At 49.5% G+C, this 115,343-nt stretch carries 93 protein-coding genes, 1 tRNA gene, 1 pseudogene and 2 other annotated features (1 of these 97 running past the window's edge); of the genes and pseudogenes, 14 read left to right on the top strand and 81 right to left on the bottom strand.

The window, feature by feature from the left end; all coding sequences use genetic code 11:
• Positions 1–335 precede the first annotated feature (335 nt).
• Both OEL90_RS03650 and argB read right to left on the bottom strand, forming a co-directional pair.
• A complete protein-coding gene (locus OEL90_RS03650; RefSeq protein WP_300687147.1) occupies positions 336–1,574 on the bottom strand; it encodes an aspartate aminotransferase family protein in 1,239 nt (412 codons plus the stop codon).
• Positions 1,575–1,644: 70 nt separating this feature from the next.
• Positions 1,645–2,490 carry an acetylglutamate kinase gene (gene argB / locus OEL90_RS03655; RefSeq protein ID WP_300687148.1) on the bottom strand — a complete coding sequence of 282 codons (846 nt, stop codon included), beginning with the start codon at positions 2,488–2,490 and terminating at the stop codon, positions 1,645–1,647.
• A gap of 585 nt (positions 2,491–3,075) precedes the next feature.
• Here argB and argC point away from each other — a divergent pair.
• Complete coding sequence (gene argC, locus OEL90_RS03660; RefSeq protein WP_300687150.1) at positions 3,076–4,134, top strand: N-acetyl-gamma-glutamyl-phosphate reductase; 1,059 nt, start codon at positions 3,076–3,078, stop codon at positions 4,132–4,134.
• A gap of 72 nt (positions 4,135–4,206) precedes the next feature.
• Positions 4,207–5,424: a bifunctional glutamate N-acetyltransferase/amino-acid acetyltransferase ArgJ gene (argJ, locus tag OEL90_RS03665; protein WP_300687152.1), complete on the top strand. Its 1,218-nt coding sequence runs from the start codon at positions 4,207–4,209 to the stop codon at positions 5,422–5,424.
• 113 nt (positions 5,425–5,537) lie between these two features.
• Here the strand turns inward: argJ and OEL90_RS03670 are convergent, their stop codons facing one another.
• The 15 genes from OEL90_RS03670 to argS form a co-directional block, all read right to left on the bottom strand.
• Positions 5,538–6,122: a hypothetical protein gene (locus tag OEL90_RS03670; protein ID WP_300687155.1), complete on the bottom strand. Its 585-nt coding sequence runs from the start codon at positions 6,120–6,122 to the stop codon at positions 5,538–5,540.
• Positions 6,123–6,427: 305 nt separating this feature from the next.
• Positions 6,428–9,703 (bottom strand): carbamoyl-phosphate synthase large subunit, encoded by a 3,276-nt coding sequence (gene carB / locus OEL90_RS03675; RefSeq protein WP_334305965.1) that lies wholly within the window; start codon positions 9,701–9,703, stop codon positions 6,428–6,430.
• Positions 9,700–10,776 carry a glutamine-hydrolyzing carbamoyl-phosphate synthase small subunit gene (gene carA, locus OEL90_RS03680; RefSeq protein WP_300687159.1) on the bottom strand — a complete coding sequence of 359 codons (1,077 nt, stop codon included), beginning with the start codon at positions 10,774–10,776 and terminating at the stop codon, positions 9,700–9,702. The genes carB and carA overlap by 4 nt, the downstream gene beginning before the upstream one ends.
• A 356-nt stretch (positions 10,777–11,132) precedes the next feature.
• Entirely contained in the window at positions 11,133–12,506 is a 1,374-nt protein-coding gene (gene argH / locus OEL90_RS03685) for an argininosuccinate lyase (RefSeq protein WP_291404437.1), read from the bottom strand.
• A complete protein-coding gene (locus OEL90_RS03690) occupies positions 12,503–13,756 on the bottom strand; it encodes an argininosuccinate synthase (RefSeq protein WP_291404439.1) in 1,254 nt (417 codons plus the stop codon). The genes argH and OEL90_RS03690 overlap by 4 nt, the downstream gene beginning before the upstream one ends.
• A gap of 438 nt (positions 13,757–14,194) precedes the next feature.
• Positions 14,195–14,776 (bottom strand): indolepyruvate oxidoreductase subunit beta, encoded by a 582-nt coding sequence (locus OEL90_RS03695; RefSeq protein WP_291404441.1) that lies wholly within the window; start codon positions 14,774–14,776, stop codon positions 14,195–14,197.
• A 2-nt stretch (positions 14,777–14,778) separates the two neighbouring features.
• The gene (gene iorA, locus OEL90_RS03700; protein WP_291404443.1) at positions 14,779–16,554 is read right to left on the bottom strand and encodes an indolepyruvate ferredoxin oxidoreductase subunit alpha; all 1,776 of its coding nucleotides are present in this window, start codon (positions 16,552–16,554) and stop codon (positions 14,779–14,781) included.
• Positions 16,555–16,612: 58 nt separating this feature from the next.
• Positions 16,613–17,536, bottom strand: a complete 924-nt coding sequence (locus OEL90_RS03705; RefSeq protein ID WP_291404445.1) for a bifunctional enoyl-CoA hydratase/phosphate acetyltransferase — start codon at positions 17,534–17,536, stop codon at positions 16,613–16,615.
• Positions 17,537–17,792: 256 nt separating this feature from the next.
• A complete protein-coding gene (locus OEL90_RS03710; protein ID WP_300687163.1) occupies positions 17,793–18,926 on the bottom strand; it encodes a tetratricopeptide repeat protein in 1,134 nt (377 codons plus the stop codon).
• A 23-nt stretch (positions 18,927–18,949) separates the two neighbouring features.
• The gene (locus OEL90_RS03715; RefSeq protein WP_291404449.1) at positions 18,950–19,771 is read right to left on the bottom strand and encodes an NAD(+)/NADH kinase; all 822 of its coding nucleotides are present in this window, start codon (positions 19,769–19,771) and stop codon (positions 18,950–18,952) included.
• A 30-nt stretch (positions 19,772–19,801) separates the two neighbouring features.
• A complete protein-coding gene (locus OEL90_RS03720) occupies positions 19,802–20,539 on the bottom strand; it encodes a hypothetical protein (RefSeq protein ID WP_291404451.1) in 738 nt (245 codons plus the stop codon).
• Positions 20,527–22,398, bottom strand: coding sequence for a B12-binding domain-containing radical SAM protein (locus OEL90_RS03725; RefSeq protein WP_300687165.1), 1,872 nt, complete (start codon positions 22,396–22,398; stop codon positions 20,527–20,529). Before OEL90_RS03725 ends, OEL90_RS03720 begins: the two co-directional genes overlap by 13 nt.
• Positions 22,399–22,429: 31 nt before the next feature.
• Complete coding sequence (gene bshA / locus OEL90_RS03730; protein WP_300687167.1) at positions 22,430–23,554, bottom strand: N-acetyl-alpha-D-glucosaminyl L-malate synthase BshA; 1,125 nt, start codon at positions 23,552–23,554, stop codon at positions 22,430–22,432.
• Positions 23,555–23,578: 24 nt separating this feature from the next.
• Positions 23,579–25,234, bottom strand: coding sequence for a bacillithiol biosynthesis cysteine-adding enzyme BshC (bshC, locus tag OEL90_RS03735; RefSeq protein ID WP_300687168.1), 1,656 nt, complete (start codon positions 25,232–25,234; stop codon positions 23,579–23,581).
• Between the two features lie 271 nt (positions 25,235–25,505).
• Positions 25,506–27,209 carry an arginine--tRNA ligase gene (argS, locus tag OEL90_RS03740; RefSeq protein ID WP_300687170.1) on the bottom strand — a complete coding sequence of 568 codons (1,704 nt, stop codon included), beginning with the start codon at positions 27,207–27,209 and terminating at the stop codon, positions 25,506–25,508.
• 528 nt (positions 27,210–27,737) lie between these two features.
• On the opposite strand from argS, the gene OEL90_RS03745 reads away from it, so the two are divergent.
• The gene (locus tag OEL90_RS03745; RefSeq protein ID WP_300687172.1) at positions 27,738–28,577 is read left to right on the top strand and encodes a rhomboid family intramembrane serine protease; all 840 of its coding nucleotides are present in this window, start codon (positions 27,738–27,740) and stop codon (positions 28,575–28,577) included.
• 210 nt (positions 28,578–28,787) lie between these two features.
• On the opposite strand, the gene OEL90_RS03750 is transcribed toward OEL90_RS03745, so the two are convergent.
• The 20 genes from OEL90_RS03750 to OEL90_RS03845 all read right to left on the bottom strand — a co-directional run bounded on the left by OEL90_RS03750 (position 28,788) and on the right by OEL90_RS03845 (position 51,267).
• The gene (locus tag OEL90_RS03750; protein ID WP_291403256.1) at positions 28,788–29,255 is read right to left on the bottom strand and encodes a DUF523 domain-containing protein; all 468 of its coding nucleotides are present in this window, start codon (positions 29,253–29,255) and stop codon (positions 28,788–28,790) included.
• Between the two features lie 44 nt (positions 29,256–29,299).
• On the bottom strand, positions 29,300–31,672 hold the full coding sequence (locus OEL90_RS03755; protein WP_300687175.1) for an endonuclease MutS2: 2,373 nt from the start codon (positions 31,670–31,672) through the stop codon (positions 29,300–29,302).
• Positions 31,673–31,756: 84 nt separating this feature from the next.
• Positions 31,757–34,324, bottom strand: coding sequence for a U32 family peptidase (locus OEL90_RS03760; RefSeq protein WP_300687176.1), 2,568 nt, complete (start codon positions 34,322–34,324; stop codon positions 31,757–31,759).
• A 179-nt stretch (positions 34,325–34,503) separates the two neighbouring features.
• The gene (zapA, locus tag OEL90_RS03765; protein WP_291403251.1) at positions 34,504–35,046 is read right to left on the bottom strand and encodes a cell division protein ZapA; all 543 of its coding nucleotides are present in this window, start codon (positions 35,044–35,046) and stop codon (positions 34,504–34,506) included.
• Positions 35,047–35,223: 177 nt separating this feature from the next.
• Positions 35,224–37,620, bottom strand: a complete 2,397-nt coding sequence (gene pheT, locus OEL90_RS03770) for a phenylalanine--tRNA ligase subunit beta (protein WP_300687178.1) — start codon at positions 37,618–37,620, stop codon at positions 35,224–35,226.
• A 15-nt stretch (positions 37,621–37,635) separates the two neighbouring features.
• Complete coding sequence (pheS, locus tag OEL90_RS03775) at positions 37,636–38,655, bottom strand: phenylalanine--tRNA ligase subunit alpha (RefSeq protein WP_300687180.1); 1,020 nt, start codon at positions 38,653–38,655, stop codon at positions 37,636–37,638.
• 139 nt (positions 38,656–38,794) lie between these two features.
• Positions 38,795–39,022 (bottom strand) — a binding site (T-box leader).
• 93 nt (positions 39,023–39,115) lie between these two features.
• A complete protein-coding gene (locus OEL90_RS03780) occupies positions 39,116–39,910 on the bottom strand; it encodes a TrmH family RNA methyltransferase (protein ID WP_291403245.1) in 795 nt (264 codons plus the stop codon).
• 80 nt (positions 39,911–39,990) lie between these two features.
• On the bottom strand, positions 39,991–40,641 hold the full coding sequence (locus OEL90_RS03785) for a potassium channel family protein (protein WP_291403243.1): 651 nt from the start codon (positions 40,639–40,641) through the stop codon (positions 39,991–39,993).
• Positions 40,642–40,660: 19 nt separating this feature from the next.
• Positions 40,661–42,037 (bottom strand): TrkH family potassium uptake protein, encoded by a 1,377-nt coding sequence (locus tag OEL90_RS03790; protein WP_300687183.1) that lies wholly within the window; start codon positions 42,035–42,037, stop codon positions 40,661–40,663.
• Positions 42,038–42,280: 243 nt separating this feature from the next.
• Positions 42,281–42,640: a 50S ribosomal protein L20 gene (gene rplT / locus OEL90_RS03795; protein ID WP_291403239.1), complete on the bottom strand. Its 360-nt coding sequence runs from the start codon at positions 42,638–42,640 to the stop codon at positions 42,281–42,283.
• A gap of 19 nt (positions 42,641–42,659) precedes the next feature.
• Positions 42,660–42,857: a 50S ribosomal protein L35 gene (gene rpmI, locus OEL90_RS03800; RefSeq protein WP_291403237.1), complete on the bottom strand. Its 198-nt coding sequence runs from the start codon at positions 42,855–42,857 to the stop codon at positions 42,660–42,662.
• A gap of 28 nt (positions 42,858–42,885) precedes the next feature.
• Positions 42,886–43,434, bottom strand: a complete 549-nt coding sequence (infC, locus tag OEL90_RS03805; protein WP_307730836.1) for a translation initiation factor IF-3 — start codon at positions 43,432–43,434, stop codon at positions 42,886–42,888.
• 173 nt (positions 43,435–43,607) lie between these two features.
• A complete protein-coding gene (thrS, locus tag OEL90_RS03810; RefSeq protein ID WP_291403235.1) occupies positions 43,608–45,524 on the bottom strand; it encodes a threonine--tRNA ligase in 1,917 nt (638 codons plus the stop codon).
• A 451-nt stretch (positions 45,525–45,975) separates the two neighbouring features.
• Positions 45,976–46,578 carry a DUF445 domain-containing protein gene (locus OEL90_RS03815; RefSeq protein ID WP_291403233.1) on the bottom strand — a complete coding sequence of 201 codons (603 nt, stop codon included), beginning with the start codon at positions 46,576–46,578 and terminating at the stop codon, positions 45,976–45,978.
• Positions 46,579–46,599: 21 nt separating this feature from the next.
• The gene (locus OEL90_RS03820) at positions 46,600–47,019 is read right to left on the bottom strand and encodes an NUDIX domain-containing protein (RefSeq protein ID WP_291403231.1); all 420 of its coding nucleotides are present in this window, start codon (positions 47,017–47,019) and stop codon (positions 46,600–46,602) included.
• Between the two features lie 83 nt (positions 47,020–47,102).
• Positions 47,103–47,177, bottom strand: a tRNA-Gly gene (locus tag OEL90_RS03825).
• 139 nt (positions 47,178–47,316) lie between these two features.
• Positions 47,317–48,198 (bottom strand): Hsp33 family molecular chaperone HslO, encoded by an 882-nt coding sequence (gene hslO, locus OEL90_RS03830; RefSeq protein WP_300687185.1) that lies wholly within the window; start codon positions 48,196–48,198, stop codon positions 47,317–47,319.
• Between the two features lie 2 nt (positions 48,199–48,200).
• The gene (locus tag OEL90_RS03835) at positions 48,201–48,953 is read right to left on the bottom strand and encodes a class I SAM-dependent DNA methyltransferase (RefSeq protein WP_300687187.1); all 753 of its coding nucleotides are present in this window, start codon (positions 48,951–48,953) and stop codon (positions 48,201–48,203) included.
• On the bottom strand, positions 48,950–50,107 hold the full coding sequence (locus OEL90_RS03840; protein ID WP_291403228.1) for a type II CAAX endopeptidase family protein: 1,158 nt from the start codon (positions 50,105–50,107) through the stop codon (positions 48,950–48,952). Before OEL90_RS03840 ends, OEL90_RS03835 begins: the two co-directional genes overlap by 4 nt.
• Entirely contained in the window at positions 50,104–51,267 is a 1,164-nt protein-coding gene (locus tag OEL90_RS03845) for a M20 metallopeptidase family protein (protein WP_300687189.1), read from the bottom strand. The genes OEL90_RS03840 and OEL90_RS03845 overlap by 4 nt, the downstream gene beginning before the upstream one ends.
• A 261-nt stretch (positions 51,268–51,528) precedes the next feature.
• Between OEL90_RS03845 and OEL90_RS03850 the strand changes: the two genes are divergently transcribed.
• The 4 genes from OEL90_RS03850 to dapD all read left to right on the top strand — a co-directional run bounded on the left by OEL90_RS03850 (position 51,529) and on the right by dapD (position 55,086).
• Positions 51,529–52,524: an aspartate-semialdehyde dehydrogenase gene (locus OEL90_RS03850; RefSeq protein ID WP_300687191.1), complete on the top strand. Its 996-nt coding sequence runs from the start codon at positions 51,529–51,531 to the stop codon at positions 52,522–52,524.
• Positions 52,525–52,696: 172 nt separating this feature from the next.
• Positions 52,697–53,578 carry a 4-hydroxy-tetrahydrodipicolinate synthase gene (gene dapA / locus OEL90_RS03855; protein ID WP_291403224.1) on the top strand — a complete coding sequence of 294 codons (882 nt, stop codon included), beginning with the start codon at positions 52,697–52,699 and terminating at the stop codon, positions 53,576–53,578.
• 17 nt (positions 53,579–53,595) lie between these two features.
• Positions 53,596–54,345, top strand: a complete 750-nt coding sequence (gene dapB, locus OEL90_RS03860) for a 4-hydroxy-tetrahydrodipicolinate reductase (RefSeq protein ID WP_300687193.1) — start codon at positions 53,596–53,598, stop codon at positions 54,343–54,345.
• 30 nt (positions 54,346–54,375) lie between these two features.
• Positions 54,376–55,086, top strand: coding sequence for a 2,3,4,5-tetrahydropyridine-2,6-dicarboxylate N-acetyltransferase (dapD, locus tag OEL90_RS03865; protein ID WP_291403220.1), 711 nt, complete (start codon positions 54,376–54,378; stop codon positions 55,084–55,086).
• Positions 55,087–55,223: 137 nt separating this feature from the next.
• On the opposite strand, the gene hpt is transcribed toward dapD, so the two are convergent.
• Positions 55,224–55,757: a hypoxanthine phosphoribosyltransferase gene (gene hpt / locus OEL90_RS03870; protein ID WP_291403218.1), complete on the bottom strand. Its 534-nt coding sequence runs from the start codon at positions 55,755–55,757 to the stop codon at positions 55,224–55,226.
• Positions 55,758–55,910: 153 nt separating this feature from the next.
• On the opposite strand from hpt, the gene OEL90_RS03875 reads away from it, so the two are divergent.
• Positions 55,911–56,555: a LysE/ArgO family amino acid transporter gene (locus OEL90_RS03875; protein WP_291403216.1), complete on the top strand. Its 645-nt coding sequence runs from the start codon at positions 55,911–55,913 to the stop codon at positions 56,553–56,555.
• Positions 56,556–56,565: 10 nt separating this feature from the next.
• Here the strand turns inward: OEL90_RS03875 and OEL90_RS03880 are convergent, their stop codons facing one another.
• Positions 56,566–57,693, bottom strand: a complete 1,128-nt coding sequence (locus tag OEL90_RS03880; RefSeq protein ID WP_291403215.1) for a polysaccharide deacetylase family protein — start codon at positions 57,691–57,693, stop codon at positions 56,566–56,568.
• A gap of 210 nt (positions 57,694–57,903) precedes the next feature.
• On the opposite strand from OEL90_RS03880, the gene OEL90_RS03885 reads away from it, so the two are divergent.
• Positions 57,904–58,422: a DUF4364 family protein gene (locus tag OEL90_RS03885; protein WP_291403213.1), complete on the top strand. Its 519-nt coding sequence runs from the start codon at positions 57,904–57,906 to the stop codon at positions 58,420–58,422.
• A gap of 167 nt (positions 58,423–58,589) precedes the next feature.
• Here OEL90_RS03885 and OEL90_RS03890 read toward each other — a convergent pair whose 3' ends face one another.
• From OEL90_RS03890 to alr, 24 genes are all read right to left on the bottom strand, one after another.
• Entirely contained in the window at positions 58,590–60,749 is a 2,160-nt protein-coding gene (locus tag OEL90_RS03890; protein WP_291403211.1) for a complex I subunit 5 family protein, read from the bottom strand.
• Positions 60,750–62,234, bottom strand: a complete 1,485-nt coding sequence (locus tag OEL90_RS03895) for a complex I subunit 5 family protein (RefSeq protein ID WP_291403209.1) — start codon at positions 62,232–62,234, stop codon at positions 60,750–60,752.
• A 13-nt stretch (positions 62,235–62,247) separates the two neighbouring features.
• Positions 62,248–63,726 carry a complex I subunit 5 family protein gene (locus tag OEL90_RS03900; protein WP_291403207.1) on the bottom strand — a complete coding sequence of 493 codons (1,479 nt, stop codon included), beginning with the start codon at positions 63,724–63,726 and terminating at the stop codon, positions 62,248–62,250.
• Positions 63,727–64,092 carry a sodium:proton antiporter gene (locus tag OEL90_RS03905; RefSeq protein ID WP_300687196.1) on the bottom strand — a complete coding sequence of 122 codons (366 nt, stop codon included), beginning with the start codon at positions 64,090–64,092 and terminating at the stop codon, positions 63,727–63,729.
• On the bottom strand, positions 64,089–64,508 hold the full coding sequence (locus OEL90_RS03910; RefSeq protein WP_291403203.1) for an MnhB domain-containing protein: 420 nt from the start codon (positions 64,506–64,508) through the stop codon (positions 64,089–64,091). The genes OEL90_RS03905 and OEL90_RS03910 overlap by 4 nt, the downstream gene beginning before the upstream one ends.
• The gene (gene mbhE, locus OEL90_RS03915) at positions 64,489–64,803 is read right to left on the bottom strand and encodes a hydrogen gas-evolving membrane-bound hydrogenase subunit E (protein ID WP_291403202.1); all 315 of its coding nucleotides are present in this window, start codon (positions 64,801–64,803) and stop codon (positions 64,489–64,491) included. The genes OEL90_RS03910 and mbhE overlap by 20 nt, the downstream gene beginning before the upstream one ends.
• Positions 64,800–65,039 carry a Na(+)/H(+) antiporter subunit B gene (locus OEL90_RS03920; RefSeq protein WP_291403200.1) on the bottom strand — a complete coding sequence of 80 codons (240 nt, stop codon included), beginning with the start codon at positions 65,037–65,039 and terminating at the stop codon, positions 64,800–64,802. The genes mbhE and OEL90_RS03920 overlap by 4 nt, the downstream gene beginning before the upstream one ends.
• A complete protein-coding gene (gene mnhG / locus OEL90_RS03925; protein WP_300687198.1) occupies positions 65,036–65,341 on the bottom strand; it encodes a monovalent cation/H(+) antiporter subunit G in 306 nt (101 codons plus the stop codon). Before mnhG ends, OEL90_RS03920 begins: the two co-directional genes overlap by 4 nt.
• Complete coding sequence (locus OEL90_RS03930; protein WP_291403196.1) at positions 65,334–65,615, bottom strand: monovalent cation/H+ antiporter complex subunit F; 282 nt, start codon at positions 65,613–65,615, stop codon at positions 65,334–65,336. The genes mnhG and OEL90_RS03930 overlap by 8 nt, the downstream gene beginning before the upstream one ends.
• On the bottom strand, positions 65,608–66,093 hold the full coding sequence (locus OEL90_RS03935; protein ID WP_300687199.1) for a Na+/H+ antiporter subunit E: 486 nt from the start codon (positions 66,091–66,093) through the stop codon (positions 65,608–65,610). The genes OEL90_RS03930 and OEL90_RS03935 overlap by 8 nt, the downstream gene beginning before the upstream one ends.
• Positions 66,094–66,312: 219 nt before the next feature.
• Positions 66,313–68,298, bottom strand: a complete 1,986-nt coding sequence (locus tag OEL90_RS03940; protein WP_291403192.1) for a sigma-54-dependent Fis family transcriptional regulator — start codon at positions 68,296–68,298, stop codon at positions 66,313–66,315.
• A gap of 41 nt (positions 68,299–68,339) precedes the next feature.
• The gene (locus OEL90_RS03945) at positions 68,340–69,638 is read right to left on the bottom strand and encodes a bifunctional folylpolyglutamate synthase/dihydrofolate synthase (RefSeq protein ID WP_291403190.1); all 1,299 of its coding nucleotides are present in this window, start codon (positions 69,636–69,638) and stop codon (positions 68,340–68,342) included.
• A 12-nt stretch (positions 69,639–69,650) separates the two neighbouring features.
• Positions 69,651–72,290, bottom strand: coding sequence for a valine--tRNA ligase (locus OEL90_RS03950; protein ID WP_291403269.1), 2,640 nt, complete (start codon positions 72,288–72,290; stop codon positions 69,651–69,653).
• A 130-nt stretch (positions 72,291–72,420) separates the two neighbouring features.
• Positions 72,421–72,690, bottom strand: a binding site (T-box leader).
• A 206-nt stretch (positions 72,691–72,896) separates the two neighbouring features.
• On the bottom strand, positions 72,897–73,250 hold the full coding sequence (locus OEL90_RS03955) for a hypothetical protein (RefSeq protein WP_291403188.1): 354 nt from the start codon (positions 73,248–73,250) through the stop codon (positions 72,897–72,899).
• Positions 73,251–73,360: 110 nt separating this feature from the next.
• A complete protein-coding gene (locus OEL90_RS03960; protein WP_291403186.1) occupies positions 73,361–74,473 on the bottom strand; it encodes a LiaF domain-containing protein in 1,113 nt (370 codons plus the stop codon).
• Between the two features lie 2 nt (positions 74,474–74,475).
• Positions 74,476–74,910 carry a PspC domain-containing protein gene (locus OEL90_RS03965; protein ID WP_291403183.1) on the bottom strand — a complete coding sequence of 145 codons (435 nt, stop codon included), beginning with the start codon at positions 74,908–74,910 and terminating at the stop codon, positions 74,476–74,478.
• Between the two features lie 3 nt (positions 74,911–74,913).
• Positions 74,914–75,408, bottom strand: coding sequence for a PspC domain-containing protein (locus tag OEL90_RS15150; protein ID WP_331488103.1), 495 nt, complete (start codon positions 75,406–75,408; stop codon positions 74,914–74,916).
• Between the two features lie 266 nt (positions 75,409–75,674).
• Positions 75,675–76,571: an L-serine ammonia-lyase, iron-sulfur-dependent, subunit alpha gene (sdaAA, locus tag OEL90_RS03975; RefSeq protein WP_291403181.1), complete on the bottom strand. Its 897-nt coding sequence runs from the start codon at positions 76,569–76,571 to the stop codon at positions 75,675–75,677.
• 10 nt (positions 76,572–76,581) lie between these two features.
• Positions 76,582–77,247 (bottom strand): L-serine ammonia-lyase, iron-sulfur-dependent subunit beta, encoded by a 666-nt coding sequence (sdaAB, locus tag OEL90_RS03980; RefSeq protein ID WP_291403179.1) that lies wholly within the window; start codon positions 77,245–77,247, stop codon positions 76,582–76,584.
• 197 nt (positions 77,248–77,444) lie between these two features.
• Positions 77,445–78,521, bottom strand: a complete 1,077-nt coding sequence (locus OEL90_RS03985; RefSeq protein ID WP_291403177.1) for a peptidoglycan-binding domain-containing protein — start codon at positions 78,519–78,521, stop codon at positions 77,445–77,447.
• 78 nt (positions 78,522–78,599) lie between these two features.
• A complete protein-coding gene (locus OEL90_RS03990; protein ID WP_291403175.1) occupies positions 78,600–79,316 on the bottom strand; it encodes a tRNA threonylcarbamoyladenosine dehydratase in 717 nt (238 codons plus the stop codon).
• A gap of 3 nt (positions 79,317–79,319) precedes the next feature.
• Entirely contained in the window at positions 79,320–80,549 is a 1,230-nt protein-coding gene (gene pepT, locus OEL90_RS03995) for a peptidase T (protein ID WP_300687203.1), read from the bottom strand.
• Positions 80,550–80,556: 7 nt separating this feature from the next.
• A complete protein-coding gene (locus OEL90_RS04000) occupies positions 80,557–81,390 on the bottom strand; it encodes an aminotransferase class IV (RefSeq protein WP_300687204.1) in 834 nt (277 codons plus the stop codon).
• A 131-nt stretch (positions 81,391–81,521) separates the two neighbouring features.
• Positions 81,522–82,691 (bottom strand): alanine racemase, encoded by a 1,170-nt coding sequence (gene alr / locus OEL90_RS04005; protein WP_300687205.1) that lies wholly within the window; start codon positions 82,689–82,691, stop codon positions 81,522–81,524.
• Positions 82,692–82,920: 229 nt separating this feature from the next.
• Here alr and OEL90_RS04010 point away from each other — a divergent pair, with 229 nt between their 5' ends.
• Positions 82,921–83,475 (top strand): cupin domain-containing protein, encoded by a 555-nt coding sequence (locus tag OEL90_RS04010; protein ID WP_291403167.1) that lies wholly within the window; start codon positions 82,921–82,923, stop codon positions 83,473–83,475.
• Positions 83,476–83,611: 136 nt separating this feature from the next.
• On the opposite strand, the gene OEL90_RS04015 is transcribed toward OEL90_RS04010, so the two are convergent.
• The 3 genes from OEL90_RS04015 to OEL90_RS04025 form a co-directional block, all read right to left on the bottom strand.
• On the bottom strand, positions 83,612–84,961 hold the full coding sequence (locus tag OEL90_RS04015) for an alanine/glycine:cation symporter family protein (protein WP_300687207.1): 1,350 nt from the start codon (positions 84,959–84,961) through the stop codon (positions 83,612–83,614).
• A 98-nt stretch (positions 84,962–85,059) separates the two neighbouring features.
• Positions 85,060–86,409: an alkaline phosphatase family protein gene (locus OEL90_RS04020; protein WP_291403164.1), complete on the bottom strand. Its 1,350-nt coding sequence runs from the start codon at positions 86,407–86,409 to the stop codon at positions 85,060–85,062.
• Positions 86,410–86,522: 113 nt separating this feature from the next.
• Positions 86,523–87,386 (bottom strand): DeoR/GlpR family DNA-binding transcription regulator, encoded by an 864-nt coding sequence (locus OEL90_RS04025; protein WP_291403162.1) that lies wholly within the window; start codon positions 87,384–87,386, stop codon positions 86,523–86,525.
• Between the two features lie 209 nt (positions 87,387–87,595).
• Between OEL90_RS04025 and OEL90_RS04030 the strand changes: the two genes are divergently transcribed.
• The gene (locus tag OEL90_RS04030) at positions 87,596–88,885 is read left to right on the top strand and encodes an MFS transporter (RefSeq protein ID WP_291403160.1); all 1,290 of its coding nucleotides are present in this window, start codon (positions 87,596–87,598) and stop codon (positions 88,883–88,885) included.
• Positions 88,886–89,344: 459 nt separating this feature from the next.
• Here the strand turns inward: OEL90_RS04030 and OEL90_RS04035 are convergent, their stop codons facing one another.
• The 3 genes from OEL90_RS04035 to OEL90_RS04045 are packed head-to-tail and all read right to left on the bottom strand — an operon-like array spanning position 89,345 to position 93,867.
• Positions 89,345–90,673 carry an ABC transporter permease gene (locus OEL90_RS04035; protein ID WP_291403157.1) on the bottom strand — a complete coding sequence of 443 codons (1,329 nt, stop codon included), beginning with the start codon at positions 90,671–90,673 and terminating at the stop codon, positions 89,345–89,347.
• Positions 90,666–93,161 carry a hypothetical protein gene (locus OEL90_RS04040; protein ID WP_291403155.1) on the bottom strand — a complete coding sequence of 832 codons (2,496 nt, stop codon included), beginning with the start codon at positions 93,159–93,161 and terminating at the stop codon, positions 90,666–90,668. The genes OEL90_RS04035 and OEL90_RS04040 overlap by 8 nt, the downstream gene beginning before the upstream one ends.
• Positions 93,154–93,867 carry an ABC transporter ATP-binding protein gene (locus OEL90_RS04045; protein ID WP_307730837.1) on the bottom strand — a complete coding sequence of 238 codons (714 nt, stop codon included), beginning with the start codon at positions 93,865–93,867 and terminating at the stop codon, positions 93,154–93,156. Before OEL90_RS04045 ends, OEL90_RS04040 begins: the two co-directional genes overlap by 8 nt.
• Before the next feature lie 358 nt (positions 93,868–94,225).
• Between OEL90_RS04045 and OEL90_RS04050 the strand changes: the two genes are divergently transcribed.
• Positions 94,226–95,482, top strand: coding sequence for a DNA polymerase Y family protein (locus OEL90_RS04050; RefSeq protein WP_291403153.1), 1,257 nt, complete (start codon positions 94,226–94,228; stop codon positions 95,480–95,482).
• 101 nt (positions 95,483–95,583) lie between these two features.
• On the opposite strand, the gene OEL90_RS04055 is transcribed toward OEL90_RS04050, so the two are convergent.
• The 4 genes from OEL90_RS04055 to OEL90_RS04070 all read right to left on the bottom strand — a co-directional run bounded on the left by OEL90_RS04055 (position 95,584) and on the right by OEL90_RS04070 (position 99,871).
• The gene (locus OEL90_RS04055) at positions 95,584–96,093 is read right to left on the bottom strand and encodes a hypothetical protein (RefSeq protein WP_300687212.1); all 510 of its coding nucleotides are present in this window, start codon (positions 96,091–96,093) and stop codon (positions 95,584–95,586) included.
• A 156-nt stretch (positions 96,094–96,249) separates the two neighbouring features.
• The gene (locus tag OEL90_RS04060) at positions 96,250–96,516 is read right to left on the bottom strand and encodes a hypothetical protein (RefSeq protein WP_291403149.1); all 267 of its coding nucleotides are present in this window, start codon (positions 96,514–96,516) and stop codon (positions 96,250–96,252) included.
• A gap of 98 nt (positions 96,517–96,614) precedes the next feature.
• On the bottom strand, positions 96,615–98,456 hold the full coding sequence (locus OEL90_RS04065; protein ID WP_300687214.1) for an ATP-binding protein: 1,842 nt from the start codon (positions 98,454–98,456) through the stop codon (positions 96,615–96,617).
• Positions 98,453–99,871, bottom strand: a complete 1,419-nt coding sequence (locus OEL90_RS04070; protein WP_300687216.1) for a metallophosphoesterase family protein — start codon at positions 99,869–99,871, stop codon at positions 98,453–98,455. Before OEL90_RS04070 ends, OEL90_RS04065 begins: the two co-directional genes overlap by 4 nt.
• A 314-nt stretch (positions 99,872–100,185) precedes the next feature.
• Between OEL90_RS04070 and OEL90_RS04075 the strand changes: the two genes are divergently transcribed.
• Both OEL90_RS04075 and rsgA read left to right on the top strand, forming a co-directional pair.
• Complete coding sequence (locus tag OEL90_RS04075) at positions 100,186–102,072, top strand: hypothetical protein (RefSeq protein ID WP_300687217.1); 1,887 nt, start codon at positions 100,186–100,188, stop codon at positions 102,070–102,072.
• A gap of 340 nt (positions 102,073–102,412) precedes the next feature.
• On the top strand, positions 102,413–103,492 hold the full coding sequence (gene rsgA, locus OEL90_RS04080; RefSeq protein WP_300687219.1) for a ribosome small subunit-dependent GTPase A: 1,080 nt from the start codon (positions 102,413–102,415) through the stop codon (positions 103,490–103,492).
• Between the two features lie 473 nt (positions 103,493–103,965).
• Here rsgA and OEL90_RS04085 read toward each other — a convergent pair whose 3' ends face one another.
• The 8 genes and pseudogenes from OEL90_RS04085 to OEL90_RS04120 all read right to left on the bottom strand — a co-directional run.
• Complete coding sequence (locus OEL90_RS04085; RefSeq protein WP_300687220.1) at positions 103,966–104,448, bottom strand: hypothetical protein; 483 nt, start codon at positions 104,446–104,448, stop codon at positions 103,966–103,968.
• Positions 104,449–104,934: 486 nt separating this feature from the next.
• Positions 104,935–105,993, bottom strand: a complete 1,059-nt coding sequence (locus OEL90_RS04090) for a flavodoxin family protein (protein WP_300687222.1) — start codon at positions 105,991–105,993, stop codon at positions 104,935–104,937.
• Complete coding sequence (locus OEL90_RS04095) at positions 105,960–107,258, bottom strand: lactate/malate family dehydrogenase (protein WP_291403135.1); 1,299 nt, start codon at positions 107,256–107,258, stop codon at positions 105,960–105,962. The genes OEL90_RS04090 and OEL90_RS04095 overlap by 34 nt, the downstream gene beginning before the upstream one ends.
• Complete coding sequence (locus OEL90_RS04100) at positions 107,255–112,138, bottom strand: cytidyltransferase (RefSeq protein ID WP_291403267.1); 4,884 nt, start codon at positions 112,136–112,138, stop codon at positions 107,255–107,257. Before OEL90_RS04100 ends, OEL90_RS04095 begins: the two co-directional genes overlap by 4 nt.
• 154 nt (positions 112,139–112,292) lie before the next feature.
• Positions 112,293–112,583 (bottom strand): annotated as a pseudogene (locus OEL90_RS04105) (glutaredoxin domain-containing protein); the annotation flags it as partial.
• A 55-nt stretch (positions 112,584–112,638) separates the two neighbouring features.
• Entirely contained in the window at positions 112,639–113,283 is a 645-nt protein-coding gene (locus OEL90_RS04110; RefSeq protein ID WP_291403133.1) for a V-type ATP synthase subunit D, read from the bottom strand.
• On the bottom strand, positions 113,280–114,695 hold the full coding sequence (locus OEL90_RS04115) for a V-type ATP synthase subunit B (protein ID WP_291403131.1): 1,416 nt from the start codon (positions 114,693–114,695) through the stop codon (positions 113,280–113,282). The genes OEL90_RS04110 and OEL90_RS04115 overlap by 4 nt, the downstream gene beginning before the upstream one ends.
• Positions 114,688–115,343: the final stretch of a V-type ATP synthase subunit A gene (locus OEL90_RS04120; RefSeq protein WP_291403129.1), read on the bottom strand. Its footprint extends 1,117 nt past the window's final position; only the last 656 of its 1,773 coding nucleotides appear in the window; the start codon falls outside the window, past its right edge; its stop codon occupies positions 114,688–114,690. The genes OEL90_RS04115 and OEL90_RS04120 overlap by 8 nt, the downstream gene beginning before the upstream one ends.

Here is a 115,343-nt window from a genome sequence, read left to right on the forward strand (position 1 = left end):
CTTCAAGTTACTTCGCTGACTTCCGTTATTTCCATAATCAGAAATCACTTCGCCGGTTCCAAGCAGAACCGACTTTTTATTTCAGAATTTTGGGTTGTACACTGTTTAGTTTTCAAGGATCGAATGGAGATCACTTTTGAACCGTTTTTACGATTCAATATCTCAAGTGACTTCTTCAGTTTATCATCGCGTTTTTGTCAAGTCAAGTCATTTTAAATCTTTTCTCGTTCGCGACGACTTCTCCATATTACCCAAGAAACCAAGCTGTGTCAACCCTTTGAAAGAAGTTCTAATTTTCAGATTTTTGTTTTGAATGTCTTAAAGATTATGTTAACCTACTTCGCATTCTTTTCTTCCTTTAATGATTCCAAAATCACTGCCAGTTTTTCAAAGAACAGATCTATCTCTTCATCCGTAACATTGAGCGGCGGAAGGACACGAATCACGTACTCTCCTGCCGGGATCAGCAATAATTTATTTTCAAAAGCCACAGTGTTGAATGATTTACAGTCGATCCCAAGTTCGATTCCAATCAAAAGTCCTTTGCCTTTTACGTTTTTGATGATGTGACCATCGGCTAAAGCACTGAGTTTTTGAGCGATCTTCTCGGATTTTTCCTGAACATTCGCCAGGAAGGCAGGTGATGAAATGAGTTCAACGCCTTTTAAGGCAACTGCAGTTGCCAGTGGGTTGCCGCCAAAAGTTGAGCCATGATCGCCCGCGACCAGAACGCTGGCTTTTTGGGATGCGATAAAGGCGCCAATTGGGAAGCCGCAGCCAAGTCCCTTTGCGAGACAGACTACATCCGGCTTGACATTGGTGGATTGGAAGGCATAAAAGGTCCCCAAGCGGCCAATGCCGGTCTGGACTTCATCAAAGATCAAGAGGACGTCGAGCTCATCGCATTTGGCTCTCAGGGCTTTGAGGTAGTCGTCTGAAATTGAGTTGACGCCGCCTTCGCCTTGAATAGGCTCGACGAGGATCCCACAGTAGCTGCTGTCCAGAGCTTTTAAAGCTTCAATGTCATTTGCGGGAAATTCATAGACCTCCGGGATCAGCGGCTTGAAAGGTGCCTGGTACTTTTCCTGTCCTGTGACGGAGAGCGCGCCCATGGTGCGTCCATGGAAACTATGGGACAAATGAGCCAATTTGACGGCGCCGCGCTTCTTCCCATATTTTCTGGCAAGTTTAATGGCGCCTTCCAGCGCTTCGGTACCACTGTTGCAGAAAAAGACGTCCTGGAGGACACCTTCTGATAAATCAATGAGCGTCTTGGCGAGTTTAAGCTGCGGTTCATTCCAGTACAGGTTGCTGATATGCATCAGCTTGGCAGCTTGTTCTGAGATGACTTTCGCAATTTCGGTATTCCCGTGGCCGAGGGCATTGACAGCGACGCCACTGACAAAGTCCAGATAAGCTTCGCCTTTAGTATCCCAGATCATGGCACCTTTTCCGTGATCAAAGATGACGTCAAATCTGCCATAAGTCGGCATGACAGCTGCTTTGTATGGGTCACTGGCACGGCTTGAAGCAGCTGTTTCTTTTATAATCTCATCAACTTTTACATTTTCCATGGTGGTTCTCCTTTCGCTTACTTGGGTTATTGGGTATTGAGGTATTGGATACTGGGTACTGGGTCACTGTCTAACGTTCGATCATAGTCCCTATGCCGCTGTCCGAAAACACTTCAACCAAAAGGCTGTGCGGCGTCGAGCCATTCAACAGATGCACAGAGTGAACGCCGCTTTCAATGGCATTGACGGCGCAGGTCAGCTTAGGAATCATACCGCCTTTGACGGTCTTCAAAATTTCTTTTGCTTCTTCCAAATTCAGCTTGCTGACAAAGCTTGCGGGATCCGGGAAATTTTTATAGACACCATTCACATCCGTCATAAGGATTAATTTTTCCGCCCCCACTGCTGTGGCTACGGCTGAGGCGACATCATCCGCGTTTAGATTAAAAGTCTTCCCATCCTTGTCATGGCCGATGGGCGATATAATCGGTGTATAACCACCGGACATCAACAGATTAATCAACGTAGGATCCACTGTGGCGACTTCACCGACGTGACCAATGTCACCATCCACAACCAACTTCTTGGTGGCTTCGAGCCAGCCCCCATCTTTGCCGCTGATGCCGACCGCTTTTATCCCGCCGTTATTTAACAGCAGTGTCAGCTCGGTGTTGATTCTCCCGGTCAGAACCATTTCAACTTCTGTGATTGCGGCATCTCCGGTTACTCTATACCCACCGACAAATTCGGTTTCAATCCCCATTTTGTCCAGCCTTGCGCTGATCTCTTTTCCTCCGCCGTGAACCAGGACCATTTTCATGCCGACCAGGCTTAATAGCACTATATCCTGAAGAATGGCGCGCCTGCCTTCAGGCGAATCAGCCAGACTGCCGCCAAGTTTGATCACAACGGTTTTATCCCGAAACTTTTGTATGTACGGGATCGATTCAATTAGTGCAGATACAAATGCAGACATAGTATGACCTCCTATTCGATCACAAGAAATGCAAGAAAGTAAATATATTATACACAACAATGTATATTATTTCAAATTTTTCTTGTCTGTTTTTTGCTATTTTATGCATGCGATTTTATAAAATGTTAGTCCGAGTATTTCTCATCATTTATTATGGCGGTTTACTTTCAGGAAATTCACAAATTATAAACGCCGTATTCGGACAATTTTGATAGTTGCGGCTTTTGCATGAACACAAGCACGCATTTATTTACATCCCACATAAAGAAATGAATCTGATTCTCGTTCAAAACAGGATTCTCCACGTTTGAATCCCTGCGTCTTACTCATTGTATCATTTTTTCTGAATTGTTTATGTATTGTTTCTCCTGCAATTCTGATTTTTGGGTATCAATAGGAATATCTCTTTCCTTTAAATGCTGTTCCTTCAAACAATATGAATACGCTCATAAAGATCAGCGCTTCTTTCAATGATCTTTTAGACATGCGGCTGCATAGCTTGAGATGGAATTAATCTTCTTATTATTGAATTGTTTTTATTTTTTGTGTATAATTATCCTTAATACTTTTTATGGAGGTTTTGTTATGAATGTATGTGTTGTAGGCGCATCAGGTTACGCCGGCCAGCAGCTGGTCGCGCTTCTTATGAACCATCCACATGTTGGGAAGGTTTTTTTAATGGCTTCCTCGACTGCAGGTGCGCGTTATTCTGATTTGAATCCAGCATTTAAAGGGCGGATGGAAGAGCTTCTCCTGCCGGCTTCTGATCTGCTGATCCCCGGTTTCGTGAAGGAAAACGATATTGGAGCTGTATTCCTGGCATTGCCGCACGGGGCATCCATGCCTTATGCGCAGTTTCTGATCGAAAACGAGCCAGAGGTGGGTATTATTGACCTGGGTGCAGATTTTAGAATTCATGATGTCGAAGTTTATAAGAAGTGGTACGGAGATCACACTTGTCCGCAGTATCTGGACCGCTTCGTCTATGGACTTCCTGAAATTCATCACGATCAAATTGTGGGTTGCAGGACCATCGGCAATCCAGGCTGTTATCCGACCTCTATTCTGCTGGCTCTGATCCCTGCTCTGAAAGCCGGCGTCGTCGAGACGGACCGAATTGTCGCAGATTCAAAATCCGGAATGAGCGGTGCCGGAAAGACCGCTGCGATCTCGTCCCTGTTCACGGAGGTCGCGGAAACGGTGCGGCCGTATAAAACCGGCAAGCACCGCCATACGGCTGAAATTGCACAGGAGATGTCCCAGGCGGCCGGCGGAGCGGTTGGTCTCCTGTTCGCACCTTCTATAGTGCCTATGAGCCGCGGAATTCAGTCTACGGTCTACGCGGCGGTCAAGCCTGAAAAGCTCGAATGGGCCAAGACCTCTATTTTGGATTATTATAAGGAATTTTATAAAGATGCGCCATTTGTCAGAGTGCTGGATGAGCAGCCAGAGACACGCAACGTAAGAGGCAGCAATTACTGTGATGTATGGGTGACAATTGATGAAGAAACCTCCACGTTGGTGGCTATGGGCGTCATAGACAATCTTGTCAAAGGTGCCAGCGGTCAGGCGGTTCACAATTTTAATCTGATGTTTGGTTTTGAGGAAACAGCAGGCATAAATATGATGCCGCTCTATCCGTAAGAAATTTTTGCTTTTTTATTGATTAATCTGCTTCGAGAATCCATTAACCTGAATTTAGGAGGTCCACAATTTATGAATGATCAACTATTGGAAAATGTTTCGGTCCCGGGATTTAAGGCTTGCGCCCTCTTCTGCGGCATCAAAAAGCAGAATAAAGATTTGACTGTAATCACATGTGAAAAAGGCGCAGTCGCAGCAGCGGTATTCACGACGAATCTATCAAAAGCCGCGCCGGTCATTGTCTCCCAGGAAAACCTGAAGCAGCCGCTGGTACATGCCGTTGTCATCAACAGCGGAAACGCCAACGCCTGTAATGGAGAGCGAGGTCTTAGCGACGCTAAGCGCACAGCCGTCAAAGCCGGTGAACTTCTCGGCGTTTCTCCTTCCTCTGTGCTGGTCTCTTCCACCGGGATTATTGGTGTGCCGCTGCCTGTAGAAAAGATCGAAGCTGGCCTGGAGCAAGCTATGCCGCTGCTTAAAGCAGACGGTATTGCAGAAGCCGCTCAAGGCATTATGACGACAGATACCTTCAGAAAGTTGGCAGCTCAGTCACTGACACTGCCTGAATCCGGTGTGACAGTCCAAATTGTTGGCTTTTCCAAGGGCAGCGGCATGATTCACCCTAACATGGCGACTATGCTTGGTTTTACTTTGACAGACGTCAACATAGAAAAGGACGTGTTCCAGAAGCTCCAGCAGGAATCTACAGACATAACCTTCAACATGATTTCTGTAGACGGCGACACCTCAACCAATGACATGTCACTGGCCCTCAGCTCCTGCGAAGCCGGAAATCCGGTTCTTCAGCCAGGAACTAAGGATTATGAGGCCTTTAGAGAAGCCTTCATTGACGTTCAAAAAACGCTGGCCAAGTTGATTGCCAAGGATGGCGAGGGCGCCACAAAGCTGATTCAGGTCAAAATAAACGGCGCCAGAACGGAGAAGGATGCCCGTCTGCTCGCCCGAAGCGTCACGACGTCGTCTCTGGTTAAAGCGGCCATCTTTGGCCGTGATGCGAACTGGGGAAGAGTCCTCTGTGCCATGGGGTATTCCGGCGGCATGTTCAACCCGGACATAGTGGACCTTTATTTTGAAAGTGAATTTGGCAGCATTCAACTCATGGAGAAAGGCGCGGGACTTATTTTCGATGAAGAAAAAGCCCTGAAGATCCTCGAGTCCAGTACCATAGATATTGTAGCTCAGCTTGGAGAAGGCTCTGCGTCAGCGGAAGCCTGGGGCTGTGACCTGACCTATGAGTATGTGAAAATCAACGGCGAGTACAGATCCTAGATACCGAAAAGAAGTCCCAACCGCTTTTATGATGCGGTTGGGACTTCTTTTGTTTGTTCGAATTGGTTTGGTTTAGTTTGGTTTGATTTGGTTTGGATATGTTTGAGCGACTATTAATTAGCAGGGGTTACAGCGTTGTAGCCTTGTCCCATCATACCTTGTCCAAAGCCTTGGCCCATCATGCCGCCGCGCTTCATGCCACCGCGGCCGCCATTTGCAGGTCCGTTGCCTTGGCCAAGACCGGCAGCTTCGCCGTTAGCTTGTCCGAGACCTTGTCCACCGTTGACTCTGCCTTGGCCAAGACCAAAGCGTTCGCCGTTGTTGAGTTGATTTCTCATAGCGTGTTGTTGAGTTCCGTCGCAAACGTGGTTTTTGATGAAGTCCTTCATGACTTTTGCGCGTTCGGCAGTTAATGTGCCATTGGCAACCAAGGTGTCAATTCTGGCAATTTTCGCTTCTTTAATTTTGGCGACAAATTCGTCGAAAACACCTGCTTCTTGAGCTTGAACACTGAGGGATTTACCTTCTTTTAATGCAGCAAGGACATCCTCTGCGTCAACTTTGTCTCCCAAAAGATCAGCTAAAATTTCCACGTTGCTTTGATATTTGACCGCAGGCTGTGTAACATCCGCAAAGACGGCAATTGAGCCGAGTGCGAGAACGAGAATAAGTGAGAGTGACAATAAGATTTTTTTCATTTTCATTTCCTCCTTTAGCAAGTTCGACCTGTTATTTGATTTGGTCGTCTTGTTTCTATGGTCTAACTATACCTCTGAATAATAAAGAGAATATGAAGATGGGCTACTTATTTCGAAATTAGCGTTATTTTGGATTTGGGTGTCTGTTGGAAGTTGGTGTCTGACACCTTCTTCCATCATCAGGTGAATGGACGTATAGTGGAAGCGGGTGCCTGACACCTTCTTCCACCTGACATCATCTTCCCCCTCAAAAGACAAACACACGCAAGCAGGCGCCGCCTTCTTGCGTGTGTCTGTCTTCAATATTAAGAATACGCCATAAACACATCCACGCTCTGATCGTCAATCCCCTTCTCGAGGAGGGACACCACCGCGAAGAAGGTATCAAATGCAGTCAGGCACATGACTTTATTTTCTACCGCGCGACGTCGCATTCGGAAGCCCGGCTTGTTTTTAACTTTACCGACCGTCGGCAGAATGACGCTGAAGGAAATCTTGTCTCGTGTCAGCCAGGTCAATGCTTCGTCTTCCGTACCGGCGTCAATGACCTTCGCCTGTGGAAATGCCTCCCGAATGGCTTTAGCCGTGCCAGAGGTGGCCACAATTTCATAGCCCAGATTGGCGAGTTTTCCGGTGAGCGGAAGGGACACTGCCTTGAAGGCATCCGTGATTGACAGGAACACCCTCTCTACCACGGCAGGACTAACCGCCGCTTCATCCGCGCCATTCTCCACATTTCGATTTCGCTTCGCGCCCTTGGCACTGAGTCCTCTGAGGGTGCCGCTGGCAGCTATAAAGCCTTTGTACAAGGCGTGCTCCAGCTTGGCATCCATACAGAGCACCTCGCCTGTAGACTTCATTTCAGGACCGAGTGCAGAATCCGCAGCAGGAATTTTCTCCATGGAGAAGACCGGATGCTTCACTGCATAAATCTCGCGCTCCGGATAAAGTCCTGTCGGGTACTCCATGCTGTTGACCGTTTCACCCAGCATGCAGCGGGTGGAGAGCTCAATCATAGGCACGCCGGTGACTTTGCTGAGGAATGGCACTGTACGGGACGCCCTTGGATTGACCTCAATCACATAGAGCTTGTCTTTTTCGACAATAAACTGGATATTCAGCAAACCGACAATTTTAAGGGCCTGTGCGATTTTACGGGTTGTCACTATAATTTGACCCTTCATCTTGCTGCTGATGCTCGGGGCCGGATAGATGGAGATGCTGTCACCACTGTGAACGCCTGCGCGCTCCAGATGCTCCATGATGCCCGGAATAATGACGTTTTCGCCGTCAGAGATCGCGTCGACCTCGACTTCGAGTCCGTTGATATATTGGTCGATCAGCACCGTGCTCTTGGGCTCGCGCTCGAAGGCACCAAACAGGTAACGCTCCAGCGCTTCGTCATCATGGACGATTTCCATCCCGAGGCCGCCTATGACATAACTTGGGCGCACCAGAAGCGGAAAACCGAGGCCTTTTGCCTGCAGCATACCATCGGCAACACTGGAAACGCCATAGCCAAGGGGACTCGGAATGCCTTCTTCAATCAGAATCTGGTTGAAGCACTCGCGGTCCTCGGCGTTGTGGACGGCTTCAAAGGAGGTGCCAAGGATTGGAATCCCCGCCTCTGAGATAAACCGCGCCAGTTTAATGGCAGTCTGGCCGCCGTACTGCAGAATGACACCCACCGGCTTTTCCTTATCGACGATGCTCAGGATGTCCTCCTCAGTGATCGGCTCAAAGTAAAGTTTGTCCGAGAGGTCAAAGTCCGTGCTGACGGTCTCAGGGTTGTTGTTGACAATGATCGCCTCATAACCCAGATTTTTCAGGGCCAGGACACCATGGACCGAGCAGTAGTCGAACTCCACGCCCTGGCCAATCCGGATTGGCCCGGAACCTATGACAATGACTTTCTTGCGGTCACTGACCTCTACCTCGTCTTCGCCGCCGTACATGGAATAATAGTAAGGGGAAGTCGCCTCGAACTCGCTGGCGCAGGTGTCGACCATTTTATAAGAAGGCATGATATTGTAAACTTTTCTAAGATCATAGATCTTGTCCGCTGAGGTGTCCTTCATGAGGCGGCTGATGCCTTTATCCGCGAATCCGTAGCGCTTCAGGTCCATTAGAAGCTCGGAATCCAGCACATTGATTTTCTGGTCGCGGATGCGCTCCTCCAGGTTGACAATACGCTGAACTTTGCTGAGGAAGAACGGATCTATGCCGGTCATACCCTTCAGCTCTTCCACGGTTGTGCCTCGTCTCATGAGCTCCGTGATGAAGAATAAACGCATGTCGTCACCATTGATGACGCGGTCGATTAACGCCTCAGTGCTCATGGTATCCGCGATTGGGAATTTGAGATTATAAAGGTTAATTTCAAGAGAGCGCACCGCCTTCAGCAGCGCTGCCTCGAAGCTGCCGGCTATAGCCATGACCTCGCCGGTGGCCATCATCATGGTTCCGAGAATTTTGTCAGCTTCTTTGAACTTGTCAAAAGGCCATTTCGGAATCTTGACGACCACGTAGTCCAGGGTCGGCTCAAAGCACGCTTTAGTCTTGCCTGTAATGTCATTGACGATTTCATCCAGGTCATAGCCCAGAGCAATGCGGGTTGCCACCTTCGCTATAGGATAACCCGTCGCCTTGGACGCCAGCGCCGAGGAACGGCTGACCCGCGGATTGACCTCTATAACGTAGTATCGGTCGCTCTCCGGATCCAGCGCCAGCTGAACGTTGCAGCCGCCGCGAATCTCCAGCGCGTTGACAATATCTATGGACGCCCTGCGGAGCATTTGATACTCAAGATCATTCAGCGTTTGAGACGGCGCAATGACAATGCTGTCCCCTGTATGAACGCCAACCGGATCAAAATTTTCCATATTGCAGACCGCAATGACGTTGCCGCTGTTGTCCCGAATCATCTCGTACTCGATCTCTTTCCAGCCCTTGATGGACTTTTCCACCAGAACCTGACCGGCGATGCTGAAATCAATGCCGCGGCGGGCGATTTCCCGTACTTCAGCCTCCGTATTCGCAATGCCGCCGCCTGTGCCGCCAAGTGTAAACGCCGGACGGATAATGACCGGCAGCCCAATCTGATGAGCCTGGGCTACCGCAGACTCTACATCTTCTGCAATATAGCTTTCTATGCAAGGCTGGCCAATCGCTTCCATGGCCGCCCTGAAATCTTCCCGGTCCTCCGAGGTCTCAATGGACTCCAGTGAGGTACCTATAACCTGAACTTTATACTTCTCAAGGACGCCGCGCTTCCACAGCTCCATAGAGAGGTTGAGGGCCGTCTGGCCGCCCATGCCGGCAATCATGGCCTCCGGGCGCTCCTTCTCAATGACTTTCTCCAGGAACTCCGGGGTCATAGGCTCCATGTAGACATGGTCTGCCACGGTAGGATCCGTCATGATGGTCGCCGGATTCGAGTTGACCAGTACGACCTCGACGCCCTCTTCCTTCAGCACTTTGCAGGCCTGGGTTCCGGAGTAGTCGAATTCAGCGCCCTGTCCAATAATGATGGGGCCCGAACCAATGACAAGGACTTTCTTAAAATTATGCTTCTTCATCATTTGGCCTCCTTCATCATGGTCACAAACTGGTCGAACAGCAGGTCAGAATCCCGCGGCCCAGGTGACGCCTCCGGGTGATACTGCACGCTGAAGATTGGAAGATGCCGATGCCTCATGCCCTCAACACTGCCATCGTTGACATTTATATGAGTGATTTCAATCTGCGTCATATCCAGGGACTCCGGAACCGTGACGTAGCCGTGGTTTTGAGCGGTGATCACAATGTGGTTGTTAATCAGGTCTTTGACCGGGTGATTGCCGCCCCTATGGCCGTAGACAAGCTTTTCTGTCGTGCCGCCAAAGGCGTGGGTCAAGATTTGGTGTCCCAGGCAAATGCCAAAGATTGGTTTTTTGCCGATGATTTCGTTAACGACCGCCACAATCCCGCCGAGCTCAGAAGGGTCCCCAGGCCCATTGGACAGCAACACGCCATCCGGATTACAAGCCAGCACTTCTTCCGCAGTCGATCTCGCCGGGAACACATGAAGCTCTACCCCGCGCGCCACCAACGACTTCAGGATCCCGCGCTTCACGCCAAAATCCATGACTGCCGCTTTTAAGCCGCTCGGTTCCTTAGGTGTGATGACGTACGGTTTTTTGGTGGAGACTTCGTCCACATAGCCTTTGACGTCGTACCGATTCAGCTCTTGTTTGACTTCTTCAAGGTTGTCCAGGTCTGCGACGATCATCCCCGGTACGGTTCCCTGGCTGCGCAGTTTTCTCGTCAGCGCTCTGGTGTCGATCCCAGAGATTCCAATGATGCCGTGACGTGTCATATACGCGTCCAGGCTTTCGTTGCCTCTCCAGTGGGAGTAGTCGTCCACTTTTTCCCGTACGACGAGTCCCCTGACCATAGGCTTCTCGGACTGTTCATCATCCGGATGCACGCCGTAGTTGCCAATCAGCGGGTAGGTCATGACGACGACCTGTCCAAAATAGGAAGGATCAGTCAGCACTTCTTGATAACCGGTCATGCTGGTATTAAATACAACTTCTCCTACACGCGAAAAAAGAGCCCCAAAGAGCTCACCTTCATACTGACTTCCGTCCTTTAAGACCAGAAATCCCTTCATGATGCCACCTCTCCTCAATGTATAATTTCCATTAATTGTCAGACACATTTCCGACGAGGCAGATGTATGGTTTCGATCGATTTTGTATAGACCCGCTCCCGGCGGGACAGAATCTCCGTTCCACATGGCCCGCTCTCAGTCAGGCCAGATCTGCGCTGCAATTTCGTATTCCATGGCTTCATGGAGTTTGTTTGCTGGTTAGAACCGGGCTTGCCGATGGTGACGCTGCGTCACGCGCGACGACCATGGCAAGCCGGTTCCATATACTTATTTCATGATGCTCAAATCTTCGACATTGTAACCCAAATAGATGTGTTTGTCTATAGGAATCCCAAAAATACTTGATTTAAAGTCCTTTAAACTTCGAGGTACTCTTCCCCAAGCTTCAGCATGTGCTGTACGCTGGCGAGGGAAGTAGAACCGTAGGACTTCTTGTTTTCCACACACCGCTCAATATCTATGGCGTCATAAACATCTTCGCCAATCAGGTCTGAAACGGCTTGCATCGCTTCCAGGGAAAGCGCCTCTAGAATCTTCTTCTCTTTAATAGCATAAGCTACTAGCTTGCCTGAAACCTCGTGGGCATCTCTGAACGGCATGCCTTTTTTGACCAGATAGTCCGCAAGATCCGTCGCGTTCAGGAAGCCTGCCTTGCATTGATTGAGCATAGGCTCCGGTTTGAACACAGTATGACGGAGCATGTCAGCGAAGACCTTCAGGCAAAGTTTAACCGTGTCTCCCGCGTCGAAAACAGGTTCTTTGTCCTCCTGCATGTCCTTGTTATAAGCCATCGGCAAGCCTTTCATCACTGTCAGGAGGGACATGAGATCCCCGTAGACTCTGCCGGTTTTGCCGCGGATCAGCTCTGCGGCGTCCGGGTTTTTCTTCTGAGGCATGATGCTGCTGCCAGTGGCATAGGCGTCACCGATTTCAATGAAGCCAAATTCACCGGAGCTCCAGATGACGAACTCTTCCGCAAGCCGGCTGAGGTGCATCATGGTGATGGCGCAGGCGCTCAGGAATTCTACGGCGAAATCCCGGTCCGCCACGCTGTCCATGGCGTTTTCCGATGGTCCCGAGAAGCCAAGCTCCGCCGCCGTCATAAAACGGTCACTCTCATAGCTGGTGCCCGCAAGGGCGCCGCTGCCGATTGGCGAAAGATCCATCCGGTCAAAGGCGTCCTCGAAACGGGAAACGTCCCGCTTCAGCATCTCGAAATAGGCCATCAGATGATACGCGAGCCTCACGGGCTGCGCCTTTTGCAAATGGGTATACCCTGGCATAATGACGTGTGTATTGGCGGCAGCGTGTTCCAGCAGGACACTCATCAATTCCCGGATGAGGCTTTCAATAGCGCGGCATTCCCGGCGAACATATAACCGAAAATCCAGGGCGACTTGATCGTTCCTGGATCTTGCGGTGTGTATTTTTTTGCCGAGATCGCCGAGTTTTTCCGTCAACTGCTTTTCAACCGCCATGTGAAGATCTTCGTCTTCAATTTTGAACTGGAAAGAACCGAGCTCGATTTCCGCTTCAATTTCCTTCAGAGCGAGGACGAGCTTCTTAAGCTCATCCTCGGTCAGAATGCCCATTTTCGCGAGCATCTTGGCGTGAGCCAGGCTGCCTGCGAGATCTTCCTTGTACATTCTATGATCAAACTGAATGGAATTATTGAAGAGGTCCATCAATTGGCTGGTTCCGGACTCGAATCGACCTGACCATAGCTTCATACGAACTTGATTTCTCCTTTGTCTTCGTGTTCCAACTTGCCTGCTTCTTCAGCCTCGAGGCGCTTGATTGCCCCAATTTTGAGAGACAGCGTGAAGAGGTTTATGAAGCCCTCCGCATCCTGCTGGTTGTAGACGTCGTCAGCGCCAAAGGTTACATAGCGCTCATCATAGAGGGTAAAGTCGGACTTGGAAGCGACGACCATGCAATTGCCCTTGTAGAGCTTGAGTTTCACTTCACCGGTGACAACTTTTTGAGTTTCGTTGATGAAGGCATCAAGTGCCAGCTTCAGCGGGGAATAGAGAAGGCCGTCATAGACGAGCTCGGAGTATCTTGCGGCGACAGTACGCTTAAAGCTCATAGTAGCGCGATCGAGGACCAGCTTCTCCATAGCTTTGTGCGCCTGGTAAAGCACCGTGCCGGCAGGGGTTTCATAAACGCCGCGGGATTTCATGCCGACAAGTCGGTTTTCAACTATGTCGATCAGTCCAACGCCGTTAGCGCCTGCGATTTCGTTGAGTTCCAGGACGAGATCAAGGCCACTTTTTTTGACGCCGTTGAGGGAAACCGGAACGCCTTCTTCAAAACCAACTGTAACATAAGTCGGAACGTCCGGCGCCTTCTCAGGCTGAACGGTCAGCTTGTAGATGGACGGGTCGTGCTCGTTCCAAGGGTTCTCCAGGTTGCCGCCCTCGTGGCTGAGGTGCCATACGTTCTCGTCTCTGGAGTAGATGTCTTTTTTTGTAACCGGAATTGGAATGCCGTGTTCGATGGCGTAGTCGATGCAGTCTTCACGAGACTTAAGGTTCCAGAAACGCCATGGCGCAATGATTTTAAGTCTAGGATTGAGTGCCTTGATGCCAGCTTCAAAACGCACCTGGTCGTTGCCCTTTCCGGTCGCGCCGTGAGCAATAGCGACTGCGCCTTCGAGTTCTGCGACTTCTACGAGTTTTTTAGCGATCAGCGGACGTGCGTAAGCGGTCCCCATGAGATAATCTTCTTCATAGATCGCCCCGGATTTAATGCCCTGGAACAGATAGTCCTGAACAAACTCTTCCTTGACGTCGACAACATAAGCTTTGATAGCGCCAGTTTCCATGGCCTTTTTCTTGACAGCCTCAAAATCGTCCTTCTGACCGACGTCTACGCAAACTGCGATAACCTCCATATCATAAGTCTCTTTGAGCCAAGTGAGGATTACGGAAGTATCCAAACCTCCGGAATACGCGAGTACAACTTTATCTTTATTCATTATTATGCTCCCTTCTGCATATATATTGATTGAATTATAACATTTTTTTAGGTATAATCAACCACTTTTCATGAAATTTTTTAAAATTTTTTAAGCAAAATAAAAGAATTTCATTTACACAGAAGAATTTCGATAAAAGTCCCATGGCTGAACCGACAGCAAATTCAAAGTTCCTGACTTTTCAGGCAAATTTGCATGAAGTTAAGGCTATACTTTATCGATTTTTAACCGGATTGTATACACGTATATGAAGCTGCATAAACGTTGCATATATACATTCTTATGCACTCTCGGAGTTTGGTGCAAACTCGGTGTCAGACACCCAGTTTCGGTAAACTGGGTGTCTGACACCGAGTTTCTTCCAATTAAAAGGACGCTCAAGGAGGGAATCCCCATCCCTACCCGAGCGTCCTATCCTATATTGCTTAACTTTAAACTTTAACCTTTAACCTGATCCATACCAGCCTTGAGCGCCTTCAAATTGATCTCGACAAACTGCGGCTTCACAGTATCGCGGATGACAGTCTCCCAATCAAGACCTTCAAGACCCATAGCTTTAATCAGAGTTCCCACCAGAACAACGTTCATGGTTCTTGGATTGCCAAGCTCAGCCGCAATTTCGCCGGCTTTGATGACCACGGTCTCAGCACGCTCGCGAATGGCGTCCAGAATGCCCTCCGGATATTCAGCCGACCCCATCAGAATAGGCGCAGACCAAAGCTCGTGGTCATTGACGACGACTTTGCCCTTTGGATTCATGTAATCCAACCAGCGCATTGCCTCCATGCTTTCAAAGGATACCAGCAAATCCGCCTGGCCTTTGCCGATGATTGGTGAATACACCTTCTCGCCGTAACGCACTTGTGTGGTCACGCTGCCGCCACGCTGGGCCATGCCGTGAACCTCAGACATTTTTACATCATAGCCGGCATTGATTAAGCCTGCTGCCAAAATCTTACTCGCTAGAATAATCCCCTGACCGCCGACGCCTGCAAATAAAATGTTTTTGATCTCAGCCATGATTATTCACCCGCCTTTTTGATTGCTTTGAATGGACAAACCTGCAGACAGACTTCACAGCCTACACAGGCATTAGGGTCAATGTAGGACTTCTTCTTGGTCTTGTCAAAGACTATGGCAGGGCATCCGGTTTTATTGCACAGTCGGCAGCCGCGGCATTCTTCTTCAACTACATAGCAGACCGGTTTCTTCTCTCCGAATTCTTTGATGTCTTCCGGAGAGAACTTTTTGAGGACACACGGCCATCTCGTAATGATGACAGAAGGTCCCTCGTAAGCCAGGGCTGCGTCCAGCGCTTTTGTGACCGCATCCAGATCCAGCGGATTGACATTTATTACAAGCTCAACACCTAGGGCGCGGACGACTTTATCAATTTCAATTTCTTTAACCTTTTGACCAGTCAGCGTATAACCTGACCCCGGATTCTCCTGATGGCCCGTCATACCCGTAATGCGGTTGTCCAGAATGACATTGACCGTATTGCCGCGGTTATAGACCACATCGATCAGAGAGGTAATGCCTGAGTGGAAGAACGTCGAGTCGCCTATGACAGAAACCACTTTCATGCCTTTACCGGCTTTATCCAGGACGCGCTGAGCGCCATGGCCCATAGAGATGGACGCGCCCATGTCAATAACCGTATCCGTTGTATTAAGCGGCTCTGAAGCACCTAATGTGTAACAGCCAATATCACCGGTGACCATGACGTTTTTCTTCTTTTTGAGTGCATAGAAGAAACCGCGGTGAGGACATCCGGCGCAAAGCGTCGGTGGTCTTCCCACCAGTTTATCCTGAGGAATGTCCAGCAGCGGACGTACTTCGCCCAGCAGGGATTTTGCAATGATGTCCGGATTCAATTCGCCGACATTTGGAATCAATTCTTTTCCGACACAGTTAATGCCGGCAGCTTTGATCTGCTCTTCCATGAATGGTTCAAGCTCTTCGACGACATAAAGCGTCTCGACTTGTGAGGCAAAGTCGCGGATTTTATCCATAGGCAGCGGATTTGTAAAGCCGAGCTTCAGGAAAGACGCGTTCTCGCCAAAGACTTCTTTGGCGTATTGATACGCGACACCCGATGTGACGATGCCCACTTTTTTGTCTGCCCACTCAATGCGATTCAGCGGCGTTTCATTGCTGAATTTCTCCATCTCAACCAGTTTAGCTTCAACAACCGGGTGGAGCTTTTTTGCATGCGCCGGCGCTGCTATGTACTTCTCAGGACGCTTGACATACGGAATCAGGTCCTTTTCAACGCGCTCTCCAACTTCAACCAAGCTCTTGGAGTGGCAGACACGTGTTGTCATACGCATCATGACCGCGACGTCAAATTGCTCGCTGATCTCATAAGCCGCTTTCATGTAGTCCAGACACTCCTGGGAATCACTTGGCTCAATGCAGGCAATTTTCGCAAACTTAGCGAGAATTCGGTTGTCCTGCTCATTTTGTGAACTGTGACATCCCGGATCATCCGCAGAAATAAGAACGAGCCCTCCTGTCACACCGGTGTAGGAAATGGTCATCAGTGGATCCGCGGCGACGTTGACGCCGACGTGCTTCATGGCAGCGAGGGCTCTGCCGCCTGCAATGGAGGCACCCAATACCGCTTCCAGCGCAACTTTTTCATTCGGTGCCCATTCAGAGATAATTTCCGGATATTGCGCGGTATTTTCCAAAATTTCAGTACTCGGTGTGCCCGGATACGCCGAGGCATAGACAACGCCAGCTTCAAAAGCACCGCGCGCGACTGCCTCATTTCCTGTCATAAAGGTCTTCAAATCATGGTCACTCCTGTCTATTATGTATTTGACTATGCATGTCCACTGTCCTTGTTTCTCACACTTGCATGTCTGCCTGACCCGCTGCAACGACGCTGCCAAGAGCAATAGAATAAAGCTTAACTTCAGCCGTATCCGCCCGGGATACCAGAACCACAGGCACTTTTGCGCCCATGATAATCCCTGCCGACTCTGCGTTTGCCAGGTAAGTCAGCGCTTTACCAATGCCGTTACCCACTTCGATATTTGGCACCAGCAATACATCCACATCCCCGGCAATGTCACTTTTAAAACCTTTGATGTCTGCCGCTTCCCTTGAAACCGCAAGGTCAAAGGCCAGCGGTCCTTCGACAATAGCCTTGTCCCCGAATGCCCCTTCCCGGCACATATTCTCCAGAGCGCGGGCATCCACTGTTGCCGGCATTTTATCATTGACTTTTTCCTTGGCGGCGAGACACGCCACCTTAACGGTATCCATGCCCAGCGCATAGGCGGCACAAAGCGCATTGCGTATGATGGTGGCTTTTTCAGCCAGTGTGGGCTCAATGTTCATACCGCCATCTGTCAGGAAAAGCAGTTTGTGATACGTCGGCAGATCATAGAGCATGACGTGACTAAGCTGGTTATCCGTTCTGAGACCGTAGTCACGGTTCAGCACTGCTTTCAGTAAAATTGAGGTGTCAATGAGACCTTTCATGAGGAAATCCGCTTTTCCGTCGCGGACCAGTTGGACACTGATTCTGGCGGATGCCTCAAGGTCCTTCTCATCAATAATTTCAAACGCCCCACATTCAATTTGCTCTGAAGCACAAAGCTCAACAATTTTCTGACGATCCCCTACAAGAATAGGGATAATGAGCCCCATTTCTGTCGCTTTGGCCACCGCTCCCAATACTTCGGGATCTTGAGCGGCTGCGACTGCGAGCCGCATAGTTTTCTGAGTTGTAGCTGCCTCTAAAAGCTGATCAAAGTTTTTGATCAAACTGTTACAACCTCCTTTTGTTAAAGCCCACTTTAGTATCTTAACATTTGACTTGCCTGATACGGAAAGTTATTTTTGTTGAAGCTTTCAATATTTTTTGTAATTCCAAATCCATTTTAATCAATATTGAGGAAAAGTTCAAGTAGGGATCATCCATTTTTCACAAAGTCTTCCCACTAAATGTGCAAAAAAAGCCGGTTCTCCACCGGCAATTTTGTTGTTTTTTATAAAATCTCACGTCAATTTGATCCATCCGCTATGAAAGCCGGCTCGACTCTGTACCCAACTGCCTGAGCCACGCGGCCGTCACTTCATCCTCCGGATTGATCTCGTAAGCCCGCTCTATGAGTTGTCTGGCCTGTTTCAGATCACCGAGGTGCAGCATGACAATGCCCTTATTGCAGAGTAGATCCGGCGAATCCGGATGCATCTTGAGCGCTTCGCTGTAAACGATCTCAGCATCATGAAACATGCTTAGAGACATCAAACACAGTCCAATTTCATTGTGGATTTCGGGGCTGCCGGTGTTTAAACGCAGTGCGCGTCTGAAATAATCCAATGCTTCATTGTACTGCTCTTTTTGCCTATAGGCTAGACCAATGAAGAAGAGCAGATTCCACCAATCATCGTGGAATTCCTCGAGGGGCAGGAGTTTGACCAGTCCCTCATCTGCAAAGCCATCCAAAACCAGCATATAGCCTTCTTCATATTGTATTCTGCTCCAGAGATCGTCCAGCTGGCGCACCATTTCGTCGCGCAGATCCTCGTCGACGCCCAGGTGCATAGCACGACGCCAGGAGGACTCAGCCGCTTTGTAAGACTTCCTGTTGACAAGCTGAAAACCCATGAGATAGTAAAGCGGGGCAAAGTCCGGAAATTTCTCAATGGATTCTGACAACAGCTCGAAGACATCCTCTTCCAGCTTTTTTTCCTCCGGTGAATTCTCGGCAAACCGCTCTGATTGACGCAGAGCGCATCTCGCCAGATTATAGATCACCTGAGGCTGATCCGCAGCAATTTGAGCCGCGGCATGCAGGTAAATCACCGCGTCCAGCCACTTCTCCTCTTCTTCGAGCCGCGCCACTTTCTCCTCTAGCAGTGCCAGCAGACCAGGCATCATTTCAGCAAGAAAAGCTTTATACGCACTCGCATGAGGAAAATCGGGATCAAAACCAAGCGTCCAGCACATGCCCTCCGCGAGGTTATCCGCCGTAAAGTCCGTATCACTGACCCCTTTGACTTTATCGACCAAACGGTCCACTCTGATAGGCAGGGGCACGCGTTCGTCCAGCGTAATGCCTCCCAGTGTCAGAGTCTTTCCTTCCTTAAGTTCAATAAACATCACTTCGTCCGCTCTGCGCTTCAAAAGCATGCGGCTGCGTTCCAGCATTTATAATCTACCTCCATAAAAGACTAATCGCTCAGTACCCTGCTGACGCGCTTGTCTATGATTTTATTTCTGAATAGCTCAAAATAATCAAAATCTCCATAACGAAGAATTTTCACCTCTTTATGGGCAGCGCGCACAGAGATTTGGGAGATGAAATCGTCCGTGACCTTTCTGCCGTCACAGGCGACAATCACCGCGCGCATTTGCGCCTTCACAATTGAAAAATCTATGACGGTTTCAATGGGTACCACCATGGAGGTCTTGAGAGGCCGGTTAATGCTGTTGTCGTTGGCATGAATCGGTGTAATCTGGTACACAGGCAGCTCTGAATGGGTCGCCACGCCGCCGGCCCAGATCGCGTAGCCCGTGGACCCAATGGGCGTTGAAATGATAAAGCCATCTCCCGTGAAGTAATTGAAGGGCTTGCCGTCAATGTAGATTTTAACCTCGAGCAGCCTTGGCTCCAGATGCTTGATCAGGATTTCATTAAAGGCATAGCTGTCAATTTCATCCCCATTCACCGTTTTGCAGCGTACCTCGAGCAGCGGATAACTCTGGATGGAATAGTCCTTATTTTCAAGAAGCTCCAAAATAATTTCCAGCTGATTAGGCGGAACGCTAGGCAGGAATCCCAGTGTACCTGTATTGACGCCAAGGAAAGGAATTTTCATAGCCCTGTATCGCCTGATCGCGCTCAGCATGGTGCCGTCCCCGCCTATGACAATAATGAGGTCAGCGTTTTCGGATACAACCTTATAGCCGGCTGCTGTCAGCATCCGGAACAATTTGTCCTTTACTTCCAGGGATGTTTTTTTTGTGTTGCTGTATAGCGTGATATTTTTCAAGTAGGACCACCGCCTTATCAAAGTAAATCATCAGTTGCGATACATGGTCTCCGTAAACAGGCGTTTGCGCCTCGTCGTTTTATATAAGACATCAAACAGATACCCTCTGTAAATCATTCCAAAACTGATTAATCCCGCCGAAACGACACTGAGCACCAACAAATTGAGCCAGCCAAGTCCGAGTGGCAGAAGCGCGCTGTCAATCAGCGCTCTGACCGCGAAGAGAAGGGCGAAGATCAACGCGTTGGGCACCAGCCAGCTAATGGCATTTTCTCTGGTAAACTCAACGGTTTTTACAAAGGTATCCGCCTCACTGAAATATTTCTGATAAATCATTTCAGGCAGCGGGTTCAATATGACAAAGGCAAAGAAGTAAATGGCCACCAGGACAAACCCGAGGCCCATGGCATTCAGAATTGGGGACAACAGAAGGCTCGCGCCGTAATTTGCCACCCATACCACAAAGAGGACCATATAGACCTTTCTAAAGTGTACGGTAAATCCATTTTTAAAATCGTCCACATCGAATTTACGCCGCGTGATGACCTGATGAATGATGTGGAGATAGTCGGAAATAATAGCTGCTTCCACGACAAAAATCAGAATGCCGCCCAAAAATCCCATCATGGCCGCGACGCTGCCTGCAACCATGGTCAATGCCATGTAGGGAATTGCCAGCAGAAAAATCAGCAAGTTGTTTTTAAACGCGCTGACGGCTTTCTTTAAAACAGAACGGTTCGTCAGTGCCAAGTCTTTCAGGATTTCCATAAAGTCACCTCAAGGCGCGCTTGCGCGTAATCGTAGTGCTCACTGACAGCAGAGCGCCGGGCAGTGTCCACCCAGCCTAACCATAATCCATGATCCGCACGGTCGAAGTCTCTTCGGCCCTCTAACCAGGCTGTCATGTCGATATCAAAAATCTGATAGCGGATGCGTTTAAGCAAAGTCTTCACAGGGACGTCAGGGTCAGACGCCCTCAAAGCTTCATGGATCGCGGCTTTGAGTTCAGGCGGCTCATCCGGTTCCCGCCCCTGTGGGTCGACCGCCCGGGCTGTAATGCGTCGCTTCGCCAGCGCGACTAGGCAGTCATAGTCCAGGAGGGTTTTGAATACAGGCATGTACCAGCTCTGAGCTTGCAAAAATGCCTCAAGGTGCCCGTAATGGGCTTCGCTCCGGTAAGCCTGCTGGTCATAGCCCTGGCTTTTGATAAACTCAGAAAACCCGAGGAAGAAGGCCGATGGTCGCTGTCCGCTCTTCTCCAGCGCAGCCTCAAGGGTCACTGAGAAGCCACCGGAATTATAAAAGAGGTCGACCAGCGCTTCAATCCGCTTCAAGCTGGTTATTTGCTCAAAGTTCATGTGAGCATTGCCGAGAACTTCATAAGGCGGGTGAGACTCCCTGACATATCCGAATTGATCTGCCTGCTCAGAGAGCGGCGATCCGGGAATCAGCTTCAGAAAACCCAGCTGTAAAGCATGAGGTCTTAAGTCGAATACCTCATCAAAGGATTTCAAAAACCGCTCATAGGTTTCGAAGGGCAGGCCCGCTATGAGATCCAAATGAAGGTGAATATTACCAAGGGCTTTCAGCCGCCTGCAGACTTCTGACGTCTTCCCAAAAGGAAGCGGCCGCATGACAGCGGTCATAGCCTCCTCACAGGTGGACTGCACGCCAATTTCAAATTGAAACTGACCCGGCCTCGCTTTTTCCAGCAGTTCAAAATCCTGCTCCCTGAGCAGTGCCGCGGTAATTTCAAAATGGAAGCCTGTGATCCCATTGTCATTTTCGATCAGAAACTTAAAAATTTCACGGGTTCGATCTGAATCCACATTAAAAGTGCGGTCTACAAATTTCACCTGCATGACTTCAGCTTTAATAAATCTGGCGAGGTCTTCCTTGACACGGTCCATGCTAAAAGTTCTGACCCCCGGTTCTCTGGAGGAAAGACAATAGGCGCAGCGGTACGGACAGCCCCTGGACGCTTCGTAATAGAGCATCCTGCCGGCGCCAAAGTCCTCTGCTTTATACGGGAAAGGGATTCTGTCCAGATCTGAGATCAAAGGGGCTTTCCCATGATTTAGAATTCCGGCGGCAGTCCGCTCTGTCAGACCCGAAATGGCATGCGCCGCTGTTTTCTTCAACTTACGTTCCAAATAAGCGCCCAAAATCTCTTCGCCTTCACCCGTGACAATGACGTCAATAAAATCATGATGCTCGAGGTAAGCCTCTGAATCGTAGGCGGATTCGGGACCACCAAATAAAATAATGGTTTCCGGCAGTACCTTTTTAAGTGAGGCCGCCAGTTTTAAGGTCGCTTCAACATTCCAGATGTAAACAGAAAAACAGAGTACATCCGGCTGGGTTTCAAACAAGGTTCTGAGAATGTGCTCATGGGGCTGGTTGATAGTGAATTCCAAAAGTCTGAGATTCAGAGGTGCCTCCCCCGGTCCCGCAAGGTTGGTGAGGACTGGAGCTGGGAGGGCGGGTTGGGAACCATCGGCAAAAGCACTTTCAGCTGTGGCGGCGGCATGGAGATTAAAGCGCCGCTCCAGCGCGGCCCGCAGGTAACGCAGGCTCAGGCTCATATGGGTATAGCGGGAGTTCAGAGTGGTCAGAACGACGTTCAAGGTGTGACCCCGCCTTTCGTTTGGATTGACTCTAGACTTGTGACAGCAAGGCTTCATACAGCGTTACATACTGCGCTGCTATGGTCTGCTCCTCAAATGCAGAGGTGGCTCTATGACGTGCGGCGGCTGCCATTGCCCGGTGGCGCTCAGGATTCGATAAAATGGCGACTGCGTCGGCAATCATCTTTGCCGTATCGCCCACTTCTGACAGGGCGCCGCTGACACCATCCTCAACGACTTCAGGGATTCCGCCGGTAATGCTTGCAATGACCGGAACCTCGCAGGCCATGGCTTCCAGTGCAGCCAGACCAAAGCTCTCCTTTTCGGAGGGCAGCAGAAAGAGGTCGGAGCAGGATAAAAGGGCGACGACATTGTCCTGTTTGCCCATAAAGTGGACACGGTCACGCAGATTGAAGCGGTCGGTCAGCTCGTAGGCAGTCCGCATCTCCGGACCGTCGCCGACCAGCATTAAATGAGCTGGACACTCGGCATTCACACCCCTGAAGATTTCCATGACATCCTGAATGCGCTTGACGGTCCTGAAATTCGAGATATGAATCAAGAGCTTCTGTCCCTCAGGGACTTTCAGGCGGGCGCGCGAGCAGAGCGCCGGCATTTTGCGGTACTGGGCGGTATTGACGAAATTGTGGATCATATGGATTGGCGCACTGATTGAGAGCGATTTGAGGGCGACCTGTTTCAGGTCTTCGGAGACCGCAGTCAGCGCGTCCATTTGATTAATGCTGAACTCAGTGATGTCTCTCAGGCTTTGGTCCTCTGCCATAATGGTCACATCCGTGCCATGGAGCGTGGTGACGGTTCTGACTTGATCTCCCAGCATCTGAGCTGCCATGTGAACCGCCATGGTATGGGGCACGGCGTAATGGGCATGGAGGATCTGAAGGCCTTCCCGGCGAGCGACTTCATAGATTTTATTGGCTAAGGCCAGGATATAGGGCGGATACTTGAACACCGGGTAATTGGAGACGTCCACTTCATGAAAGAAGATATTTTCATGGAATTCAATCAGCCTGAAGGGCTTGTCGTAGGTGATGAAGTGGACCTCATGGCCAAGATTTGCCAGATGGATGCCAAGTTCTGTAGCGACAACACCGCTGCCGCCGTAAGAAGGATAACAGACCATGCCAATTTTCAATTGCGACAACTCCTTTGGGCTGCTTCAGCCGAGCATGATAATCCGGTGATCCGGGTCGAGAGGCACCTCATTGATTAAGAAATCGATCAAGGTGCTGCCCTGCTCCGCATAATACTGTAGGATGGACAAAGTCCGTTCCTGAAGGTGTCCGCCCGGCATAAGCTGGGCTTCAATAGTGGTCAGATCCAGGGTAACCTGCCTGTGATTTCTTCGGTGAAAGCGGTGGGCTTTTTCTTTCAGATAGTTCATCTGCCCTTTGATGAGCCCAATATTCTTTTCGGACAATGACTCAAGGTCCGGGCTGATCTCCAGAACTTTTTGAAGAAGGGTTCTGTACTCATCCTCAAACTTTTCAATATAATTGTCAAACAGGGTGTCGATTCTGACCTCATCCCTAAGATCCAGGAGATGATCCCTTATGGCGCTGATGCCGCACATCAGAACATTTTCCGGGGACAGGTCATATTGGCTCAGCACCTCTGTGACATTTTTTTGAACCAGCGTAAAATTTTCTCTAGGATAAAAAACCGGCGCCTGTCTTCCAAAGACCTGGTAAACTTTGTCCAGTTGGGCATAATAGTTCAGTTCGCCCGGTCCTGCCACATAGGCCAGGGTCGGCAGCAGCACATCCTGGACCACAGGCCTGAGCACCACATTGGTGCTGAAGTCCTGAGGTCTTTGCGCAATGCGGTCCAGAAGTGCCTCTTTCGAATATCTGATCTGCTGACCTCCGTGCTCACAAAAGTAACCCTCTTGATCAATGCGAAGGGCCAGGCGCTCCTCATGCTCATAAATAAACAGTTGGAGGCCATGTGGGTCAAACTCGATTGCTCTCTGGAATCCTTGTTTTTCAACGATCTCGGTCTGATGCTGCAATGCGGCCGCGACTGCAGCCTGCTTCTCGACGGCCGTTTTGAAGAAATTGGTCTCAAGGGCTCTTAGCTCAGAAATCATAGGATCCAGCAAGACAAGGCCGTAATCATGAAACAAACGGCTCATGATGCGGCCAAACCAATTGCTGAGGGAATCCTTGTCAATAAAGGTCGTCGACAGAAGTGATTCGAAATGGTCAATGGATTCATTACCTGCAAAATCAGATAAAATTTGCTCGATCGAGTGCTTAACGCTGCTGTTGGTTTCCAGATGACCCACAGACATTTTCTTTAGATTGACCCGCTTCAGAGACTTACGGTCCGTCTTGTCGATCTCAACCTTTTTAAGTTTGCCGCCGGTTATATAGTGGGCAGCTTTAATTTCATGAAAATCATGATCTTCAGATGCAATCCAGAAGACCGGCACCACCGGCCTTCCTATTTCTGTCTCTAGTTTTTTAGCAAGCTTCAGTGTCGTGATGGCCTTGTAAACCGTGTAGAGGGCGCCGGTAAAAATGCCTGCCTGCTGCCCTGTCACAACAACGACAGTATCATTCTGCTTCAATCTTTCCAGATTCTGAAGCGTCTTTTCTGAGCAGCCGAGGCTTTGATTGTAAGCTTCCAGAGCCTCGCACAGAGCATCTCTGTCAATGGGCTGGTCCTCCAACTCTTTCAGCCGGTGCTGAAAGCTCTCGGGATCGCGAAAATTTTTGCCATAAAGGGACGCGACGGTGTCGTAGTGGTCAACATAAGCGCCGGCGAGCCCTTTGAAGATTTTAAATTGACTGGATTGTGCGTGCAGTTCCATAGAATACGTCCTTTTATTGTTGTGACCTGATTATTGACTATTTTCTGATGTAGCTTGATTATGTGACTATTTTCTGATGTAGCTTGATTATGTGACTATTTTCTGATGTGACTTGATTAGGTGTCTATTTTCTGTCGTAACTTAATGTCGTTTAATTAAGTTTGTCAGCTATCCATTATTATACCATAAACAAGCCGGTCAACGCGCCCTTAAGAGGGTGAGATTGACCGGCTTGCGCTCGAACTTTAATCTGGGTCTTCCTGACGGGTGCCTACATTTTTACAGGCGCTTTGAGGCTGATCAGGAACAGTGCATTTTTGATGGTTTGACGCGTCGCGTCGACCAGCGCCAGTCGCGCTGTTGACAGCACCTCATCCTCTGAAAGGATCGGATGGTCATGATAGAACCGGTTGAACTCCTGCGCCAGATTGACGACATAGCGGGTAATTAAGGATGGCTCATATTTCTCGGCGGCGTCGCTGACGATTTCCGGGAACTGACGGATCAGTTTGACAACCTCGCTGGTTGCCGCGTCAGACAGCTTGCTGAAGTCCACCGGCTGCTCAAGAAGCTGCGGTGCTGCTTTTCTCAGGACGCTGCAGGCACGGGCGTGGGTATACTGAACATACGGCCCGGTCTCCCCGTCAAAGGAAAGGGTTTTGTCAAGGCTGAAGGTGTAGTCCTTGATCCGGTTGTTTGAAAGCTCCTGGAACACGACCGCGCCAATACCGACTTGTGCCGCTACCTCGTCTTTGTGCTCGAGATTAGGGTTTTTGTCCGCAATGATTTCCTTTGTCTTCTCAACAGCTTTCTTCAAGACCTCTTCGAGGAAGACTACACGGCCTTTTCGCGTCGAAAGGGATCCCTCTTCCAGAGCCACGGTGCCAAATTCAACGTGGATACAGTCCTTCACCCAGTCGTAACCCATCAGCTCGACGACCTTCATCCACTGCTGGAAATGCAGCTTTTGAGGCGCGCCGACGACGTAGACATTCTTGTCAAAATTATAATGTTTCTTTCTGTAAAGCGCCGCCGTGATGTCGCGGGTCAGATACAGCGTGGAACCGTCTTTTTTGGTGATGAGCGCCGGCGGCATGCCATAAGGCTCCAGGTCGACGATCTCGGCGCCTTCAGAGACCTTCATGATGCCCTGTTGGCGCATTTCATCAAGAACGGCCGGCATCTTGTCAGAATAGAAGCTCTCGCCCGCGTAGGAATCAAAGTGGACGTCCAGCATGCCGTAGACGCGGCTGAACTCCTTCAGACTGATGTCCCTGAACCACTCCCAGAGGGCATAGGCTTCAGGGTCATTGTCCTCCAGACGCTTGAACCAGCTCCTCGCTTCGTCATCCAGGGCCGGGTTGTTCTCCGCCTCATCGTGGAACTTCACGTAGATCTTCAGGAGCTCCGGGATTGGGTCTGCTTCAATGGTGTCTTTGTCGCCCCATAGCTTGAACGCGACGATCAGCTTGCCAAACTGAGTGCCATAGTCTCCCAGGTGATTTATGCCGATGGTATTGTACCCCAAAAATTTATGGATCCTATAAAGGGAATTTCCAATCATTGTGCTGCGGATATGGCCCATATGGAATGGTTTCGCAATATTGGTGGACGAAAACTCAACTATGACGGTCTTACCATCGCCTTTTGTAGAGGAGCCGTAAAGATCCCCCAGTTCAAGAACGTCTTTCAGAACATCCTCAGCGAGCTGGGCTTTGTCCATGGTAAAGTTGACATAGGCGCTTGCCGCCTCAACTTTTTCATAGAGCGGATCTCCTGAAACTTTTTCTGCCAACTCTGCGGCGATCAGGTTTGGCGCCGTTTTCAACGCTTTCGCGTATCTAAAGCACGGAAACGCAAAATCGCCCATGTCCGTGTATTTGGGCAGCTCAATGAGCGCCATAATCTCTTCCTCTGTAGCGATTTCAAGATGTGGTGCCAGATGAGACGCAATAATTTTTCTGTAGTCCTTCACGTGATTCCCTCCAAGTAAGTTACATATTTTATGGTCATTCAACCGTTTTCTGTCATTGTCCTTCTGCTGCCCTTGGTTATTAATAGTGGACTTTGTTACTGATATTGGACTTTGTTACTTACTAGTACCCTTTGTTGCTGATAGTGCCCTTTGATGCCGCAAAATCAAAAACGCCTCTATCCAGGGATAGAGACGAATCAACCGCGTTACCACTCTAATTGACGTCCCGGGTGATTGGGATGTCCTCTCAGATCCTGTAATGGCGGATTCACCAGCGCGCTCAGCAACTGCTTGCCTGACGCACGTCTCCGGGGCGCGATTTCGCGGATTAGCCCATGTCATCCTCCCACCCTCGATGACTCGCTGAAAAAGACACAACCTGCTACTTTTCCCTTCACAGACACTTTAACCTTTGTATGTTCACTGCATTTGTTAATCAGTTTACCACAGCCGCTCATGAGAATCAAGGGATGCCCTTGATCCCGCTGTGTCTCTTTGTTATCATGGAGTTACTGTGAGGTGTCCGCCATGATTTTAGAGCAAACCAAGAAACCCCTGTTTTTGAGTCATATTCTGATTATTATAAATGTGGCTGTCTTTTTAGTAATGATGTTTTTTGATTCAAGTTTATCGACACTGACGCTGATTCGCTTTGGCGCCAAGATCAACTACCGGATTGCGGATCTGGAACTATACCGCTTAATCACGCCAATGTTCCTCCATGCCAACCTCCTGCACCTCGGCTTCAACAGCTATGCTCTTCACCTGTTTGGACGTGACACGGAGATGATTTTTGGCAGGACCCGCTTCCTGATCATTTACTTCGGCGCCGGCATAACCGGTACGGTTGGAAGTTTTCTCCTCAACGACAATATTTCTGTAGGCGCCTCAGGTGCCATCTTTGGCCTGATCGGGGCAAACCTGTATCTGTTCACATTGAATAAGGATGTTTACAGGAGAATCTTCGGGAATGACATATTCGTGCTGCTTGGCATCAACGTCGCCTATGGCTTTGTTAATCCCATGATTGACAATACAGCCCATCTGGCGGGTCTCCTGGGCGGTTTCCTGGCCGCGTGGTCCGTGGGTTACCGTTATCAGGTCAATTATACCTGGAAAAACTGGGGTGCCCGGCTCGCCCTCGTTTTGACAGTCGCGGCTTCACTTACTTTTGGTCTGCCAGCGTATAAGACCTCAGCAGAGTACTTCTACAAAAAAGGATACTTTTCTGCGGTAGACGGGCAGATTGCAACAGCCCTCGAAACCCTTAAAACCGGCGAGCAGCTTTTTCCTGAGGATGACCGCTTCCCCTCTCTCATTGCTGAAATTGAAAAGCTTATCCAGGAACTTAATTTGAACAGCAACTAATGGTATTTATATGAGAAACGAGTATGGGGACAGGCACTGATTTCAGATCAGTGTCTGTCCCCATTTTAAACTGAGTGTCTGACACCGTTTTAAGTTGAGTGACTGACACTCACTTGAAAACGGTGCCAGAGCTTCACACAATTCACTACAATTCAAAAAACCTCCGCAGGGTGAGTGAAAGCTCACACCGCGGAGGTTTTTTCCATGTAGTTAAAATAGTGCCTTCTCCGAAATCACACCTATTCCCTGATCTCTCAACACCCTCACCGTCAGCCCCATTCCCGGAATTTTTACGCCCGTAAACGTGCCATCATAGATCAGGCTGCTGCCGCAGGAAGGGCTGCCTTCTTTCAGGATCGCTGCCTCGAGCTTCAGCAACTTGAAAATCTCGAGGGTTTCCTCGGCGCCGCGCTGAAAGCTTTCCGTCACATCCAGACCGTCTTTAGTGATGACCCTGCCATTTAAAATCTCAGCAGGGGGCCGCGGCGTCGTCAGTCCGCCCAGCTGTTCCGGGCATACAGGGATCAGCGTGTATCTCTCCGCCAACCCTCTGACCGCCTCTGCCGCGTAATTGCTGGTCCCGTCATATTTACAGCGAACCCCCAAAAGGCACGCTGACACACCAATACGCGTCCCAGCCGGCAGTGTCTGCAAATCAAAATCCAGCTTAAGCGCCACCAATTTTCACCTCCGAAAAATCCGAAAATCCGACTAATCCACACCTACTTCAGCTCCAGCACCGTAACCCCTATGCCGCCTTCTCCGTAAGCCCCATCCCGCGCTGTCTTGACATGAGGATGATTCCTGAAATAAGGCTTAAGTCCGGCCTTGAGTGCCCCGGTACCAATCCCGTGAATAATCCTGACGGTCTTCAAATTGGCTAGGCAGGCATCATCCAGATATTTATCCAGCTCCGCCATAGCTTCCTCGACATTGAGGCCTCGAAGATCGATTTCCGTCCTGGCATTCAAGCTCTTTGTCTCAAATCCGCGGCCACCGCCTTTTGACTGGCGCTTAGCCGGTGTCACCTTTTCTTCGATCTTCTTAAGATTGCTGACATTGACACCAATTTTCATGATCCCGACCTGCACCATCAGATCCCCACCTGCATCCGGCAAGGTCACAACATTGCCCCGCTGATTCAGATGGACCAGCTGGACGAGATCCCCGAGCTTTAGATTTTTAGGCGGCTCCACCTCATAAAGATCCTCGAGCAGCGGCGTTTGAAGGTCATCCATGTTGGACTTCAGCTTGCGTCTGAGCTCCTCCACCCTGCGCAAGTGCTCTTTGGAAAGACCGCCGGAGATGTCGCGCAGTTCCTTCGCGAGAGCATCGGCTTCTTCCTTGGCTTCTCTTAAAAGCTTGCGCGCTTCTTCCTTCGCCTCGCGGATCAACCTGGCTCGTTGTTCAGCAATTTTTTCGTCCTTTTCTTCAAGGGACTTTCGCAGCTTTTCCGCTTCGATCCTCATTCGAACCGCCTCATCCCGCTCAGCTTCTGAGGTTTTTCGGTTGTACTCGATCTTCGCCAGCACATCTTCAAAAGCTATAGCGTTGGTCTCTATCCAGGTTTTCGCGCTTTCAATAATTTCTTTGCTGAGGCCCAGTTTCCGGGAAATTTCAAAGGCGTTGGACTTGCCAGGCACACCAATCAGCAGCTTGTAAGTCGGACTTAAAGTCTCAATATCAAACTCAACACTGGCGTTTTCAACCCCTTGGGTAACCAGCGCAAACTCTTTCAGCTCACTGTAGTGGGTCGTCGCCACGGTGGTGACTTTCCAGGCAAACAGCTTAGTCAGAATCGCCTTAGCTAGTGCCGCACCCTCCGTTGGGTCCGTGCCGGCGCCGAGCTCATCGAAGAGCACCAATGAATTGGCATCCACATGATTGAGGATATCCACAATATTCGTCATATGGGACGAGAAGGTGGAGAGGCTCTGCTCAATGGACTGCTCATCCCCAATATCGGCGAAAACCTGGTCGAAAACCGCAATTTTCGAACCGTAGTCCGCCGGAATGTGGAGGCCGCACTGGGTCATCAGCGTCAGCAGACCGACTGTCTTCAGCGTCACCGTTTTACCGCCGGTGTTCGGGCCGGTGATCAGGAGCGTCTTAAAATTCTCCCCGATCCAGAAATTCGTCGGTACGACCACTTTGGGATCAATCAAAGGGTGGCGCCCATTTTTCAGACGGATTTTACCCTCGCGGTTGAGTTCCGGCGAGGTCCCCTTCATCTTGTGGGCCAGCTTTCCCTTGGCCAGAATAAAGTCGAGTTGTACCAAGGTTTCCTGATTCGACAGCAGCGTATCTGCAACCTCAGCCACCTCAGCCGTGATTTCGGTAAGGATCCTGATGATTTCCTCCTGCTCCTTCAGCCTGAGTTCTTTCAAGCCGTTGTTGAGCTCAACGACCGCAAATGGCTCTATATACAGCGTCGAGCCGCTGCCGGACTGGTCGTGTACCAACCCTTTGATCATGTGTTTGTACTCATTTTTGACCGGTACCACGAAGCGGTCCTGGCGGATGGTCACCAGCGCATCCTGCAGGTACTTTTGGTTTGAAGTATCTCTAATAATGGAATCCAGCTTGTTTCGGATTGCCTGGTGCTTGTTCTCGATCTCCCTTCGAATCTTGCGCAGCTCATGGCTGGCGTTGTCAGAGACCAGATTTTCACCCAGGATGGCATTATTGATGGTGTCTTCGAGTGGTTTGACGGGCACGAGACCATCGGCCAAGCCCTTGAGAATAGGCATTTCACTGCCTTCACCGGCATTTTTCGTTATAAACTGCTTCACATTTCTGGCAGTTCTCAGCGTATCCGAAACCTCCATCAGCTGTCCGGGCGACAAAAACGACCCTATGGCTGAGATTTTCGCATGGGCCCTCAGATCGTGAACCGGACCAAAAGGCGGACTGGAATGGCGCATGATCAGCGCGCTCGCTTCGTCTGTTTCATTCAGCCTGTCGCGGACTTCGCCATAATCGCCGCTGGGCTCGAGGTCGAGCACCCTTTCCCGGGTCAACCCGCAGGAAACGAGCTCTGCCAGCATGGCTATGATTTTAGGCAGCTCAAGGACACGTATAGATCTGGGATTCATGGTGCAACCCTCCTGAATACTAATCTAAAATAATTCAAATTTACTATGCACAAGCATTTATAGAAGACACTGCCATGGGCCGACCTAATAAACCCCTCTGAAAAAGTGCCCGTGGGTTCTAGGAAACTCGGTACGAATAGGCGTCCGTTTGCCCTGAATCCGCTCTTGATGGGCCAGCACGAGGTCCATGATCTCGTCCGGCGACTCAATGGTAAAATGCAGCCTGTAACGGGTGACCCCCGCAGCGCTGAGCCTCTCAAGCTGATCCGACAAATCCAGCACGCGGCTGTTCAAGACCTCTGTCCAGCACGGCCCCGTTTTCACGACGGGAAAAATCGCCCCCGTCTTGTCCCGCAGACCGTAAGCCTTCCCGCTGCAAAGCGCGCAGCCTTGAGCCGGCCCCCCAAGCCCCGTGCGGATAGGACAGTGTGGCGTCACCATGACCGGCAGGTGCCCAAACCCTATGATTTCCAAGGCACCTAAGGCGTTTTTGCCGATGGTCTCTATACCTTCCACCGTCAGCTCCGGAGACAAGGTGACCACTTCAGCGCCCAGCCCCCTGACCACGCGCTCTGAGCCGGCATTCAACACATTAAGGCCATAATCTGCAGTCACATGTTCCGCAAACTGCTTCGCCCAGCCAATCAAGCCGGGGGAATTCACAACCATGCGCGCTGGCTTCAAACGACTGAGAATCTCAGCATTTTTTTCCACCATGCGGCTGGTGTTCGGCCTGGACCACTGCCACGAGAGACTCGCCTGGTAGCGCTGAGCCAGACTTTGAGCCTGTTCCAAATCACTCAGTGGCCCTCTGAAATAAACCTCTTTTAAACCGGCCTCCAGAGCCAAATGCAGTCTGCCCAGGTCGGGAACTGAAGCACAAAGGGTAATCGCAATCTCTCGCCTCTTGACCTCAGCTTCACTTGTGCCGGGTTCAGCGGTTCCGGGCTCGGTTTCAGTCTCGGTTTCACCCTGGTTTTTCGACTCTATAGCCGTTGCTTTTAATATCATTGTCGTTGTCGCCTCAAGTGCTGCAGACGTCGCCGGCACTTCTGCAATTTCTTCAGGTGTGTCGAATTCTGCCGCCTGCGACTTCTCAACCAGCACAGCCATGGACTGTGTGCGCGCCGCGTCCAATTGCTCCGCTGCCAGCCGCCTGGTTTCATTGATGACTTTAATTGGCAGCGTGGAGGTCTCGTCCAGCGACAACTCGAATTCAATGGCTTCATAAGCCGTGGTACCCAGCTTGGAGAGCTGCTCAAGCAGCCTCTCCCGATCCAGCGGCTTCTTAATGGCAGTTTCGGCCGGCATTTCGGAGACTGCACAGCCTTGATGCCCCTGAGTATCCGTCAGGCATACCTCCAGCGGCAAACCTGTCTTTAAGACCGCTGAGACCTTGACCGGGATTCGCCTGGCGCGCTCGTGAATCTCTGCCTGCAGACGGTCCATTTCCTTCTTGTCATAGGTCCGTCTCAGGAGGTCATCTTTATGACAGGCTGCTTTGTAATTGATTCTGACCTGAAGTCCTTTTACGGCAGTTTTGACTCTCTGCCCTTTATGGAGGATATACTCCACTCGGCAGCCGCTGCTTTCCTTGCCCCTGCGGATCTGGAGCTCGTCACCGACAGCGAGGTCTTCGAGGAGCTCGACCTCGACCTCCTCCGCCCGGGCGTCAAAACGATTCACTCTTGCCACCGGGAGGCCTTGGTTGCCTGGAATTTCAGCGCTCAAAAAGCTGTCGCCGCGCTCCCCCAGGACCCAGCCTTTGGTAAATCCACGGTTAAAAATCTTCTCCAGACTTCTGTCCGTCTCTTCAATTTCCTGAGCGCTAAAGGCTACGCCCTTCAAATGACGGTCTATGGCTGTCCTGTAGGCTTTGACGGTCTGATAGACGAATTCCGGCCCTTTCATGCGGCCTTCAATTTTCAGCGAGGTCACGCCGGCATCCATTATGTCGCCTATGTGATCCAGCGTATTCAGGTCCTTTGGACTGAGACGGTATATGCCGGTGTTGCCGCCGACACTCTCCTCGGTCTCCAGATCAATCAAATCATAAGCCTGACGGCAGGACTGGGCACACTGTCCTCGATTGCCGCTGCGGCCCCCAATCATGCTGCTCATGTAGCACTGGCCCGATACGCTCACACACAGCGCGCCATGGACGAAGAGCTCCAGCTCCGCGTCCGTCTGATCATATATAGTCCGCACTTCCTCAAGACGCATTTCACGGGGCAGGACAACGCGTTTGACCCCCAGCGCTGTAAGCGCCTTGACGTCCTCAACGTTTTGCGCCGCCATTTGCGTGGAGGCGTGGATTTCCATTTGTGGATAACGGCTTCTGGCCCATTCCAGTACCCCAAAATCCTGGACAATCCAAGCGTCCAGACCTATTACGGCCATCCTGTCCAGAAAGGCCTCCAGGGCATTTCTTTCATGGTCATAGACCAAGGTATTGACGGTCAGGTAAACACGGACGCCAAGCAAATGCGCATCCCGCACCGCTTCTGACAGAGAGGCGTCGTCAAAGTTCGCAGCGCTGTGACGAGCGCCAAAGGCGTCTCCGCCCAGATATATGGCATCCGCGCCTGCTTTGAGCGCTGCTTCAAAAGACGCCCTGCTCCCGGCTGGCGCCAGTAATTCAAATTTGGACATAGTGGTCCCCTTCTCTCAAGTGGTGTTATGAGTAAATTGAATTCAGTGAAACTCGGGGTTGATAGGCTTAAGCCGCTGACACCGAGTTTCATTGAGAAAGAAACTTGGTGTCTGACACCGAGTTTCTCTTTTCCCGTATCATAAAAAAGTGGCGGAAACAGTCCCGCCACTTCATTGTATCAGCCTTCCTGAAAACTGTCGAGAAAATCGACGAGTTCCCGTTCCTTCAGCGCTAACTGCTCAGAAAGCTCCGCTTTCTCGGATTCCAGAACAATAACTTTGCTCTCCCGCTCGCTGATCGTACGGCTTTGTTCTTCAATTTTCAGCTTCAATGCCACAATAGTCTTGTCGTGTTCTCTGGCACTCTGTGACAACTTGTCAAAATCCGTAGCCAGCCGCTCATATTCAAGGCTTTTCAGCTCGTAATTCCTGTGCAGAGCGTCAATTTTATCCTGAACTTCCTGCTGATTGATTGTAGGGTCCTGAATCCGCTTTTCAAGTTCCTCATTTCGCATAACGATCTTGAGATACTCATCTGTGGCGTTGAGGGCCGTCAGCACGGCGATCATGGAGGTGCTGAGTTTCTTGTTGGCAGAAGCAATTTCCTTCATTTTGTCGTCCACGACATTGGCCACGCGCTGCATATATTCCCTGGTATCTTCACTGACCAATGTATATTCGTGTCCCATGATGCGGACGACGACTTTATTTTTGTCCGGCATTTCATCCGACCCCTTTCCTGCTGTGCGTTATAACTCCGGTGTATTGAATAGGTCCACTCCGGAAGCGTCGACGAGCGCACTGCGCACGTCGACGCTTCCGGAGTCATTCGAATTATCTATTCGATACCCATTTCAAATTCCCTTCAACCTCATACAAGAAAGTATAAATAATTATCTTTATCTCAGCTTCGCGCCAACCGCTGTGGAAAGTGCTGCCAGCTGTGCCTCAAAGACCTTGCTGACCTCAGCATCCGTTAAAGTTCTGTCCCCTGCTCTGTATACCAGCGCATAGGCCATGGACTTGTGTCCTGCTTCAATCTGCTTGCCTTTATAGACGTCAAACAGCGCGACGCTCTCCAGAATCTTTCCGCCGTTTTGCTTCAGGATCTCCAGCATCTCCGCGTTGGTCACCTCATCCCGGACGAGGACAGCCAGATCTCTGGACATAGCCGGGAACTTAGGCAGCGGATTATATTTTCGGTCGAGGTTCGATTTTTCTATCATCCAGGCCAGCTCGAGCTCTGCCAGATAAGCCTTGCCTTCAAAGCCAAAGGCTTCGACGACCTTAGGATGCACTTCGCCCACTGTGCCAAGGCAGCAGTCGCCGTGGAAGACCTGGGCACAGCGGCCCGGGTGATAACTTGTGTGGGTCGTCATTGGACGCCACTCGACGCCCTGAATGCCATAAAGATCCAAAAGATTCTCCACACTGCCTTTCAAGGTGAAGAAGGATTCTGTCGGTCCAAAAGCCCCCATGACCAGGGTTTGGCGCTCTTCAGGAAGCTCCTGCAGCGGCAGAGACGCCGCAATAAAGCGGTACCCAATCTCAAAAGACCGCACTGCAGGCAGACGGCGGTTGAAGTTCCTCGCCAATACCTCAAGCTGGTTCGCCGCCAGCGTTGTTCTCATGACGCTGTACTCTTCCCCAAGCGGATTGATCAGCCTGATCTGCAGCCGCTCAGGCGCGTCTTCAGGGAGATTCAGCCAGTCCGGCTGGGATGGGCTGACAAAGGAATAAGTCGACGTTTCATTGTAGCCGTCCGCTGTGAGCTGAGCCCGCGCAGCCGCCACGAGAGTCTGATTATAATTCAGTCCACCTGTTGACGCGTCGTGAGGCAGTGTCGTGTCGACGACGTCATACCCATACATTCTGGCGACTTCCTCTACCAGATCGATTTCCTTTTCAAGGTCCAGACGGTGCGCAGGCACCTGGCAGCGCAGCAGGCCATTCTCCAGCGTGCACACGATTTCAAGACGCTCCAGATAGCCTTTGATGGCCTCTTCAGAGAGCTTTGTGCCGATGATCGCGTTGATCCGCGCCGGACGCGCCACAATCTCTTTACCTTCGAGTGGCTTTGGATAGACGTCAATGACACCGCCGACGACATCCCCGGCATCGAGCTGATGGATCAATTGAACCACCCGGTCGACAACCGGCATGACATGACAGTGGGCCACGCCTTTTTCAAAGCGCGCCGACGCCTCGGTACGCAGTCCAAGGGCCTTGGAGCTGCGGCGTATATTCGTCTTGTCAAAGGAGGCGACTTCGATCAGAATATTTTTAGTGTGATCCGTGATCTCCGTATTTTCCCCGCCCATGATGCCCGCAAGTCCAACCGGATGCGTCGCGTCAGCGATGACCAGCGTCTCGTGGTCCAGAGTTCTTTCAACGCTGTCCAGCGTCACGATCTTCTCACCTTCATGGGCTCTGCGGACAATGATCTTGCCGCCGCCAAGGGTATCGGAATCAAAGGCGTGGATTGGCTGGCCATACTCCAGCATCACATAGTTCGTGATGTCGACAATATTGTTGATCGGGCGAACGCCCGCCTTCATCAATCTGAGCTGCATCCACATAGGGGATGGCGCGATCCGGACACTGCGAACCACTTTGGCCGCGTAACGCGGGCAAAGGTCCGCGTCCAGGATTTCCACAGACGCGACCTCGTTGATGTCTCCTTTCTCCGGAACATCGACTCGTGCAATGTCACGCTTCGGACGCTCAAAAGTCGCAGCCGCTTCACGGGCGATCCCAAGCATACTGAGGCAGTCCGGGCGGTTAGGCGTGATTTCAAATTCAACGACCTGATCCGCGAACTCCGGCACCGCTTCCTGGAGAGGCGCGCCAAGGGGGAGCGGTCCGTCGAGGATATAGATACCATCGGCAAATTTCTTTGGAATGACGTTATCCGCAAAGCCGAGCTCTTCCAAGGAACAGAGCATGCCATCCGAGTCAATGCCTCTGAGCTTGCTCTTCTTGATCTTGACGCCGCCGCAGATCCAGGAGTTATGGACCGCCACGGGAATATAGGCGCCCTCAAAGCAGTTATCAGCGCCTGTGACAATCTGTGTCACGCGCTCGCCAATGTCCACCTGCATGACCCAAAGCTTGTCCGCTTCAGGGTGGCGCTTAACTTCAGTAATTTTACCAATCACAATATTTTTGATGCCCTGGCAGACTTCGGAAATCGCTTCAGTCTTGGAGCCGGACATGACCATACGGTCTTCAAAATGGGTCAGTGAGAGATCCTCGATCTCCACATAATCTTTTAACCACGCTATAGGTACCAGCATTATCTTCTCGCCCTCCTAAAACTGTTCAATGAAACGCATGTCATTTTCAAACATCAGACGGATGTCGTCAATCTCAAGTCTCAGCATGGTCACTCGGTCAAGACCCATGCCAAAGGCAAAGCCCTTGTACTTTTCAGAGTCAATGCCGCACTCTTCAAGAACGTTTGGATGCACCATGCCGCAGCCCAGGATTTCGATCCAGCCGCTGCCCTTGCAGACCCGGCAGCCCTTGCCGCCGCATTTGAAGCAGGTGACGTCCACTTCGGCACTAGGCTCTGTGAACGGGAAGTAGTGCGGGCGGAACTTCGTCTTGGTTTGTTCGCCAAACATGCGCTTGGCGAAGACATCCAGAGTGCCCTTCAGATCAGCCATGGTGATGTTCTCATCCACCACCAGGCCCTCGACCTGGTGAAACATTGGGGAATGCGTGGCGTCCAGCTCGTCGAAGCGGAAGCAGCGGCCCGGCGAAATGACTTTGATGGGCGGTTTGCTTGCTTTCATAGTTCTGACCTGAACCGGAGACGTCTGTGTTCTGAGGAGGATCTCCTCAGTGATGTAGAACGTATCCGAGAGACTCCTGGACGGGTGATCCGCCGGAGAATTCAGCGCGTCAAAGTTATTGTAAACCGTATCGACTTCGGGACCCTCAGCGACCTTGAAGCCCATACCTATAAAGATGTCCTGAATCTCATTCATAACCACCGTCAGCGGGTGCAGATGCCCGCGTTTTTTCGCCACACCGGGAAGGGTCACGTCGATCTGCTCCTGAATCAGCCTGTCATTGAGAGCACTCGCTGACTTAACCTCTTTCGCCGACTCAAGTGCCGCTTCAATAGCCTCTCTGGCCTCATTGATGATGCGGCCCATCTCCGGCCGGTCTTCAGGCGCCACCGCGCCCATGGATCTCAGCAGCGTTGTCACCTCGCCCTTTTTCCCGAGGTATTTGACGCGCAGGGCTTCAATCGCCGTCAAATCCGCGGCGCCATTAATCTCGGACAGGGCCTGCGTCAACATGCTCTGAACATTGTCTTTCATGAGTACATCTCCTCTCAGTTTTCATCTTCATGCCAGTGCGGTTTTTTGCCGATGGTCATCTCACCCGCACCCCCACCAGCCATCACTTGATGTTCCGGTTAAATTGGATGTTTTTGGACAAATAAAAAAATCCCCATCCCAAAGGGACGAAGATTATACTCCGTGGTACCACCCAATTGACGCGGCGACATAATCGCTTTGCCACTCATTGACAGTCCTTAACGCGGACAGGACGTTTTCAGCTACTAAAATTTTCACCAAAAAAGCTCAGGAGTGAACTTCATCCAAATCAAACCAAAAGGCTCCCACCATTCCTTTTTCGCTGAAGATCTGAGCTATGGACTACTCTCTCCGTCATTGCTTGCTTCATTTCAATTGTAAATACTATAGCATAATGAAATGCCAGGATGCAAGAGTTACTTTTCCCCTTGACAACGCTGTGCTGCGCTTTTCAGACGTTTCACGAGTTCCGTCGTTGGCGTGTGGCTTCGAAAAGAATTACCCCCGCTGCAATAGCTGCGTTTAGGCTCTCCGCGCCGCCGCGGATTGGAATCCTGAGGCGCTGTGTCGCCAAAGCCTGAATCTCTTCAGAGATTCCCTCTGCTTCGTTGCCAATGACCAATACTGTAGGCTTTGTCCAGTCGTAAAGGGCGTAATCCTCTGAATCCTCGAGGACCGCCACTGCAATCTCAAAGCCTTTTGACCGAAAATCCACCAGCGCCTGCGCAAAATCCGGACACTGAACTAAAGGCACATCAAAGATAGAACCCATTGTCGAGCGCACGACCTTTTCGTTGAACGGCTCCACACAGCCTTTAGAAAGAAGAACCCCCTCCACGCCCGCCGCATCAGAGGTCCTGAGGATTGTCCCGAGATTGCCAGGGTCGCGGACTTGATCCAGAGCCAGAAACAAACTGCCTTCCAGCGGCCGGGGCGCAAGCTCCGGCATTTCTGCGACACCGAGACAGCCCTGTGAATGGACAGTTTCAGACAAGACTTCAAACAATTCGCCTTCGAGAATGGTCACATTTATGCCCTGGCTTTCAGCTTCCTGCGATAGATGAATAAACTCAATGCGATCTGCTTCCCTCTGGTCCAGGATCAAATCGCGGAGCGGCCATCCCCGGGCCATCACATGGCGCACTAAACGGACACCTTCAATCAGAAACAGCCCTTGCTGAGTACGGTGCTTTTTAGTAAGTAAATTCTTATACCCTTTGTAGATTTCATTTTGTGAAGATGATATGTGCTTCATTAATCAGTACTCCCTTCAGGTCAGGGTTGGCGCCAGCAGACCATCGGCATAAACATGCAAACGCGGGGCAGCAGGACTGCTTATGACTTGTCGATCCGGTTCAAATCATCATTGTGACCAATAACGACCAATACATCCCCTTCGCGAATCACTTCGTCCGGGCCCACAGCGACTTTGATGTCAAACCCCTGCTTGACCGCCATGACGTTGATCCCGTATCTGGCCCGCAGGTTCAGCTGCCTGAGGTTCTTCCCAATCCAGTGATCCAGCGCCACAATTTCGACAATACTGTAATCCGGCGCCAGCTCGATATAATCCAAAATATTGTCAGACACCAGATTTTTCGCTATTTTGATGCCCATTTCCCGCTCAGGGAAGACCACGCGATCCGCGCCCGTCTTGTATAAAACCTTTCCGTGCAGCTCGTTCTGGGCTTTGGAGATCACGTATTTGACCCCCAGCTCTTTACACATGAGCGTGATCAGAATGGAGGACTGAATGTCGGATCCAATCGTAACCACCGCGACGTCAAAATTCCTGATGCCGAGGGAACGGATGGTCTGCTCATCCGTGGCGTCCGCTTGGACCGCATAAGTGACAGACTCCGAAATTGTCTGAATAATTTCCTCGTTCTTATCAACCACCATGACTTCTTCACCGAGCTCGGTGAGCTTCATGGCAACACTGCTTCCAAACCGGCCGCAGCCGATGACAACAAATTGTTTTTTCAAATGAAGGCCTCCTCATTAATCAACCAACGTTGACTTTGCTCTCAGGATAACGCACAAGCGCCCGGTTCATGGATTGGCGTCTAGCCAGAGCCATAACCAAGGTCATTGGACCCAGTCGTCCAAAGAACATGGTCACAGCAAGCACGAGCTTGCTGCTGTCATTCAGCAAAGGCGTTATACCCGTACTCAGACCCACTGTGCCAAAGGCAGAAACCGTTTCAAACAAGAGCGCCATAAATTCAAATTCTCTCTCATTGAAAGACAAAATCATGGTGACAATGATCACAAGCGCCAGCGCCAGCGACATCAAAGCAAGGGCTCGGCTGATGTAAACCTGGGAAACCCGCCGCTTGAACATGACGGTCTCTTCATAACCGCTTATGACAGATCCAATGTTGAACAGGATCAGACCAAAGGTCGTCGTCTTGATTCCGCCCGCTGTCGAAGCCGGGCAACCGCCTATGAACATCAGTACAATGGTCATTAGAAGCGAACTCATGGTCAGCTTATCGATAGCCAGCGTATTGAAGCCGGCTGTTCTTGGCGTCACGGACTGAAACATGGCTGCCATCCACTTTTCGAGCATACTGAGATTTCCGAGAGTATCCGGATTGCTGTACTCAACAAAAAAGAAAAATAGTGTGCCGATGGCGATCAATGCCGCCGTCACCGTCACCGCCAATTTCGTATTCAGATTCAAAGTCTTGAAATTTCTTTTCAGGACAAGGTCTGACAATACAGTAAAGCCGAGTCCCCCGGTCACAATCAAGCCCATGATGGTAAAGTTGACCACCGGATCTGTCACGTAAGCCGTCAGGCTATTGAAATTCCCCATTAAATCAAAGCCTGCGTTGCAAAAGGCCGAAACCGAATGAAATATAGAAAGGAAAGCCCCCTGTCCCATCCCGAATTCAGGGACAAATTTCGTTGACAAAATTAAGGCCCCGAGGGCTTCAATTGAGAAAGTCATGATTAAAACATTTCTGGTGACGCGGACGACACCTGAAATATTCTGATGGCTGAGCGCCTCCTGCATGACCAGCCTGCTTTTCAAAGAAATCTTTTTGCCAACGACCAGCGCGAACATGGTCGCCATAGTCATAAATCCAAGGCCGCCAATCTGAATCAGCACCAGGATGACCAATTGGCCAAAAAGCGTCCAGTGCGTCGCGGTATCCACCACGACGAGTCCTGTGACACACACCGCCGAAGTCGCTGTAAAGAACGCGTTAATAAATCCAACGCTTTCAAAAGACTTAGACGCAAGTGGGAGATCGAGAAGGAGTGCCCCCAGCAGGATGACGCCACTGAACCCTAAAGCCAGCACCTGGGCTGGATTCAGGTTAATCATTTTATCATTTTGCACGCGCTTTGCGTATCCAAGCCATGTTTTCATGGACTCACCTCATTCGACACTCAAACTAAAAGCATTATAGCATACTTTTATTATGGGAAGAAGGTATCAGCGGCGTATGCCTATTGCGACTTATACCTATTGCGGCTTATGCCTATTGACCCCCGCTTCCTTCCATTTTCATCCACCATAACAAAAGCCACCGCGCAAACGCAGTGGCTTTTGGTCCAACTGTCTGCTGATGCAGACAGTTTGTCTTTTTAATTCTAACTTCAGCCGCGAAAATTACTTCGCGAGGCTTGCTTTCGCAGTCTCAACCAGCTTAGCGAAGCCAGCCGGATCATGGATTGCCATTTCAGAAAGCATCTTGCGGTTGATCTGAATGTTGGCAACTTTAAGACCGTTCATGAATCTGCTGTAGCTCATGCCGCTGAGGCGAGTAGCTGCATTGATACGAGCGATCCAAAGTTTTCTGAAATCTCTCTTGCGGTTCTTTCTTCCAACATAAGAAGAACGAAGGGAACGCATCATTGCAGGATTAGCAGCTCTGAAGACTTTGCTCTTTTGGCCGTAGAAACCCTTGGTCAGTTTGAGAACTTTTTTATGTTTTTTCTTGGCGTTTAACGCCTTTTTAACTCTAGCCATTATTTAAATCCTCCTGATCTTAAGAATAAGGCAACAGCGTTTTAATACGCTTCATGTCGCTTTTGGAAACCATGGTTGCTTTTCTGAGATTACGCTTTCTCTTAGGCGTCTTCTTAGTCAGGATATGGCTCGTGTGTGAATGGGACCGCTTCAGTCCACCGCTACCAGTTACTTTAACGCGCTTTGCCAAGCCTCTGTGTGTCTTCATCTTTGGCATGCTCGTTTCCTCCCTTCAAATCAACAAATTATTTTTTAGGTGTAAATATCGCTACGAGAGTACGTCCCTCGAGGGACGGCTTCTTCTCGATATCTCCGCTGTCAGCAATCATTTCAGCAAAGTGTTTGATGACGGCTTCTCCAAGGTGTGCATGCCCCATTTCACGGCCGCGGAATCTGAGTGAAACCTTGACCTTGTCGCCCTTTTGAAGGAACTTTTCAGCGTTCTTGGCTTTTGTTTCGAGGTCGTGCTCCTCGATGTTAAGGCCAAGTCTAACCTCTTTAATTTCTACCGTCTTTTGCTTTTTGCGTGCTTCTTTGTCGCGCTTTGACATTTCGTACTTGTGTTTGCCATAGTCCATGATTCTGCAGACTGGCGGTACAGCTTGCGGCGCAATCTTGACCAGATCGAGCTTTTTCTCGGCTGCCAGTTCCAAGGCTTCCTTGGCGGACATTATGCCGAACTGTTCCCCATCCTCACCGATAACTCGGAGCTCGCGGTCACGTATGGCTTCATTGATCTCAGTCTTTTTGTTAATGTTCCTCGCACCTCCTGAAAAAATAAAGCGGGTTTCCAAGTAAGAAACCCGCTTAAAAGACAAGAATCATCCAGGCCCAACTTGAGCCCAAACGTCAACTGTGTGTCTTTTATGAACCCAGGCGTGCCAATGCAGCCGGGTGAGAAGCGAGCTTCTTCTTGATTAACAACAGTCGTATCATATCACGTCCTATGGGGACGTGTCAAGCACGATTAATAGAATTTTCTTTCCGAAACCTCAGCCGCCACCAAATCAGCGAAATCAGTGACACTGAAGACGCCAAGCTCGCCGCGGTCTCTGGAGCGGACAGAAAGATTTCCATCTTCAACCTCTTTATCACCGACGACCAGCATATAAGGGACTTTTTCAAGCTGAGCTTCGCGGATCTTGTAGCCGACCTTCTCACTTCGGTCATCCAGCTCAACTCTGAGGCCTTTCGCCTTCAGAGTCTTCATGATGGATTCCCCGTATTCCGCGTGACGTGACGCAACCGGAAGGATTTTGACATGAACCGGAGAGAGCCATGTAGGGAACTTGCCCGCGAAGTGCTCGATCAAAATGCCCATGAAGCGTTCAATAGACCCGTAAACGACACGGTGGATCATGACTGGTCTGTGACGCTCGCCGTCTCTGCCAATATACGTCAGATCAAAGCGCTGCGGCATCTGCATGTCCAGCTGGATCGTGCCGCACTGCCACGTTCTGCCAATGCAGTCCTCAAGATGGAAGTCAATTTTTGGGCCGTAGAAAGCGCCATCTCCCGGATTGAGCTTGTATTTCATGCCCGCTTCTTCAAGCGCTGCCTTGAGCGCCGTCTCCGCATAGTCCCATTCCTCTTCCGAACCCATTGAATCCTCCGGCCGCGTGGAAAGTTCTACGTGGTATTTGAAGCCAAACTGCGTATACACCTCATCGACGAGATGCGCGACATTTTTAATTTCATCCTTGATTTGCTCAGGCAGCATGTAGATGTGCGCGTCGTCCTGGGTGAACGCTCTAACGCGCATCAGCCCGTGAAGGGCTCCGGAAAGCTCGTGTCTGTGAACACGGCCTACCTCACCCACGCGGAGTGGAAAATCCTTGTAGGAGCGCATTTCCGTTTTGTAAACGAGCATGCTGCCCGGGCAGTTCATAGGCTTAACCGCGAAATCCTCTTCATCAATAGTCAGCGTATACATGTTGTCGCGATAATGGTACCAGTGTCCCGAAGTCTCCCAGAGGTGGTGGTTCAGCATGATTGGCGTCTCAATCTCCACATAGCCGGCGCGGTCGTGGACATCTCTCCAGTATTTCATCAGTTCGTTCTTGACAACCATGCCCTTTGGCAGGATGAACGGGAAGCCTGGTCCTTCCTCAAGCAGGGCGAACAGTTTGAGTTCTTTTCCGAGCTTGCGGTGGTCGCGTTTCTTCGCTTCTTCGAGGCGAGTGATGTACTCTTCGAGCTGGCTGGCTTTAGGGAAAGACGTCCCATACACGCGCTGCAGCATCTTGCGGCTGGAATCCCCGCGCCAGTAAGCGCCTGCGACACTCAGGACTTTAATGGCCTTGACTCTGTCCGTAGCAGGAACGTGAGGACCGGCGCACAGGTCAACAAACTCACCCTGTTTGTAGAAGGAGATGATTTCGTCTTCAGGAAGGTCCCGGATCAGCTCCACCTTGTACGGCTCGCCCTTTTCCTCCATATACTTGACCGCTTCATCCCTGGGAAGCTCAAATCGTTCAATCTCATAGGCTTCCTTGACAATTTTCTTCATTTCCTCTTCAATCAGCGCAAAATCCTCTTCCGTAAAAACGTGCTCGGAATCGAAATCATAGTAGAATCCGTTGTCAATGGCAGGTCCTATAGCGAGCTGAGTTCCAGGGAACAATCTCTGAACCGCCTGGGCTAAAATGTGGGAGGACGTATGACGGAATGCGTCTTCGCCATCCTCTTCCTCAAATTTCAAGATCTCAATTTCTGCGTCTTCCTCAAGCTTGTAAAACATGTCGACCACGTTGCCGTTAACAGTGCCCACCAAGCCTTCCTTTGCCAGGCGGCCGCTGATTTCCTTAGCGACTTCAAACAGCGTCGTCCCTTGTTCAACTTCACGGACTGAGCCGTCCTTAAGCGTCAATTTAACTTTTGCCATTTTTGTTACCTCCTTCAAGATTTCAAATAAATTCATAAGAAAATTTTAGCCGATGGTATTCAATCCCCAAACCCCAAGCGATTTACTTTTAGTCGCGAAGTTTCAAAATTTTGTAAATAAAAAAACTCCGGTCGCATGGAAAGATGATTGAAAACAAACATCAGTCATGGGACGAGAGTTACTCGCGGTTCCACCCAAGTTGCCCGCATACAGCAAGACGGGCCAGCTCGATCTGCCTTAACGCGGCATACGCCATCTTTTCGGTTCTGGAAACGACCTAATTGGACGGTGCTCGGAAGTTAGTGTTCCCTGACAGTCCTGCCCGCGAATGCTCACAGCCAAGGCATCCGCTCTCTGAAGGGGTCCTGAAAAGTACTCGTCTTCCTCATCGCAACCTGATTTTCTTATCTAATGTTACGCCTGTTGAGAAGTGTTGTCAAGACAAAGTTGTCTACAAGACAAACAGAACCAGACTTCCCTGGAGCAGACCTATGACAAAGCCTATCACACCGCCAAGCCATTCGATATGACGGAGTTCTTTGCTGGCGACATCAAAGACGATCGCTTCTATCTTTCTAAAATCAAAGTCGTTTATTTTTTCTTCAACCAGCGTCCCGATACTGACTTTTTCTGCGGCACGGTGTACCACCTGTTCGCTGATTTCGGTAATGGCCGCGTCAGCGTTCTCATCAATGGCTTCCTCAATATACTTAAAAATCATGCCTCTGAAAGCGCCTGGAATAATGGACGGCATTTTTTGTTCCGCAATCTGTGTCACTCTAGTTTTCACCATCCGGACGATTTCTTCTTTATCCAGATCTTCAATCATTTTATCTACTATTTCCTCAACGGTGACCAGTTCGCGTTCCACTGTCTGACCTACATTGCGGGCAATTTCGTGGCGTCGCTTCGGCATCAGCCCCTGGAAGGTCAAAGGAAGAAGCGGGACTTTATAGGGTTCATAAGGTCTGAACAAGAGTTTGATGGCAAGCCAGTTCGTAGCCCACCCAATTAACGCGCCAATCAGCGCCATTATGGCCAATTTCAATATCATGACAAACTGCCTCCTGATGCTCTATACATAAGTTTCTATTAAATAGGCCTGACCTTTCAAATACATGACCTCTATTGCTGCGGCTTTATCCATCCAGATCAGCTGATGATCCGTTTCCAGCTGCGCGTGGCCGCAGGACACAATTTCCGTTCTATAGGCTGTGATGCGCTTATGATAGGCCATCTCTGTGCCTTTGACGATCACATATTCGTCCACAGTTTCAAGAAACTCCCCTACCGAGAGCATGCAGCCCGCTTCTTCAAGGCCTTCCCGGATCAGACAGGCTTCATCCGTCTCCTCTGGCTCAATGCCGCCGCCAATCAGAAAATATCCGAGGGGTGCCTTTACCACACCCACTTGCCCTTCTCTGGTCAATAATCCGTAGGCGCCTGGACGGTAAACATAATTGACGTGAGGTTCAACTTCTCCAAAGATTTTCAATGTGTCACCTCCAGGTCTTGTTATCTTCAAAAATATAAACAAAAGCACCAGCCCTCACGAGCTGGTGCATCCACGAACTAATTTGGAGCGGAAGACGAGATTCGAACTCGCGACCCTCGCCTTGGCAAGGCGATGCTCTACCTCTGAGCCACTTCCGCTTACAACGTATTGCCAAGAACCATATTAGCGCATGCACCTTTATATTGTCAAGACGTTAAATTGTTTTTCTTTCGTTTTTTTACTTAGCACTGTGAAATGGCTTAAATTGATCCATGGCTGCCTTCCTTGAAACCTCGGTTAGATCTCTACCATTTCTAAAATTTTCACCAGATCATCATGACCAAAATGATAATTTTTATTGCAAAAATGACAGTGAACATCCGCTTTGCCATCCTCTTCAATAATCTGGGAAATTTCATTGATGCCCAGGGTCATGATTCCCCGCTCAAATTTCTCTCGGCTGCAGTCACAGCGGTACACATTTTCAGTCACTGCCGTGATCTCAGTATCAAAGCCCGCTAATGCGATCGCAATCAGAGATTCCATATCCTCCGACCCCGCCAGCAGCTCCGTCATGGTCGGCAAGTGGGCCGCTAAATCCTCAAGCTGGTCAATGACCGCATCATCCGCGAAGGGCATAGGCTGTATCACCAATCCGCCCGCGCGCTCAACAGTACCGTCCGCCCCAACAAAGACTCCAAGGGAGACTATGGAAGGCTGCTGCTCGGAATACATGAAATAAGCTGCGAGATCTTCCGCAATTTCACCGGAAACCAGATTAACCCGACCAACAAAAGGCTCCTTCAGGCCGTAATCCTTGATCACGATCATCTCACCATCGGACCCCACGGCCGTGCCTACATCCAGCTTGCCATTTTCCTTCGGTGGGAGCTCGACGCTAGGATGCCCTGCATAGCCCTTGACATTACCCGTCGCGTCGGAGACTGCCAGCAGTACCCCAAGGGGCCCATTCCCCTTTACCTGGAAGGTCAGTTTGTCCGTATCATTTTTCAGCATAATGCCCATCAGCGATGCTGCGGTCAGCACTCTTCCCAGGGAAGCGGCCGCAACCGGTGACAACTGGTGCAGTCTTCTTGCCTCTTCCACCAGATCCGTCGTGTCCGTCACAAAAAATCTCACGGCATGATCAGCTGCCATGCCTCTATATAGTTTTCCCACTGTTATCTCCTCCGAAAAATTATTAATGCCCGTTCTGAAGTCGGCCCCAGCCGCAGCATGGTCTCGCTGTCGAGAATTTCAACCGTTTCAAACCAGTCGTGAGCCAGAGCCGCCAGGACTGCCGCCTCATGGGCATGCTGGACATGGGTCTCCTCAAAACGCTCATAAAGGCTGGGTTGATCCTCACACTTCAGAAAAAAGGTCAAATGCATAGTTTGCGTTCTGGAACCAGGATCATAGGCATTTTCCCAGATCATCGAAATCTCTTCATCACTCTCAGCTATGGTCGAGTTGCCCAAAACGTGCTCCAGTTTATAAGGTGTGCTGAACTCCATCAGCAGCAGCCCTCCGGCCACAAGTGCGCCTGCCATATGCTCAAAGGCGCTCTTCAGCCGGAACTCACCCTCTATATAATTGATGCCGTCATTGATCATGGTCAGCAGATCCACAGGTCTGTGCAATTTCAGCGTCACCAGATCCTGAAGCAGATAGCGGACCTTGAGATGCGCCTCGTATGCCTTGTCCTGGGCAATGGAAAGCATGGGCTGCGACAGATCTACCCCAATGACATCATAACCCCGCTGTGCCAGCGCGTTGGTGATGTTTCCGGTTCCGCAGGCCAGGTCCGCAATTTTTGCCGGTTTTGCGCCATGTTTTAAAGCAACCTCCAGAAGCCGCTCCGTCCAGTCGTCGTAATCCACTTCAGACATGAGCGCGTCATAGCATAGGGCAAATCCGGAATAAGCATCCGTCATGACAGAATCCCCCTGAACATCAGAATCAAGTACACCCCAATTGCCAGATAGAGCACTGCGCCGCTCCAAAGAGGCAGGCTTTCCTTCAATTTCATTTTCGGGCGTTCGCTTTTGACCCAGTGCCGGTTTGAGAGTCTGACTTGTCGTTCGCTTCTGACCGCATTAAGGTTCACGAGGCTGATGGCATCCTCGTAATGCTCAAGCGTTGGAACCTGATCATAAGGATACAGCCAAGCCTGCGCGTCTCCGACCGCAGTCGCAGCAAGAGGCCGGCCCGTCACGACAAACTGTTGGCCGGAAATCTTGAGGATGTCACCGGGTTTCAAATATTCCAGGCGAATGGAGCGATAGATCATCAGCCCAAAAGCTACCATAGGCACAGCAATCACAAATAGGAGTCCTGCCGCACCGGCCAGACTTGCAATGAGCATGTCCTTATTCTCCAAAAACAATTCCGTCAAATCCATCCCCGTCTCCATGCTGATCTCCTGGCCCCGGGTCATGAGATAGGAAATTGTCACGGCGAAGCCATTGTTGACCGCGTGACCAATCATACCGGCGTAGATGGACCCCGTCACCTGCACCAGCCAGCCGAACAGCAGCCCCAGGAATATTGGGCCGACGAGATTGGCGAGATTGAAGTGAAACAGCCCAAAGAGGACGGCGCTCAAAACTGCCGCGAACCGGTATCCGAACCGGCCCTCCAGCGCGTTCATCACCATGCCCCTGAAAAAGAGCTCCTCGCAGATCCCGGGGGTGATGGCCATGACAAAAAAACTGACCAGAAAACCGGTCCCGGCCGATGCTTCCGGTAAAGTCTGAGGAATAAAATGAACTGTCATCATGAGAATGGCAATGACAGTGACATTCAAAAATGCGACCCCTGGAATCATCAACAGAGAGGCGCCAAAAATTTTCAATCCAATTCTAACTGGGATTGGATTGAACCGCAAGGCTTTCTTTAAGTCCACCTTAAAAACGAGTCCAAGCAGGACCAGCGGGATCACCAGCAGCCCGTATTCCGTAAAAAGAACCCCCAGCTCAAAATTCGCCGACTGGGCCATAGACCCAAGTGTCAAAAATGCCGCCGCCAGGATCAGGAACGCCCAGCTGACGGGGGTCAGAGGATAATGGGAACTAAGCTGATCCTTCATATCAGAACCCCGGCTTTTTCAAACACTTTAATCATGGCAGATACACCGTTCAGCAATACATTTTCGTCAAAATTAAAGCACTCGTGGTGGAGGCCAAACAGATGGCCTTGAGCCGCGTCTCTGCATCCCACGAAAACAAAAAGTCCCGGAACGGCTTCCTGATAATAGGAAAAGTCCTCTGCCAGCATCTGCGGCTCTATTTCCAGAACATTCTCTCGCCCTACAGCTTCAATGAACAGTTCAGTCAGACCCGGATCGTTGAGCACAGGCGGGTACATGGGCCGGACCTCGATCTCAGCCTCGCAGTCATAGCCCTTGGCAACGCCGTTGACAATAGTTTGCATGCGAGCGAGGGAGGTTTCAAAGACGTCTTTGGAAAAAGCTCTGAACGTCCCTTCAAGTCGTGCGTGCCCGGCGATCACGTTGCGCTTTTCACCGGAATACATTTTGCCCACTGTCAGGACTGCGGATTCGGTAGGCTTGACATTTCGACTGACCACGCTTTGCAGGACTGAGACGAGGCTTGACGCAGCCAGTAAAGCATCTTTTCCAAGATGAGGCATGGCACCATGGGCGCTTTTTCCTTTAATTTCTATGTCAAACTCGCCGGTCATGGCCATCAAAGGGCCGCTCCTGGTCGCGAAAAGACCAGAGGCCACTTCCGGAAACAGATGATAGCCAAAGATGGACTCTACATGGTACTTTTCAAAAATCCCGGATTCTACAAGGACTTTAGCGCCGCCCGGACCTTCTTCAGCAGGCTGAAACAAAATCAGCACGCTCTTTTTCAATCTGTGGCGCTGTTCAGAAAGTGACTGGGCTAAGAGCAGCGCCATAGTCATATGGCCGTCATGTCCGCAGGCATGCATCCTGCCTTTATGGGACGACGCGAAGACCAAGCCGGTTTTCTCTGTGACCTCCAGGGCGTCCATATCAGCTCTGAAGGCTATGCTCTTCTCACTTTCTCCCTGGATCCAGGCTGACACACCTGTCTCCGCTACGCGCTCGACTACGACACCGTCGAGAACCTTCAGGGCAGAGAGGATATAGCGCTGAGTTTCAACTTCCTGAAATCCAACTTCTGGTATTTGATGCAGCGCACGCCTGTGGCGAATCGCAAGCTCTAATTTATCTTTTGTGGTTTGATCCGGTATAAACATACATTTCCCTCCCAAGCAACAGGTTCTTCACAATAATCATTATACCTTAAAGTGAAGGAACACGACAAACTTTATTGACATCCGGGGTCTTGAGTGCTATTATTAAAAAAATTTAACAGTTTTATTCATTAATTATGTTATAACGGCAACATATTTAAGTGACTCTAAAATGCTGTTCCCCTCATGCGCAAGCTGATCCATCGCCGCGTGAAATATGCATTTTTCTGTATAAAGCATTCATTTAGAAGGAGGCAGTTTTACATGAAAAAAATTAACATCGCGGTCGTCGGCGCAACCGGTATGGTCGGCCGCAACTTTCTACAGGTCCTTGAAGATCGTGATTTCCCGTTTGACAACCTTTATTGTTTCGCCAGCGAGCGTTCTGCCGGCCAGGTCCTGATCTGCAAAGGCAAGGAATATATCGTAGAGCCGCTGAACGAGCAATCTTTTGATCGCGACATCCAAATCGCCCTCTTTTCCGCCGGCGGCGACACCAGTTTGAAATATTCTCCAATTGCGGCTTCCAAAGGTGTCATCGTCGTGGACAACAGCAGCGCGTTCCGAATGGATCCGGAAGTGCCGCTTGTCGTGCCGGAAGTCAATCCGCAGGCGCTGGACAATCACAAGAACATCATCGCCAATCCAAACTGCTCGACCATTCAAGCCGTTGTCGCCCTCAAGCCGCTCTACGATACGTACGGCATTGAGCGCGTCATCTACTCGACTTATCAAGCTGTTTCCGGCAGCGGTGTCAAAGGCATGACAGACCTCGAAGAAGGCCTCAAAGGCAATCACCTCAAGAAAGCCTATCCACACCCTATCGCAGGAAACTGCCTGCCGCAAATCGATGTGTTCCTCGACAACGGCTACACCAAAGAAGAAATGAAGATGATTGATGAATCCAAAAAAATCATGGGCGACCAATCTCTCAGAATTACAGCCACAACAGTACGCGTTCCAATTTTCTACAGCCACAGTGAATCCATCAACGTCGAACTGAAAAAGCCGTTTGAGGTTGAGGACGTCAAAGCTCTGTTCGCTTCAAGCCCGGGCATTGTCCTTCAGGATGATCCTGCGAACAGCGTTTACCCCCTTGCAGCAGAAGCCGCAGGAAAAGATCTAGTCTACGTTGGCCGAGTCCGCAGAGACTTCAGCGTTGAGAACGGCCTGAACCTTTGGGTCGTCGCCGACAACACCAGAAAAGGCGCTGCTACAAACGCAGTTCAAATTGCGGAGCTGCTCGCAGAAAAGTTTTAGTCCCGCTTTTTTATGCTATAATAAGAATCAGCAGGACCCAGGAGGCTTCCCGGGTCCTTTCTTCACATCAAGCTGAATTTGGGCCGTGCCGCCTGGGAGCGTCAGGCACTTGAAGCACAAAGCCCGGAAACTTTTTCTACATAAACAGCCTATTTTGAAAGGATGATTTTTGATGAGTTTATTCAAAGGCGCCGGTGTCGCAATTGTCACGCCGTTCGATGCTGACAACAAAATCAACTTCACAAAGCTTAGAGAGTTGATCGATTGGCAGATTTCCGAAAAAACAGATGCCATCATCATTTGCGGCACCACCGGCGAAGCACCGACGCTCCGGGATGACGAACATATGGAAGCTATCAAATTCGCAGTTGAGGCCGTCGCAGGCCGCGTGCCGGTCATCGCAGGCACAGGCAGCAACGATACGCAGCACGCTATTGAAATGAGCCAGTACGCAGAGTCTGTTGGTGTGGATGGTCTTCTCCTCGTCACCCCATACTACAACAAGGCGACGCAGTCTGGCCTGATCCGTCATTTCAACGCCATTGCGGACAGCGTCAATATTCCCATCATCCTCTACAGCGTACCGGGGCGCACCAGCGTCAATATTGATCCGCAAACCGTCCTGGCACTGTCTAAACACCCGAATATCCAAGGGATCAAAGAAGCTTCCGGCAATATCGCACAAGTGGTTGAAATCGCCCGCCTGATTCCGGAGGATTTCTATCTCTACTCCGGCAACGACGATATGATCGTACCTCTGATGTCTGTCGGCGGAGACGGTGTGATCTCCGTACTTTCCAACATCATGCCGCGTGAGACTCACGACATGGTCATGCACTATCTTGACGGCGACTTTGCAAAGTCACTGGAGCTGCAGCTCGGTCTCAAGCCGCTGATTGACGCCCTGTTCTGCGAAGTCAATCCTATCCCTGTCAAAACCGCTTTGAATCTGATGGGCAAGGAAGTCGGCCCGCTCAGAGGCCCACTTTATGAAATGGAACCTAAAAATGTGGAGCGCCTGGAGCGCGAGCTCAAGGCAGCAGGACTTCTATAAACCAGTGAGGTGATCCCATGATCCGAATCATTCTTTCAGGCGCGAACGGCGCTATGGGCAAAAACGTCCGGGAGCTGGTCGCTGAGCAGCCGGACCTGGTCATTTCCTGCGGTATTGACCGACACCCTGATCCAGACGCCAAGTTTCCCCAGTTCGATTCTTTTGAGGCTGAGGACATTGAGGGTGACGTCATCATAGATTTCTCCCATTACACCGCAGTGCCGGGCCTGGTGAACTTCGCCGCTTCCAGTGGCATCCCGGCAGTCATTTGCACCACAGGACTTTCTGAAGACATCATTTCAGACATCGAAGCGAAAGCATCAAAAGTCGCTCTGTTTCGTTCCGGCAACATGTCCCTTGGCATCAACCTGCTGATCGATCTCGCCCGCCGTGCATCAGAAATCCTGGGACAACGCTATGACATTGAAATCATTGAAAAGCACCACAACAAGAAATTGGATGCGCCAAGCGGCACTGCCCTGATGATCGCGGATGGGGTCAATGAAGCGGCCAACAAGGCCTATGACTATCAGCACGGCCGTCATGGCAAAGACGCAAAGCGCATGCCAAATGAAATCGGAATCCACGCGGTTCGCGGCGGAACCATTGTAGGCGAACACCAAATTCTGTTCGCAGGTACTGACGAAGTCCTTGAAATCAGACACAGCGCGGCATCTAAGAAGGTCTTCGCGGAAGGCGCCATCAAAGCAGCCCGATTCCTCAAAGACGCCGGACCTGGTCTCTACAGCATGAAAGATATCCTGTAAAAAATTATAAGAAGAGAGGCTTGCCAATTTATGACGTATGATATGACAAACCCCTATGAAATCGCGCGTTTTATTAAAGACGCCAAAAAATCCACACCTGTCAAAGCTTATATCCGCGGTCACATCACCCTGCCTGAAGGCTCACAGATCCGCTGTTTTGGTGAAGCGCCCTTCCATGTGCTCTTTGGTGAAGCGGATGACGTTCTTGACCTGATCGAAACCCAGAGCCAGGGTATTGATGATTATGTCATTGAAAATGACCGCCGGAATTCTGCCATCCCTATGCTTGACCTCAAAAAGCTCAAAGCCAGAATCGAGCCGGGCGCCGTCATTAGAGACCGCGTTAAAATTGGCGAAAACGTCGTGGTCATGATGGGCGCTGTCATCAATATTGGCGCTGAAATTGGCGACAATACCATGATCGACATGAACGCAGTCCTCGGCGCCCGCGCCACTGTAGGCAAGAACGCGCACGTTGGCGCTGGCGCGGTCCTGGCAGGCGTACTCGAGCCGCCTAGCGCTACACCTGTCATCATTGAAGATGGCGTTTTGATCGGTGCCAACGCTGTGGTTCTGGAAGGTGTCAAAGTCGGTAAGAATTCCGTCGTTGCCGCCGGCGCCATTGTCACAGAAGATGTGCCTGAAGGCGTAGTCGTCGCCGGAGCGCCAGCGAAAATCATCAAGGCGAAAGATGAAAAAACCGAAGGAAAGACGCAGCTCCTGGATGATCTCAGGAAGTAGGAAACGCGACCATCGGCCAAAACCTTGATCTTATAATACAAAACAGCCTCATGGCGCCAGGGTGCTTATATGCGCCACCCGCGGCCTTGAGGCTGTTTTAGTTTAAAGATCAGATGTTTCGCCGGATAACCGATGCTTTAATCTACAAATGCGAAGACGTGGTCGACATTGCGGAAGTAGTCGCCGTAATTGAGGCCATAGCCGACAATGAACATATCCGGAATAGTAAAGCCTACATAGTCCGGTACAAATTCCACCTGGCGCCTGGATGGCTTGTCGAGGAGGACGCAGCACTTGACGCTGTCCGCACCTTTGCGCTTCAAATGCTCGAATACGCCTGTCATAGTGTGGGCGGAGTCCGTAATGTCGTCCACGACAAGAACATCATAGCCCTCCAGAGAGTCAACGCCAATGTCCTGGGTCACCTCAACGCTCCCGGTGGATTCCTCGCCGTGGCCATAGCTGGAGGTGGTCATAAATTCGACCCGAAGCTGAAGATCGATCTTGCGGACCAGATCTGCGGTAAAAATAAAGCTGCCTTTGAGCAGCGACACCACCAGCAGATTCTTTCCATGATAGTCCTTGGTTAACTCTTTTCCAAGCTCAACAACCCGGCGTTCTATTTCTTCTCTGGAAACCAGAATTTCTCTGCGTTTGTTTTCTATACTCATGAATAGGTCACCCCTTAAGGTCTGATTTCTTTTATTTTATGCTTTTTTGACTTTAAATTCAACTCATTTGAAGGGAAAATGACCGCGGGTGCCGAACAACTACAAACTGAATTCAGATCCAATCCGTCGGTTAGCGACGAAAGAGGTGTTGTCATGCTCCAATTATGGCTAAGAAGTTTGATTATTGGTTTGTCTATCGCTGCGCCGGTGGGTCCAATTGGGCTGCTGTGCATCCGCAGAACCCTTGCAAACGGTCGCCGTGCAGGCCTCATGACAGGCCTCGGCGCCGCGTTTGCAGACGGCGTTTATGGTGCCGTAGCGGCTTTTGGACTCAGCGCAGTCTCCGCCTTTTTGATCAATCAGCAAAATTTTCTCAGGCTGGGCGGAGGTCTCTTTCTGATTTATCTGGGTCAGGGAATCCTGCGCTCCAAGCCCGCAGATCGCGCTGCCGGGGCGGACAGAATTGACTCCAGCACCAGCCACAGTGACCTCGGAATGCTGTTTTCCACCTTTCTTCTGACGCTGACCAATCCTATGACTATATTGTCCTTTATAGCGATTTTTTCAGGACTTGGATTGGCAGGCGGTGTCACCTCTCATGGCCTGGCTGCGCCATTACTCACCGTAGCAGGCGTTTTCACAGGCTCGGCGCTGTGGTGGCTGATGCTGACTTTCGCGCTGTCCAGACTGAAACTATTGTCCAAGCCGGATAATCTCATCTGGATCAACCGCTTGTCTGGCTTAATTATTTTAGTTTTTGGCATTATGGCGGTTTGGCAGGGATTTGTGGCAAGGTGAAAATGACAATTTAATACTCTAAAAGCTCCAAGCCTTCAAACCCCGTCAAATCAACTTTTTCAGACAGTATAGCGGGTATGGCGACACGATCTGCCCTGCCGTCACTGATAAAGCGCTTGTCCGGATTGGCTGCATAGCCATCCAGCCAATCTGTCAGCTGGAGGTGACCGTCGCCACTCTGGACCCTTTGAATTGAGGCAAAGTCAAAACTCACGTCAAATGGCGAAACGCTGGGTTTCCAACCGACGTTAAGTATGGCAATGTTTTTATACGGTACGCCTTCATACTGACCTTCAATCAGCGTTCCTCTCTGTCCTTCCGCAGGCCGTTCACCGTAGGGAAGTGCCAACAGATCGATCTCATAATTTTCAGGGAGCAGTTTTTTGAGCTGCACTGCATTTTTACCAAGCGCTGCTTCCACCTCATGAGCGCTGAGCGGTTTAAAGTGCTCATGGCCAAAGCTATGATTTCCTATGTCCATGCCGTTTTCCAGCATGTAGTTGAATTTGAACGCGACAGAATCTTTCTGAGCAAATGGGGTCCCCCCATTAAAGAAAAAAGTAGCATGCATGCCAAAATCCGGGTGTTCTTCAGCAAACGCGGACATGATGCCTACGACACAGTCCGGATCAATGGTCTGATCCTCCAGAAGCTTGAAGTTTGTGATGTGTCCGTCGTCAAAGGTTAAGACCACTGGTGTATAACCAGCAGGTGTTGTAATGTTGCCTTTTACGAGATCCCTGAGAGGCAATGTTCTGAAGCCCATTTCATAAAGTCGCTCCAGATCGGCGCGGAAAGATTCTGCTGTACGGGCGTAATCCGTATTTTTGTCCCCTAAATTGTGATACATAATCACCATGACTTCTCCCAATTCATTTGGTTTGACCACATTGAAGTCAATTTCAGGCACCTCAGGCACTTCTTGCTCCGCCGGCATCTCAACGGGCCCCGGCGATTCAACAATGACTTCCGGCGGCGTCACTTCACCATTTGGAGAAGAAGATTCTGCAGAATTTATGTCAGCACTGCAGCCACCAAATAAGGATACTGCAAAGAGCAGAGACAAAATTAAAGCAGATAAGGATCTGTGACGTTTTTTTGTTTTATGACGTTTGAAATACCCAGATGACAACAGCATTTTATGTCCGCCTTTCTAAATTATATTTCTTTTTGCACTTATGTATATTAAGTATATTGGAACGCGCGTCATAACACACTAAAAAAAGTAAAATGTAACTAAACATTTACCATTTATAATGTTGCGTCACATTAATGCGCGTCCTCATTTTTATGAGGTTTATGGTATAATAGGGATACATTTATCAGATACGAGTAAGGTGGTGGTCCTGTGTTTTTTGATGATTCTAAACAACAAATTGAAAAGAAGATGTTACTGCTGGAAGGGATCGCCCTGCTCAAAGATCCAGCCCACGACATATTGATGGATTTGATGCTTAGGGACGGCCGAATGAACTACTTCGAATTTACACACTGTCTGGGCGAACTCAAAGACTCAGGCCTGGTGCGGGATGCGGGAACGAATCGGTATCGTCTCACAGAGCGCGGTGAAAATGCAATTTTATACTTCTCAGACCGTGTTGAAGAAGAGACGCTGAACGCTTTGAAAACGACCGTTGAAACCTTGAACACCCATACCCCAACCTATACTTCAGAGTGGGCGGTGTACGAGGGTGCTCAAGTACTTAAGCTTATGCACACAGACCGCGGTCTGTGCCTTATGCTTAGCATGGAGGACCGCAAGCTCGGCGAGGCTATGGCTAAAGCTTGGACTCAGCAAAATCGCCAAGCCTTGACCGCGCTCATGAACCTATTGACAGACGCACTGTTCGCGCCTCCGAGAGATTGAGTGTATCCTTACTATAGTTTGAGATCGCTAAGTGAGCAAGGGCGCTATAAACTAAGTTTAAACCAAATGGAAAAAGGAAGAAAGTGCCTGTCAGGATCTCGAATTATAATCGAGCCCTCCGACTTGTACCTTCTTCCTTTTTTTCTCCCAAAACCATTCGTCCGGGATTAATATTTAACTAAAGTGCTGTTCAGGAAGATAAAGATAAAACTGAGCACCAATATAGCGCCAAACAAGAAGATCGAATACGTCACCGTACTGATATTAAAGTTAGCTCTGTAGACCGCTTTTCTGACCGTGGTCTCGCCTTCATCTTTAAGCTTATGACCTTTTCTGAGGCTCTCGTCAGCCAGATGCGCAATAGCTTCTCCGGAGCGGTGAAGGGGCTCTGACAGTTTTTCGCCCGTCAATTTTCCCAAAGCAGCATCTCCTTTTTCAATCAGCGGCTGAGCGAATTTTCCTGAGGAAGCGCTTTCCAGCGATTCAATCAGGTGCGTTCCTGCGTCAGAGAGGTTGTTCCCATTCGCCTCAATCCATTTCTTTGGTTTCACGTCAGCAAGTCTGTGAAGTGAGTCCCCAATGAATTCACCCAGGCGAATCAGCCACTGATCAAAGAATCTGAAGAAAACAGTCATGCCTTTGAAGATCGCAGTAAATACAGGAATCATCAAATCCTCTTCTATTCGGATAAAGGTATTGGAAGGATTCACATAAACCGCGTGGCCATCCACCTGTCTTCGCAGGTAAATCCTTATAAACGTCGCATACATGACAAAGCCAAGCACAAAAATGACGCCTGATGCCCGCAGTGCTTCGGTTGCAAAGAGATGCGGATGAACCTCACCACTCGCCCCCAGGATCTCGGCAGCTTGAGACAGCGGCGCATATACCCATTCCGGCCGCATGCCCAAAATGGCAATCGCACCGGACAAAATTGACATTGGAAGGAGTACAGGCCATTTGATCAAATGTCTGTGCTGACCATAATATTCTTCATTCTTCTCAATAAAAACTGCTACGAAAAACTTCAGCATATAAGCCACAGTCATTGCACTGCCAAAATAGAATAAAATGTCCAGAATACTGAACAACGGACCCGGAAATTCATGAGCGGCTTCAAGCAGTGCTTCATGAATCATGGTTTTGCTGGCGTAGCCGTTTAATCCAGGCATCCCCGCCACCGCTAGGGCACCAAATAGAAACAGCGCCTTCAGGAAGTGCTTTAAACGCCCAAAGCCGTAGATGACGTTGATACTCAGCTCGTGAAGCGCAATGTAGATGACACCGGCACCAATAAACAACAGTGTTTTGATGATGCCGTGATTGACAATGTGAAACAGCGTGCCGTAAACAGCCAGACCCCCATGACTGCCGAGGATCTCGATCAAAGCGATCCCGAGCAGAATATACCCCATTTGACTCATGCTTGAGTAGGCCAGAATCCGCTTGACGTTTCTCTGATACATGGCTAATCCGCCACCGACCAAAATAGTCAGCATGCCCAAAATCAGAATCGCATAAGAAATCACCGGCTCACCATCCAATAGATAGTGAAGTGTTACAATGATGCCAAAAACGCCCGTCTTAGCGAGTACCGCCGACAATATTATGGTCGCCGGCATTGGCGCCGCCGTGTATGCTTTAGGCAGCCAAACGTGCAGCGGGAATAAGCTCGCCTTGATACCAAAGCCTATCAGGATGAGTGAGCCTATGGCTATTCTGGTCACTTGTGAAGCTTCTTTCAAATCCATTTCAGATATGATCAAGGTGCCCGCAAAGTTATACGCCAAAAGGATGCCCAGCAAAACCATCAAACCACCTGCTATAGCCATGGCCAAATAAGAGGCGCCTGCACGGTGGGCATATTCATCCTCGTCGTGAATGACCAGGAAGTAGGATGAAATGGACATTAATTCAAAAAAGGTAAACAAATTCAGAATGTTTTCAGAGAGGAACATGCCCATGGTACTGAAATAGGTCAGCATAAAAAGGGCATAATATCTGTTTCTGTTCTTATGTCGAATTAAATATTGAGTGGAGAAAATCATAGCCAATGGCCAAATGAATGCTGTCAGCCAAACGAAGATGTATCTCAGCATATCCAGCTTCAACATCAAACCGGTTCCCATCAGGTTAGGCACAAACACCACAATGTCACCCTGGCTGACTGGCTCATACAGCAAAACGACTATGCCAAACACAAAAGCATAAACCGACAGATGCAGCGCATTCCTCAGGCCTTCGTTCTTATTTCCCTGAATAGCGCCAATCAGAGACGCAGCGCCGGGAATGACAAGCATCATTAAAATCCAAAAACTGTTTGCCACTTAGAACACCTCCCCGGCAATGCGCGTTACTATGCTGACGATTGGGTTCGGAAGGATCCCGAGCAGAATGACGATTGCGGTCAATAAAAATATAGGGATTAACATGGTATCTGAAGGATCCAGCGATTTACCTTCACCAATAGCATCAAGCTCCGGCGTCTCTTTCTTGCTGAAAAAGGCTTGTACGGCAATAGGAAGAAGATAGGCCGCCGTTAGAAAGGCGCTGAGAAGCAATGCGACTGCATAAAGTACGTTGTGCGCTTTTAAAGCGCCCAGCGCCAGATACCACTTGCTGACAAACCCGTTGGTCGGCGGTATGCCAATCAGGGAAATAACCGAAAGTCCAAAACAGATCATGGTCACCTTCATGCGTTTCCCTATACCATCCAGCTGATGGACATACTTAAAGCCCGTCTGATAATAAATGGCTCCCGCCACAAAGAACAGCGTAATTTTAATGACCGCATGATTGATCAAATGCAGCAGCGCGCCTATAAAAGCATCCTGATTAAGCAGTGCTATGCCCAGGATAATGTAACCCAGCTGACTGATTGTGGAATACGCCAGTCGTTTTTTTAGATTGTCTTGATGAAGTGCCATAAGTGATCCCATGACTATGGTCAAAACAATAATAGGCAGCAAGTAATTTGAGGCCCCCAGCATGGCAACACTAACCGGTCCAAACAGGAAATAAGTCGTGCGCATAAGCGAAAAGATCCCGGATTTGACAACGGCTACAGCGTGCAGCAGTGCGCTTACAGGCGTAGGCGCGACCATGGCGTTTGGAAGCCAGGAATGGAACGGTGCCAGTGCCGCCTTGACGCCAAACCCCAGAAATAGGCTCAGGTAGCCCACAAGGAGCATAATAAACTCGTTGTGGTCCGTGCCTCCAAAATGACTGAAATTCACAATTCCCCCCGGCAAAAAACTCAGGTCATTGGTGATGCTGAAGACAAGCAGCATACCAAGAAGGACGAGCGTCGCTCCGGAAAACGAGTAAATAATGTACTTCTTGCCGCTGGCCAGAGCCTCCTCGCTGCCCGCGTGTATGACAAGCGGAAAGGTTGCCAGCGTCAGCAGCTCATAGAAAATATAGAGGGTAAACATATTCCCCGAGAACGCTATGCCGATGGTGACGCCCAATGTAAACAAGAAGAACACAAAAAACTGACGGACCCGATTCTCATGCTTCATGTACTCAAAAGCATAAAAAGTTGTAAAGATCCACAGCAGGGATGCCAGCACCGCAAAGAGAATCCCCAGACTGTCCGGCCTGAGATAGATGTCGATAAATCGATTGACCATCAGCAAGTGAAAACGGACCTTGGGAAACAATGAAACCACGGTAAAGAGCACTATGAAATTTGTTATGACGACCACTGCCACATAGGGCTTTAATCTTTTTTCAGTGATGATCCTGCTCTGTGTGGCAAAGATTGATGCCAGCCAGGGCAGAAAAATGGGCAATACAATTAAGAATGTCATGGACAAGCCGCCTTTACAAAGAAGGCATCGCGCTGGCGATCCAGTCCAGTATAGGACCAGACCCAAAGCCGACGATTACCATCATGATTGAAAGCAAAATCAGAGGAACGAGCTCACGAACCGGCTTCATCTTCGACTTGTAAATCTTGCCTTCCAAATTCGCGTTGCCGAAATATCCGTTGATAATAATTGGGAAATAGTAACTGACGTTGAGCAAGCTGCTCGCCAAGATGATCAGCAGCAAAAAGATTTGTCCATAGTCTATGGCCGCCAAAGCCAGATTCCATTTGCTGACAAATCCCGGCAGCATAGGAATACCCACCATGGACAAGCCGCCAAGTGAGAAAATCGCCAAAGTGATAGGCATTTCACGACCGATCCCTCTCATATTATCAATATCCCTCTGCCCAGTCTGCTCGATAAATGAGCTGACAGAGAGAAACAGGCAGGATTTCGTCAGGCCGTGAGCCAGAATATGATAGATGGCAATTGTCATACCCATGGCATTGCCGAGTCCAAAGCCAAAGAAGATGTAACCCATTTGCGCGACACTGGAATAAGCTACCATTCGCTTTAAATCAGTTTGTACGCGGGCAAACAAGGACCCCATAATCATACCCGTCGCGCCAAAGATCAAAATAAGGTTCAGGATCACGGTATCCTTCAAAATCTCATGACCATAAACCATAAACAGCACTTTGAAGAGCAAAACGACCGGCGCCTTGATGACTATGCCGGACAGAATGGCGCTGGATGGTCCCGGCGCTGAAGCATGGGCGTCCGGCAGCCATATATGAAGCGGAAACATAGCTGCTTTAATGCCCAGTCCAATAGTAAACATGGTCAAACTCACTAAAATTGCCCTTTCATTTCCGGCTACACTTACCTGGAGGGTTTCATGAATAGCGCGCATGTTCAAATGACCGGTCATGGAATACAAATAGGCAATCCCCATGAGAACGAGGCCAGAGCCAAGGCTGCTCAAGATCAGGTATTTCATGGTCGCCTTGATATTTTCAGGTTTGTCCTTGATGGCAATCAAACCACACGCTGCCAGCGTACTGACCTCAATGAAGACAAAGCTGTTAAACAAGTCCGAGGTAAATACGATGCCGAGCAGCGAAGCTAACAGCAGATGAATTAAGGTGTAAAATAGTTTAACGCGGTTTTCCTTGATTTCTTTATGAATGCCAAAGCTCGCGTACCAGACCACCATTGTGGAAACAAAGGCGAACAGAACGCCCACAACGGCTTCAATAGGTCCAATGTCGAAGGTAATCCCAAATGGCGCGTCATAATGGCCGATAGTCGCGGTATAATGCTCTACTCTGGCTACATCCACAGCAACCAATGCCAGCATGACCAGGACAACGCCCATGGTTGCCAGGCTGATTTTAGTTACTAATTGACGTTGTTTTATGACAGGCATTATAAACGCGGTGATCATCAGGATCAGTATGGATAATAAACTCGTCAGATGTAAACCTTGCATCTAATCCCCCCTAGAGTCCATCACTTCGGAAAGATCAATGGTTCCGAAGCGTTCGTAAAACAGTATGGTCAGCGCCAGTGCAAAAGCGGTCGTACTGACTGCGACAACAATTCCCGTCAGCATCAGGCCGGTTGGAATTGGGGTCACATAGGCGTCAATCCCTTTAAATGCACCATTTATAATAGGTGCTTCACGGCCTCCAGTATAACCTATGGTAATAAAGAACAAGAATATGCTTGTATCCATGATATTAAGTCCAATAATTTTTCTTATCAGATTATTATTGAGCAGCAGCGTCATAAACCCTACCCCAAACAAAATAACGGTGCCAATCTGGAAATAGTGTGAGGCTAAAAAAGATATCACAGGTGTCCCTCCTCAAACAACGTGGCAATCAGATAGAAGGCAACTGCCACCACAATGCCTACCAGCACATTCAGCGGCAGGATCAAGCCGCTGCTGAGGATGTTTCCAGGGGTCCCCAGCGGAATTGGGAGTCCGTTCATGTGCAGGACCCCCGCAAGGAACGACTGGCCTTTGAGAATCCCATAAAGTAAAAGCGCGGCCAGCGACAACTTTAACAGCCGTTCGCCGGTAAACCTGGCGCCAAATGCATTTGCGCCATTAACATGTCGGTCGAGGATCAGGCAGGCACCCAGTACGCTGCCTCCTGAAAATCCACCTCCAGGCGATAAATGTCCAAATAACATGATATAAAAGCTGAAGATCCATAGAAATGGTAAAAGCCAGCCTACGATACGCCTAATGATGGGCGTGGTCATTACCATCACCTCCATTAGCTTTATCGTTTTTTTGGAGCATCATAAGAACCAGAACCAGTGCTGTAAAAATGACCGAGGCTTCAATAAATGTATCAAAGGCTCTATAATCGAGGATCATACCAGCCACGGCATTGACTGCGCCGGTCTCTTCAATGGACTTCTCCAGGTAGCGGGCTGTCACCTCGTTATAAACGGCACTGTCAGCAGTGCCATAGGGCGGAAAATCCGACAAGCCTATCAGCAAAAAAGCAATGAAGCTTACTGTAATCAGTACGGCTGCGATTTTTCTTTTCATGAGACCTTCCTCCTGACTCTTCGAATAGCCAGTACAAACAGGACTGTCGTGATCCCTGCGCCCACCGCAGCTTCCGTGATGGCCAGATCCGGCGCGTTTAGCTGTTCCCAGAGAACAGCCATCATCAGGCTGTAAATCATAAATACAATAACGGCGCTCATTAAATTTTTAACGTAAGAAACTGCGACGCTGCCTATAATCATAAGGCCCAGTATAAGCATTGAAAAAGTATTCAATGGGATTCAGACCCCCCTTGAGAATTAAGCTTGGATTTCAGGATCCCCCGGGCAATGGCATGTGTCGCTGTGGGATTGGTAATCCAGATAAAGACAACCACCATCAGCAGTTTGAGCGATGCCGAATTAAAACCGGAATAAATCATGAGACCGACCAAACATAGGGCTGCGCCTAAAGTGTCGCACTTCGCGGCGCCGTGGGCACGCGTCAGTGCATCCGGAAATCTGAGGATGCCAAGTGTCCCTACAATAAAGAAGAACAGCCCAAGCAACATTAAAATGACTACAAGACTATCACGCATGCTGCTCGTCCTCCTCTTCAGGCTCTTCTGCGAATTCCCTTGAGATAAATATGGATGCTATAAAGCTGATCAACGCATAGACGAGAACAACATCCAGAAAATAGGTTTCTCTAAGTATAAAAGCGATTAGTGCAATGATGACAATGGTCTTCGTCCCAACGACGTTAATGCCAATAATCCGGTCTCCCTTTGTCGGACCAACAATGACACGAACAAGGCAGATTAACGAAGTTAATGCCAGCGCAACTGCTATAGCGAGTAAAAACTTATCCATTAAGCCGCGCCTCCACTCTAAGCAGAATTTCTTCAATGGGATTCCCGGTTAGCGCCTTGAAATAATCTTGATTCAGCGCGTGTATGGTCAGTTGGTTTTGTTCAAGCTCCACCGTCATGGTCCCGGGCGTCAGTGTTATGGCATTTGACAAAAGTACGATCAACCGCTCGTCTTTAAGACTGGTCGTATAGTGATAAATCTTTGGTTCAATTTGCATAGTTTTACTCAGCACGATTTTTGCCACCTGAAAATTGGCAGCAATAATCTCTTTTATGAGTACTGCAATCAAATAAAGCCAAGACAACCACAGACTCGGGGCATACAGCGGAAGCCCTGCATTTTCTGCAACCTTGACACGTATGAGTTTCAGGACTAACCACGAAAGTCCCAGTCCAATGATGACGGCTTCAATTGTAATTCTTTCAGCCAGCATCAGGAAAAACAACATAAGACCTGTTAACGGCATAATTTTTTTCATATTCATCACCCATTATAATTATTATGCAAATTTCATGCCAAAATACAAACTGCAAGTTACTTTTAATAAATATTCATAAACACAGTTTTTTCAGTCCTTACAAACGTGTTTAATTTCTCCATTTTACTCTTGATTTTATATTACTATACCCATTGTATCATAATGAGTCATCAGGTTTCTCAACAAAAACAATAGATGTCTCAAAACAATACATTTGCATCATTTTGAGACATCTCGATTCATAGCTATACCATGGGACTCCATTTTCCTGTAAAGCGTTGCCCTGCCAATGCCTAACGCACGTGCCGCCTGCGCGACGTTTCCGCGGCAGATCCTAATCGCATGAAGAACAGCCTGTCGTTCAATTTCTGAAAGAGGCACAACGCGCTCCTCAGAGGTGACAAACTCTCGACGGGCATCAAGACGAATATAACTTGGAATCAAATTTTCTTCCAAAGGGGCTTCCCCAGCCAGACTGACCATCATCTGCATGACGTTTTGCAGCTCCCTAACATTGCCTGGCCAGTCATAATTGGTCATTGCCCTATAGAATCCTTCCGCAATCAGCGGACGGTCTGTTGTGTGTTTATTAAGCTGACTGTAAAAATTGTCGATCAGCTTCGGTATGTCACTCCTGCGTTCCCTGAGCGCCGGCGTGTATATTGGCATAACATTGAGCCTATAGTAGAGGTCACTTCTGAAGTTGCCTTTTTCGACTTCCGCTTTCAAATTTTTGTGCGTCGCTGCAATTACCCGCACATCTACCGGAAGAACGTCGTAACCGCCAACTCTCACGACCTGCCTGGTTTCCAGTACTCGAAGGAGCATAGCCTGTGTATCCAGGGGCATGTCGCCAATCTCATCCAGGAACAGTGTCCCGCCGTCCGAAAGTTCAAATTTTCCGGGCTGACCGCCTTTGCGTGCGCCTGTAAAAGCGCCTTCCACATAGCCAAAGAGTTCACTCGCAACCAGATCTCGAGGAATTGCGCCGCAGTTGATGAAGACAAAGGGCTGATTCTTCCTTCGACTCGCATTGTGTATGCCCTGAGCGAACATCTCCTTGCCTGTGCCGCTTTCGCCATAGAGAAGAATATTGGCATCAGAATCGGCCACTCTTCGCGCCATATCCACCGCTTGTTTGATTTCTCGACTGTCACCAAGAATATCGTTAAAGGTGTAGATCGCTGTCGCCCCGACTATTTTGTTGACCAGGCTGTGAACACGCTTAGACTCTCTAAAAGTCAAAACCGCTTCCTTTTTTCCACTCTGCGTCTGGCTGATCGGCGTCATATTGACGAGAACTGAAACGCGCTTGCCGTTTTTCTTTCGAAGAAAAACCTCCACTTCGTCTAATCGGGCGCTGTTCCTGACCATATTGATATAGCCTTTCATCTTTTCCGCTTCAATTAGTGTTTCGAGCTTCTGGCCCAAAATTTCCTTTTCGTTGTAGCCGAGATATTTTCTCGCAAAATGGTTAATTTCAGTTATTTCACCCGTTGAATCGACACATAAAATGCCTTCACGGATAGACTCCATGATAGCCAGATAATGTTCGCTCGCCCGCTTTGCTTCAAGGTGTGCCGCCTCGAGCTCCAATTCGTGTTCAATTGCTTCCGCAGACGCCATGACCATTCCCAGCGTGTGCGGGTGAACCAGATCATAGTCCCCCGACATACTGATTACAGCTACCACTTCGCCATGCTTTCCATGGATTGGCGAAGCTGATGTCGTCCAGTCGTGAAATGCCCTGTGATAATGCTCAGCGCCCATGACCTGAATGGAATGGTCTGCTTTTAACGCGATCCCAATGCCATTGGTTCCAATGGCCGACTCACTGACGTTGCAGCCGCTGTGCAGCCTGAGATGTCTGTACTCCTCCAGCATCGACTGGTCACCATAGCTTCCGAGCACCCAACCTTCACGGTCTGTCAGCCTCAGAATCATCCTGGACTCGCCCACCGCTTTATATAGAGTTTCCATAAAAGGTTTGGCAATTTTAAGGACATCACCCAATTGCTCTCTCCTCAGCTCCAGCTCTTTTTCATTGAGGTCATCATCAGCCCACGGTCCATCTTGATGGACACCTGCATATCTGCAGCGCTCCCAGGATTCCACTATTTCAGGCCTGAGCACTTTGGAGTCGATGAGTCCTGTCTCGTAGAATCTCAGCCATGCTTTTTCCAGTTTAGAACGATTTTGCAGCAATTTTCTCGTAGACAGAAGCTCACCTCCCCCGGTAACTCTAATTACTCATTCCAAAGCCGCTGTCTCAACAAGGTTCTGACCTCGCCAATCATATACAGTGACCCAAAACACAAGATTGCGTCATGTGTTCCCGGCGACAAATGTTCAAACGCCAAATCCAAAGCATCGGCTATAGCCGGACGGACAATGACTGTCTTACCATAAGGCGCCATGCGCTCAGCCAAACCCTCTGCACTCATTTTTCTTGGATTGTTTGGTTCAGTTGCAATAACTGTATCGAGCAGCGGCATCATAACACTCAGCATGCCCGAGATATCCTTATCTCCAAGAATACCGACAACAGCGACAATTCGCTGCTCCGGCATAAGTCGTTTGACGGCTGCCGCCAGACCGGACGCCCCATGGAAATTGTGGGCGCCATCGATCATTACCAGCGGCTCGTGGGACATGACTTCGAGACGTCCAGGCCAGACTGCAGCCGCTAGCCCGTCGCGGATCGCATTGTCCGAAATTTCAATGTCATAGGCTTCCTTGAGGGCTTCCGCAGTGGTCAACGCCACAACGGCATTGTTGACCTGATAGTCGCCAATCAGCTTTAAGCAGTAGGCATTGTCAAAGAGTTTAAAAACAGTACCTTCAAGGGTTGCAGACTGGATCGATGCCTCTTCACAGGGTGCGACCACCAGGCGCGTGCCAAGTTCCTGGCAGCGGGAAGCTATAACGTCCATGGCTTCCTGCGCCTGAGGATGAACAACGCAGACCGAATCCGCCTTGATGATGCCCGCCTTTTCAAAGGCGACTTTGTCCAAAGTGTCACCCAAATATTCTACGTGATCAAGATCCACTGGCGTAATCACGGACACTAAAGGCTTCTTGATGACATTGGTGGAGTCAAGACGGCCACCCAGGCCAACCTCCAGCACCACATAATCCACTTTGTGTCTTGCATAGTACTCAAAGGCCACCGCAGTGACGATTTCAAATTCGGTTGGATGAGTACAGCCTTCACTCAGCATGCGGTCCACGTGATTCTTGACAAAGGAAACGACCTCTGCCAGAGACTGATCATCAATGTTCTCCCCGTTGATCCGGATGCGCTCATTGAACACCTCCAGATAGGGCGACGTGTAGAGCCCGACTCTGTAGCCCTGGGCTCTCAAAATCGAATAGATCATAGTTGACGTGGAGCCTTTGCCATTTGTCCCGGCGACGTGGATATACGCCAGCCGGTCCTGAGGATTGCCCATATAATCGAGGAGCTGTGTTATATTATCGAGGCCGAGCTTGCTGCCAAATTGATAGGTGCTGTGGATATAATCGATCGCTTCACGAACATTCATGCCGCTTCTCTCCTATTTGAGTTTGGATTTGACTTTGTCGAGTCTGTCTTGAGAGAGGGTCAGCATCTCTGCCAGTGTCACGCGCTTCGCGCGCTCCTCCTCAACCAGCTGAGCCGGTGCTTTGGCGACAAAGCCTGCATTGCCCAGTTTAGAGTCAATGCGGTCAATTTCCGCAGTCAGCTTCTTCACTTCTCTTTCAAGGCGCTCAGATTCCTTTTTGTAGTCGATCAAGTCGTCCAGCGGCATGAGCAGTTCTCCGCCCGGAACGACTACCGAAACAGCATCCTCTACGACTTCGCCTTCGACAAACGCCCGTACTTCAGAGGCTGAAGCAAGGCTTTCGAGATACGTTTTTTGATCCAGGAAGACCGGCATGAGTTCCGGCGATACCTTGACAATAAGTCTGGCTTTTCTGGACGGTGCGACCTCCATTTCAGCCCGGGAGTTACGGATGCTGCGGATGGCGTCCATCAGAATCTCCATGGCACGCTCAGCGTCGGCATCCACATGGCCCAGATTCGCCACCGGCCAAGGCGTCACAATCAGGTCAGCGTCCTTGGATGGGAGGTGCTGCCAGATCTCTTCCGTAATAAACGGTATAAACGGATGGAGCAGCTTCAGAATATCTCTAAGCACGGAGAGAAGGACTTTCTGAACAGTCGCTTTTTCCTCCGGATTTTCGCCGTAAAGACGTTTCTTCGCAGTTTCGATGTACCAGTCACAGTATTCGTTCCATACAAATTCATAAATCTTATTGGCAGCGACGCCAAGCTCAAACTTTTCGAGGTTTTCCGTAGACTCTGTGGTCAACTGGGACAGTCTCGAGAGAATCCAGCGGTCCGCCAGGGTCAGCGTTTCAGAGCCGTCCAGTGCCCCCGGATCCTTTTCAATGCCCATCAAAACGAAGCGGGAAGCATTCCACAATTTGTTCGCGAAGTTCCGGCTGGACTCGACGCGGTCAATCTGGAACTTAAGGTCATTGCCCGGGCTGTTGCCCGTCGCCAGCATAAAGCGCAGCGCGTCAGCGCCAAACTGGTCAATGATATCCAGCGGATCAACGCCGTTACCCAGAGACTTGGACATTTTTTTGCCGTCCGCCGCCCTGACCAATCCGTGGATGAATACTTTATCAAAGGGAATGTCACCCATGGCATCAAGACCCGAGAAGACCATACGGACTACCCAGAAGAAAATGATGTCATAGCCTGTGACCAAAACGCTGGTCGGATAAAAATAATCGAGATCAGGTGTTTTTTCAGGCCAGCCCAAAGTTGAAAACGGCCAAAGGGCTGAGCTGAACCAAGTGTCGAGGACATCCTCGTCCTGTCGGAAGTTCGTGCCGCCGCAGTCCGCGCAAGTATCCGGCATCTCCCTGGCCACAACGACTTTGCTGCAATGCTCACAGTAGTAAGCAGGGATTCGGTGACCCCACCAGAGTTGTCTGGAGATACACCAGTCGCGGATATTCTCCAGCCAGTGCATATAAATTTTCGTAAAGCGCTCCGGTACAAACTCCAGAGTGTTATTTTTGACGACTTCAATGGCCGGTCCCGCGAGAGGCTCCATGCTGACAAACCACTGGTCGGACAGCATTGGCTCAATGATGGTATGGCAGCGGTAGCAAGTGCCTACATTGTGCTGGTGCTCTTTGATTTCAATAAGATGACCTGAAGCTTTCAGCTTTTCGACGACGGCTTTTCTGCAGGTGAAGCGGTCCATGCCTTCGAATTCACCCGCGGCGGCGTTCATGGTCCCATCGAAGTTCATGGCTTCGACGGTCTCCAAGTTGTGGCGCTTGCCAATTTCATAGTCATTAGGGTCATGGGCAGGCGTCACTTTCAGAGCGCCGGTACCGACTTCGCGGTCGACGTAGGCATCCGCGACTATCGGCAGAGCTCTTCCAACAAGCGGAAGAATTGCCACTTTGCCAACGTATTTGGCATAGCGCGGATCCTCCGGATGCACCGCTATCCCCGTGTCGCCCAGCATGGTTTCCGGGCGGGTCGTAGCGATTTCGAGGTAATCGTCCTCCGAATCCTGGAGATAGTATTTGATATGATAGAACGCACCTTGCTTTTCTTCGTGTTCGACCTCAGCGTCCGAAAGCGTGGTCATGCAGTCCGGGCACCAGTTGATCAGACGGTTCCCGCGGTAAATCAGACCTTTTTCGTAAAGGCGGATAAAGACTTCTGTTACCGCCTGGTTACAGCCTTCGTCCATGGTGAAGCGCTCGCGGTCCCAGTCGCAGGAGCTGCCCAGCTTCATCATCTGGTTGACGATCTGGCGGCCGTAATCCTCACGCCATGCCCAGGCGCGCTCCAGGAAGCCGTCGCGGCCGACCTCTTCCTTGTTAAGGCCTTCTTCCTTCTTGATCTTCTCAACCACTTTGACCTCGGTAGCGATGCTGGCATGGTCCGTTCCCGGCAGCCAGAGGGCCTCAAAGCCCTGCATGCGCCTCCAGCGGATCAGGATATCCTGTAAGGTTTGATCCAGCGCATGGCCCATGTGAAGCTGTCCTGTGATGTTTGGAGGAGGAAGTACAATTGTGTAAGGCTTCTTGTCCGGATTGACCTCTGCCTTAAATTGCTTCTTATCCATCCAGCCTGCGTAAATTTTGTCCTCAAAGGCTTTAGGATCATAAGTTTTGCCCATTTCACCCGCGGCTGGCATTTCTTGCGTCATTTTTTCAATGTTTTTCTCTTCCACAATGTTCACTCCCGACTATGATTCTTTTTTCTGACCTTTTCCGATCTTTTGGGAAATAAAAAAAACTCCATCCCAATCAAGGGACGAAGTCTATTCGCGTTACCACCCCAGTTCCGTCTGCTCATCCCGGTGCAGCCTGCTTTGCAAGCGCTTCCGAGACTCCGCTTCGCGGCACCTCCATTGACGTCAAACGGCGTCACCCGTCCAGCGCTTGGCTTCTCAAAAGCGTTCGCGCCGGCCGCTCCACAGCGACCTTCAGCCTCACAACCCGCGAAGTGTCTCCCAGCCATGGACACTCTCTCTGAACACATTGTTAAGGCCTACTCCTCTGTTTCTCAGCGTTTTAAGTGCTCTGCCTGCCGATGGTCACCCAACCGCAGACATAATCACATTCTTCATTTAGTTTGCTGAGCACATTATACAAGAAGCAGGCGCACTAGTCAAGGAGGCAATAGGCGTAAGCCGCAATAGGCGTAAGCCGCAATAGGCATATGGAAGCGAGGGGGGGTGCAACCCGCGGCCATCGGCCACCCGCCTTTAATCTTTAACATGCTATTTAAGAAGGTGCATACAGCACCGGCGTTCCAGATACCACACCAACTCGCGGGCCATGCTTCTGAAGTCGTAATGAAAAATGCTCCAGTCACGCTGATAATTGACATAAACAATCCGCTTTATACTCATGGAAGGCAAATACGGATTGCCGTCTACGGTCGAAGAATCCTGATAAATACACAGCCGGGTCACGCGGCCCATGCCCCGCTTCATAGTCTCTGGGTCAATACCGGTCTCCACTGGCTCTTCATGTACAATCGCAAACCAAAGCATGCCGTCAATCTCGCCTTCCAGATAGCCTCTATGCCTGTGATCATTGATGACCTTGATATTATGCTCATAAGAACCCATATGACATCCCACCCATCTGTCCGACGACGAAGCCCCCACAAAAAACAGAGGGAATACCAGAATAATATACTTCTAGTATTCCCAAATTTGAATGGTCTACACAATAACTTTTATTGAAAGATCACGTCAATCTCTGCCACAGCGGATTTGATCACCAGTTCAATCTGTTCCTCGGACTGGTCATAGCCCTCGGAATAATAGATACCATCCTCTTTGATGAAGCCGTTACTTGATAGGGATTGGTCTCCTACAATCCCTTTGTAATCGACACTGACGCCGACGCCCTCCGGCACCACAAGGCGGATGGAGGTCGCGCCGCAGTTGATTTCAACGGTTGAACGCTCGACGAGGTTCCCCATTCTGAGATCAAGGTCTCCGGCGCCCATGTTGATTTGCAGTCGTTCCACCGGGATCTTTTCAAGACTCATATCGCTTTCCATAGCACCGGCATCGACTTTGAGGTCCCATTTGACCTTAGGATTTAAATAGAGATCATAATCCAGTTTTTCGTGAATATCATCAAAACGAAGACCTTCTTCGGGATTAAAGTTATAAGCAATGGCACTTTCGCTCCTGCGGCTTCCAACCTGGTATAGCTTTCCGGGCACCACATAGGACATGGCACTTTGATCCGTCAGACCAACTTTGAAAGTTCCCGCCGGAAGGGCGATATCCACGCTGGCTTTATCGATGCCGTCCAAATCAGAGAGGGCAAAGCTGCCACTGGTTATGCCGGAGACCCAGGCATCAGCGTTTCTGTCCCCACGCTCGACAATGGACCAAGGCAGGGTCATCCCGAAGAAATCAAGATCCCGGTCACGGCTGCCAACCATGGTGCCATAAAGCAGAATTGCTGCAATGAACAGCACCCAAGTTATAAGGCCAATGTAAGGAAATCTCCTGAATATGATATTGACGCCAACGACAACGAAGATGAGCGGCCAAAGATCGAAGAGCGCACTGATTATGGAGATATTGATATAGCCAAACTTGACGAGCAGCCAGACAACGCCTATGGCAATGAAGGTCAGACCAACGCCTATGCCGTCTGCAATCTGTTTGTGACGTCTTCTGCGAAGTGCTTTGTCACGCTCTTCAATCTCTGCGCTGGTTAGGACTGCGCTGCCTTTTGCGCTGGAATCCCGCTGAGGTTCAAGCTTGGGTTGTGATGTGGGTTGTGCTTTAGGTTGTTCCGGTTGACTTGTTTGCTGCTGATCGTCCATCTTCAGTCACCTCTGCCCTTCATGACAATCAATCCGCCAATAAGAATCAGAACTACCGGCAGAATCAGAGAGAAATCAAACCAAGGCAGGACTTGTCGGAAAAATAACAGTGCGCCAAGTCCAATAAAACCGAGACCAATGATGAGCCGCGCGTTGTCATTGTTGAATTCGTGTGATTTCCTGCCGCCTGCGGAAGCCGGGTCCACGCCTTCATAGCCCTGATCTTCCTGAACGAATTCATAACCGCCTTCACCAACCGGGCGCTTTGGGATGACAATGGCACAAATGATATAAGCCAAAAGGCCTGTCCCTCCGAAGATGACCATGACTGCCCACAGAATTCTCACAATCACAGGATCTATGTTGAAATACTCCGCCACGCCGCTGCACACACCGGCTATGACGACGTCATTATTGGATCGATACAGTCTTTTCATGACTTAGACCTCCTTGGTTGCTGATTCAGCTGGTTTATTGGGTTCTGAGGCATTGACAGCCGTCTCGGCAATCTCATCTTCAACGGTTTCATAGTCAAAGTTTTCAGCGCTTGAGCCTGCTTCCGGCCCAATGCCAGTCGACGGTTGTGCCGCCGAAGCTACATCTGCTCCGGGATCTGTTTTCAGCTCCGTCTTCATTTCTGACGGCATATCCGGTTTGGCGCCCGCCACAGGATCAAAAGTTTCTTCCTCCCGTCTGCTTCTGCCGCCACCGCTTCCCGGTCCGCTGCCTGGCCCCTGTGTCCCCCGCCCGCTTAATGGCGCTTCAGGAATAATCAGTCCAGCCGCAATGTAAAACAAAACACCGATGCATGTAAAACCAATAAAAATCATGCCAAGTCGAATGACGGTGGGATCGATGCCCGTATATTCACCAATGCCGCCGCAGACACCAAACAACATTCGATTTTCCCTGGAGCGATACAATTTTTTTTCCATAGGTTTTGACCTCCTTTTCTTTACAGCATGATCATACCATATGCTATCTTGTTTTACAAGGTACTCAGTTAAACACTATAGATTAAATGATTCTTAAGAACTTAATGATTTTTTAACAAACTGTTGGGGCGGAAGGATCAACAGGTTACGTCCGCATGGAAGCCGGGGTTAGCAGGCGACAACCGCTGGCACCGTCCACCCCAATCAAAAAGCCCCGGACGTGTTCTCCGAGGCTTCTTATTAATTCATGTGGCTACAATTAAATCTTAACCCCGTCCATGGCCCGGACCAAAGATTCTCTCCGCGATCCGAATACCGGTCGGTGTTGCCGCAAGGCCGCCCATGGCCGTTTCTCTGAGCGTTGGGGACATAACTTTACCTACGCGGTACATAGCGTCCACGACTTCATCAAATGGGATCGCCGTTTCCAACCCTGCCAGAGCCATGTCCGCCGAAAGGATGGCATTGGCCGTACCCAGCGCATTCCGTTTCGCGCAGGGACATTCCACCAGACCTGCGATTGGGTCACATACGAGCCCCAAGATGTTCTTGATGGTAAAAGACGCCGCGCTCAGCGCAGCTGCAGGACTGCCGCCCATCATTTCCACAATGGCGGCAGAGGCCATAGCGGATGCCGTACCCGTCTCCGCCTGACATCCCCCTTCAGAACCAGCTACCGTAGCGTTTCTGGAAAATAGAAAACCTATAGCGGATGCTGTTAAAAGCGCCTCAACCAATTCCTCATCTGTCTTACCCTGCCTGAGACCGGTTGAGACCAAAGCCCCGGGCACAATCCCACAGGATCCCGCCGTAGGGGATGCCACAATCCGCCCCATGGAGGCATTGACCTCCATGACCGACATAGCATTGGTCATAGCTTGAAACATATCCCGCCCGGACAGCGGCTCATGTGTCGCCGCATACTGCGACAGCTTGTAGGCTTCTCCGCCAATCAGTCCGCTGACTGACTTGACACCTTCATGAAGCCCCGCCTGTATGGCTGTCTTCATAACATTAAGGCTGTCAAGCATCTGACCGCGGATCTCCTCCGCGGATCTTTTCGACATTTCTACTTCCCTTGCCAGCATAACCTGAGCAATAGTCATCTTTTTCTCGCCGCAAATTTCCAGAAGTTCTTCACCGGTTGTAAATCTATAAGTCATACGTCACCTCTCATATCAGATAGACATCGACAATGCCCGGAAATGTGCGAATTGCGCGCAATGCCTCGTCACTGACAACATCCGAAACTTCAATCACCATGACACCCTCGTCATCACGATTCTTTTTCTTGTGAAAACTCATATATAGAACATCGAGGTTACAAGCCATCAGGATGTTGGTCATGCCTGAAATGATGCCTTTGCTCGTGTTATGTCTGACAATAATGGTCGGGTGCTCACCGCTGATCGTGAGGTCAATCCCGTTCAGATGCACAATGTTTATATTTCCTCCGCCGATAGACGACCCAATCAGCACCACTTCCGAATCATCTGTGCGTCTGATGACAATCTTGACGGAATTCGGGTGCATCAAATCGCCGAGATCTTTCTCCTGAAAGCTGTAGGCAACACCCCTTTGAGCGGCGATCTCAAAGGCTTCTCTTAGCCGGTCGTCACTCTCGCCAAAGCCCAGAACCCCGGCCAGAAGCGCTTTATCTGTTCCGTGGCCTCGATAGGTTTTAGCGAAGGAGCCATGCAGGTAAAAATCCACACTTTTAATGTCATCACCTGCGAACTTGTGAGCCATCTTTCCTATTCTGGCCGCACCTGCGGTATGGGAGCTCGAAGGTCCAATCATCACTGGGCCAAGGATATCAAACATACTATAATCTACCAAGTTGCCACCTCCTTTTTTAATGAATATACACAAATTTTACGAAAAAGAAAAGATGGGCGCTTACCCATCTTGAAATTTATTTTTTGTTTACTTATATCTAAAATATTTAATAACCTTTTCAGCGTGCCAGTATAATATTTCACATGAATGAAATCAAAAAACACAACACTTTTCATCCCATATTTTGAGCGCCTAGACTATAAACCCGCAGCCACCCTCACCATCTCTTGATGCTTTGGATCTTTGGTTCTGGTGCTGTGGAGCTTGCTGTCCCTGAAGTGCAGACAGAAGTGTCCGGAGACGCCGTTGTTCTTGACCATGTCGAAATTGTAGCCATAACCATACCCGGCTGAACGGTCGTTGATGTATTTGCCTTCAGGCTGATTTTCAAGTCCCGCATGGGGCATGCCATTCATGGAGGCTGCGATAATGCGGTTGTTGAAATGGACGAGAATGGCTCTGCGGGACCAGTTGTAGGAGCCGCCCCAAAGCTTCTTAATAATCTCTGCGTCCTCTTTTGTGACAGGCTCAATGTCCGCATGGACGCCGCCGTAGGTGACTTTCACTTTAAATATTGTACCCGTCTTAAAGTCCTCCAGCGTCAGAACCGTGGAGCCGCGCTTCAGCGACCCCTGAATGTCATTCCAGGTGATATATTCGCCCACTCGGCGCTCGCCGACACCTCTCGAAATGACCGTCTGTTCAGATGCAGCTGAAGCCGTGCCATCTGTAGTCGTCAGCAATATGTACCCCAGCTCCGCCATCTTGGCAAGAACGGCTTCACCCGCGTTGCCATCCACTGTCATGTTAAATTTCATCTGGAAAGTCTTGATGGCTTCTTCAGTCATGGCACCATAAAAATCTGTAGGCTTGTCGATGTCCAGATAGCCAAACTGCATCAAAGTCGATTGAATCCAGTAAACGCTTTTGGAGGTATCTCCAAATTTGTAGGTCGCCCTTTTGACTTCAGGAATCCTGTTTTGAGTCTGCAGCTGGGCCAGAGTGCTTGTGCCTGCAACGCCGTCTGCTGTCAAACCGACACTTTTCTGATAAGCTTTTACAGCCTGTTCAGTCGTTGGACCGTAGTTCAAAGTATACGCATGGTTCTTGTAGAAGCCTGCATCGTTCAGTGCCCGCTGCAGCCAGTAAACATCCTTGCTCACGGAACCCAATTTATAGACGGGCTGTTTAAAGTGCTCCGCCACGTCTGCAAAGCCGCTTCCTAGCGCCAATGTGCCGCCTATCAGCAGCAATGTCATCACCTTTTTAATCATAAAATCCTCCATCGGCAAAATTTATTATGTTAACTATACATGCCGATGGCAGATAAATCAAGGCTTTTAGGTTTTTTGTTACTTTTTAATCAAGGTCCGAACCACGTAGGACGCCATGAAAAAGCCCGATACAGGGGGCACGAAGGACACGCTGCCCGGTGTAACCTTTCTGGGATTCGATGTATTTGGATCTAAATTTTGGGGTTCCACCGGCAGTTCTGTGGAATACACTACCATGAGTTTTTTTACACCGCGTGCTTTCAGCTCCTTGCGCATGACTTTCGCCAGCGGGCAGACTGAGGTCTTGGAGATGTCCGCCATAACCAGCCGGGTCGGATCCAGCTTGTTTCCGGTACCCATGGAGCTCACTACCGGGATGCCGCGTTCCTGGCAGGTCACAATCAGGTGCAGCTTTGACGTGACCATGTCTATGGCGTCTATGACGAAGTCGAAACCATCGGCAAAAATCTCTTCAGAAGTGTCAGCGTCATAGCGCTGCTTGACAGCATTCACCTGAATTTCCGGATTGATGAGGGCGATGCGCTCCTTCATGACGTCGACCTTGTATTGGCCGATGGTCGTGTCAAGGGCATGGAGCTGGCGGTTTATATTCGTCAGCGCAATCCGGTCGAAGTCGATGAGAGTCAGGCGGCCGACACCGGATCTGGCCAGGGCCTCAGCCGCAAAGGAACCCACGCCGCCTATGCCAAAGATAGCCACGTGGCTATTTTTAAGGATGTCCAAGCCTTCGGAGCCTAAGACCATTTCGGTACGTGTCAATCTGTTTAAATCCATCTTTCAAACCGCCTTTTCAGCAAAACGGCGTACAGTTTCGACTATGACTTCAACAGCTTTATCCATGGAGGCCATTGGGATGTACTCAAAACGGCCGTGATAATTGTGTCCGCCTGTGAAAATGTTTGGCGTCGGAAGGCCCATGTATGAAAGCCGCGAGCCGTCAGTGCCGCCGCGGATGGCCTTGATGAGGGGCTTGACCCCCACTGCTTCCATGGCGCCTTTAACCTCTTCCACGATCTCCATCACCGGCAGAATTTTTTCTTTCATGTTGAAGTAGGAGTCTTTGAGGAGCAGCTCAACCGTGCCGGCGCCGTGCCTCTGGTTCATGTAGCCTGCGGCTTCGGTCATGAGGCGCTTTCTTGCCTCAAATTTTTCCAGATCGTGGTCCCGGATGATGTAGTGGAGCTCTGCGAGCTCGACGTCACCCTTCATTTCGTTCAGGTGGAAGAAGCCTTCATACCCTGTGGTGTGCTCCGGCCGCTCCGCTGCCGGAAGCATAGCGTTGAAAGTCATGGCCAGATGCTGGGAATTGACCATTTTGTCTTTGGCGTTTCCAGGATGGATGTTGCGGCCGTGAAACTTCACTGTCGCAGAGGCGGCGTTGAAATTTTCGTATTCCAGTTCACCAAGTTCTCCGCCATCCAGGGTGTAGGCGAAGTCAGCTGCGAACTTTTCAACCTCAAAGTGGTCTGCGCCCCGGCCAACTTCTTCGTCTGGTGTGAAACCTATTTTGAGGTCCCCTCTCGGGATTTCGGGATTTGCCATAAAGAATTCCACCGCGCTCAGGATCTCTGCAATACCTGCTTTGTCATCCGCGCCGAGAAGCGTTGTCCCGTCCGTGGTGATGAGGTCTTGACCAGTATATTTTAGGAGCTCCGGGAAGTCCTTTGGCGACATGATGATCGTTTGTTCCTGATTTAAAAGAATGTCCCCACCATCATAATTGTTGATGATCCGCGGATTGACCCCAGTCGCTGTGAAGTCCGGGCTGGTGTCCATGTGGGCGATTAAGCCAATGACCGGCGCCTTTGGCGTGTTGCCCGGCAGCGTTGCCATGAGATAGCCGTTTTCGTCCAGGCTGACGTTTTGAAGGCCCATGGCTCTCATCTCTTGCTCGAGAAGCTTCGCGAGCTCGAACTGTTTTTTCGTGGAAGGTGTGGTATTGGAGTGGTGATCAGAAGCGGTATCAATTTTAACGTATCTCAGAAATCTCTCATGTACAGGATTCAAGGTGAATTCACTCCCAATCGATTTTTTCAAGCGAGGTTTGGACAATGCGGTCATAGCCTTCCTGAAGCTTTTTGAGGATCGGATTTCCAGGTGAGTTGATTTTCTGATCGTCGATCTGCGCCACCGGCAACAGTCCTATGGACGTGCCCGTGATAAAGCAGGCATCATAAAGGTATGCCTCCGAAGCCTTGATTTCGGCCTCTTCAAAGGCTATGCCAAGTTCTTCTATTGCCGCGAGCAGCTTCTGACGGGTGATCCCCAGCAGCACGTGATTTGATCTTGGCGTCAGCAGACGGTCGCCCTGGACGAAGAAAACGTTGGAGCGGCTGCCCTCTGTAATGCGGCCCTCGCTGTCCACGAGCAAGCCCTCAAAGATGTCCGTGGTCTCTCTCAGGTTATCCACTTTGGTGCTGAGTTCTGTATTGATGACCTTGGCGTTTGGATTTTCTCTTTCCACGTGCATCAGAACTGTTTTGACGCCGTTTTCGTAATAGTCTTTTGGCGGATAAAAGCTCTTGACCGGAAAGACCACATAGCTGAACGCGCCGCTTTCGAGATAGCCTGCGACTATTTTCAGATTGTTGTCCTTGATCTCACAGTGCGCCACGACTTGCTTCATGTCTTCTGCGACAGCCGCTTCAATGCCTTCCATAGGCATGCCTAAAGTCAGACCGGATTGCTTTAGTCTTTCTAGGTGCTCTTCCATGAACAGCGGCTTGCCCGCCATGATCCGGATAACCTCATAAATGGTCTTGCCTTGAAACGGCCATTCTTCTAAATCGTACGCATAATACACCTGACCGTCCGCGGCCACAAACGGCAAATTGGATGTTATTTTCAAATGGTTCACCCCATGTCTGAATGTAATTTATGTCTATTCGCTTAATAGTTTAACATAAATTCATGGGAATTTGTCTCAATTCGCATATCATTGCGCACTGCTTCTGTTGCGCTTTTTATCATCAACAAGATTTAAAGGGCCTGCAAATAATCCACCACATCTACAATCACGCCGTTAGATTTATATACTCGTGGGATCCGCTTATCAATTCTGCAAATAATTTCATGCGTATTAGTCCCCAACCAATCTGCCATATCTTCAATCCAAATCTTATTAACATCATCGCCACCGAAAAGAGTTACTGTATCACCCACCTTAACATCAAGACCTGTTACATTTATCATGCATTGATCCATGCAGATCCTTCCCACAACCGGAACTCGGCGACCTTTCACCAACACATTTGCTTTTCCACTAAGCATTCTCGAAAAACCATCAGCGTATCCAATAGGTAAAGTCGCGATCTGCTCATGTCCTCTTGTAAAATATTGATGGCCATAACCTATCCCATATCCGGGAGGTAAGTCTTTTAAATGCGCGATGGTCGTTTTCAAAGACATGACTTCTTTTAATACAATCGATTCATGAGAAACATTTCCAGACGGATAGAGACCATAAAGCATTATGCCAGGCCTCACCATATCCATGCAATATTCCGGAAGATCAATAATACCCGCACTGTTGGATACATGGCGGATAGGGATTATAACGCCGCATTTCTCTAATTTATTGGTTATGTTGATAAAAATTTCAATCTGCCTTAATGTGGAGGATTTGTCGATGTCATCCGCAGAGGCAAAATGTGTGAAGATCCCTTCAATCTCTAAGCCTGGCATTTTGCTCATCTCAAGAATGTCTAAAATGGTTTGATTTCCGGGCATCATACCAATTCTTCCCATACCAGTTTCAATTTTTATATGTACTTTAATTCTCTTACCTGAACAAACGGCAACATGATTGTATCCTTTAGCAGTTTCAAGATCATACAGAGTTTGAGTTAGATTGTATTTTACTAGAACATCAGCTTGATCTGCCGGTGTATAACCCAACACCATAATGCCAGGATCAGGATACTCCTTTCTAAGTTGAACCGCTTCAGTCAAAATGGCAACTGCAAGCCGATCCGCACCGTGATCCAGCAGTGTTTTGGCCGAAATGACAGCACCATGGCCATAGCCATCAGATTTAATGACTGCTAATATTTTGCAGTCTGGTTTGAGACAGCGCTTGACCTCCTTAATATTGTGTTCCAAATGATCAAGATTGATTTCTGCCCAAGCAGGCCTCATAATTCTATCCATTTCTTTACCCCCCCCAATGCGTCTACTTTATTTGCCAATCCATTGACTTCCAGATAGAAAAAATCTTTAGAATTTCATTTTTTGAATATCAATCCTAATACATACTTGTTATTATTCATTTTCCAAGGTACAATTTGATTAAATATTATTAATTACAGTTTAACTAGGTTTAACCCAAGTGTCAATTTTTATTTAATTTAATTAAATACAATTTAATCGGAGGCCGTATATGTCTGAAGTCAATATTGGCAAAAAAATTCAAGAATATAGAAAATTTAAAAACCTAAGTATTAAAGAGTTGGCGGAAAAATCTGGCGTAACATCTTCTTTGCTCAGCCAACTTGAACGAAATTTAGCCAACCCATCAATAAACACACTCAAAACTATAGCGAATGTGCTCGATGCGCCATTGTTCAGTTTTTTCATGGATGCCGGAGAAACAGACTCATTCATTGTCAGATTAGGAAACAGAAAAAAATTAATTTTTCCATCTAATGAGGATTTCACTTATGAACTGCTCACACCAGATACAAGTGGCGCAATTGAGTTTCTGTTAATGTCACTTGCGCCTCACACAAAATCCTCCGATCTTCTGATTGGACACGAAGGTGAAGAAGTCGCATATGTAACAAAGGGCAAAGTACAACTCTATTTTGAAAATGAAGTCATCACTTTGTTTCAAGGAGATAGTATAAGGATTCCTCCGTTTTATAAGCACAAATGGGAAAACGAATCCTCAGAACCTGCTGAAGTCATCTTCGCAGTTACACCGCCTTCATTTTAAAGTTAATACACTCAAAATCAAAAGAGCAGCCAATAGGCCGCTCTTTTTGATTTAACTCATTTGAATGCAATTCAGTTTATTTTCATTTGATTAATGCCTCAATGCAGCTAGCCATTCTGAATAAGATAGTTTTCAACTAAGCTGCCTTCTTAAAAAAATCATTTGAAAGGCGTCGCACTTCAGGTGATAAGATTGTCAATGCTATCAAATTTGGAATGATCAGAAGGCCAAGTGCACAATCCTGAATCAGCCAAACCAATTTGATACTACTGACACTTCCCACCGCAATAGCGGCAGGGAATAGAATTCTGTAAACCCAAGCTACATCTTCATTCGCCAAATAAAGCAAACTAACATGTCCAAAATACCACTGACTCATTAATGAAGTCCCAGCGAACAACATCAAACTCACAGAAACAATGACACTCATCCAAGGAGCAACCGTACCAAATGCAGTTGAAGTCAACAAAGATGGGTTAACTACTATGTTATGAACCCCTGTGAGAAGTATGACAAACCCAGTGATCGAACAAATTATAATGGTGTCAATAAATACATCAACTATCCCATAAACCGCTTGTCGAACAGGATGATCCACAGCAACCGTAGAATGGATCACAGCAGCAGACCCTTCGCCAGCTTCGTTGGAATACAACCCTCTTGATACGCCATATCGCATGGCTTCTTTTAAGGAAAATCCCGCAACACCACCAATTCCAGCTTTTAGCGAGAAGGCTCCCTCAATTATAGACATAAAAACATCAGGAATTTTGGCGGCATTCACAACAATTACGATCAACCCGCCAGAAACATATAACAGCGCCATAAATGGCACAATCCTTACCGCTACTTTGGCGAGTCGCTTCAATCCACCTGCTGCAATGGCGCTCATAATCAATGCCAGAATAATTCCGGTGATCCACTCAGAAACCCAAAATCTATTTCGCATCACATTGGCTATCGTATTTGACTGAATTAAAGTGCCTCCTAAATTTTGAGCAAATAGCAAAATAGCAGCCACAACACCTAACCAGCGGCAAGACAACCCTTTCTCTATGTAATACATCGGGCCGCCCATGACTCTACCGAGTCTGTCCTTTGTATGATAATGAAGTCCAAGAACAATTTCTCCATATTTCGTTGCCATGCCTACCACCGCAGCGACCCACATCCAAAATAAAGCCCCAGGTCCTCCTGATAAAATTGCAGTAGAGACACCGACAATATTTCCGCTCCCAACAATGCTTCCAACCGACGTACAGAGCGCCTGAAATGAGGTAATAGTCAATGAAGTTGACTTTTTTTTCTCTTTCAGCTCTAAAATAGGTTGAAGGAATACTTCACGCACAATAAATGGGATCTGTTTGAATTGGACAAAGCCGGTCATTACAGTGTATAAGAGCCCGACACCAATTAATGCTGCCAGGAGCCAGTCCCCCCATAGAAACTCAGCGAATTTTTCGAATAGGTTCTCAATCCGTTCCATAATTCACCTCAATTTTACCAAGTCAGGCTGCGAGCTTTTGTGTAATCACTATCTACTTTGAAGTTGTATACATTAGATTGCTGCTAGAAAGTATGAACTTACTTTTTGTTCATCTGTAAATCTTCTGTTGGGAATCTTTCACATAGATTTTCACCTTGAGCAGTCGGTATTGGAATTCCCATTAGAGCCGCCAATGTCGGAGCCACATCCACCAGATTACAGCTGCCCAAATCCATACCTTTTGGTATTCGAGGCCCCATCATACAAAATGAAGCTCTCATTTCATCAAATTCTTCACTATAGCCGTGCTGTGCCTTTTGAATCAACTCGTTTGTCATATAATCACCACAAATATCATCCCTGATTTCGTATCCTTTCTGAGCCACAAGCACATAGTCTGCTTCAGAAAATCCTTTCCGGTTTAATCTCGCTTGGTCTCCAGTCAATACTTCCAAGATTCCGTTATCACCTTCTGTTCTCAACTGATCCATTAGAAGGCTAAGTTTATCTCTGGATTCAAAGTCCTTAGAATCCTTCAATCTTATTTCACAGGTGCCGCCAGCTCTTTGAGACCATGCACGCCACGAAATCATATGATTTTGCTCGTCCACACTGATGAGCCCAGCTTCTTTAAGCTTGACATTTGGTCTTATACAATGATGATTGTCCAGACTTCCATGATCAGAGACCATACAGATTACCAAATCTCTTTCAGATATTTCATAGGCTGTATTTATTAGGTCGCCCACCATCTGATCAATCTGTTCTAAAGCTCTTAGCGCTTCAGGGCTATATACCCCATTAATGTGCGCCGTCTCATCAAACGAAGCAAAATAGGTCGACATAAAGAAAGGTCTCACATTATCATGAGTTTTTATTTTGTTCCTAAGCAGCCATACGGCTGCCTCTTTTCTTCTGCGATCTCCATCAACTGTTAAATCTAGGCCACCAGGAAATCGGCCTATCTCTTTTTCCATTTCTGAAGCAAGCCCCTGCGGCACGGAGACAGCATCGATAAATTTGGTGTCTAAAGGTGATCCATCCCACCAAAACTCAGGAACTATATAATCGCCTTGTGCGCCAACTGAAGTTGGAAATGCAACACTTGCTGAACAATAACCATGTTCCTTTGCAAGTTTCCACAGTGTTGGAACATTATCACTTACAAACCAATGCCATGCGCCTTTATGGCTCCCATCAGGATCGAACATGATATTGTTGTATATACCATGGGTATCCGGATAAGTTCCAGTAATAATAGTTTGATGGCAAGTATAAGTAAAGCTTGGAAATACACTCTTGACACCTTTGGAAGCAAATACTCCATTATTGATAAAGAATTCAGAAATATTAGGTAAGATCACACCAAATTTTTGGGGATCAGTAATAAACTCAGGCTTAAGAGCATCCACTGATATTAAAAGAAAGTTTGTTTTCAGATGATTCAACTATTTCACACCTCATTTCATAAACTTGTTCGACTCAGCTCAAAATTCACTTTTTTATTGTTACATTAGAACCAGATTCGTTCATTATTAATTCGCTTTTTAACTTCGACATATTAATGCCCACGATCTTCATCATCCTGTTTGAGTTTACTTACAACAGGAACATTAGCTTTTTCAAACATCTTGACTTGTTGATCCGTTACTGAAGAGTCTGTGATGATCATATTTATTTTTTCCAAACCACACATTTTATACAGAGAATTTACCCCTAATTTTGAACTGTCTGTAATGATGATGGTTTTATCCGAAGCCTCCATCATTTTGATTTGAACAATAATTTCATCCGGCCGCTGATAAGTAATCCCGGATTCAACCGAAACCCCGCAGGTTGTAAGAAAAAAAGTGTTGATGTTTAATTTCGAGAAGATTAATGTCGCCATATCAGTCGTCATTGAATACTCTTCCGGGCTTAACACCCCACCTGTCAGTATTACCGTAAAGCCCTTTGCGTCTGCCAGAACATTGGCAATATGAAGTGAGTTGGTAACAACCGTCAGTCGACTGAATTTCGTTTTAATGATTTCCGCGAGTTTTCTTGAGGTCGTACCTGAATCCAACGCCAACGACTGTCCCTCTGTTATATATTGTGCTGCAATCTCAGCAATCTCTGCTTTTTCAGAAACCTTCTGCCGTTCTCTTTTTTGAAATTCAAGATATCCGTTGTTAGATTCATTAGAGTCACTTTGATTGACAGCGACTGCACCGCCATGTGTTCTTTTTAGATAGCCCTCTGATTCCAGATATTCAAGGTCTCTTCGTACGGTTTCAGACGACACTCCTATCGTCACCTTAAGAGAAGATGCTTTAACTGCACCTTCCTTTTCGAGGATCGAAAGTATCTGCTCATATCTTTTTTCAGGCAACCACATCATTTCAACACCCTCAATTCCATATTGTAAGTTAGAATCTCTTCGCACACATAATACCACACTACAACAACAAAACACAATAATATGCACAAATTTATCAAATTATTTCTTGATTTCAGGATTCAAACCATCGATAATTAAAATATTTCACAACTAAACACTTTTTTTATCACATTTTCACTTGATTTCACACAGAATCAGTAATATAATGACCTCATTCCACATAATATCACACACCGATTTAAGGAGGAGTCATTTTGGAAAGTGCGATGAAAAACAAAGATTTGAACACAACGAGGAAATGGGCATCTCTAGTATCACTTATTTTTGGAGCGGGTACAATCTACAAGCTAGGATTCCTAAAGGATGCATTTTATGTGCCAATGCAACAGTTCATGAATCTATCCCACACCCAAATTGGATTAGCAATGAGTGTCGCTGGCTTTATTTCCACTTTTGGCTTCTTGGCATCCATTTATTTGTCCGATCGTTTCTCAAAGAAAATCATGATTCCAATTTCTTTAATAGGTACCGGTGCCGTTGGATTATTACTCTCTACTTTACCTTCATTCAACTATTTTCTGATCGCTTATTGTCTGCTTGCAATTTTTGCAGACATGTTATTCTGGCCAATTATGCTGAAAACAGTCCGTTTGCTAGGCGACAAAAGCGAACAAGGCAGAATGTTTGGTCTTCTGGAAGCAGGTCGGGGTCTGATTGACACCATTGTCGCTTTTGGCGCTCTCGGCATTTTTGCATATCTAGGAAGCAACGCCAATGGTTTAAAAGGTGCAATTCTCTTTTTCTCTGTAGTACCAATAATCATAGGTATAATTTCATATTTTCTGCTAGATCACGACAAGGTCAGTGAAGTCAATTCTAAAGGTGAACGAGTTGGTAAGAATAAAGTCGCTTTTGAAGGTATGACAAGAGCAATCAAAAATAAATACATATGGATTGTAGCTTTCAATGTCTTCTTTGTATACAGCGCTTACTGTGGTATTACCTACTTCACTCCGTTTCTTGAGGACATCTATGGTCTCCCTCTAGTACTTCTTGGCGCATATGGCATAATTAAGCAATATGGTCTCAAAATGCTTGGGGGACCTGTTGGCGGATATTTAACGGATAAAGTCGTTAAATCGGCAACCAAATTTCTAAAAATCACTTTTCTTCTCACTGCAATTGTTATGTTGATCTATATGAATCTTCCTCATGAATCCTTAAATCTTTACTTTGGCATGTTCTTGACATTAGTTGTAGGTGCCTTTATTTTCAGTATGCGTGCAGTTTTCTTTGCACCTATGGAAGAAATTAAAGTACCACGCGAAATTACAGGTTCCGCTATGTCACTTGGCTCCTTAATCGGTTATCTACCTGGTGCTTTTCTTTATACGGTCTATGGAAATATACTTGACACCCATCCAGGTATGGCAGGTTATAAAATCGTCTTTTCTATGATGACAGGTTTTGCGATTCTCGGTTTCCTACTTTCAAGTTACCTTTTGAAGAGCATAAAAAAAATGGACAGCGACAAGGCAGCCTAATAAGACCTTAAAGTCAAAAACCACTTCAATCGTTGAAGTTCATGCGATGAAGTGGTTTTTATAATGTCCTGTTTTTTCGTGTTGATAGATAGGTCATTTATTTACAAGCAAACTTTTCAGTCACCGAAGGCTAAAGATTGGTAACGGGCTGCGTTCTATCGCGCAGCATACACCTCACGCTAACTGCCGTGCGCCCCTTGGTCTCGGGCTGCGCCCTATATAAACGAGAGCAAAAAAACGCAGTTGAGTGCAAGCACTCCTCTGCACGGGCTGCGCAAGGTACACCTCACGCCAACAGCCGTGCGCCTCGTTCCGCCTTAAACCTCGCTCCGCGCGTTTTAAGGCTGCACTTCGGTCTCGGGCTGCGCCCTATATAAACGAGAGCAAAAAAACGCAGTTGAGTGCAAGCACTCCTCTGCGTTTTTTTGCTCTCGTTTATGCACGGCTGTTAGCTATTTGTCACTCGTTTCTAATAGCCTCTAACGCACTTAACTTCATTGCCCTCAGGGCCGGATAAAAACCAGCGGCTATGCCAACAACTGTTGCAAACACCAGCGCTGAGCCGCTCAGCCAAAGAGGAATAAATGAAATCCCGCCTGTAGTTTCACCCCAGCCAATATTAAAGAGGCTCACTCCCACGGAATTGACCAGCCAGGAAATTAAATAACTCAGCACCAGTCCCAATAAGCCTCCGAAGAAGCCAATCATACCGGCTTCAAACAAAAACAGTTTCTTGATGACCGGCAGCTCTGCGCCCAGAACTTTCATGACGCCAATCTCCCTAGTCCGTTCATAAATCGACATGACCATAGTGTTTGTGATCCCCAGTGCCGCAACAAACAGCGACACCGCGCCTATACCGCCAAGCACCGCCCGGATCCCGGCCGTCGTCTGCTTCATGGACTCCAGGATATCCGAGAGACTCCAGGCCTGAAGCCCCATGTCCTTGATCTGCTGCTGCACTTCCTGGACCTTATTCAGGTCATTGACCTTGACCTTGAGCTGTCCGTATTTGTCCGCATTCGGATCTGGTCTGACGCGGCCGCCGCCTCCGCCGCCACCATTATTGCCTGACAGCTTGGCGAGCTCTTCCTTCAGCTTGGTCAACTGAGTAATGTCCATATAAACCGTCCAGTCCCGCTCATTGTTGCTTTGGACCAGAATGCCCGCCGCCTGAACCTTCACGCCTCTTGGTCGCTGAGTGATATCCACATTGTCCGGCAGTGCCAAAAGCCGCGCCGTCATCAGTTCCACCTGCGGCGGTCCTGTATAGACCCTGGATTTCGGGTCATAGAACGAATCCTTGATGCCGCTGCCAAATAACAGCTCGTATTTACCGGTACCATCCGGTAAAGCGCCTTGCTCTACCTGAAAGTCGAAAAAATCCGACTTGGTCATATCGATACCATTTAAGTTGAGGTACGTAAAGTAGCGACCGGCATTCAGCTGCATCCCCTGCATCATGATTGGCATCACCGCGTCCACACCCGGAATCTGCTCGATCAATGCAACCGTCTCATCATTGAGTTTCGGTGCTTCACCCGCGCCAGGCCCAGGCGCCGGCATGCCCGGCTCCACATAGCCCCAGTTCGGGCTGACATCAATGATGTTGAGACTCCCCATATTCTTGAGCTGCTCCTCAAAATTGCGGTTCATCCCAATCCCCAGGGACATCATGACCACAATGGAAGCTGTTCCAATGACAACCCCCAGAACAGTCAGAATCGTCCGCGTCTTACGGCGCAGCAGATTCTTGACGCCCATTGAAATCAAATCCGCACTATTCATTGTCCTCCACCGCCTCAATTTCAGCCGCACGTTTCTTGTCCGCCCTGCGTTTCCAAAGCATCACGCCGCCCAGCAGCGCCGCCATGGCGGCCAGAATCGCCAGAATCATCAGTTTGGAGCCTGGACCAGGCATAGGCCCGCCTTCACCCGGAATCCCCTCGCCAGGCACTTCCTCACCAGGGATTCCTTCTCCAGGAACGCCCATAGGATCGCCCATGACATTGACAGAAAACGGCTTTTCAATACGGCCGGCCTCGCCGTTGGCATCCTCGTACTCAAAGACGACCATGCCGGTTGCCTCGCCCTCTGCCATTGGAATCAGCGTCGTGTCAAAATAGTCGCTTCTCCCCGCCTCAAAGTTGCCCACATAATAATTGGATCCCTGTATCTGGAAGTCCCCTTCCACTTTGACCATCATATTATACAAAGTGGACTTCCCAAGGTTATAAAACTCAAAGGACAGCGGCACCGGATTATTCACATAGGCCTCAAACGGCAGCCCAATCTCAGAGGTTTCCAGCCGCACCGGCTGAATCACCGGAATACTGACGACCTCTTCTTCCTTATAAGGATTCTTCTGATCATCATAAGCGTTGCCCTTGCTGTCTTCGTACTCAAAGGTCACCGTCAGGGCGTACGCCTTCACCGCCGCGTCGTTCTTGACCCGCATCCGCACGATCTTCGACAGCATCTCCTGCCGCCCCATAGCCTCAATAAAGAACGAACTCGCCATGTCGATAGGCGAAAACACGCCCTCCTCCGGCTTCAGCGTTACCTTGATATTGCGGATGCCCTCACTGCTGCTGGTATTGTAGAGATCCAGCTGCAGGTCAAATTCCGTGCCTGCCAGTACGGCGTCCCCGCCAATTCCATAATCCCGAATGATAATTTTAGGTCTGCCGGAAGCCCCGCCATCCGCGCCGTCGGATCCCAAAATGGACACTCCGGCGTATTCGCGAACCTGCAGCTGCTCGTCTTTCCCCACGCTGCTGTACTTCACAGCTGCATACAAATCATAAAAATTCGTTGCGACTTCCTTCCTCGCCTGGAAGGTGAACGTCAGCGTCTCGGACGCCCCCGCGGCAATAGTCCTAAAGGTTCGTTTCGGCGACGTCTTCGGCACCACTGCCTCGCTCGGATACTCCATGGACACCTCCACGAGCTCTGCGTCCGAACGCCCTTCGTTTTTCACTACAAACGACACGGAAAAAATCCCGCCGGCACTGACCGCCCTTGGTCTGGCCAGGTTCAGAATTTTCATGTCCAGCGCGCTGAGCTCGTCGCCCTCAATAGGCACATAAATCTTAGATGTCGTCGTATAGGACTTCCCGTCCAAATCAATATAAGTCATCTCCGCCGTCAGCTCGTGAGTCCCGCTTGCGGCACCGGACGGCGCCAGAATATTGAACGTCACCACCGACGTCCGTTTCCCGCCAATAATCCCCACAAACTTCGTCTCCATGTCCCCGTCCAGCCGCAGGTTGCCTGCGTCAAAGCCCGTCAGCTTGATCCGCACATCGCCGGCGTCAATTGTGCCGGCGTTCTCCAGCACCAGCGCGATCTGATCCTTGACCCCGGCAACCACCTTGTCCCCCATAAACCTATAGCTCGTTATGCCGATGGTCGGCTCCACATTCGCCGCCTTCACCCGCACATAATAGACCAGGCTGGCATCCGTATGAGGCTTGTCGTCAGAATCCTTGTACTGCAGATTGAGCTTGATGGCATAAATACGCGTCTGCGCCGTTGGCGACACCACCACATCGAATCTCGCGATCTCTGTGTCCTCCGAACGCAGCCTGTCGATTGTGTCATGGGTCACGCTCTGGTCGAGTTTAAACGGCGTTGTCCCGGGATCCGCGAAAGTCACAATGACATTTTTTGCGTCGTCGTCCGAGATGTTGGTCAGCGGAATTTCCAGCGTCGCTTTTGTGCCGGACAGCATCAGCGGCGTCGTCGTGGATTCCTTGACGCGGATGACCGGCTGGTAGACCGGTACTTCCGTCACCGGGTCCTGATCCACGGTTCGGATGCCGGGAACGACAATGGTTTCCTCCGTGGTTCCTGCGCCGGTTCGGATGACTATCGGCAGCGTTGCCTCTCCGTTGCCTTTGTACTGGAGGTCGATCCGGTAATAGTTGAAGCTGCCGCTGGCAGCCTCCGAAATCCCAAGCGCCGAGAGAACGGCTGCCGATGGCGACGTCACCTCCGACATCCCCGCAAGTCCACTCAGCGGACTAAAGGTGCTAAGGGCGGCGTTGCTGATTGCCACGCTCTGATAGGACGTCTCTTCCGAACGGCTTAAAGCCAGAACCAGCGCAAAAGTCGAATCCGTCCGGATCGAAGTCACTTTGGTGGAAAGCGAAGTAGTCATAGTGCCCACTTTTTGAATATACTGGCTGGTGACCACTTCAGCGGCACTAGGCACCGGCACCCCTGTCAGCAGCATGACCAGCATCAGGCCAAGGGCCATCACTCGTTTAAGCATGAACATATTCCTTCACTTCTCCCCTCATGATTTCGACCGATTCAATATTGCCGTCCCTGATATGGACGACTTTGTCCGCAAAGGCGGCGACTTCCGGGTCGTGGGTGACAATCACCAGCGTCTGATGGTTCTGTCGCGCCATTCCCAGCATAATCTCCATGACTGACTCCGAAGTTTTGCTGTCCAGGTTGCCCGTTGGCTCATCCGCGAAGATAATGTTCGGAGAGCCCACAAATGCCCGGGCTATGCCCACACGCTGCTGCTGCCCGCCGCTCATCTGATTGGGTTTGTGGGCAATGTATTTTTCGAGCCCGACCTTCATCAGAATATCCATGGCCATTTCCTCCCGCTCGCCCTTTGGCACCCTGCGGAACATCAGCGGCATCATAACGTTTTCCAGGGCATTGAGCGAGGCGATCAGATTATAAGACTGAAAGACGAAACCCACATTCTGCTGCCTGAAGCGGGCAAGCTCTGCCTCGTTCATGACGCTGATCCGGTGTCCTTCTATCTCTATGGTCCCCTTGGTAGGCTTTTCCAGCCCCGCCATCATGTTGAGCAGCGTCGACTTCCCCGAGCCCGAGGTGCCAAGGATACAGCAGACTTCTCCCTTTTCAATTTCAAGGTCGACCTTGTCTAGGGCCACCACTTTTTCGTGGCCCAAGCGATAAACTTTTCTGAGCTCTTTGACTTCAATTGCGGCCAAGGCGATCCCACCCCTCTGCGTTTCGACTCCTTGAGTTTCAAAGCCTTTTATTGTTACCCCTGTTAATTCCATAACAATATTAATTTTTCTCAATAATTCAAGTTTTTTTAGCCGATGGTCACTTCATCCAGCACCCTCCGGCAAGCCTCCCATTTGGGCAAAAGACTTGTAAGCAAAGCATTAGACGCCCGCCGCGAACCATTGGTTCCTCATTTGAAAGGCAGCCGCAATATTTTTTCTCGCCTTGAAATAGAACTCTTGTTCTGTTAAACTAAAGATAGAAACCGGGTGTCTGCGGCTAGCGCCTATCAACCCCGAGTTTCACCTTACCAAAATTACAAAGGAGGGAGATCATCTCATGTCTGCTTCGCGCATTGTCTTTCACGTCGACGTGAACTCCGCCTATTTGTCCTGGGAGGCCGCCTACCGCCTGCAGATGGGGGAATCCCTGGATCTGAGGACCATCCCGTCCGCGGTGGGCGGTGACGTCACCAAGCGCCGCGGAATCATTCTCGCGAAATCTATCCCCGCCAAGGCTTACAACATACAAACCGGCGAAAGTGTGGGCGCCGCGCTCCTCAAATGCCCAAATCTCGTCCTGGTTCGCCCGACCTACGGGCTTTACATCCGCTGCCACCGCGCCATGCTGGAAGTTCTGAAAGAGTATTCGCCCCGTGTTCAGGTGTTTTCCATTGATGAGTGCTTCCTGGAAATGACCGACGTGCGCCTGGGCGGCAGAAGCCCGGTGGAAGTCGCCCACGAGATCCGAAACAGAATCCGGACGGAGCTGGGCTTTACCGTCAACATAGGCATCTCCGTCAACAAGCTCCTGGCCAAAGTCGCCTCTGACTTTCGAAAGCCAGATCAGGTCCACACCTTATATCCGGAGGAAATTGAGGAGAAAATGTGGCCCCTCCCGGCCGGCGACCTGTTTATGGTGGGCCGGGCCACCAAGGAGAAGCTCGAGCGCATGGGCATCCGCACCATTGGCGAGATCGCGCGCTTCGACCGTACACTGCTGCGGATCCGGTTCAAAAAGCACGGCGACGTGATCTGGAATTATGCCAACGGCATTGACAGCGCCGGAATGCTGGAAACGGAAAGTGATGGGGTCAAGGGCATTGGAAACTCCACCACCATTCCTTTTGATGTGGAGGATTCCAAAATTGCCCGACTGTACCTTCTGTCCCTTTCGGAAATGGTCGGCATGCGCCTCAGGGACAAAGGGCTGACCTACGGCCTCGTTTCCGTGTCGATCCGCCATTCGGATTTCGAGCATTTTTCCCATCAAAAAAAACTGCTCTACCGCAGCGATTCTACGGATGACCTGTACCGGGAAGTCTGCGGCCTGTTTGACGCCCTCTGGACCGGCGCAGCCCTTCGCCACGTCGGCGTTCGCGTCAGCGATCTCTCACCAAAGACGGCGCAGCAGCTGTCGTTTTTTGATCATCCGAAAGCCCTCGCCCGCAGCGCGCTGGACAAAACCATTGATGACCTTCGCCTTAAATACGGAAACAGCGTCATTCAGCGGGGCTCCTTCCTCCACACCGGGATACAGCCGGTCATGGGCGGCGTTGGAGATGAGGATTATCCTATGATGCGCTCCGCGCTCTAGAGTCACCCTGCATAGCTTCACACCACCGAAAAAAAGGACTGTCTGGCAATGCGCTTTATAAGGCATTTTTCAGACAGTCCTTTTGCATTTCACCCTTAAGTCTATTCAGGCTTGTGCTCCTCTTCGACTTTAAATTCATGGAACAAATTCCCAAACGCTTCGCGCATATAGGAGTTCAACGTATTCTCATCAAAGGTCGAGCCACCGTGCACCTTGCCCACACGTCTGGTCTGCGCCTTTTTTTCACCGGCGACGACATAGCCCAGAATGGTCGATTCGACCATATCATCCACAGCATCATATTTACCTACCTTAACCTCAATAAATTTGTCCCGGCGCGTGAAGCGGATGAAATTTTCGCGAACGGAAAAGCGGATAATGGTGTCACCTTCAGGGCCTTCAAAGCCGACACTTCCGTCTGAGACCGCCAAAACATCTTCGAGGTCCTCAGCCAGTCTCCCAAAATAGTCGAAGATAAGCTGCTCCGCTTCATCAATCTGATGAACCCGAGTCATTTCATGACGATATTTTTCAATATCCTCCGCAAATTGCTCTTTCAACTTTTTGGTCAACGCCTCTCGAAAATTGTAGTGAAAATGATGGACGCTCATGGGTCAGACCCCCCTCTTACGGATTTGTTGTTCCTTATATACCCCGATATACCGAAAGACTCGCCAAAAGAGAGATATTTTTTTTAACATCACCCATTATGACCCACCACACCCTCTGCGGAAGTCCGAAAAAGACTCCAAACAGTACCGTTTAGGTTAAATCTTGAACAGCATCCACTTGCAGGCCTCAATGTCGTACTTGAGTTCAAAGACGCGCTCGACCCCTTCAATTTCACTCTGACAGCGATACACGAACATAGGGTGTCCCGCCAGTTTCTCGCGCTCCACGCAGAGCACCTGATCCACCTTGACGGTCACGCGCCGTTCATTCTCCTCTTCCATACGGAACCTGACCGGTCGGATGGCCCCGCCATCCTCTTCAAAATAGGCAATCATTTCAACGGGCTTCGCTACGATTTTCACGAGATTCACCTTCTTTCACAGGGCCTTTGATGCTTTCAGTATATCGAACATTTGTTCTATTGTCAAACCCTGTTTTTCTCGTGATCCGACGCCTGCCTTCATCCCATCCGGATCAGATTTGCCTCCAGACGCGCCGGCAGATCATCCCGGCAGGTAAAGTAAAATACCTGGCGCCGTTTTGAAATGGTTTCCAGCAGCGCGTCGAATCCGCTGCGGCGGACGCGGTCAAAATTGACCGCCACATCATCCAAAAATACAGGCCAGTTCCCCTCGGGATCGAGAGCGTCCGCCAAACCCAGCTTAAGCGCCAGATAGACCTGCTCCTGAGTGCCGCGGCTGAGTCGTCCATCCACAGGCTTAAGGCCCTCCGGCCCTTCCACCATAAACCTGCCGGGGGATTCCGCCCGTGCCAGAAGCGCGGTATAGCGTTCATTCGTAAGTTTTTTCAAATACACCGTGGACTCGGCGAGAAAATCATAGCGGCGGCGGGATCTGAAGGCTTGGTCTGCCGACGCCACAATCAGGCTTTCTAAAAGCAGGCGGTTCCACTCAGAGACACACTGGGACTGACGGCGTTCGAGGCCGAGAATCTCCCGCTCCACATCCTCAATTTCCGCGGCGATCTCCTGGCGTCTCGATTTTAGTTCAAGAGCCAGACGGCGATTCTCAAGGGCCGCCAGCTCAAGCCGGGCATTCATTGCGAAGCTCTGAGCCTCCTCGAGAGGCTGATTTGGCAGCCATGCGCTAAACCGTGCGTAGTCCAAATCTGCGTTCAAGCGGGTTCTCAGGATCGCCTCCTTCTCTCTGAGTTCAAGCAGCGCAAGGCTTTCTTCCACCGCGAGCGAACCCTGAAACGGCAATTCCTGGATAAAGCGCGCCTCGTCCCGCTCCATCTCACGGCGCTGACGCTCCAGAAGGGACACTTGCCGGTTGTCCTTCAACCCTCTCCAGATCAGGATAAACGCTGCTGCTATTCCCGCAAAAGCGAGGTAAGAGATACGCAGTACAGCACTCAATCCAAGCGTAGCGGTCAAAAGGATTGCCGCGGCACCCAAGAAACCCACAGCGGATTTTTTAGCCCTGTTTTCAGGTTCTACAACTGCCTCCAGACGCTGCCTGTTTTTTTCATAGACCTCAAAGGCTTCACGATCCGGCAAAATCAAGTCATCTTGCGCCTCGAGCTTTTGATCGTACCACTGAACCTCCCGAACCAGCGCCAATAAGTCCGGACGCTGATGAATCTGATCCGCGCGGCTTTGCCACAGGCGCGCTTCCGATTCCGCGGCCTCAAGTCGGAGCGCAATCTCCGCGATCTGCTGATCCAGTCCCGCTTCCGCCTCCATGGCCGTGACCGCAGCCAACCGCTGCTCCCGTTTGGTTCTCAGTGCCGACAGGATCGCTTTCAGTTCAAAGTTGCCCCGGCCGTTTTCGCGATAAATGGCAGACATTTCCCCGGACAGCTGATCCAGCACTTCAGAAGGCAGCGCCATGCCCGTCGATGCTAAATGCCCCACCAATCTGCTTTCGATCGTCTCCCAATCCTGAGTCCTCAGTTCACTCAGCTCATCCACGCCTATGGAAAACAAGGACGCGAACACCTCAGGCTCCATGCCATCAAAGGCTGCGCCGTTGCCAATACTCACCGCTTCCGAATCCGCTTCGGAAATGCGCTGGCCATTCATGCGTTTGCCATAAGCCCGCAAAATCCGGACACTGCCGCTCTCTGTTGAGAAACGCGCCTCCACCCGGGCCTGCTCCGAATCCATATGCCGATCCTGGGCAGATCTGAATCCTACCAGCGCAATCTCCGCCGCGCGCTTCAGACTGGATTTTCCGGCCTCATTTGGCCCTACGAGGAGATTCAGACCGGGCTTGAATTCGAAGGTCTTTGACTGATCATAGCCGCCTATGCCTTCCAGTTTCAGTTCTGTAAGATTCATGCCTGATCACCGCCCATCCGTCTTGACGGCTGCATCCAGCGCGGCCAGAGGTCATGAAGGGCCTCCTTAAGGAGCTGCGCCTCACTGTCCTCATCACTCAAACCCGTTCTGAAGCCATTGTCATCTTCGATTCCCGGGCGCTCCGCCTCAAAAGTCAAGGCACGCTGTGCATAAGCGGCCCACAGGTTCGCCATAAACTCCGGATCCTCCAGACACGTGTTGAGATGCGCCGCAAAGGTATCCCCCGTTCGCTGAAGCTCCAGGACCCGCTCAGGTACCATATCCGACCGTATTTCGACTTCCGCAGCGTTCACCGCATTTCCAATCCGGTCCCGCAGGGTCTCCGGGTCATGGCGAATAGCCGTCAGTATTGTATCGTTCACGCCGCTGATCGAAAGTCTCAGCATCAAACGGCTTCTCTGATTGGAAATTGACAGTTCATCTGCGCCGCTGCGACTGCGTACAAGACTTCCATTGTCAAACCGCTCCAAATAAGGTGTCAGTCCGGGGTTCGCGATTTGTGTCTCCGTTTTCGTCTGAACAAGTTCGACAAACTGCGTCAACGACAACTCTGGCGTCACAGCGATTTGAACAGTTTTCCACTCCAGTGTCGACAGTTCGAGAAACCGGCTTTTAACCGCGCCGTACCCGAGCGTGTGAAGCCAGGCGCCATGAACCCCTGCCTCTTTATGGCTCAGTCCCGTCAAACTTCCGGCATAAAATGCCGCAGCGCCTGACATCTCAATTTTATAAGGCACATGAACGTGTCCCAGGCAGATCAGATCATACCTAAGCCGCGTCAGGTCCGCTTTTGTACACGGAAAATAGAGTTCCCCCGGCTCGAGCCCAGACGGCAGTTCAGCATCCTCTCCCTTACCGGCCCCGCCCCCAGTTAACGCAGACCCCTGAACAGAGCCATGAAGCAGGCCGATGGTCAGCACGCCGTCCGCCTTAACCGGATACGTCCTCACCCGGTTCTCCACCAGCCCTCTTTCTTCATGCCCTGACCCTACCAATTTGTAAGGCATGCCATTTCTAGCCTTAAGCATGACTTCCCGCACTTTGCCGTCAAACAGATGAACACCGTGGGCCTCCAGGAGCTGATCCAGCGACTGGGCCTCCAAATAGGATTTAGGGTCATGATTTCCGGTCATCCAGGCCATTTCTACTTTAGCGCCTTCCAGATCAGAAAGAGCCTGCTCCAGCATACTTCTGGTTTTCAAGCTGATGCGCCGCTCGCCGTCCAGTAAATCCCCCGCCCATACAAAGAGGTCCACCTGTCGGTCAACCGCTGTCTCCACTGCCGCTCTGAGTGCCTCTTCCCGGCACTCATCCAGGAGGCGCTTGCGTTCAGGTCTGTTTAAATAATAGGCATCATCAAAGTGACAATCTCCTAAGTGCAATATTTGAACCATTTCTGCTCCCCATTTCGTCGGCAAAGTATTTATTTTCTTAACTTTCAGTTTAGCAAAATTTTTCCGTTTTTGCAGCAGCACACGTATGGCAAATTTCTGTTATTACTCCGGTGTTTAAATGGTTGAATTCTTTCTCGTCAAAATGATGATTATGAAGTACTTCAACCAATTTCAAGTTTGACTGCTCAAACACTGGAGTAATGAATCCATGGGAACCATTGAATTTACAATACAACCTTATCAGCATCAATAATTTGTTATATAATATTCAAAAGGCCTGTCACTGAAAATGGATCGTTGAGGGGTGAAAGTACATGAGCGAAGCGTTCATGGAACTATTTGACATAAAAGAAGTCTTTGAACAAAATTCAAGGCAGCGCATTCTGATGGGAACGCCTAAGAGATCTCCTGATGAGATCGTGGTCATCAATCGCTTTTACCGGGATGAAACCTTTAATGAAAGCCTCTATTTACTCTTGAAGCGCTCGCTTAAAAATCTGGTACAAATTGAAAATACCGCGACTGAGCTGGTCGTGGTAACCGCTTATCCTGAGGGTGCGCCGCTCACTGCTTTGATTGAGTCACCGCGGCTTCTTCCAAGCGACCGGATGAAACTGGCCGAATTTTATCTGGACCAGGCCGCTGCCTATGAAGGGCTGCCGCCCGCGATCCAGTCATTGCTCATTGACCTCAATCAGTTTGTCGTTCAGGATACCGGACTTGAGCCTAAAGAATTGATTGTCCTTGACCGTGGTTTCAAGCCGGAACTGGAACCATCGGCAGTCACCAAAAAACTATCTGGTGTTCTCAACCATATTTTGAAACCAAATGAAGCGGCCTACGAGGAGTTTGAAACAGACGGGATACGAAACCTGATCGCCGGACTGGCGGTGGGTGCCATTTCTTCCATTTCAGCTGCAAGAGGCACTTTTGCAGGGCTCATGGCATCCAGCGAACGGGTTTCCGGGACTATTCACACGACCACGTCCGAGAAGGCCGGATCAAACGCCGGAGTATCAGTCCCTGGAGCAGCAGTCGCTGGGGCATCCGTCGCCGGGGCACGAGTTACCAGGGCATCAGAGAACAGCGTCAACACGCATCCAGAAAATAGCCGGTCTGAGACGGATGGCAACGCCACCAGCAGTATTGCCGCGGGCTCGGCGGTTTTAGGCGCTGCAGCTGCTGGTGCGGCTGCTTTTGGCGCATCTGCAGGAGGGGCAACTGCAGAAGGCACCGGGACAACCACCTTGAGATCAGCGGGACAAGGCCCGGGCACTTCAAGCGGGGACTCTCGTACCGGTGCTGTTGGTATAGAACTAGACAATCTCTTTATCTCAGAAGAGCCTGCCAAACGCACAAGCCCTCCCAGAAAAAAAACAGTCAAGAAAAGGCAGTTCAAGTGGATTGCCTGGCTGCTGCTCATAGCCGTCGCCTGTTTGGTTCTCTTTGGCATCTTCAACATCCTGACGGGTCTGTTTGTCAGAAAGGCTCCGGTCGCACGGTTTGAAACCCAGATTGACAACGGGACCTATCATTTTATCAATAAAAGCAGCGTTTCAGGCTCTGACAATAAGCTCACCCAGATTTCATGGCGTATCGAAAAGGACGGCACCGAGCTGCTCTCCTCTGATGAATTTGATTTAACGGTATCCTTCAAGAATGCAGGCAAGTACAAAGTGACGCTTATGGTTAAAGACCGCTACCGTTGGAGCAGTGCCTATAGTCAAGTTATGGAGCACGAACTTGCTGAGGGTGCATCAATCCCATCAGGAGAAGGTGAGCCGGTGACGGTCAGCGAAGCAGACGACCCTCTGAGCGGCATACAAACCTCAAATGTCAGCGCTAATGTCAGCTATGACGAAAAAATCTCCAGAACCGGAACCGCCTCGCTCAAACTGGACATGACCAACACGGATCAAGCGCAGCTGTCCCTGGACGGATTGAATGTCAATCGTTCAACGGCGCTTTCCTTCTGGATGAAATCCAGCGAGACAGACCGCGTCATCCTCACAGTCTTTGGCTATAATGACAACGGGTTAAAATTCACCAAAAAACTGACTTTAATGCCACAGTCGACTTCAAACTGGGAAATGGTTACAATTCAATCCAACTACGACGGGATCACCGCAATGAAGCTTCAATTCAGCGCACCGGGAACCATTTTATGGCTGGATAATTTTGAACTCGCAGCATTTAAGTAGCTAATATAACCGGACAAGCGTCAAGTGAAAATGCTTGACACTGGTCCGGTTTTGTTTTATTCTGAAGTCGAAGTTCTAAATAAACTGCGCCTCCGGGCGGAAGGAGTGTTGTTTTATGACGCAGAGTGTGACTTTTGAGGATATTGTGATCTGACAATAATGCGCAGAGCGGGACAGCTGCTCTGGTCCACCAACCTTTCGTCTAAGTTTTTTTCTTCAGGCAGCGCAAAACAAGATGAGGCTACCCTCTTTTTGTCGTGTCTGTCAGAAGAATGACTTGTCCTATGCTGAACGGGGTTAGCCCGTTCATTTTTATTTTTTGGATATTGGAGGTTTTATATTGAATCAATCATCAATGACGTTCTTCATGGATGAACGTCTTAAAAGTCAATGGATCCGAACCTTTGGAGATGCCTTGGAACCTGCAAGAGTCACAGCATCCTATGGTCATGCCTGGCGTGTTGTCAGTGCCAAAGGAGAACTGCAGGCAGATTTGACCGGAAGATTTCGTCACAACGCACTTTCCCCTTCTGATTACCCTGTGACCGGGGATTACGTCGGCCTAAAATTTTCTGAAGATCAGACCCTCGCCTTAATCGACGGTTTAATTGAACGCCGCAGCGCACTGGTGCGAAAAGCCGCGGGGACAGCATTTGTGGAGCAGGTTGTCGCAGCCAATTTTGATTATGTCCTGATCGCCCTGCCTGTTACCCCTGAAATGAGGCTTAATACTATTGAACGGTATTTAAGCGCCGCATGGGACAGCGGCGGTGTGCCGGTGATTTTGCTGACCAAGCGGGATTTATGTCCGCAGTGGGAAACTGTCGTTAAAGATCTTCAAACCAGACTTCACGGCGTCAGCGTCATAGCCATCAGCGCCCTGATGAACGAGGGTCTTGACGGGCTTTCCCCATGGCTCCACCCTGGTGCGACGCTTGCGCTTGTAGGGGCTTCAGGTGTGGGTAAGTCATCTCTGGTAAATGCACTAACCCATCAAACCACCATGAAAGTTAAAGAAGTTCGTGATGGTGACGGTAAAGGCCGCCATACCACAACCCACCGGGAGCTCATTCAGCTGCCGGGCGGGGCCTATCTGCTGGATACGCCTGGAATGAGAGAATTTGGACTTTGGCGGACTGACGGTGGAGTCGAGAATACCTTTGAAGAAATTGAGTCACTAGCGGCAAACTGCCGTTTCAAGGACTGTCGTCATATCGACGAGCCAGGCTGCGCCGTTCTCGAAGCGATTGAGCTTCAGACGCTGGAGCAAAGAGAACTGGACCACTATCACAAGCTTCAGCGCGAAGCTAAATATATCGAAAGCAAAACAGATCCTGAGCTTAGAAACGAGATGCGAAACAAGTGGAAGATCATCCACAAACAGCTGCGCCAGGATCCTTACCTGAGGCGTAAGAAATAAACAAAAAAAAGCTAAAGGCACGTTCCTGTTACTTACGGAGCGTGCCTTTAACTGTACATTTCAATTTCCAAAACACGATGTTCCTTTACAATTAAATTTTTTCCACTCGAGTGTTGATGCTTATGCTCACCGACTTACCTAGTGGGTTGATGTAGCGCCAACCACTGCAAACTGCATTAACTTCGCTTAAATTTTACTTAAATTCTTAAAGCGTATTGCTGTCAACATCATGGTAATTCAAAAACCTTTGTTGCGTATTGCTATTCAATTGTTAACTGCTTTATTGCTTTTGAAACAAACTTTGATATTCCGGTATTGCCAATACAAAATCAACGTAATGGTACTGGTAGTGCCGGTATTGATGTGTTTCTTGTTGATGTGTTAATTATTGATGTGTTGCTGGTAATTCAAATTAATGTGTTGCTGGTCATTCTTTTTGCTGTACAGCGGTATTACGTGTTAAAAACGTTAATTCAGGTACCTTTATTGATTAAAAATGGTGTAGATTTAAAACTTTGATCCATGATGATGTTGACGGTGTTGAGGTATTGCAGATATAAAAGTGTTGCTGATGTTGCTTGTATTGCAGGCATTGCTTGTATTACAGGTGTTGCTTGTATTGCAGGCATTGCTTGTATTGCAGGTATAGCTTGTAATACAGGTATAGCTTGTAATACAGGTATAGCTTGTAATACAGGTATAGCTTGTAATACAGGTATAGCTTGTAATACAGGTGTTGCTTGTAATACAGGTATAGCTTGTAATACAGGTATAGCTTGTATTGCAGGTATAGCTTGTAATACAGGTATAGCTTGTAATACAGGTATAGCTTGTAATACAGGTGTTGCTTGTAATACAGGTGTTGCTTGTAATACAGGTGTTGCTCGTAATACAGGTATAGCTTGTAATACAGGTGTTGCTGGTGTTGATGTGCGTTTCGCAGAGTCACTCGTCACATCAACATGCCGTTTAGGCTGCCGAATCGCCAACCAAACTTAACGGTTAGAGCGTCGGGATGGAAAAGACGAATGTCCACTCGAAATCAAACTCAAAATTTCTGCATTTGTATTTGGTGGAACCACCCCTTTCCTTACTCGGTGAGCTTCAAAAATACGAAAAAATTAAGATGATACAATTAACCTAATGGTGAACTTAACGCCTTTACGGGATTAAAGTACACTAGCAAGCAACTGATCTCTTAACTTTTTGTATGGCCTAATTATATCACAATATTCTGAAAATTCAAGACCAGAAACTGGCAACCTTAATATTATGTTTCTCTAACAGGTCGGTCAAGCCCTCTCAGACCCTCAAATAGGCGACAAGCCCTTAAAAAGATTTTTTTAGAGTCAAAAATGAAAGATGGGAATCGAGGTGTACCGGATGCTGTTCACCGCCTTAGGCAGTCCCCACATCCAAGTTACCTCAACTTCCCACCTTACTTAAAGCCCAATCCTGGCCGCAAAGGCGTCTATCCTGGTGTCGATCCCTTTATTCCTCAACACGCTCAGAGGTTCATTGGCAATCTCAATCAATGCGAAATACGGCGGCAGCATAAATCCTTTATTCAGGCAGAGACCGTCTATGAGCTGCATGGCGACGCTGTCTCCACCGGAGTTCGCCGAAACGACAACCCCGTAAATCCGCTTGTGATCCAGGCGGACGGTTCTGTAGATGCCGGACATTCGGTTGATCGTCGCCATCAATGTCGCGCTGATCGTATCATTATAATTGGGACATACCCAGACAATTGCGTCGGTATCCTCAATTGAAGCAAATATTTTATCGAAGTTATCCCCATTATAAAAACAGGCCTTTTGTTCCGCAAAGGTCATGCAAGTATGGAAGGTGCACCCCCGGCAATCCCGGATCGTCCCATCCTCCAGACGAATTTCCTCAACCTGAAGCCGCTCGCCCAACCGCTGTGCCAGCCTCTGTATGACCATATGCGTCAGCATCAGAGTGTTGGAAGTTCGAAGATCGCTGTTGTGAATGACCATAAGGCGGAGTCTGTCCAGCTTATCCGGTTTTGCCTGACTCAACCTGAATCCCAGGTCACTGCACAGTTTTTTAAGAATCTCCGGACGCGTCCCAGGAAGATGCCTCTGCCAGGTTTTCAGGTTGATGTCGTCCGGAAGCGCTTCGACCAGTGGCTTTCCAATAAATCCAAGTCCCAGACTGTTGAGATTGAAGATTGCCAGTTTTGCAAAAGTCTTGCTGAAAAGCTCCGAAGAGGCATTCAGAATCAAAGCCGCATGGGCGCCTTCAAAGTTTGGTGAAGACGCCGCAAGTACCTTAAGGTAAGCCATAAATTCAAAATCACTGCCTACCTCATCCAGCTCAACCGCGAACAGGAGCTTTTTTCCTCTGTAATCCACAGGCCAATCTTCCCTGTAAGTCACGAGCTCAAGGTCGTAACCCGTGCCAGCCACAACATCCGAAATCATTCGGCGCAGCTTTTCTGTTTTTAGACCAGGGCTGATGACTGTAAGAATCTCCATTGATTTTCCAGCTCCTCATAAGCATCAGTTATGCGCCGCACTAATTTAGGGTCCATCATTTTCCGCTCTACTTCGAGGCCATAGGGCGTCACTCTGTTGCGGCAGCCAAAATAAACGCCGCCAATGCTGACACAGCTATAATGCCAACGGCCTTCCAGGGCATCCAGAATCGACAAAGCACCGGACGCCAGCGCCGGCGCGATGTAGGGTTTATACCCGAGTTCACGGATCCTTAGATTCGCTTCTACCGTCATATGCGTCAGCTTTTCAGAAATTTTTGGATCATATTGTCCTCTCAAAGAATCATTGGCAATCACCAGACCTTTTCCGTGAGGACCATACGCCCTTCCATGCTCAAAATTGAAGTCCATTTCTCTGGCGAAGTATCGGGCACGCCCATACATGACCCCAAGGCCAAAACCCATAACCTGTTCCGGCAGCAAGCCTTTATTGTCAAAAGCACCGTACTCATTGCGGTTGGAGGAATCATAAGCGCGTCGGGATAGGAGGTCAACAGGATCAGACACCACGGCGAACAAGCCTTTGAAGCCTTTGCTGCGGGCCAAGAGCGCATATTCATCCACTATTTTTGAGTTTCCTTCGTACTGGATAATTCTAACATCTCCGGTGGTGACACTGAGCGGCGGAATGCCTGCCGTGGCCGTAAAGGCAAAGACGTCGCAGTCCATGAGTTCATCATGCTTCAGTCCCCGAACCTTAGGAAAATTATCGCCGGAGCCTCGAGCGATCTGACCGAGCTCAATGACCCAGCGCTCAATGCGTTTTTCGTCAAGGTCATACAGCCCAATTTCCGCAACACTATTCTCACCTTGCAGCAAGAGTCCTACGGCAAGGGTGCTGCCTACATCACCAAGGCCCATGATATTGATTTTAGCCGGTCTTGAGAGGGGCGCGCTGCCGAGCGCCTCCATCCAACGGGGCGAGTCTATGTTGATGAAAAAGGCCTTCAACGATCTTAAAGCTTGAATGAGGTGAACGGGCAGATATCGCTCGAGCTCTGAAACAATACTCCTGCCGCGTTTATGATCCACCAGATATCTCAGTGTTTCCTTATCCTCCATAGCGTCACTGTCGTCCACAAAACGCGTCAGTACTTTGGAATGGGTGCCTGTCCGGATCGCGTAGTATAAGGAATGAATATCGCCAAAATCATCATCCGGTTCGGGGAAAATTCTGTTCTTTTCCAGGGATTTGATGCTCTGCTCACTTAAAATCAGACAGTCTTCATAACGGTATATTCTCAAGTTTTATCCACCACCAGCATTTTTTTAAGTTTTCTCAGATTCTCGAGTTCGAGATCCAAATATTCACTGACTTTCCGATTCACATCATAGCGGATGTCCTCGCCTTTGTCCGGGAATCTCGGATAGACAAAAACTTCACCCAGTCTGGAGAACGTCAGTAAGCGGTCGTTCTCCCTTTGGTATTCTTCCTCTATGGCCATCAATATTTCCCTGCTGTTTTCAATGGAGGTCTCCGAAAGCTGATAGATGCTGGTGACACTCGCCCCTTTGATAAAGCTTGGCGACGCGTAAGGCAGAATCAGATTGACGGACGGGATCATGTTGCGTTCCGGCGCGTCCGACTTCCAGACTGCGTCGCCGCCTATGAAGGGATACATTTTACCTTCATTGAACCAGACGCGGATCCTCGGTATAAAGTAGGCGGTCTCAATGTCAATGTTTTTGGATTCCATCAAAGCCTTGCCTCTTCCTGACAGCACGCCGACAAAAATCTTCTGGATCTTGACGTCATGGCGTCTCATGACCGGCTCAATTTCCTTAATGCGGTACCCTTTATCCAGGATGTCGTCCACCATCATGACCGGTCTGTTGAAGGATTTCAGCATGTTGGTCTGATTGTCCAAATCCAGATAATAAGGATAGGCTTCGATTTTGTAATTTTCCAATGAAAAATTGAAATATTTTTCAACGTGAATGGCCTTGGTGACTGTATTCGGCATGATCCAGCGCTTCAAAATATCGCCGAAAGGGACGCACATATACTCACCCAGCTGTCTCGGAACCATCGGCGTAGTAGGCACTTGGTTCTCATCACAAATCTTCTTGATCAGACTTTCATAGATCATTGACCGGTCGAAGCTGAGGACGAGATGTCCCGGATACAGCCTGGTCATGGCGCGCTGAAGGCGCTTTCTGGCTCTCAGGATGGCAGATGTGACGCGTTCGGAGTTTTTGTAAGGGTCCTTGATCAAGGATTTGATGTCCAGGTTCAGAGTGCATGGTGACGACATGTTGACGGCGTAAACGATCTCACTTGGGCTGTCGCTTTCCATAGGCAAAAATCCCTGGAGTTCAAGAATCTCAACCATATCCGGGTCAATCCGGCCGGTGACCACATCTCTGAAAAGTGCATTTGTATAGTCCTTGGCGAGACAAAATGCCAGTGTCTCCGTCAGCAGCATCTGTTTGGGATTACGGTGCATCCGGTTTTCTGTGGCGTAGATGCCATCAATGACTATAATCCGTCCCATGCACTCGTCACGAATGGTATTCATCAGCATTTCACTGCTGAACTCCTTGTAAATGTTCGCAGATCTCAGCCAATGGAAGCACGAAAAGCCCACCAGCGGAACGTCGCTCTCCATGCCCCGGACAATCAGCATCCTGAAATCCGTCAGTTTTGACGCTTCCCTGATTTTTTCCACGAACTGCTCCGGCTCCTGCCCAACGTATTCTGCCAGGCAGCGCAGCAGCGTCTCGTCCGGATCCGTGACAATTTCGACGTTGAGCGATTTTGTGGTCATGGTTTCCTTAAACTGCGGCTCCCGCTGATAGAGGCCCTTTTCGTAAATATAGCGGTGCGCGAGGGGATCCACCAGCTCGGAGATATCTCTGTTGTCATCGATATAATTCCGGATCTGCGTTGAACTGATCAACTCATACTGAGGCGGCAAGGACAGCACAATGCTGTTCTCCGGAAGCGCTGCCATCTTGTCTTTCAAGACTTCATCCTCAAGTTCGCCGCCATCTATCCGGCGGTCGAACACAATGTGCGGAAAAGACGTGATGGCCGCTTTCGCCTGCCCGATTCGATATGCCGAAGCGTTATGGATGACGTCGCTGCCCACGACAATATAGACCTCCGACGGGGCGAACACATTTCGAATGAAGTCCAGGTCCGGCGGGTAGGCAATGTTGATGGCATGGTCTCTTGGGAAGGTATAGATCTCGAGTTCATCCGCCACGGACATCTTGATGATTTCACGGCGAATCAGATTTGGCTGGGTGCGCTTGGACCAGGAAAATTCGTCGACGGCCAGATAAACCTCAAAACCCAGATTCCTGATGTCCCGGGCAATCTGCTTGTGACTCAGCGAAAACGGATCGAAGGAACCCGGGAAAAACGCCACGCGATCCTTAACCGGAATCTCGATTTTCCCCCGGTTGTGCTGGTAATCCGAAATAAAGTGGTAGATGTGCTTGAGTCCCGAAGAATTGTTGAGGAAAATCAACTCTTTGGTTTCGTCCGTATTGTGATGGAGCGTCAGAATTTTCTTGATGGCCATCTTGAAAAGCAGCAGCTTGTCCTCAGACGGCATAGCGCGATCGCCGAAGATATCCTTGCCTATGACGCTTATAGAAGCCTCTGTGACACTCGGAATATAGCTGACCAGACCATTCAGCAGGATGCCCAGCATAGTATAGAGCCGCTCCCTGTAAATCTCGTCCTCTTCACCGTTGACCACCTTGTACAAGCCATAATTGCGGATCATGACCCCGACCGTCTTGGCGATCAGCATGCCAATCTGCGCATTGGACCGCTTCATTTTGTCCTTAAAGTCATCCAGAATTTCGTCCAGTTCCTTCGGTTTGACACTGAGAATGATCTTGCCCAAATATTCCGGAATGTACCTGGTAAACTGGTAGCTCTCCATTTCAAGAGCCCTGAGCAGCTCGATAACAATGTCATTGCGCTGCTCAAAGGTCAGTTCGTCAATCAGGCGGATCAACCCGGCTCCGGCCGTGTTTCGCACAGACTCAAAAGCACTGACCTTCAGGAGGTTGCTGAAGTGCATGGCTGTGTAAAATGCCTCCGAATGCTTGATCTGAGTGGCGTAATCCAGGAGCATGTGAATCTGGTACTTCTTGATGATGTCATGGGTTGCCGTTTTCAGGTTGCTGAGGAAGACGTCCGAAATCTCACCGCCGCCTTCCCGGAAAATGCGGTGAATGAATTCAAGGCGGTTTCCTTGGCCGATGGTCTCAAGGATCCTCACCCTCGCATAGCGTTCAGCGATGTGCATATCGTCTTCTTCCATGGCATTCAGGCTGTCTATCAAGAATGCTCTGTCCGGCACAAGCTCCGGATTTTGGAACAGATCCGACAATACGTTCATGGCGTTGATCCTCAAGATCAAATTATCCGATCTCAGGGCATCCGCAATAACTTCTCTCATCAGGTGAGTACTGGTATCTTCCATGCTTTCTACAGGCAGGGCCCGGAAAGAGTTCAGCATGTACTGACGTTTATCCGCATCTCCCGCGAAGTGCTCGTAGACCTCAAACAGAATCCGGATGCTGGCACGGCGCTTCTCAAGATCTGTTTGAGCTGTGAAATAACTGCGCAGCATGTTTTGAATACTGTAGGCAATCCATCCTCTATGCTTTCCAATAATTTTTTGCTCCGGCTCCAGCATCCTGTACAGGTAGCGCCTGAACATGTCCACGCTTTCCTCTTCGTGGCTCTCCACGACCGCGCTCGGCGGCAGCTCTTTGCGGATCGCTTCATCCAGATTGGCGATCAGAACGCCCATCAGGAACGCGCACTGCTTGCGCACATCCTCTTCCGAAGAAATGAGCTTGCTGTAAAGGAAGTTGATGACGATCTGCTTTTGCTTAATGGTCAGATAGGTGTTGTAATCCTCCAGGATATCGATGTACCCTCTCAGATCGTTGGCGTTTTCAAGTCCCCGGGCACTTTCCAGCATACGGTTCAAGGTCGTTTCATCCCTGAGACTGTGCATCAGGAGAATGTTGTGTTCAATGGAGGTGAATTTCGCATGGGTTACCAGCGCGTCCCCGTGAATCAACGAATAATGGACACGTTTTCGCCTATATGGCGCACTGAAATCGTCCGCAACATCCGGATCTGTGCAGACCCCAAGGTGATGCATATAATCCTCGAAATCGAGAAGCTTGCTGTACACTCTTCTGTAACGGTTTTCCTTGGCTTCGTCCACGTTGTCCAGCTTGTCCAGGATAACCCGGAAGGAGTCCTGGAGGGTATAGAAGCGCATGTTGTTGTCGTCATCCGACTTGACTCTGAAATCACAATAGATCAGGACCAAGGATTCCAGCGAGAGATTTTCAACCTCGAGATCCCAGGTGGAGTGGTTGATGGCGACGTTTCGAATATAAGTGATGCCCCGCTCCTCAAACCACTTGCCGGTGTAATAGTAGTGATAATAGGCAACGCGCTTTATTTCGTCTCCGTGGCATCCGTATTTGCCCACATCATGGCCGGCGGCCGCACCCGACACCCTGCCAAGATCAATGGGCACCTGGGCATACTTGAGCTGGCGCGCAATTTTCACCGCCAGATGGTGCACGCCACAGACGTGATCCAGCGTAGTATATCCCGTGAGCGCCTGGTTCAGCTTCATCATTTCATAGACGAAGTCGTCCTCATAGTATTTTTTGAACCGCAGGTATTCCGATGGATCCTCAAGCCCCAAAATCTCCTTTTCAGTCAAAAAGCGAATGGCATACTTGGATTCCCATGTACCGTCCCTGGAGTCCTTCTGCTCTTCAGACAAAATCTTCAGCGCCATAAGATAAATTCTGGCTACGGCATTGAGTTTGGGGGTCTCACTGCGTTCAACCGTTCCCGGAAAGGACAGATTGATGCTGAAATCATGACAGTAGGCGAGCATATCCTCAACCCACTCGTCCCCTGCCAGGCGTTCGAGCAGCGGCTTCATCAGATTGTACACAGCCACGGCGCCGTAGGATTTCTGGCGGATCAAGTGACTCATGCGCGCCTCAAACACAGGCGCGTTCAACGCTTTCTCCAGATACACCATGTCGAGGAGCGACAGAGTTTTGTCATATTTCGGATTCATCATCATTCGCATACGTTCAAGCAATGCCTTTACAATCATTTCGACCACGGGCGACCACCCTTTCAAAAAGAGAGTTGATTGCACCCTGTAACGGGTACCAAGATTATCTTACCACAAAGAGGACCAAAAAACGCACTCCATAAAGGTTGTCCCCTCAGAAGTACGTTTTTATAGTTGTGTCTCAGTGACTTCATCAAGTCTCAACAAAAAACTGAGTCTGACAGCTTTGACACGTTATTTTGAGTTTTCCCTTATTTTTGGGAACTCTGATTTTTATCCCGCAGTTAGGGCACCGCTGGATTTGAAAGTCCACCAGTGCTTCGATTTTTTGGGTGTCCAGTCCCACCACCACATCTTCGCCAATTTTGAATGCCGGGACACCTCTAAGTCCCAGCTTCCTGAATTCAGACTGGGCAACCAGATCCTCATTGACATCTTTTTCAGTATAAGGATAACCCTTCTTCGAAAGAAACTCTTTCGCTGTTTTGCAATGAGGTCATGTTTTAGTTGTGTAAACGATTATGTCTTTCATACGAGATCTACGCCTCCTCTTTTTCAACCAGTCTGCTTTTGACCTTCATCAGTCTGATATTGCTGCTGCGTTCATTCTCGTCCAGTTTCATCTTAATATAGCGGATGGTCTCGTTAAGCTGCGGGATCGTCGTATATTCAAGGGCGTTTACACGTCTTCGCGTCTTTTCGATCTCATCTGCCATCAATTGACAGGACTTTTCAATTTCAGCGAGATGAACCAGTTTTGGCAACAGCGCATCAAACTGAGCCGCCGTGCGCTCGACAGCCGGAGAAGGCATCCTGCTGGATCCGGATCCAATTTTCGGATTTTGGGACCCGGACGTCAGAACCCTGTAGACCGGAAGCTTGACACTCATGATATTATGCAGTTTCAAGTCCACTTCAGGGGTTTTAACCGGCAGCATTAAAGCACCTTCGACAAAGGTCGATGACAAATCGCCTCTGGCTGCCGCCATGGATTTATATACCCTGGAAAGTTCAACTTCAACCTGCTGTCTGACGTCGTGATTTTCGCGAATCATTTCGATAAAGTGCCGCATCAGCTCATCCTGCTTGTCCTTAAGGAGCTTGTGACCGCGAACAGCGGTAGTTCTTCGACGCTTGAGGTTCGTCAGCTCCATTCTGGTGGGATTCACATTGAGTCGCGTCATGAGGTTTCACCGCTCTCAGACTCTGAAGCATTCAGATCCCGAGACTGCGGATAATACTCATCGAGATAGGCATCTCTGATCCGCTTCAACTCATGACGAGGCAGCATCTTCAGAAGCGTCCATCCAATTTCGAGTGTTTCTGTGATGGCCCGGTTGACGGTGTAACCTTGCGAAACATAATTTTTCTCAAAGGCATCTGCAAACCGCGCGAACTGCTGATCCAACTCTGACAGCGCGGATTCTCCGAGAATTTGAGCCAGTTCTTTGGCCTGACGTCCACGGGCGTATGCTGAAAACAATTGGTTCATAGTATCCGCGTGATCTTCCCTGGTCTTCTCTTTTCCGATTCCCTTGTCCTTCAGTCTGGACAAGGACGGCAGCACGTTGATAGGCGGAATGATATTTTTTCTGTGCAGCTCACGACTTAAAATGATCTGCCCCTCCGTAATATAGCCCGTCAGGTCAGGAATGGGGTGCGTTATGTCATCCTCAGGCATACTGAGGATAGGAATTTGAGTGATAGAACCAGCTCTTCCCTTGATCCGGCCCGCGCGCTCATAGAGATTCGCGAGGTCTGTATAGAGATAGCCGGGATAGCCTCTGCGCCCTGGGATTTCTTTTCGCGCCGCGGAGACTTCTCTGAGCGCTTCACAGTAATTCGTCATATCCGTCAGGATGACGAGCACATGCATTTCCTTCTCGTAGGCTAAAAATTCCGCTGCTGTCAGCGCCATCCTTGGCGTTGAAATCCGTTCCACAGCCGGCTCATCCGCAAGGTTCATAAACAGGACAGCGCGGTCAATGGCACCGGTTTTTGTAAAGTCATCCAGAAAGAACTGCGCCTCTTCGAAAGTAATGCCAATGGCCGCGAACACCACCGCAAATTTGGAATCGGAGCCGAGCACCTTGGATTGTCTGGCAATTTGAGCTGCGAGCTCAGCATGCGGCAAGCCTGAACCTGAAAAAACCGGCAGCTTCTGGCCTCTTACCAGGGTATTCAGTCCGTCAATGGCGGAGATCCCGGTTTGGATAAATTCAGAAGGGTAATCCCGGGCTACCGGATTAATGGGAAGGCCATTGATATCTGCGTAACGCTCCGCGATCAGCTTTGGACCCCCGTCTTTGATTCTGCCAATTCCATCAAATACCCTGCCCAGCATTTCTTCAGACAGGCCAAGCTCCAACGGTTTTCCCAGAAAGCGTGCACTCGTCTGCTTCAGATTGATCCCCGCTGAGCTTTCAAACAACTGGACAACCGCTTTGTCTCCGCTGATTTCGAGTACTTTTCCCCTTCGAATACTGCCGGTTTGAGTTTCAATTTCGACGAGTTCATCATATTTAACGCCCTCAACGCCGTCGACCACCATCAGAGGTCCAACGATCTCACGAACGGTATGATAAGCTTTAATCACTTGCCTCACCACCTTTCAAGGTGACGTTGTCCATTTCAGATATCATCTGCGCCTCAATCGATTCGAATTCTTCAAGCTGCCCTTCGCTGAGATATTTGGATCTCGAGATCCGTTCTCTGACGGCAAGCTTCAGAATCGACTTTAGGGCTGCGCCTTCATTCAGTGCCTGATTAGCCCGCTTGGCGAAATTGAGGACCAGGGACAGCATCTTGAACTGCTTCTGAAGCGACGCATAGGAGTCAATGTCGTGAAATGCGTTCTGCTGCAGAAAATCCTCGCGCAGCGATCTCGCCGCTTCCATTTTCAGCTGATCCGGCTCGGACAGCGCGTCATAACCCACCAGCCTGACGATCTCCATAAGCTCCGCTTCCTCTTGCAGCAAAGCCATAGCTTCTTTGCGAAGGTGAATGAATTCAGGATGTATATTCGCCTCAGTCCATGCGCTGGTTTTTTCCAGGTACAGCGAATAGGAAGTCAGCCAGTTGATCGCCGGGAAGTGCCTGCTGTAAGCGAGCTGCGCATCCAGGCCCCAAAAGACCTTGACCATGCGAAGCGTCGCTTGCGTCACAGGCTCAGACAAGTCGCCACCCGGCGGTGACACCGCGCCAATAGCGGTCAGAGACGCCTGCCTCTGGTCCGAGCCAAGAC

The organism is Acidaminobacter sp. (genome assembly GCF_030247605.1).
Lineage (GTDB): Bacteria > Bacillota > Clostridia > Peptostreptococcales > Acidaminobacteraceae > Acidaminobacter.

Bases quoted from the DNA above. Each gene is read 5' to 3' on its own strand.
- OEL90_RS03650 (WP_300687147.1), bottom strand. From the start codon at position 1,574: ATGGAAAATGTAAAAGTTGATGAGATTATAAAAGAAACAGCTGCTTCA.
- argB (WP_300687148.1), bottom strand. From the start codon at position 2,490: ATGTCTGCATTTGTATCTGCACTAATTGAATCGATCCCGTACATACAA.
- argC (WP_300687150.1), top strand. From the start codon at position 3,076: ATGAATGTATGTGTTGTAGGCGCATCAGGTTACGCCGGCCAGCAGCTG.
- argJ (WP_300687152.1), top strand. From the start codon at position 4,207: ATGAATGATCAACTATTGGAAAATGTTTCGGTCCCGGGATTTAAGGCT.
- OEL90_RS03670 (WP_300687155.1), bottom strand. From the start codon at position 6,122: ATGAAAAAAATCTTATTGTCACTCTCACTTATTCTCGTTCTCGCACTC.
- carB (WP_334305965.1), bottom strand. From the start codon at position 9,703: ATGATGAAGAAGCATAATTTTAAGAAAGTCCTTGTCATTGGTTCGGGC.
- carA (WP_300687159.1), bottom strand. From the start codon at position 10,776: ATGAAGGGATTTCTGGTCTTAAAGGACGGAAGTCAGTATGAAGGTGAG.
- argH (WP_291404437.1), bottom strand. From the start codon at position 12,506: ATGAAGCTATGGTCAGGTCGATTCGAGTCCGGAACCAGCCAATTGATG.
- OEL90_RS03690 (WP_291404439.1), bottom strand. From the start codon at position 13,756: ATGAATAAAGATAAAGTTGTACTCGCGTATTCCGGAGGTTTGGATACT.
- OEL90_RS03695 (WP_291404441.1), bottom strand. From the start codon at position 14,776: ATGGCTGAGATCAAAAACATTTTATTTGCAGGCGTCGGCGGTCAGGGG.
- OEL90_RS03710 (WP_300687163.1), bottom strand. From the start codon at position 18,926: ATGCTGGAACGCAGCCGCATGCTTTTGAAGCGCAGAGCGGACGAAGTG.
- OEL90_RS03720 (WP_291404451.1), bottom strand. From the start codon at position 20,539: ATGGAAATCCTGAAAGACTTGGCACTGACGAACCGTTCTGTTTTAAAG.
- bshC (WP_300687168.1), bottom strand. From the start codon at position 25,234: ATGGAACTGCACGCACAATCCAGTCAATTTAAAATCTTCAAAGGGCTC.
- OEL90_RS03745 (WP_300687172.1), top strand. From the start codon at position 27,738: ATGATTTTAGAGCAAACCAAGAAACCCCTGTTTTTGAGTCATATTCTG.
- OEL90_RS03755 (WP_300687175.1), bottom strand. From the start codon at position 31,672: ATGAATCCCAGATCTATACGTGTCCTTGAGCTGCCTAAAATCATAGCC.
- OEL90_RS03760 (WP_300687176.1), bottom strand. From the start codon at position 34,324: ATGTCCAAATTTGAATTACTGGCGCCAGCCGGGAGCAGGGCGTCTTTT.
- zapA (WP_291403251.1), bottom strand. From the start codon at position 35,046: ATGCCGGACAAAAATAAAGTCGTCGTCCGCATCATGGGACACGAATAT.
- pheT (WP_300687178.1), bottom strand. From the start codon at position 37,620: ATGCTGGTACCTATAGCGTGGTTAAAAGATTATGTGGAGATCGAGGAT.
- pheS (WP_300687180.1), bottom strand. From the start codon at position 38,655: ATGAAAGACAATGTTCAGAGCATGTTGACGCAGGCCCTGTCCGAGATT.
- OEL90_RS03780 (WP_291403245.1), bottom strand. From the start codon at position 39,910: ATGAAGCACATATCATCTTCACAAAATGAAATCTACAAAGGGTATAAG.
- OEL90_RS03790 (WP_300687183.1), bottom strand. From the start codon at position 42,037: ATGAAAACATGGCTTGGATACGCAAAGCGCGTGCAAAATGATAAAATG.
- rplT (WP_291403239.1), bottom strand. From the start codon at position 42,640: ATGGCTAGAGTTAAAAAGGCGTTAAACGCCAAGAAAAAACATAAAAAA.
- rpmI (WP_291403237.1), bottom strand. From the start codon at position 42,857: ATGCCAAAGATGAAGACACACAGAGGCTTGGCAAAGCGCGTTAAAGTA.
- thrS (WP_291403235.1), bottom strand. From the start codon at position 45,524: ATGGCAAAAGTTAAATTGACGCTTAAGGACGGCTCAGTCCGTGAAGTT.
- OEL90_RS03815 (WP_291403233.1), bottom strand. From the start codon at position 46,578: ATGATATTGAAATTGGCCATAATGGCGCTGATTGGCGCGTTAATTGGG.
- OEL90_RS03835 (WP_300687187.1), bottom strand. From the start codon at position 48,953: ATGACGGATGCTTATTCCGGATTTGCCCTATGCTATGACGCGCTCATG.
- OEL90_RS03840 (WP_291403228.1), bottom strand. From the start codon at position 50,107: ATGAAGGATCAGCTTAGTTCCCATTATCCTCTGACCCCCGTCAGCTGG.
- OEL90_RS03845 (WP_300687189.1), bottom strand. From the start codon at position 51,267: ATGTTTATACCGGATCAAACCACAAAAGATAAATTAGAGCTTGCGATT.
- OEL90_RS03850 (WP_300687191.1), top strand. From the start codon at position 51,529: ATGAAAAAAATTAACATCGCGGTCGTCGGCGCAACCGGTATGGTCGGC.
- dapA (WP_291403224.1), top strand. From the start codon at position 52,697: ATGAGTTTATTCAAAGGCGCCGGTGTCGCAATTGTCACGCCGTTCGAT.
- dapB (WP_300687193.1), top strand. From the start codon at position 53,596: ATGATCCGAATCATTCTTTCAGGCGCGAACGGCGCTATGGGCAAAAAC.
- dapD (WP_291403220.1), top strand. From the start codon at position 54,376: ATGACGTATGATATGACAAACCCCTATGAAATCGCGCGTTTTATTAAA.
- hpt (WP_291403218.1), bottom strand. From the start codon at position 55,757: ATGAGTATAGAAAACAAACGCAGAGAAATTCTGGTTTCCAGAGAAGAA.
- OEL90_RS03875 (WP_291403216.1), top strand. From the start codon at position 55,911: ATGCTCCAATTATGGCTAAGAAGTTTGATTATTGGTTTGTCTATCGCT.
- OEL90_RS03880 (WP_291403215.1), bottom strand. From the start codon at position 57,693: ATGCTGTTGTCATCTGGGTATTTCAAACGTCATAAAACAAAAAAACGT.
- OEL90_RS03895 (WP_291403209.1), bottom strand. From the start codon at position 62,234: ATGACATTCTTAATTGTATTGCCCATTTTTCTGCCCTGGCTGGCATCA.
- OEL90_RS03900 (WP_291403207.1), bottom strand. From the start codon at position 63,726: ATGCAAGGTTTACATCTGACGAGTTTATTATCCATACTGATCCTGATG.
- OEL90_RS03910 (WP_291403203.1), bottom strand. From the start codon at position 64,508: ATGACCACGCCCATCATTAGGCGTATCGTAGGCTGGCTTTTACCATTT.
- mbhE (WP_291403202.1), bottom strand. From the start codon at position 64,803: ATGAAAAGAAAAATCGCAGCCGTACTGATTACAGTAAGCTTCATTGCT.
- mnhG (WP_300687198.1), bottom strand. From the start codon at position 65,341: ATGCGTGATAGTCTTGTAGTCATTTTAATGTTGCTTGGGCTGTTCTTC.
- OEL90_RS03930 (WP_291403196.1), bottom strand. From the start codon at position 65,615: ATGGATAAGTTTTTACTCGCTATAGCAGTTGCGCTGGCATTAACTTCG.
- OEL90_RS03935 (WP_300687199.1), bottom strand. From the start codon at position 66,093: ATGAAAAAAATTATGCCGTTAACAGGTCTTATGTTGTTTTTCCTGATG.
- OEL90_RS03945 (WP_291403190.1), bottom strand. From the start codon at position 69,638: ATGAATGTTCGTGAAGCGATCGATTATATCCACAGCACCTATCAATTT.
- OEL90_RS03950 (WP_291403269.1), bottom strand. From the start codon at position 72,290: ATGGGCAAAACTTATGATCCTAAAGCCTTTGAGGACAAAATTTACGCA.
- OEL90_RS03955 (WP_291403188.1), bottom strand. From the start codon at position 73,250: ATGGGTTCTTATGAGCATAATATCAAGGTCATCAATGATCACAGGCAT.
- OEL90_RS03960 (WP_291403186.1), bottom strand. From the start codon at position 74,473: ATGGACGATCAGCAGCAAACAAGTCAACCGGAACAACCTAAAGCACAA.
- OEL90_RS03965 (WP_291403183.1), bottom strand. From the start codon at position 74,910: ATGAAAAGACTGTATCGATCCAATAATGACGTCGTCATAGCCGGTGTG.
- OEL90_RS15150 (WP_331488103.1), bottom strand. From the start codon at position 75,408: ATGGAAAAAAAATTGTATCGCTCCAGGGAAAATCGAATGTTGTTTGGT.
- sdaAA (WP_291403181.1), bottom strand. From the start codon at position 76,571: ATGACTTATAGATTTACAACCGGTGAAGAACTTCTGGAAATTTGCGGC.
- OEL90_RS03985 (WP_291403177.1), bottom strand. From the start codon at position 78,521: ATGATTAAAAAGGTGATGACATTGCTGCTGATAGGCGGCACATTGGCG.
- OEL90_RS03990 (WP_291403175.1), bottom strand. From the start codon at position 79,316: ATGGATTTAAACAGATTGACACGTACCGAAATGGTCTTAGGCTCCGAA.
- alr (WP_300687205.1), bottom strand. From the start codon at position 82,691: ATGGATAGAATTATGAGGCCTGCTTGGGCAGAAATCAATCTTGATCAT.
- OEL90_RS04010 (WP_291403167.1), top strand. From the start codon at position 82,921: ATGTCTGAAGTCAATATTGGCAAAAAAATTCAAGAATATAGAAAATTT.
- OEL90_RS04015 (WP_300687207.1), bottom strand. From the start codon at position 84,961: ATGGAACGGATTGAGAACCTATTCGAAAAATTCGCTGAGTTTCTATGG.
- OEL90_RS04035 (WP_291403157.1), bottom strand. From the start codon at position 90,673: ATGAATAGTGCGGATTTGATTTCAATGGGCGTCAAGAATCTGCTGCGC.
- OEL90_RS04040 (WP_291403155.1), bottom strand. From the start codon at position 93,161: ATGCTTAAACGAGTGATGGCCCTTGGCCTGATGCTGGTCATGCTGCTG.
- OEL90_RS04050 (WP_291403153.1), top strand. From the start codon at position 94,226: ATGTCTGCTTCGCGCATTGTCTTTCACGTCGACGTGAACTCCGCCTAT.
- OEL90_RS04055 (WP_300687212.1), bottom strand. From the start codon at position 96,093: ATGAGCGTCCATCATTTTCACTACAATTTTCGAGAGGCGTTGACCAAA.
- OEL90_RS04065 (WP_300687214.1), bottom strand. From the start codon at position 98,456: ATGAATCTTACAGAACTGAAACTGGAAGGCATAGGCGGCTATGATCAG.
- OEL90_RS04070 (WP_300687216.1), bottom strand. From the start codon at position 99,871: ATGGTTCAAATATTGCACTTAGGAGATTGTCACTTTGATGATGCCTAT.
- OEL90_RS04075 (WP_300687217.1), top strand. From the start codon at position 100,186: ATGAGCGAAGCGTTCATGGAACTATTTGACATAAAAGAAGTCTTTGAA.
- OEL90_RS04090 (WP_300687222.1), bottom strand. From the start codon at position 105,993: ATGGAGATTCTTACAGTCATCAGCCCTGGTCTAAAAACAGAAAAGCTG.
- OEL90_RS04100 (WP_291403267.1), bottom strand. From the start codon at position 112,138: ATGATTGTAAAGGCATTGCTTGAACGTATGCGAATGATGATGAATCCG.
- OEL90_RS04110 (WP_291403133.1), bottom strand. From the start codon at position 113,283: ATGACGCGACTCAATGTGAATCCCACCAGAATGGAGCTGACGAACCTC.